Raw genomic sequence first — 95,918 nt, 5'->3', positions numbered from 1 at the left:
TATTAGGCACGCCGCCAGCGTTCATCCTGAGCCAGGATCAAACTCTCCAATAAAGTTAGTTTGTCTAGCATCTAAAAATAAAAATTGACGTTCACGTTGTTTGTTTCGTTCAGTTTTCAAAGAACTAAAAGCGGGTGAAGAGAATCGAACTCTCGACCAGAGCTTGGAAGGCTCTTGTTTTACCACTAAACTACACCCGCGTGGTCGGGAAGACAGGATTTGAACCTGCGACCCCCTGGTCCCAAACCAGGTGCTCTACCAAGCTGAGCCACTTCCCGTTATGGCGCGCCCGAGAGGAGTCGAACCCCTAACCTCTTGATCCGTAGTCAAACGCTCTATCCAATTGAGCTACGGGCGCTTATTCATGATGTTTTTTCGTCGTTGTATTTTGGCGACTCAATTATCTTATCATACTACATTTTCAAATGCAAGTACTTTTTTAAAAAGATTTTTTGATGCGGCCGAGAGGACTTGAACCTCCACGGGGTTTCCCCCACTAGGCCCTCAACCTAGCGCGTCTGCCGTTCCGCCACGACCGCGCGGAAAAAACAAAAGTGAGCCATGAAGGATTCGAACCTTCGACCCTCTGATTAAAAGTCAGATGCTCTACCAACTGAGCTAATGGCTCGTAAATGGCTGGGCTAGCTGGATTCGAACCAGCGCATGACGGAGTCAAAGTCCGTTGCCTTACCGCTTGGCTATAGCCCATCGAAATAGTTATCTTCTTTTCAAAGACAAATGTTATTGTACCATAATGACCAATAAAAAACAACTGCCATATAGCAGAAGTTAAAATGGCGGTCCCGACCGGGGTCGAACCGGCGATCTCCTGCGTGACAGGCAGGCATGTTAACCACTACACCACGGGACCATTTGGTTGCGGGGACAGGATTTGAACCTGCGACCTTCGGGTTATGAGCCCGACGAGCTACCGTACTGCTCCACCCCGCGATGATATTATTTATATAATTTATATGGTGGAGGATGACGGGATCGAACCGCCGACCCCCTGCTTGTAAGGCAGGTGCTCTCCCAGCTGAGCTAATCCTCCGAAGTGGTGACCCGTACGGGATTCGAACCCGTGTTACCGCCGTGAAAGGGCGGTGTCTTAACCACTTGACCAACGGGCCAATATGTATGGCAGAGAAGAAGGGATTCGAACCCTCGCACCGCGTTAGCGATCTACTCCCTTAGCAGGGGAGCCCCTTGAGCCACTTGGGTACTTCTCTGTATATGGCTCCGCAGGTAGGACTCGAACCTACGACCGATCGGTTAACAGCCGATAGCTCTACCACTGAGCTACTGCGGAATAATAAAGACAATTTGTATCTTATAAAATTTCTCATCGTAAGTCAAGAAGTTTTTTCACAACGTCTTGCGCAAACGGGACATGTTTATAATATACTGGATTGCGTTTTCACTGTCAAGATGTTTTCACTACCAGTTTTAGTTGTCCTTTACACTTTCCACATACATATCTTTGTGTATTTATTTGACGTCTTCTTACATACTGAAACGAACACCCCATACATTCATATATAGAAACTTTCGTTTCCTCCTCACTAATCATTCGTTTACAAAAACGTGGTGCACCTACTTTCTTTAATAACTCACGAAAATCTCTATCTCGGTGCTTATACCCTTTTCCTGTGATATGTAAGTGATAATGACAAAGTTCATGTTTAACAATCCCGATTAACTCTTCTTTACCATATATTTCGTAATATCGATAATTCAATTCTATATTATGATTCTTCAATAGATAGCGCCCACCCGTTGTACGTAACCTACTATTAAACATCGCTTTATGTAAAAACGGCATTCCAAAGCATTGTAACGATACCTCTTCCACTAACCTCTGAATTTCTTGCTCATCCATTCTCATTCCTCCTAAACAAAAAATATTTTTACACTTTTCTCCCTCCCTATACATACATTAAATAGTACATATACCCATCCTCATTCAAGAAGCGTGATTTCTAAAAATGCAGCATTGATAGAAATCCACTCACCAACCTCTCATCAAAGTTACCTTAACTAAAAGGAGCTACTTTTTTGAGAGCAGGATTAAACAAGGAGGGATTCCTATGCCCACGTGGCTAAAGAAACAAATGCAACGTGCATATTTTGAGAAAAACCGGTATCAAATCAAGTTACTAAATGAATGCTGGTTTTATTATAGTAAAATACATCAAAGCTCATAATCAATTAAACTTTCCAGTTCATAAAAAAAAGAGCAGTTTCATCTGCTCTCTTTTCTTACTATTCAATCGGTAACATTGATAATGCAACACGACCTTTTTTCGTATCAATATCATCTACCCATACCTTTACAATTTGTCCCACGGATACAATATCTAATGGATGCTTTACAAATTGTTTGCTTAGTTTAGAAATATGCACTAAACCATCTTGCTTCACACCAATATCAACAAAGGCACCGAAATCAACAACATTGCGGATTGTTCCCTCTAATTCCATACCACGCTTTAAATCTTCTAATTTTAAAATCCCTTTTTTCAGAAGTGGCTTTGGCAACTCATCCCTCATATCTCGTTCTGGGCTAATTAAAGCATCCATAATATCAACTAATGTCGGCTCACCAATCTCCGTCTCTTGAGATAATTTAGAAATATCTACTCCTTCGAAACTCTTTTGCAAGTTTGGTTTCCCCACATCATTCTTTGATAACCCTAGGCTCTTTAATAGCAGTTCAACATTTTTATATTGTTCTGGATGAATCCCTGTGCGATCTAACGGATTCGCTCCTTCTAATATACGTAAAAACCCGATACATTGTTCATATGTTTTTGCACCTAAACGCGGGATTTTCTTTAATTCAGTACGCTTCGTGAATTTTCCATCTTCCTCACGCTTAGCTACAATATTTTTCGCAACTGTTTTTGATAACCCCGAAACATATTGCAACAATGCAACTGAAGCTGTATTTACATTAACACCAACTCGGTTAACTGCTGTCTCTACTACAAATGTTAATGATTCATTTAATCTCTTTTGAGATACATCATGTTGATATTGTCCCACCCCAACAGATTTAGGGTCAATTTTCACAAGCTCTGCAAGTGGATCTTGCAGACGTCTCCCAATCGAAACCGCACTTCTTTCTTCAACCTGTAAATTCGGAAACTCCTCGCGAGCTACATCAGATGCTGAGTACACACTAGCACCCGCTTCATTTACAATAATGTAAAATACATCTCGTTCTACATTTTGTAATACATCTACTATAAATTCTTCCGTTTCCCTCGAAGCTGTACCATTTCCAATCGCTATCATTTCAACTTCATATTTATCTATAATTGAAATGATTTTCGTTTTTGCATCCTCATATTTACGAACAGGCGGATGCGGATAAATAACATCTATGTAAAGAACTTTTCCTGTATCATCTACTACAGCTAATTTACAACCGGTTCTATATGCTGGATCTACCGCTAACACAACTTTCCCTTTCATCGGAGGCTGTAATAATAAATTACGTAAATTCTCAGAAAAAATATGAATCGCTTGTTCTTCGGCCGTTTCCATTAATTCTTTACGAATTTCTCTTTCTATTGAAGGTTGAATTAATCGCTTATATCCATCTTCCATCGCTAATTGTACATAATGCGCACTTTTAGAAGCTTCATCAAGAATCATTTTTTTATGTAAAAACTGAAGAATTTCTTCAATTGGCGTGATAACAGAAACTCTTAATACGTCTTCCTTTTCACCACGATTCATAGCTAGTACACGATGCGGCACTACTTTTTGCAACGGTTCTTCATAGCCATAATACATTTCATATATATTCTTTTCATCTTTTTCTTTATCTTTTACAGATGAAGACATAATCCCTTTTCGGAAAGTAGTATTGCGAATCCAACTACGATATGCCGCATTATCCGAAACAAGTTCCGCAATAATATCTTGTGCACCTTGCAACGCATCTTCTGCAGACGCCACTTCTTTTTCTGCATTAACAAATTCCATAGCCTTCTCTGCTGGATTTTCTTTTTTATATAACAATAGCCACTCAGCTAACGGTTCTAATCCCTTTTCTTTAGCAATTGTAGCTTTCGTTCTTCTTTTTTCTTTATAAGGACGATATAAATCTTCTACTTCCTGAAGTTTTGTTGCAGCAACAATATGACGACGCAGCTCTTCGGTTAGTTTACCCTTTTCACCAATAAGACGAAGAACCTCTTCTTTCCTATCTTCTAGTTGCATCATATATTGCCATCTTTCTAAGATTGCACGAATTTGCACCTCATCTAGGGATCCTGTCCATTCTTTTCGGTAACGAGCGATAAATGGAACTGTGTTACCTTCTTCTGTTAATTGAATAACATGACGAACTCGCTTTTCTGTAAAGCCTAATTCTTTCACTAACATTTTCATTAACCCTTGTCGATTATCTACCATTTCCATATCCAACCGTAACCTCCTCTATAATAAAAAAAAGTTGCCCTGTAAAGAGAGCAACTTAAACTGCCGATTTAAAAATCTATTAGTCCTAAACTAATTTGTAACGCTTCATCTACACGACTCATCATCACTTCATCCAAATGAGTGATTTTGTCCGTTAAGCGTTGCTTATCGATTGTTCGAATCTGCTCAAGTAAAATAACAGAATCTCTCTCAAAACCATACTTTTTCGCATCAATTTCCACATGAGTGGGTAATTTCGCTTTTTGAATCTGTGCAGTAATAGCCGCTACAATCACAGTCGGACTAAAACGATTTCCGATGTCATTTTGAATGACAAGAACCGGACGAACGCCTCCTTGCTCAGAACCAACAACTGGGGAAAGGTCTGCAAAATACACGTCGCCGCGTTTTACAATCAAAATATTACCCCCCGCTAACTAAGCGTTCTACTGTATGAGCTGCTTCATACTCTGCTAAGAAAGCTTCAGATGCAATACCAAGATTAATTTTTCCCATTTCAATGTACCCACGTCGCATTGATTCATGTTGGTAGCGTTTCTTCGTCTTATGTTGACGCAATAACAGTTGTGTTGCCTGGCAAATTAGTTCATGGCGATTCTTATTCTCTTGTTTTCCAATTCCGTCCAATTCCGTTACCATTTGCTTTGGCAACCGAACCACGATTTCAGTAGTTACACTTGATTCGGACACAAAAATACACCTCCACCGTCAACTACACACCCAAATATATATATGACACCTATTGTAATAATACCATTGTATGGAGCCTGTTGCAAAGACTTCCTTATCCCTTGCTTATGTTTTCCAATTCACAAACAAAACATTCATCTTCTTTTACTTTTTATCTCTTTCAAACAAGAAATAAAGCAATCCTTTCCGCAACATTTCATTGTAACTTATATTAATAACAATTATAAAAAGAAGCTCCCTAGCAAAAAAGAGCCTATTTTCCATTAGCGAAAATCCCCTAAATAACGAGATGCTGAGCGATAATACATTCTTCTATATATCGTTCAAATAATTGATTACTTCTACAACTTTACCGTTTCGTATAAATATTCTCGGCACACGGAAGCTTATCGTTGCGATAATTTCATAATTAATAGTCCCGGAATATTCAGCGACCTCAGTAGCACTAATATACTCATCACCTTGTCTTCCAATGAGTGTAACTTTCGTACCAAGTGGCACTTCACAAGGAAGATGTATCATGAATTGATCCATTGTTACTCGCCCTACAATCGGTACTCTTTCACCATTTACAAGTACTTTAAACCCTTGCAATCTTCTAAGCCAGCCATCTGCATATCCAATTGCAACTGTCGCAATCCATTCTTCAGTTCTCGTTCGGTATGTTACATTATAACTAATCCCATCCCCTTTAATCACTTGCTTAATATGGGCAACTTTCGTATGAAGTGACAAAGCCGGTTCCAATTTAAATGGTAAAAAAGGGCGTATTTCTACAGATGGGGATAATCCATACATCGCAATACCAACTCGCACCGCATTAAATGTAATCCCTTGAAACCTTAACGTTGCAGCGCTATTGGCTGTATGGACAAATTTAGGATTCACTCCAAATTCTTTCAACCAACTTAACTGCTGCAAGAATGTATTATATTGCTTATCAAAGTAAGAAGTCTCAACCTCATCCGCTGTTGCAAAATGCGTATATACTCCTTCTAACTCTAAAAATGGTGCACCTTCTAAACTCTTTAAGAACCCTTTTAATTCTTTGCGTTCACGTATTCCGATTCTCCCCATACCACTATCAAAATTAATATGGAATTTCATTATTGATGAACCATCCCAGAGCTTTATCGCTTCTTCCACCCATTCTTTTTGAAAAACAGTTAATGCTACATCATTTTCAGCAGCTACGTTTACATCACGGGGCGGTGAAGGACCTAATACTAAAATCGGTGCAGTAATACCAGCCCTCCGAAGCACTAAAGCTTCATCTAAAAAAGCAACCGCTAATCTTGTTGCTCCTGCTTCTAATGCAGTTTTAGCCACCGGTACATAATCGTGCCCATATGCATTCGCTTTAACTACAGCAAAAATCTCTACATCACTTGGAATGAACTCTTTAATATGTGTAACATTGTTATAGATCGCATCTAAATCCACTTCCACCCAAGTGTCACGGTAAAACGGTGCTTCTTCCATAAATACACTTCCTTATACACGATATGCGAAGCTTATTCTTTTATATGCTTCTTTTATGAAATCCACCTTCAAACTAAGAAAAGACGCGGTGCACATATATCACCACGTCTAAGAAGTTTACTTCACCTGCTTCGCTGTAACCGAACGAGCAACCATCAACAACTCATTCGGCTCTAAACCTTTAGACACGAGCATATATTCTACTCCGTTATGCGACCACGTTACAGAGTCTTTCGTCAATGCACCAATCGTGAAACCAAGATCAACCGGCTCTCCACTTACACTTACCGCCGATGAGGCCTCTGCAACCTTTGCCTTTTCTTGTATTAAAGTAAAGGATTTCTTACCTCCAGTGTATGTGAGTATTGCACGCTTGCCACTGTCTGTCTTCAACTCTTCTTCCTCTTTCAAAGTCATGCCTTGCGGCGTATCACGTGGATACAAAATAGCAAACGGTTTGTCTTCTTTCGCTGCCGTCTGAACATCCACTTGTGCTCTAGACATATTTTGTTTCGTATCAAATGCACCTTTATCAAACTTTGCATCAAACTTTACTTTAGTGAAATCTACTTTTACAAGGACATTTTGATCATTATCCATCAGTTTCACAGAAACTGGTGTTAAATCACTTTTATTCAGCTTAATTTCTTGTTTCGGCAACATATTTTGATGTTGATAATTTGTTTTTGTTTTAAATACATAATACTTATCTGTTTTCTCGAAAGAGAGATTTTTCTTATCTTGCAAAATATCTCTTACAAGCGATTCATATAAATAAGCCTGGCTACTATTTTGCGGCCAATCACTTTGAAAACGGAAACTCTTATTAAGTGCTGGTGTTAATACAAATACACCTTCATCATTTCTTAAAATAATTTGACTCTGATCCTTTTTCGCATTCTGCAAATTCACACGATAATACGAAGGTTCTTTATGCCAAATTTCTACATTGTACTCCTGAGGCTCATTTCCTGTTTTAATAGATAATTTCGCTTCAGCTTGATAACTCTTCATACTTTTAACTTTCGCTTCTAAATCTTTCACAATATCTTCCTGTTTCTTTTCCATACAACCCGCCAGCACAAAAACGGTCAATAAACCGACAAGAACTAAAAACAGACGCCTTTTCATCACTTCAGCCCCTTTGCCCCTATAAATGAATGGAAGATATGCCTTCCTTATCGCTACCTCAAATATATGAGACAAAGATATAAAATATGCAGACTAGCGTGACGAGCTTTCTAAAACAACTTGAGCAACGGCAAATTCTTTACTATGACTAATTGATAAATGAACAATATGCTCTGTATTTGTAATGATAATCGGCTTACCTCTATCATCATTCCTTACTTCAATATCTAAAAAACTCACTTCTTTCCCGATACCGGTCCCTACAGCTTTAGAATACGCCTCTTTTGCTGCAAATCTTCCAGCTACAAATTCTGTAAGACGACTTCCTTTCAGACCCTCGGCAACACCACGTTCTCTTTCAGTTAAAATACGTTCCATAAATTTAAGCTTTCCATCTAGCATTTTTTCAATTCGATTTAACTCAATAATATCGATTCCAATCCCTACAATCATTTCAAAATCCCCTTCTTCTATTTAGCTTTCTTCATTCATATTGTAAGAATAACAGAGAATCTTGCTGATGCAAAAGGAGTGATACTAACAACATGCTAATACCATCCACTCGCATTTCCCTACAACCGATTATCATCTCTTTACTTCTTATACAATTGGTCATGATTATATTGAGCGACTTTTCCCTCTTTCACCTGGCAGCCTACAATGAATATATCGCTAAAGGAGAATGGTGGCGTGTCATAACTTCCTTACTTGTACACGTAGACTTACAACATTTTCTTTCTAATAGTATTTGTTTATTTGTATTTGGTTCTTCTATTGAAAAACAACTAGGACACTTTTCTTTCATCATTATTTTTTTCCTTTCTGGCATTCTCGGGAATATTTCTTCTTATATTATTATGCCTCTTGAATATATTCACGCCGGAGCATCTGGTGGTATTTTCGGATTACTAGGCGCCCAATTATTTTTATTGTATAGTCGGTATCGTTCTTCAAAACCAAGAGACATCGCTATTTTTTCAATAACGATACTCATATTACTGCTATTTACTTTCTTTAATCCCTCTGCCAATCCTATAAGCCATTTAACAGGATTGATCATCGGCGGCATGTGCACCCCTTTTTTAACAAAAAAAATCGATGGCGCAGAGCTTATTTAATATAGAAGCTCGCACCATCGACAATTTCCACATCTGTTTGTTTACTTAAATCTCTCATTAGTTGAAATAAAGACTCGTCCTTTTTCTTCGCCTCAATCATACAATCAATTTGCGGAACACTCCCCTTTATCTTTTTCAAAAAAGATAAGAAGGTATCTACATCAATAAAATCCGCATGTGCTCTCGGATCTTTTCCATCTCTAGGACTAGAGATGTGCATTTTAACTGGTAACAAAGACGATTCCCACGTATGTACAACACGTGCCCAATCTTCATGCCAATCTTCCTGGTCATTATTCATCATATGATGATGCAAATCAAACACGACTGGAATGTCCAATTTCTCACCTAAATACAATGTTTCTTCTAAAGAAAAGGTCGTGTCATCATTTTCTAATATAATCATCTCTTGAATACCTCTTGGAACAGTGGACCAATTTTCTATAAAGCGTTCTAATGCGAGCTCCTTATCGTTATAACCTCCTCCCACATGTAATACACATCGTTGCTTATGTTCAATTCCCATACCCTTTAATAATTTTTTGTGCATATGCAATGTCTTTACAGATTGTTTGAAAATACTCTCCTCAGGTGAATTTAGTACAACAAAATGATCTGGATGGAAGTCAATTCGCATATTCATACGAATTGCATATTCACCTAATTCTTTCAGATTTTCTTTTAGAGGACGAATATAGTTCCAATCTAACAACTCCTCATGATTCGCTAAAGGAATAAGCTTGGAACTAAGTCGAAAGAAAGATACATCATGTCCTTTATTATGCTTTAATAACCGTAAGCAATTTTCCAAATTCGAATTAGCAATTCTTTCGAGTTTACGAATCGCAGCCTCTCGATCATCAATCCGCTGAAACTGTGCATATGTCATCGTTTGAGATGGAGATGCATTCTTCAAATGCACACTCATCGCAACATACCCAAGTCTTACAAGCATATAGCACCTCATTTCTATACGAGTTATTATGTAGTATGCACAATTACAGAAATAAAAAAAGAGAATGCCCGCAAAGGGCATTCTCTTTTTTATTAAGCTTGTGGACGGCTATGATGTTTTCTTTCGCCGCGTCCATTTGAAGAAGATCCAGGGCGACCTTGACCTTCACCTCTACGACCACGGTTACCATCACGGCTACCACCATCACGATTACGATCACGGTTACGACCATCGCCACCGCCGCGTCCATCACGGCTACCACCATCACGATTGCGATCACGGTTACGACCATCGCCACCGCCGCGTCCATCACGACTACGATTACGGTTACCATCACGGTATCCGCCTCCGTTACCACCGCGTTTTTTAGAACCGCCACCTCTTGAAACAACTGGTGGTTCTGATGTTAAAGCGATTGGAGTTGTATCTGGCTCTTTTGTCATCATTTTTAAAGCAGCAGCTACTACTGTTACAGAGTCATTCTCTTCTAACATTTCTTCTGCAATACGCTTGTAGTATGATAAGTTTTCATTTTGGATTGCACTTTGAAGCTTTTCTGCGATTAAACGTTGTTGACCTTCTAATGCCTCGTCAAGTGTCGGTGCTTCCATACGATCAACTTTACGTTTTGTTGTGCGCTCGATATTTTTTAATTGTCCTGATTCACGTGGTGTTACAAATAACATTGCAATACCTTTTTTACCAGCACGGCCAGTACGACCGATACGGTGAACGTATGATTCTGGATCTTGTGGAATATCGAAGTTGTATACGTGTGTTACGCCTGAAATATCAAGACCACGTGCAGCAACGTCTGTTGCAACAAGAACTTCAATAGCACCTTCTTTAAATTTACGTAATACAGACATACGCTTCGCTTGTGTTAAGTCACCGTGAATACCTTCTGCTGCATAACCACGTAAGTTTAATGCTTCTGATAATTCATCAACACGACGCTTTGTACGACCGAATATGATTGCAAGCTCTGGAGATTGAATATCTAGTAAGCGTGTTAACACGTCAAACTTTTTCTTTTCTTGCACTTCTAAATAGAACTGCTGAATGTTTGGCATTGTTACTTCTTTTGCTTTTACTTTAATGTGTTGAGGCTCAGTCATGAAACGCTCAGCAATACGACGGATTGGATCTGGCATTGTCGCTGAGAATAATAATGTTTGATGTGTTTCTGGCACATCTGTTAAAATCGCTTCAATATCTTCAATGAAGCCCATGTTTAACATTTCATCCGCTTCGTCAAGAACAACAGTCTCTACGTTTTGTAAGCGAAGTGTTTTACGGTTAATATGATCTAAAATACGACCCGGCGTACCAACAATAATGTGTGGGTGTTTTTTTAGAGCACGAATTTGGCGGTTAATATCTTGACCACCATAAATTGGTAGAATACGAACACGTTTATGTTTACCAATTTTGTATAGCTCTTCTCCAACTTGAATTGCTAATTCACGCGTTGGCGCGATAACAATACCTTGAACTGCTTCTTTATTTGTATCCACTTTATCTAATAGTGGTAATCCGAATGCTGCTGTTTTCCCTGTACCTGTTTGCGCTTGCCCAATAATATCCTTACCTTGCAATGCATGTGGAATTGTTTCAGCTTGAATCGGCGTAGCCTCTTCAAAGCCCATACTTTCAACAGATTGCAGTAAAGACTCACTTAATCCTAATTCTCGAAATGTTGTCAATGTTACTTCTCCTTTTCTATCCTATACTTATCATTTAAAAAAAGGCGTTTTCCGAACTTGCGGAAAAGCCCTTTTCCTGAATACTTACGTATATAACCGGGCGTATATTCTTCACGAAAATACTTCTAAACGTTATTACACTTTATCAATTATAAGTTTTGTAGGTGTAAAAAGCAAACCCCAACTGTTACCTTATTTCATATTCAGAGCTTTTTTCTTTACTTTTATTTTTTTATCATTTACTGTAAGCGCTTATTATAAGTTTCCACTATTTTCGTGGCTATCATCCCTATTTATATACACCAATTATTTCAACATCGTAATTACTTCTTCTAATTTCATGCCGCGAGATGCTTTTACTAATACAACATCTTTCGTACCGACTACTGCTTGCAACTCTTTTATTAACTCTTCTTTACTATCATACGCTTTTACACGGTCTTTAGGGAAATTAATTTTTGCACCTTCAGCAATTTGAGCCCCTAATCTACCATATGTGAATACATATGAGATTTTTGCTGGATCAATTAATTTACCTACTTCATAATGAAATTGCACTTCTTGATTTCCAAGTTCTAACATATCACCTAGTACAACAATTTTTTTAGCAAATCCATCTAAACCATTCATTAGGTGGAACGCAGCTTCCATAGCTGTTGGACTAGCATTATAAGCATCATTGATAATTGTTAAACCACTATCTGTTTTTACAATTTCCATACGCATACCTGTCATTTGAAGTGTTACTAAACCTTTTTTCATTTCTTCCCACGTTACACCAAAATGTTTCGCAATTGCCATTGAAGCAAGCGTATTATATACATTATGCTTTCCTAGTACTGGCAGATAGAATGACAAAGTTTCATCCCTGTTCATCTTAAAGTGTGTCCCAGTAGCCTGTAATGTTACAGTAGTTGGATAATAATCATTTGCTCTCGCATCACCAAATGTAACTGTTTCAGCTGCTAAATTCATTTCTGGAACACGATTCGTTAATAGCGGCTCATCTCCATTATATACGAACACGCCACCCTTTTGTAAACCTGTAACAATTTCTAACTTTGCTTCAGCAATCGCCTCACGAGAGCCTAAATCCATTAAATGTGCCTCACCAATGTTCGTGATAATAGCTGCATTAGGACGAGCTAACTTAGATAGAAATTCAATTTCCCCTCGGCTTGACATGCCCATTTCTAATACAGCTACTTCTGTATTTTCCTCTAAATTTAAAATAGTAAGGGGTAAACCGATATGGTTGTTGAAATTACCTTCTGTTTTTTGAACTTTAAATTTAGTCGCAAGAATACTTGTTACAATATCTTTCGTAGATGTTTTACCATTACTACCCGTTACACCAACAACTTTTACATCCAATTGATCACGATAGTTTTTCGCTAACATTTGCAATGCTGCTAGTGTATCTTCTACAAAAATAACTGGAAGGTTTTCAGGTGGATTTTCTACATCTTTCATCCATAATGTAGCAATCGCCCCGTTTTCAACAGCTTTATCTACAAAAGCATGTCCATCGAAACGTTCACCTTGAATCGGAACATATAAATTTCCTTTTTCAATTTCCCTCGTATCAATAGACACTCCTTGTATAGTAATTCCCTCATACTGCTCTGCTAATCCAGTGCCATTTATCATCTGATCTACTTGTTTTAACGTTCGGTTTATCATGAAAACACTCCTTACATAGAGGAAGCACTATTCCTTTGAATAGTGCTTCCTCCTTTTTTGTTAGATTGTATATTTAATTTTTTGTTTTTCTTCGTGACGCTCAATCGCTAAGCGAATCAGCTCTTCAATTAATTCCGGATACGGTAACCCTGTATGTTGCCACAATAGAGGGAACATACTAAATGGCGTGAATCCTGGCATTGTGTTTACTTCGTTAATATATACTTCTCCATCTTTCGTTAAGAAGAAATCAGCTCGTGTTAAGCCCGAACCATCTAATGATTGGAATGCAATAATTGCATCTCGCTTAATTACATTAGACTCTTCTTCTGTCATTTCAGCTGGAATAATTAACGCTGTATCACCATCGATGTATTTCGATTTGTAATCATAAAAATCTTTTTTCGGTACAATTTCACCTACAACTGAACATTTCGGCTCATCATTACCTAATACACCAACTTCTACTTCACGACCTACAATATTTTCTTCTACAATAATTTTACGGTCAAATTGGAATGCCTCTTCGAATGCATTCTCAAGCTCTTCACGATCATTACACTTATTAATACCAACACTTGAACCAAGGTTTGCTGGTTTTACGAAGCAAGGATATCCTAATACTTCTTCTACTTTTTCATACGCTGTTTCACGATCTTTTTCCCATGCGCTACGAATGAAAGATGCATATTTCGCTTGTTTCAATCCAGCTTCTGCAAAGATATTTTTCATAACAACTTTATCCATACCAGCAGATGATGCTAATACACCGTTACCTACATATGGAATGTTAAGTAATTCTAATAACCCTTGTACTGTTCCATCTTCACCATTCGGTCCATGTAATAATGGGAAAATAACATCAATTGCATCTTCTTGTTTAGAAGTTGCAGTTGGGATAATTTCTGTACTTAATGATACAGGAGAGATTGTATTCTCTTCCCCACTCATTTGTAATGCCTCAACATTTGTTACTTGGCCTTCAATACGCTCTCCACGCATCCATTGGCCTTGTTCTGTAATATAAATTGGATGAATCTCGAATTTATCTTGATTTAATGCTTTAATAGCAGCAAGAGCCGTTTGTAACGAAACTTGATGCTCAGCTGATTTTCCACCGTATAATAAACCTAATTTAATTTTTGTCACTGAAATCACCCTAACCAATTGTTTTCATTTTTCTATTTTAGCACTTTTTATAAAAATAGGTAGTTCCTATTTGAAATAAAATGTAACTTCCACAAATAATTAAAAGACACCACTTATTGGTTTTCTACACTTTTTCTCTTTAATTTCTACACACCTAAACAAAATTAAACTTTAAAGTAAGATTGCTATCTGATCTGGTTATGTACCTAAAATATGTAGAAATCCACTTTTTGTGTATGTCATCTATATTATCCCACCATTTGTGGAGGATGAAAAAACATTGATTAAAGTTTCATTTTATTAAGAAGACTGTTTTGTAAGCGTATCCTTTCGCCTCTGCTCAACAAGCCGATCTAAAGAAACGTATACAAAGCCTGCAACTACACACCCTACACTTAAAATTGTAAATAAGAAGTGACCAAGCAAGCGATCCAATAGAAAACCACCAAGAAGTGGACCGAATGCATTTCCTGTAATCCACTGTAAACTTGCCGCTCCCATATAAGTCCCTCTTAAATGTTCCGGAGCTAAATTTGCTACAAACGTCATCTGTACCGGTGACATAATCATCTCACCTAATGTATATATTGCATAAACGAGCATTAACGTTATTAAAATAATTGTAGCATTTGTATCTAATCCCCCAAACCACTTCGGTAACCACCCTATTAAAAACAAACCAATCCCGAACAAGCACGCACCATATAACATCGTCTTTCCGACAGGTTTATCTGTCGCCCATTTTGAAATTTGAAATTGAAATAAAACAACTAATAAACCATTTAACGCCATTAAATATGGGTATGGATTGTTAGTTCCGAAAATATTCTTCATTTCGTTATCAAAATGAAGCGGCAACATGCCTTCTGTTTGAGAAAAACCCATAGAAATAATGATTCCCGCTAACAAATAAATCATTAACGCCTTATCTCTCATTAAAATTTTCCAAACTGCACCTGATTCCTTCTCTTCATTCTCTTCTTTTTTATCTGCGTTTTTTGGCATTGTCTCCTGAATAAGAATTAATACAAGTAATGCATAAAATAGCATTGTCGACGAGGCGATAATAAAAACAAGGTTCTTCGATAAAACAACTACTGACACTCCCAGTATCGGCCCAATTGCAGCACCAATATTGTGTCCCATTCGCAATAAACCATATGCCTCTGTTCTTTTTTCTGGTGCCGTCACATCTGCCACCATCGCTGATGCTGCTGGATGAAATAGAGAATTACTTAACCCTAAAAAAATAGATAAAATAGCGTATGGAATAAATCCTTCGATAAATAAAAAACCGAGCATTAATAACGCATTACTCACCATTGAAAATATCATAATTGGCTTTCTTCCATATATATCAGCTATTCTTCCGCCTATAAGTGAGCCAAAGCTTGCAGCAATTGGAGAAAGCGACATAATAATCCCAACTTGTAATAAAGAATCCACCTTATCTTTTAAATATAATGCAAAAAAAGGCATTAACATCATCATCGCAATTCCATTTAATGTTTCGCCAATAAACCGAATCCATATGTTTCGATCCATTTCTCGTAACTCTCGCCACGTATTTCTCATATCTTCCCCCCCTAATTCACCACACATTATTCTATAACATTTTTAGAAAAGTGTAAATTTTCAAAATAAAAGATCCGTTCTAATCCCATTAGAACGGATCTTTTCCTTATAAATTCGCTACATCTTCCTCTTTTTTACTACTATTTAAAACACTACGCTTTCTACTATAGGCGAAATAAACTACTACACCGATAACCATCCAAACACCAAAACTGATCCAAGCTGTTGCTGATAATTGAAGCATCAAATATAAGCAAAAGATAACTGTTAATGCTGGTAAAAATGGTACGAGCGGCGCCTTAAACGCCCTTGGTAAATCAGGATGAGTTCTTCTCATCACAATGACAGCAACGGCTACAAGTGCAAAGGCTGACAAAGTCCCCATATTTACAAGGTGTGCTAAAACATTTAAATCTATTAATCCTGAAATAAGTGCTGCAATAATACCTGTTGTCCATGTATTTAAAAATGGTGTTTTAAATTTCGGATGAACTTTAGCAAGACGCTTCGGCAACAATCCATCTCTGCTCATTGCATATGAAACACGAACCTGCCCATACATCATAACTAGCATTACAGTTGTAATTCCTGTAATTGCTCCTACTGATATCACTCCCGCCAAACTATCTTGTCCAATAAATTGAAGTGCGAAAGCAACTGGATCTGATATATTCAACTGACCGTATGGAACAATCCCTGTCAAAATAAGTGAAACAACAATGTAAAGAACCGTACAAACTAGTAACGATGCAATAATTCCAATCGGCAAATCGCGTTGCGGGCGCTTCACTTCTTCTGCGGCTGTTGATACAGCATCGAATCCAATGAATGCAAAGAAAACTGTAGCTGCTCCAGCCATTACACCATCTAACCCAAATGGCATAAAAGGTGTCCAATTTTCAGGTTTTACATAATTAAATCCAGCGAAGATAAAAATGAGAACAACTGCTAGTTTAATAAATACCATTATATTATTTACACGTGCACTTTCCCGAACACCTCTAGATAAAAGAGCCGTCATAACTAAAATAATTAGAACTGCAGGTAAATCAATTATTCCACCCTTTCCTGTACCAGGGGCCGAGGAGAGAATGGTCGGAATATGAATTCCAAATCCCTTTAATAATGATTGAAAATACGCTGACCATCCATTGGCTACAGCAGATGTAGCTAATAAATACTCGAGCATTAAATCCCATCCAATTAAGAATGCAAATACTTCTCCCATCGTCGCATACGTGTACGTGTACACACTTCCTGAGACAGGAACTGAAGAAGCAAATTCAGCGTAACAAAATGCAGCAAAGGCACAAGCTAATGCAGCTATAGCAAATGATAATATAATAGCTGGTCCAGAATGTTTCGCTGCTACAACGCCAGTAAGAACAAAAATACCAGTTCCAACAATTGCTCCGATTCCAAGCATTGTTAAATCAAGTGCCCCTAACGTTCTCGATAATGTCTTTTGTTTACTTTCTTGCAGTAACGTTGAAATCGGCTTCTTTTGAAAAATTTGCTTCATACTGTGCTCCTCCACACTTTTAGTTTTCTGAAAATTTAATTTACTTCCCTCATTTTACCCACGACATGTTTTTTAGTCAATACTTTTGTCGAAATAAACAGAAAACTATCGAGATACACGCTATATCCTTATCATTCTTTCTGTAAAAAAATTCACACAATCATATCTATATATCTTTTCATAACTGTTTTTGGTATTATTATACATGTCGATTCCACAAAAGAGGCATGCTCCTTTATTGAGCATGCCTCTTTTTACTTATTTCACAGTATATGAACCCTCTTCAATCCAGCTATACATGTACTTTTCATCTTCCGTCTCATGTGCTTGTTTTACAATACGAAGCGGACGGAATGTATCTATCATAACAGCCAATTCAAGTGTTTCTTTCTTCCCTATACTCGCTTCTGTTTTTCCAGGATGCGGCCCATGTGGAATCCCGCTCGGATGAAGCGTAATAGAACCTTCTTCCACACCTTTTCGGCTCATAAAGTTACCTTCTACATAGTAAAGTACCTCATCACTATTCACATTACTATGATAATATGGTGCCGGAATTGATTCTGGATGATAGTCATATAAGCGTGGTACGAAAGAGCAAATAACAAAATTATGACCTTCGAATGTTTGATGTACTGGTGGCGGCTGATGAATACGACCTGTAATTGGTTCAAAATCCTCAACATTAAATACCCATGGATATAGATAGCCATCCCATCCAACAACATCTAATGGGTGATGCCCTAAAACATGCTTATGCATATAACCCCTCGACTTTGTCATTACGACAAACTCACCTTTTTCATCATATGTCTCCAATTTCTCCGGACCACGAATATCTCTTTCACAAAACGGACTATGCTCTAACAATTGCCCATACTCATTGCGATAGCGACTTGGTGTTGTAATTTGGCTATTCGCCTCTACAACAAGAAACTTAGTCTCTCCTTCATCTGGAATAACACGATAAATCGTTCCAATTGGGATCGTTACATAATCACCTTTTCTATAGTGAATCGTTCCGAACATCGTTTCAATTTTTCCTGTTCCATAATGAACAAATAACATTTCATCGCCATCACCATTACGGTAGAAATAGTCCATTTTTTCTGTTGGAGTCACTACTCCAATTAATAAATCCTCATTCCCAAGCATAAAGGTTCTTCCGCTTACTGCATCGCCAGTTTTTTTATTTTCTTTCGTGCGAAAATGGCGATGTGCAAGAGCTACATCTTCTTCATACTGCAACTGACAAGAATGAGATAATGCCGCATGACCTACTTCCGTTGGCATATAATGATGGTACAAAATAGACTGCGTACCAGAAAAACCTTTCGTTCCCATTACCTGTTCACGATAAAGCGCTCCATCTTTTTTACGAAATTGTACATGTCGTTTATGAGGTAGCTCCCCCATGTGACGATAAAACATGCCCACCACCTGCTTTCATGTCTTTTTTGACCGTATTACGTAACGTACCTAAACCAGTAATCGAAAGCTCTACAACATCTCCATCTTGTAGCCACTCTTCTGTACCAAGTTCTAAAATACATCCTGTTCCTACTGTTCCAGAACCGATCACATCTCCCGGATATAAGGTCACGTCTTGTGAAGCACGTTCAATCATTTCAGCAAACGTATAGTAAATATCTTGGAAGTTTCCCTTTGATAATAATTTCCCATTCACGTGAGCAGTCATCTCTAAATCATATCGATTACCATTACGATAAATGTCTAATTCCTCTTTCGTAACGAGATACGCTCCTAATGAAGTTGCAAAGTCTTTTCCTTTTGCTGGTCCAAGCCCTACCTTCATTTCTGTTGCTTGTAAGTCCCTTGCACTCCAGTCGTTCATAATACAATAACCAAAAATATATTCCCACGCTTGCTCACGAGAAATATTTCTTCCTTCTTTTCCAATTACACAAGCAATCTCTAACTCGTAATCAAGCTTTTGAGACTTCTTCGGACCAGTAACAAAATCATCTGGTCCAATAACAGCACGGTGGTTAGTAAAATAAAAAACCGGGATATCATACCATTCAGACACAACATCTAGTCCTCTTCGTCCGCGGGCTGTTTTTACATGCTGCTCAAATGCATAAAAATCTCGAATGCTACTCGGATTAGGAATAGCCGCAGCAAGTTGTACTTCCCCTAAGGAATATATACCCTTTTCCGGATTCTTAATATTACGTACTACTTCTACATACTCATCCGCTTTCTCTAAAAAGGCGAACATCGAAGAAGGTAATTTCCCATCACTAGCAAGATTCATATCGATTACTTTGTCCCCTTCAAGCCATCCAGCTCGCATTTCCTTCGAAGGGAGACGAAATGTAACAAATTTCATCATGATTCCTCCCTATGAAAATGAAATTTCCACCAACAAAGGAACTCTTGCTGGTGGATACAAATTTTATAAATTTCCGCGACGCTCTTGTTCTCTTTCAATTGATTCGAATAACGCTTTAAAGTTCCCTTCGCCAAATCCACGAGAACCTTTACGTTGGATGATTTCAATAAATAGAGTTGGACGATCTACAATTGGTTTCGTAAAAATTTGTAATAAATAGCCTTCTTCGTCACGGTCTACTAGAATCTTCAATTCTTTTAATCTATCAATTTCTTCATCAATTTTCCCCACTCGTGCAGTTAACTCATCGTAATACGTATCCGGCGTATCTAAAAACTCAACACCATTTGCACGAAGTACTTCAATTGTTTTTACAATGTCACTTGTTAATAAAGCGAGATGCTGTACACCCGCTCCGTTATAGAACTCTAGATATTCTTGAATTTGTGACTTTCTTTTTCCGTCTGCTGGTTCATTAATTGGAAACTTAATACGGCTTCCATTCGTCATAACTTTTGACATTAATGCCGAATACTCTGTGCTAATATCATCATCATCAAAGTGAATCATTTGTTTAAATCCCATGACATTCTCATAATAACTAACCCATTCTTCCATTTTTTCAACATTACCAACGACATGGTCTACAGCAATTAAACCGGATTCTTCAAATGGAATATTGAACTCTACCTTTTGAAATCCTGGCATGAATGTTCCTTTATAATTCATACGCTCTACAAGCGTATGAATTGTATCACCATACGTACCAATAACCGCTTTCTTCAAGGTACCTTCCTCATCTGTTAACTCTTCAGGAGGAGCAATCGCAACAGCGCCACGCTTCACCGCTTCAGAGTAAGCTTTATCAACGTCATCAACAAGTAAAGCCACATCTTTCACTCCATCACCATGAGTCTTTACAAACTCTGCAATACGGCTATCGCTACTTAAAGCTCCAGACACAACAAAACGCATGTTTTTTTGCACAAGAACATAAGATACCTTTTCACGGTTCCCAGTTTCTAATCCAGAGTAAGCCACAATTTTGAATCCGAATGCTCTCGCAAGGTAATAGCTTGATTGCTTTGCATTCCCTACATAAAACTCCAAATGATCTACATCACGTACTGGAAAAAAGTCCTCCATTTGTGCAGCTAGCGTATCCATAGATTTTTGTTTCATAAAATCCTCATCCCCCTGTAAATAGATTAAATGGTCCTTACTTAAGCCCAACCGAAAACGCTTCCAACATCAATTAATAGAAATTAGTTAGCAAGCTAACAAATTCTGACCTTTAAAATTTTCTATCTTTTCTGTCAAATTCCTCTTTTTTTCTTACATATAAAATTCGACTTTTTTCTCTTTAAAGTAATGGGGAATATTAATACTTGAGGATATATATGAGAGGAAAATAAAAAAGACCCCAACATATTAACTACTTACTAATACGTTAGAGTCTTTATTTTTTTTGAATGATTGTATTTATATTTCTCATACTAATATATTTGCAAGGAATAGAATAAATGATGTTAATATTACTGCTCCGCCTAATGATCCTAATAAATCTGTTTTTGTTACTTGTAACACTTGTTCACTGTTCATATTCCTCATTCTCCTTTCATTTTGTACGATTTAAAACTTCTATTATACTAATACACTTGATAGAAATACGATTAATGCCGTTAATACTACTGCTCCGCTTGCTGATCCTAAGAAGTCACCTTTTGTTACGTTTAATACTTGCTCGTTGTTCATAATTTTCATTCTCCCTTCTCTTATTTTTGTTACAAAATTTCTATTATACTAGTACGCTTGAAAGAAATACGATTAATGCTGTTAATACTACCGCTCCGCTCGCTGATCCTAAGAAGTCGCCTTTTGTTACGTTTAATACTTGCTCGTTATTCATAATTTTCATTCTCCCTTCTCTTATTTTTATTACAAAACTTCTATTATACTAATACGCTTGAAAGAAATACGATTAATGCTGTTAATACTACCGCTCCGCTCGCTGATCCTAAGAAGTCGCCTTTTGTTACGTTTAATACTTGCTCGTTGTTCATAATTTTCATTCTCCCTTCTCTTATTTTTATTACAAAACTTCTATTATACTAATACGCTTGAAAGAAATACGATTAATGCTGTTAATACTACCGCTCCGCTTGCTGATCCTAAGAAGTCACCTTTTGTTACGTTTAATACTTGCTCGTTGTTCATATCATTCATTCTCCTTTTTTATAAGTTATCTATATGTAATTTCTAAGAAATGATTAGTTCATAGTTTTCATGTTAACGTTACATTAAAATTACTTACGTAACGTTTGTAACACTAATGTAACATAACTATTATTACGTTGCAATATAATTACGGAAATTTTATTACACTTTTTTTACGTTTTTTAAAATAAACACTCAAAAACCTTGGTTTAATGCGTTTTCTACTACAATCACGTTTGTAACACTAGTGTAACATTACGGTCGTAAAGCGAAATATAATATTATTCATCTCTATTTTGTTACAAAACAAAGTGAAACTTTAATCAGCGAGAGTTCCATTCCCTACTAATTATTCCCCCTCACCAATCGCGCTTTTACTGGAAGTTAATGCGGGATAAAATACTATCTTTCCAAGATAAGTTTATATGTTTCCTCTATATAACTATGTATAATGGAAACAAAGAGGTGGTCATTTTGAAATTAATCGCACTAGATATGGATGGTACACTACTATCATCTAATCTTGAAATCTCCAAAGAGAACTTACAAGCTATCCAAACCGCAAAAGAAGCTGGTCATATTGTAATGATTTGTTCTGGTCGCGCGAAAGAGGATGCTTTGAAATTATTGGAAGAATATAAACTATCTCTTCCAGTTGGAGCAAGCAATGGGGCAATTGTTTATGTGGACGGAAAAGTAATTAACTCGCGTTGTTTACAAAATGATAAAGTATACAAGCTTGCAAAATTACTAGAATCTGAAGGTTTTCCCTATAAGTTGTACACAAATAAAGGGGTTTATTCTCCTTATACATGGCAAGGTCAAGTCATGCAGGCATTCGAAGAAAATAAACATACACTAGATGTTACACTTGAGGAACTTGAAAGAATTACAGAAAAACAAAAGAAATCTAACTTAATTACTGATTTCCAAAAAATAGAAGACGTCGTGAATAATCCGGAATTAGAAATATCTAAATTCTTCATTTTAACATTTAATGCTGCTCATCGTTCACAGCTATTACAAACGTTACAAGAAGACACGGACATTTCAGTTACGGCATCAGCCCCTACTAATGTAGAAATTATGGATAAGCATGGCCATAAAGGCAATGGTTTGCAAGAAATGGCAGCTTATTTCAATATACCAATTGAAGATACAGTTGCTATCGGTGATAATTTTAATGATGTACCAATGTTAGAAGTTGCTGGTTTATCTGTTGCAATGGGGAACGCTGAAGAAGATGTAAAAAAACTATGTGATGTTGTAACGTTAACAAACAATGAACATGGTGTTGCTCATGCAATCGAGCAATTCGTATTAAAACAAACTTCATCTAGTAAATAAAAAAGGGGCTCTTTCAATTTGAAAGAGTCCTTTTCTTTTATACATGATGACAAGCAACAAAGTGCTCTTCACCAACATTACGAAATTCTGGTACTGTTTTTTTACAAACATCTGTCGCAAACGGACAACGTGTATGAAAACGACAACCTGAAGGTGGATTCGCTGGACTTGGAATATCACCCTCTAGTATAATTCGCTCTCGCTTCACTGTTGGATCTGGTATTGGTACAGCCGATAACAAAGCTTTTGTATACGGATGAAGTGGATTCGCAAATAACTCATCACGCGGTGCCGTCTCCACGATCGTACCTAAATACATAATTCCAATTTTCGTACATAAGTGCTCCACAACACTTAAATCATGTGAAATGAATAAATAGGATAATCCCTTTTTCTCCTGTAATTCACTAAACAAATTAATGATTTGCGCTTGAATAGATACATCTAATGCCGCAACAGGCTCATCAGCCACAATAAATTCTGGATCTAATACCATTGCCCTTGCAATAACGATACGTTGGCGTTGCCCACCGGAAAACTCATGAGGGTACCGGTCAATATGATAAGGTGCTAAACCACATAACTCCAATACCTCTAATACTTTCTCACGAACATTTTCTTTCGTTGCCAGTCCGTGAACCAACATTGGCTCACCAAGAGCTTCTCCAATTCTCAACCTCGGATTTAATGAGCTAAATGGATCTTGGAATACGAGTTGCATATTAGGACGATGCTTTCTCAGCTCCTCTTTTGATAAAGCATGAACATCTTGACCTTTGAACTTCACTTCACCTTCTGTTTTTTGAACGAGACGGAGAATTGTTTTCCCTATCGTCGTTTTTCCACTTCCAGACTCTCCTACAAGACCAAACACTTCTCCTTTATCAATTGTAAAGCTTACTCCATCTACCGCTTTCACATGTCCAATCGTTCTACTAAATACGCCGCCCTTAATCGGAAAATACGTTTTTAAGTTCTTCACTTCTAATAATGGTTCACTCATTGCCCAGCACGCTCCTCATATAACCAACAAGCTACTTTATGATCCTCGTTATGCACATTAAGATTTGGCGCTTCATTTTTGCATATTTCCATGCAATGTTCACAGCGACCACTAAAGTAGCAAAACTCATCTAAGCCAACTAAATTTGGAACTTGCCCTGGAATAGAATAAAGTTTATCTGTTCGTTTCCCCATTACTGGTTTTGATTTTAGCAACCCTTGCGTATATGGATGTTTCGGATTTTGAAATATCTCTAGTACCGGTGCCTCTTCAATAACTTTCCCACCATACATAACGACAACGTAATCGGCCATTTCCGCTACAACACCTAGATCATGTGTAATTAATAAAATGGACGTTTTAAATTCCTCTTTTACTTGTCTTAGTAAGTCCAATATTTGCGCTTGAATCGTAACGTCCAGAGCTGTTGTCGGTTCATCTGCAATTAATAACTTTGGATTACAACTAAGTGCAACAGCAATCATAATACGTTGTAACATGCCACCACTTAGTTCGTGCGGATAAGAATGGACAATTTCATCAGCACGAGCAATACCAACTTTACGAATTAATTCAATTGCTTTTTTGTATGCTTCGTTTTTGCTAAGTAGTTCATGCTCTCTTAATGTCTCAACAATTTGCTCTCCAACAGTAAAGACCGGATTAAGCGATGTCATCGGTTCCTGGAAAATCATCGCGATATCATTTCCTCTTAAACTACGAAGCTCTTTCTCTTTCATTCCTAAAAGACTCTTTCCTTCATAAAGAATATCACCACCAACGATACCGCCAGATTCAGCAATAAGTCCCATAATAGATAAAGCCGTTACACTTTTCCCACAACCCGATTCGCCTACTACACAAACTGTTTCACCTTCTCGAACTGAAAAGCTAACATGATTGACAGCCTTTACTGTACCTTCTTCCGTCTGAAAGTGTGTTTGTAAATCTTTTAGCTCTACTACTGCTTTACTCATGCTTTCTCACCTACCGCTTCATCTTTGGATCTAATGCATCACGAAGTGCATCGCCAAGTAAATTAATGGATACAACTGTTATAAAGATTGCAAACCCGGGCGGAATCCATAACCACGGACGCTTTTGGAAATCGATTAATGAGTTGGCTGCACTAATCATATTCCCCCACGATGGTGTAGGTGGAACGACACCAAGGCCTAGGTAACTTAGTGCAGACTCTCCTAAAATAGAGCCAGCAACACCTAATGTTGATACAACAATTAATATCGGCAAAACATTTGGGATTAAATGATATACAATTTTCCGATAATCTTTTATCCCGAGCACATCAGCAGCTTGCATAAACGATTGTTCTCGAAGTGATAAAATTTGACCTCGTACGAGACGTGCAAGTCCTGGCCAACCTACTAAACTTAAAATAATCATGATGACATAAAGACGGTAATCAGATGGTACTTTCCATTCTGATAAAATAGCTCCCATTATAATAAGTAAAGGTAATCCTGGCATCGACATTAAAACATCTGCAAAACGCATTATAATATTGTCAACGATACCTCGGTAAAAACCTGCAATAGCTCCTAATAAAGCTCCTAATATTACTGATAAAACCATTGAAGCTAAGCCAATTGTTAATGAAATTCGTCCTGCTTGCATAAGCCTCGTTAAAATATCCCGTCCTAATTGATCCGTACCAAGCCAATGAGAAAAACTAGGTGGCTTGGTAATTAGCGTAACTTGTATTTTTCCTGATGCATATGGTGAAAAGAATGGACCGATAAAACAAAATAAAAACATAAAAACTAATGCATAAAATCCTATAAGTGCCATTTTATTTTTCTTTATCCTTTTAAAAGCTTGCCTCCACGGCGATGATTCATTCCGTCTTTTCTTTTTTGCTTTTTTCTCTGAAATTGCTGTAACAGTTTCCATCTCTTTCCCCCTTACTTCAACCGAATACGTGGATCAACAACTGCATATACAACATCCGCTAAAAAATTCGAAAAAATTGTCAAACAAGAAAGAAACATCGTAAATGCCATTAATACTGTATAATCACGGAAACTAAGTGCCTCTAATTGAATATTACCGATGCCAGGCCAATTGAAAATTTGTTCAATAATAATTGCCCCTGAAAACAATCCCGGTAACTCAAATGCAAGCAATGTAATAGCCGGTAAAATTGCATTTTTTAATGCATGTTTATAAATAACGGTCTTCTCCTTTAAACCTTTTGCTCTAGCCGTTCGAATGTAATCTTGCCGTACAACTTCTAACATACTCGTTCTAAAATAGCGAGTTAGTGAGCCTACTCCAAGAAGAGTTAAAATAAACACTGGTAAAACCATATGCTTTGAAACTTCTATTACGTAAGCAAGCCCAGTCGAATTACTACCAACATCAATCATCCCGCCTATCGGTAATAACTTAAAGTCAACCGCAAACACTTTAATTAAAAACAAACCGATAAAGAATGAAGGGAACGACATCGCTGCAAAGACACCAATTGTTACAAGCTTATCGAATAAGGAATGTTGCTTTGTCGCTGAAAACACACCGATAATAAGTGCAATTAGCCAAATAAAGAACAATGCAATGATCGCAACAATAAACGAATTCCATATGAATTTATTTAATAATGATGTTACAGGTTCTTGATATTGAAGTGAAAAACCAAAGTCACCCTGCAATGCATTACCTAACCAATGAAAGTAACGCTCAACAATTGGTTTATTTAAACCATATAGCTCTCTAAGTTCCTCAGCTCTTTGCGGTGTAATCTTTGGATTTGAATCAATATAGTCACCCGGAAGAAGCGCGAATAAAAAAAAGATAATAACTGACGTACCCAACAGTGTAGGAATCATTTGTAACACCCTACGAATGATATATGTTTTCACCCTTTTTCTCTCCAATCTTATGCTTAAAATAGAAGAACATTTTTTCAAAACGGCACACTACTTGCCGAATGAAAAAATGTCTTCTACTTATACATTCTTATCGTTATTTTTCAATAGATAATACTGGTAAGTTTGAACTAATACTATTGTATTTTTCAGGGTCAATTCCTTTTATATTCCCGTTGTATCCTGTAATTGTTCTACGGTAGTTTAATAGAATTACTGGTGGATCATCACTTAATTCTTTATACAATTCTTTGTAAATAGGTTTACGTTTCTCAATATCAACTGTCTCAATACCTTTTTTAATTAACTCATCTACTTTTGCATTTTTATAACCAAGACTCTCCTTATTAACACCAGATAAATATTCACCTGCAGTTTCACTCGGATCAGTTGTAATCGGTGTAGCAACAGAAGCTAAATCATAATCACCTTTATTTACCTTCGAAAGCATAGTATTAAAGTCCATAAATTCAGGATTAAATTCTACACCTATCTCTTTATAATTCTCTTTTGCAATTGGAATTAATAAATCACTATCCTTAGCCGAACTTGGGCCGAAATAAGAAAGCTTTAATTTTTGACCATCTTTTTCACGAATTCCATCCGAACCAACTTTCCACCCTGCTTCATCTAATAATTTTTTCGCTTTTTCTTTATCGTATTCATATTTATTAACTCCTTCTTCCGTATAAGCCCAAGAAGTTGGATGGATTGGTACATTAGCCACTGTACCGTACCCTTTTAATGCTGTATCAACATACTTTTTGCGATCTAATCCATAAATAAGTGCTTGGCGAACCTTTTTATCCTTTAAGTACGGCTTATTATTATTCATATAAATATAACTAAATGATGCAGCTGTTTCGATTTGAATATTCGCGAATTGTAAACCTTTCGCTTGTTCAAGAACTTCATCACCAGTACCTAGGCCAGTATAGTCAACCTCGCCTGTTTGGAACAATTGTAGTTTTGTATCACCAGCAGTAATTTTATAAATGAAGTTTGGAATTTTCGGTTTACCTGCATAATAATTTTCATTTGCTACAAATCGAACCTCTTGACCAGGAATATACTTTTCAAATTTATATGGGCCCGCAGCTATCGGTTTTCCATATAACTCTTTTAAATAATCTAAACTTGTATTTTGTTTATAGTCTTTTCCATAATAAGCTTTTGATAACACTGGTCCACCTAAAGCAGTTAGTGTCTGGGAATTAACTTTTTCAGTCGTAACTTTAATTGTCTGCGGATCAACAACTTGAATTCCTTCAATAGAAGTTGCTTTACCTTCTTTATATTCTTTCCCACCTTTAACAACATATTGAGAAATATCCATTTCACCCTCATATGCCTTATCATGTAAAAGCGTCAATGTGAATGCTACATCATCCGCTGTTAATGGCGAACCATCACTAAATTTTAAATCTTTACGTAAATGGAATGTATATGTTAACTGATCAGAGGAAACATCCCACTTCTCAGCTAATTCTGGAGTTGGTTTTCCTTGTTTATCTGTCGATACAAGAGATGCAAAAATAACAGAAGTTACGTTTCCATCCCAACCATTTTGCTGGAAGTATGGTAAAAAGACACCACCTGGTTTACTAATCCCAACAACTAACGTGTCTTTTCGACTTTTTGCTTTGTCAGGCACTTTCGTCTTATCTGTAGCAGCAATCTTTTCAATTTTTATATTTTTTAAATCTTGCTGTTTAACCGGTTCTGTAGAAGCCGTATCCTCCTGTCCCCCACAAGCAGATAACACAAGCGAACTACTCAATAATACTGAAAATACACCAGCCCATTTTTTTGTCTTTTTCTTCATTGTCCCCACCCTAACTTTTTTTAATAATTACACTTTATGAACCGCTTGCCTTATGTATGCCTCCCACAGCAACATTTATAGCCAATCGGAAAAGTCGGTTTTGAACGTAAATAAAGATGTTTTTGAGGGGTAACAATCTTATTCCGACCTTTCCGGTAGACTTTATGGTTATTAGCTTATATCTTTCAATATATTTTGTCAATTCTTTCTATATAAATATTTTAAGAATTCTTTCGAAATTATTGATCAATCTTTAATTTAGGTAAACTTAACAAAATACCGTTGTAGTTGTCTTCTTGTAATCCTTGGATTCGCGCATTATGTGCAGACACGACTTTACTATTGTTTAAGAAGATAACAGGTGGATCTTCACTTAACTCTTGATATAGTTTTTTATAGATTTCTTTTCGTTTTTCAATATCCAATGTTTCTAGTGCCTGCTTAGCTAATTCATCTACCTTCGGATTATAATATCCATCATAATTACGCTTACTTGTCGAAACAAACTCCTCAATTGTTCCGCTCGGATCATCAATCATCGGTGTGGAGACCATCGCTAAATCATAATCTCCTTTAATTACCTTGGAAATCATCGTATTAAAGTCCATGTATTCAGGGTTGAAATCTACCCCAATCTTTTTATAATCCTCTTTCATAACGGGGATCATCACATCGTTGATTTTACTTGCAGAAGAAGTAAAATAACTTACCTTCAATTTTTGGCCATCTTTTTCACGAATACCATCTGACCCAGCTTTCCATCCAGCTTCATCAAGTAATTTCTTTGCTTTTTCTAAATTATATTCGTATTTATTAATCCCTTCTTCTGTATACGCCCAAGAGGCTGGTGTAATTGGTACATTGACAAGTGAAGCGTATCCTTGGAAATACGTATCAATTACCTTTTGGCGTTCTAATCCGTAAATAAACGCTTGGCGTACACGTTTATCTTTAAAGTATGGCTTCTTATAATTCATTTTAATATAGCCGTAAGAACTTCCTGTATACACATTAATATTAGCGAAACCTAGCTCTTTTAATTGCTCAATCGTTTCCACATTTGTCGTGAAACCATCATAATCTACTTCTCCCGCTTGAAATTGTTGCAAATTCGTATCACCTTTTGTAATTTTATAAATAAAGTGCTCAATCTTCGGTTTACCTTCAAAATAATTTTCATTCGCTACAAATCGAACTTCTTGACCTGGAATATATTTATCTAGTTTATAAGCTCCTGCTCCCATCGGTTTTCCGTATAATTCTTTTAAATACTCTAAATTGCCTTGCTTATATTCTTTACCGTAATAAGCTTTTGATATAACTTCTCCACCAATTAACGACAATGTTTGGGCATTTACCTTTTCAGTTGTAATCGTAATTGTTTTCGGATCGATTACTTGAATCCCCTCAATAGAGCTTGCTTTTCCTTCCTTATATGCTTGCCCACCCTTTATTGCTGTTTGACTTATGTCAGTTGCTCCGCTATACGCCGGGTCATGTAGTAACGTTAATGTAAATGCTACATCATCCGCTGTTAACGGCGAACCATCGCTAAACTTTAAATCATCTTTCAAATGGAACGTATATGTAAGCTGATCCTGAGAAATATCCCACTTCTTCGCTAGAATTGGGATTGGTTTTCCTTCCTTATCCAGCCCAACAAGAGGCGCAAAGATAGCTTGCGTTATATTACCATCCCACCCATTCTCCATAAAATGCGGAAGGAATATCCCACCAGGGCTCGGCATTCCAATTACAAAAGTATCTTTTCTTTCTTTTGCCTTTGCTGGACTTTTTGCTTTGTCACTCGCTTTAATAAACTCATCTTTTACTTTCGGCATCTTTGTTGCTTCATTTGTACTTGTCTCTTCTTGAGCACATCCTGCTAATAAAACCGATGTACTAAGAAACGTAGCAAATAGCCCTTTAAAAACCTTTCGCATAATTCTCACCCTTACTTTCCTGTTTTTTAATTAAGTGGTAACATAACGCCCTTCTGTAACTATCTTTATTTTACCTATAAAAATAGTATGAATTAATTTCAAGATTATTCCTTTTCACTATTTATGTCAATCCTTGCTAATTGTTTTCCCTCAAAAAAATAAAAAACACCTTCTATTACCTAATAGCCCAGCATAGAATAATAACAATTAACTACCAAGAAGGGGGCGAAAATATGGACAACCTATTCCAATATGTCCTGCACTATGTATTATTGACACTCATGATAGTCGGGGCGTTATTACTATTCCCTTTCTTCCCAAAGTTCGTCCTCTTTTTAGCTTTTTTTATTATGCTCGGGATCGCTATTATAATTTCAACGAGAGAAGATGCCACACAAAAAGAAAGCAGAGTTCAGCGCGTAAAGCTGTGAACTCTGCTTTCTTTTTTCAGTCATAACGTATTCTTGTTAAACCAATTACGAAAAATACTCCCGCAAATAAAATGAGTATACCAATATATCCTCCTATATCTGCTAATGTACCTCCCCTTACAATTAACTCCGTAAAGCCACGCATCGCCCAAGTTTGCGGAACAAAGTTTGCTGCCGTTTGCATCCACACTGGTTCAATTTCGACCGGCCAATAAAGACCACTGATCATGCACGTTGAAATCACAACAATATTACCTAGTGCAGACTGTTGTTCTGTTGTTTTTACGATACTTGCTAATAATAAGGCTAAACCGATGATTGCTAATAATAATACTGAAACGAGTATAATAACCCCTAATAAATTTCCCCACTGCACATCAAATAATGAATGCGTTAGTATCATTAAAACGCCAAATTGAATCCATCCTATTAAAAAGAAAGAAAGGATATATCCAGTTAGTATTTGAACTTTCGAAACCGGTGCTCCTAATAAACGGGACCAAACACCGATTTGTCTAGCTTTCAAAATGGTTCCCGTCGCACTTAACATGACAATCATAACGAATAGAATTGAAAAACCAGCCGCTCGCCCTGTAACGTTATTTAACTTTTGTTCATCATGTAAAATTGATTCTTTTTGAAGCGAACCCGGTTCTACTTTTGTATATATTTCTTTATACGTCGATTCCCACGAAGTGTTACTTTTCTTCTCAAAATCTCTTGCTGCACTAACTTCTATCTCCATCTTTTTTAACGCACTTGCCAATACTCGCTCTACAGAAGTTCCACCAGTAAAATCAGCACTTGCTTGAAACTGGATATTTTCTATCTTTCTATCTAGCGTACTCTTTTGAAAGTCTTTCGGAATGATAACTATACCGGAAGATTTTTTGTTTTCAATCTTCTGTTTCCCTTCCTTATACGTTACCTTCTCTATAGAAATTAAGTCACTTTTCTTTATTTCCTCATAATAGTTGCTAGATAATATAGAACCATCTTCATCTACTAAGCTAATATTTACTTTCTCATTCCCACTTCCACCTAAAAGTCCGCCGAAAATGAGTGTGAAAATAATAGGCATTCCAAACATGAGTACATAACTTTGTGGCTTTATTAAAATTTGTTTTAATTCTAACCAACAAAGCGCCCAAACCTTCTTCATCATTTCCCCTCCTATCTCGTACGTAAACGTAATGTTCCAATCATAACGGAGATAATTCCTGCACTACATAAACTTAAAATAACAGGGAATAGCACATCCCAAGATGTTCCCGACATAATATTTAAGAAGCTCGTAAGCGCCCATTTATTCGGAGCAATATTCGCAACTGTTTGAAGTGTATCGGGAAATACGTAAATCGGTAACATTGATCCCCCTAATATAGCTAGTATTTGAATACCGATTCCTCCCATTAAATCTGCCGTTTTTTCCTCCCGGATAAAGGCCGCAATTAACATTGATAAACCGGAAACACAAATTGCATACGAAATTCCCAATACTACTATTTGAGACACATCTTCTCCCCATTCCACATGAAACATAAAGCGTGTAGCAACTATAAACACGCCAAATTGTATACAGGCAAATAGTAATGTTCCTAAGAATTTTCCAAACAAAATTGAAAATGTGCTCGTTGGTGTACTAAACAATCTTGCTAATGTCTCAGTTCTTTGCTCTGTTACAACTGATTTCGCACCTACTGTTATGTTATATAGTAAAAACATGACTAACATCGCAGCTGAATAATATTGCATCGCGGCAACTGTTTTTTTACCTACCGTTCCTTTTTCGATGTTATCCGCACTTGCAGTTGCTATCGTCTGTAGACTTCCACTTACCTCTTTTGCAACTTGTGCCACATCACCCTGCTGAGATTTTGCTAATTCTGTTACAACACTTTGAGTAGCTACTGCGACGGTTTGAACACGTTCTGAAAAAGAAAGAATCATTGATTCAGCAATTTTCGCTTGTATATCTTTGGATGGGTCTATAAGCACCTTTGGTTCTTTTAATTTCCCATCTTGCACTTGTTCGCTCCATTTATTTGGAATAATAATTCCTACATCGATTTTCTTTTCCTTTAACATATCTTCAAGCTCTTCCTGAGAATTAGCTACCTTTACTTTCACATCATCTTTTATTTCTTTAGCTTGCAATACGTCTTTTTGAAAGACATCTGCAAACTCATCCGTTCCTTCTTGATAATAACCAATTACTGTTTTTGGTAGTCCGCCACTATCAAATACATTACTTAATGCTGAACCTAAAATGGCTGTTAATACAAGTGGCATAATTAACATCATCATAAATCCGCGCCGATCAATTAAACGGATTTTTAAATCTTTCCATGCAATAATGAAACTTCTCATCTCATACTAACCCCCTTAATCACGAAGTGAACGTCCTGTTAATTGTAAAAAAAGTGCCTCTAAATTCGGTTCTTTTACTTCCAGTTTTAAAATTTGAGCTTTGTTTTCAACAACTTCCGAAACAACTATGCCAATTGCCTCGCCACCATTTAGTCCAATATCAATCGTGCCAGTATCTTCGTCAAAAATAATCCGCTCAACAATAGGTAGTGCCTTCAGTTTTTGCAGCAATTCCGTACTATAGCGATTTAATTGCAATTTCACCATAAACCCATCTGTTAGACGATTACATAGCTCTCTTTTCGTTCCCAGTGCAATTACCTTTCCATGATCAATGATGGCAATTCGCTCACATAAATATTCAACTTCTTCCATGTAATGGCTCGTATAAATGACTGTCATACCTTTTTCATTTAATTTTTTAACAGCCTCTAAAATATGATTTCTCGATTGCGGATCAATCCCGACTGTCGGTTCATCCATAATTAGTAACTCTGGTTCGTGCATAAGTGCTGCACCAATATTAATACGCCTTTTCATTCCACCTGAAAATGTTTCAATTTTATCTTTTCCACGCTCCTGTAAACCGACGTAAGCTAATACTTCTTCTGCCCGCTCTTTTGCAACTTTCCCATTTAAACCGTACATCTTTCCCCAAAAAATCAAATTTTCCTTCGCTGAAAGTGTCGGATACAGTGCAATGTCTTGCGGGACAATACCGATTTTCTTTTTCGCTTCTAATGGATACTCTTTTACAGATTTCCCACCAACTTTTATATCACCACTATCGTATGGAATTAACCCGCAAATCATTGATATCGTCGTTGATTTCCCCGCTCCGTTTGGTCCAAGCAATCCAAATGTTTCACCTTTTTTCACTTCAAAAGAAACATTCTTTACGATTTCCTTCTTGCCAAATGATTTCGTAATATGATCTATGACTAACATATTGATTCAGCTCCTTTGCATTCATCTACACTTTCATTGTAGAAAAATTTCTTTTCTTCTCCATCACCCTTAAGATAGAAATACAAAATAAAAAAGCAGCAAATTCTGCTGCTTTTTCACACTTATATATGCCAAAAGTCATGTGTATGTCGTAACACCATATCTTACTGCGTATATTGCTGCTTGTGTTCGATCTCTCAGTTCTAGCTTACTAATCAAATTAGAAACATGATTCTTAACAGTTCCCTCTGTAATAAATAGCTTTTCGGCAATCTCTTTATTATTTAACCCCAGTCCAATTGCTCTTAAAACATCTACTTCTCGCTCAGTTAATTGTTTTAGTTGTTCTGGTGGGTTACACTCTACTGCCACTTTCGTCTTTTTTAATTCCTCTATAATTTGCGCTGTTATATCCTGAGGAAGCACAACCCCGCCACTATGCACCGTTAAAATTGCTTGCGCGATTGCATCCGTCTCCATGTCCTTCAATAAATATCCGCTCGCTCCTTGCTCCAATGCTTCAAAAATAAGCTCACTATCATTGAATGTCGTCAACATAAGAACCTTTATATGAGGGAACTGTTCTCTAACTAAACGTGTTCCTTCAACACCATTCATACGGGGCATCCGAATATCCATCAAAATAATTTCAGGATGTAGCTCTTTCACCTTTTGTATCACTTCGTCTCCATCCGTAGCCGTTCCCACTACTTCAAGTTCTGGACGTAAATTTAATAACATCGCTAAACCATCACGAATGAGTGATTGATCATCAACAATCATAATGCGAATCATACCGTTCCCCCTATTACCCATGTTTTCTCCTGAAGCGGAAATTCAATCTGTAACTGGAAGCCTTTTTCTATCTCACTCTCAAATTGAATAGTTCCACCATGTTCCTCTACACGTTCTTTCATATTAAGTAAACCAAAACCCGGACTTACCTCGTTGACTCCCACACCATTATCCGAAATACAGAGTTTAACTTGTTTCATTGAACAAGTTAAACTCACTTCACATAAACTCGCTTTCCCGTGACGTTTTGCATTTGTTAAAGACTCTTGCATAATACGAAGTAATGTAGGGTGTAGCGACAATGGAATTGTAACAGGATCTCCTTGCAATCGAAAAGATGCTTGTACTTTCGTCATTTTAGAATATTCATTCAACATTCCACGCATATTTTCTACTATGTTTCCTAGTTTACTTTCCTCTTTTAAAGCATGAACAGAAGCTCTTACTTCTTGAAGTGACTTTCTAGCCAGTTCATAACATGTATGTAAAACCGTTTCTGTCGTATCTGAGTTTTGCTTCCATAGCGCTTCCGCTAGTTGCAACTGCACAAGCAAAGCTGTCATATTATGACCGACGGTATCATGAATTTCTCGGGCAATATCATTTCGCTCCCGAACCGCTGTCAATTCCTCTACCTCTTTGGCATATAGCCTTAATTGTTCATGTGCTTCTTTTAAGGCTGAGTGCGATAATGCTAATTCCTCATATTGCTCATCTACCATTTTCCGCGCAGCTGTAAGTTTTTTTATTAAACTTCCAGCTAAAGCACTAAAAACGATGAACATAAAATTAATGGCATTGCTCTCTAATTCTAAGCTCCCTGTATGTTGATACGTATGTAGTATATTTATAAACCAACAAAGAAAGAAAAAAGCAATAAAAAAATACGTCATGCTTTTACGCCAATCATGAATAAATAGTCCTACTGCATCAATTCCAAATATAATTAAATATAAACACGTCTCGGGAAATAAAAAACCCAATAACGCTGTGACAATTCCATTCGCTAATAGTGTATAAAAAACAAGTTTTTTACTCCCATTTACTTTTACGAGCAAAATATGATTCACAATATAAATCAAAAGTGCAGCGCCGACAAAAAATTGTAAATGTGCTGTTTCACGTGAAACATGGTTTGCATAAACGAAACAAATCATGACGATTGTAGCAATCCGCGCATATCCTAACATAAAATTCTCCTCACGTTTTAATAACCTAAAGTTCGTCTCTTTATAATAATAACAAGAAAATTATACCATTTCTTCTCTTTCCTTATACAAAAAAGAGCAAGCCCTCCCTCAAAATATGAGAAAACAACTTGCCCTTTCATTCTATTTTCTTTACTCCACAATATTCTCTAACTCATTATATAACTCCGCTCGTAACAATTCTTTCTTCGTTTTTTCTTCATACAATTGTTCAAGCATTTCAACATCAACTACATGTTCCATTTTACATTCAAGTGCATATATATCTTCTTCTATATGCATTAACTCGTTTTCAACTGCCTCTAAATCCCTAGACTTCTTCTTTTTTATAGGCATTACTTCTAACGCTTTATTCCCTTGCTGTTGCTGCTTCTGTTTTACTACTTGCTTCTCAATTCTTTCTTCCCACTTTTGACGAGCCCATGCATAGTTCCCTGCAAACTCAAATAATTTGTGCTCATCAATCCAATACGTCTTTTCAAACAATTTGTTTAAGAAATAACGATCATGTGAAACAGCCAAAATCGTCCCGTTATATTGTTCAAGGGCTTCCTCTAAAACTTCCCTTGATTCAATATCAAGATGATTCGTCGGTTCATCTAAAATAAGAAAGTTAACATCTTGATACATAAGTTGCGCGAGTCTTAACCTCATTTTTTCTCCCCCGCTAAGTTGCGTTACCTTCTTAAAAACAGCTGGACCATAAAATAAAAATCGGGCTAATATATGTCTTGCTTCTCCCTCTGTTACAGCTACACACTCTCTGAAAGCTTCCAATACATTGTTCTTCATATTCCCATACGCATGTTGCGATAAATAACCGATTTTCACACTACTACCAATCCGAATTTCACCCGTATCTTGCTGCATTTCTTCTAGTAGTAATTTTAATAACGTAGTCTTTCCTGTACCATTACGTCCAACGATAGCTGCGCGCTCCTGAAAACGAATATGCAAATTTACTTTCTCGAATAAAGATCTGTCAGCAAATCCTTTACTAACTTCTTTCATTACAACGACATCTCTTCCGCTTCTCTCTTGCCCTTCAAACTGAAGTCCCATCTGTTTTCTTTCCAAAATGGGTCTCTTTAACTTCTCTATACGCTCTAATGCACGTTCCATATTTCTCGCTCTCTTATGCAATCCTTCATTCGGAGGATTCGCTTGATTTGCCCATTCACGTAGACGCTTAATCGCTTCTTTCATTTTCTTTATTTTCTTTTGCTGTTCTTGATAAGCCTGAAACTCCTGAAGCAAACTTTCTTCCTTCTCCTCAACAAACTGAGAATAATTCGTATGATACACGTGAATCTCTCCATCTTCCAAATCAAAAATCTTCGTTACAACTTCATCAAGGAAATAGCGATCATGTGAAATAACCATAACTGTCCCAGTGTATTCTTTTAAAAATTGCTCTAACCATTCGACTGCAAATAAATCCAAATGATTTGTCGGTTCATCTAATAGAAGTAAATCTGGTTTCTGCAATAGCATATACGCAAGGCTTACTTTCGTCTGTTCTCCTCCACTTAATTCCAGAAATGATCGGGGGAATAGTTCCGTCACTTGTAGACCGTTTGCTATCTTCATAATATTCGCTTCTATTTCATAACCACCTAGAAAGGTGAACTTTTCTTGAATTAATCCGTACCTCTCCATCAATTTTTGCAAAGCAGACGGTTCCTGCTCTTCCGCCATATTCTTTTCTAAAGCATGCATTTCTCTTTCTAATTCCTTTTCTGCTTTAAACGCGGAACTCAATACATCATATACAGTCATATCCTCATCAAATTTTGGAATTTGTGCCACATGACCAATACGTGTACCCTTCTTCATATGAATGGCCCCTGCATCCACATTCTCCATTCCTGTTAGTAGTTGAAAGATTGTTGTCTTCCCACTACCGTTACGACCAACTAACCCAACGCGTTCACCATTCTTTACTTCAAGCGATATATTTTCAAATATGATGTTTCCACCAAAAGATTTCTTTACATTATTTACACTACAAATTGTCATTTTCCGTACTCCTTTCAATATAAAAAACCATGGGAAAGAAACGTTCCCCATGGTTTTTGGCATAGAAAAAGGAAGCCAAATAGCTCCCTTTTCACACGTTTATCAAAAATGGGTGAAGAGATTTCTATCGTTCAATAGCTACTATGCAATTGTTAAAAAAGGGCATACGTATCCCGTTAACAACTACATCATGAAAAATCGCACGACAAATATAGATATAATCTAAAAATTTTGCGCGCGTAGCTAAAGAACATTTCATCTCATTCACTCCTTTCGTACGGAATTTAATACTTACTTCTTTATTATACTTTCCCATTTCATGTTTGAATAGTCATTTTTCTGAAAATAATGAAGATAGACTAAACATTTCAATAAGTGACATCAAATCTTACAAAACTGTTATGTTCACGTAATGGAAAGCGATAGTACGAAAAGACGCCTCCCTATACAATAAAGATGTAAACAAGAGAGACAAATAAAGGAGGAAACAATCATGATAAAAGAAATCGTAAAAGCAATCTTTGAGGTATTAGTGAACGGACAAGCAGTTGTAAAAGAACTAAACGAACTATAAAAGGGAGGAAAGAACTATGATGAACATGGTAAAAATGATCTTACATGCTTTAGTTGATGCGAAAGCAGTTAGCCAAGAATTAAATGAAAAATAAAAAGGGGTAAATGAATATGAAGAAAGCCATTATTATAATCGCAAGTACAGCAATTGCCTTATACACAATGAAAAATAGAAAAAAGAAACAAAATGAAAATGCTCTATATTATCCATACACATTATTAAAGAAAAAATAAAAGACAAGGTACCCTATTGTAATAAGGATATCTTGTCTTTTATTTTTGCTCTATTTCCTTTAAAGGATTTCCCCCTCCTTTTCCCGAATGTATTAGACGGAAGTTTTACACACATTTAAAAGGGGTATAGAGAAATGGATACACAACAACTTTATTTTTTGAATGATATTGGCAAACAAAAACCAGAAAGTATTCGTAATAGAAGTGCTGCTTGTCCTTTTTGTTACAGAGAAAATTTAACTGATATTTTAGCAACCGAGGGTTCTATTATTTGGTTGAAAAATAAATTCCCTACACTAAAAGATACATTTCAAACTGTGCTAATTGAAACGGATAATTGTGATGATCATATTGCAACATATACAGAAGAACATATGAGATCACTAATTCGTTTTTCCATTAAACACTGGTTAGACTTACAGAAAAGTGATGAATTTACATCTGTTATTTTATATAAAAATCATGGTCCATTTTCAGGTGGAAGTTTGCATCATGCGCATATGCAAATTATCGGAATGAAATATGTAGACTATCTCGCAAACATAGAAAACGAAAATTTCCAAGGGGTAATTGTACAAAAAAACGAACGCATTGAACTTAATATTTCAGAGCGCCCCATTATCGGTTTTACTGAATTTAACATCATCATTGAAGATATTGCATTTATAGATGAAATGGCAAGTTACATTCAGCAAACTGTATGTTACATATTAACGGATTTCCATAAAGGGTGTAGTAGTTATAACTTATTCTTCTATCACCTGAACGGAAAAATCATTTGTAAAGTTGTTCCCAGGTTTGTAGTTTCACCGTTGTATGTAGGCTATAAAATACCGCAAGTTTCTACAAAACTAGAAGATGTGAAAATACAATTAGCGCAGTATTTCACGAGGCAAGAGGATACAATTATTCATAGAAAAACAGAGTAGGTATAGAAAACCTACTCTGTTATCCCGCATTAACGGGCAGTAAAACTCCCACCTCAAAACTCAGCGAATCCGAGGGAGTTAGGTGGAAGATCAACTGCCCGTACAAGCCCGATTGGTTCAACTAATAATCAGCGGTGGATGAACAAACTCCCCCGCTGATTAAAGTTTCACTTTATCACGCCTTTATTTCTATAGTATACATCCTCTAATCCAATGTTATACTTCATATTGTTATCCGTCCACTCTGGCCCTAAATTCCCTGGCCATCCGGACGTATTCGCTATATATTTCAGTAATGCAAAATCAGTCAAACCTTTTTGCACCCCACGCTTATAACCTTTCATTAAATGCGGCATTGCAATTTGTGCATTTGTACGCGGATCTTTCAGCTCTTCATCAGTTAAATGAGCTGGCGCAAGCCCACCACCGCGGTGTAATTGAAACAATCCGAATGAAGTTCCGTTATCTCCAACACTTCTTGGATTTAACCTACTTTCATGTTCGGCAATTGTAAGAGGTATCCATTCCGGAAGGTTTACTTTCTTTGCTTCCTCTATAATGATTTGTTTCATCTGTTTTGCTTCTTCTGAATCAACATAGCTTGTTTCATTCATTAGATTACCCATTCCTTCAGACTTTCCTTGGAAATATAAATACACTCCAAGAACAACTAAAAATCCTACAAAGAATTTCTTCACTACCTCTACCTCTTTCTCCGCTGAAATTTGTCCCCTTTCAGCCTTCCCTTCACAATTACCTACACTCTATCATTCTCTTACTCTTTAATCATAGCAAATAACTATATATATTATCATCATGCTTTAGACCGATTTTGTGAAAAAACAGTTGGTAAATACGTGCAAAAATGTAACTTACATGGACTACAACATATTTATTGTATATAATTGTAAATTGAATTCTATATAGACTAGGAGCATATATAAATGAAAAAATTCCTACTACTCTTTTTTAGCATTTTACTACTCATTCCTATACACACATCTGCGCAAACATCATCTAAGCCAAAAGTACTTATTTTGTATAGTACAGCAGACAACAAAATTACAAACAATGTACAAATCCTTAATACTCAGTTAGGACACTTTACAAATAATATAACAGTAAAAAGTTTAAAAGAAATGAATGAAACTACTAACCCATCTTCTTATACTCACATTGTTTATATTGGAGAGAAAAAAGAAGATCTTTCTACTAAAACAAAACAATTTCTAGAAAACTTCTCAGGTCCAGTATTAGTTTTAGGACAAAATGTTGAACAATTATCTAATCGTTTTTCTTTCATTACCTCGAAAGAAACCGATATACGAATTCACACTATAGAATATCCGACTCGTCAGTTAAAAAATGAATTACATGAAGAACGCTTAATGAAGAAAGTTGAAACAAAAGGAACAACTCTTGCTAATGCCTACAGTTCAAATGGAACTCATTCGTTAATTATTCAGCAAGGAACATCCTATTATGTCGCGACTCCAAACCTTTTTGATTGGATGTCTCATTACGTCGGTGAAATGCTATTTTCTTACTTCGAACAAGAGCCTATGACAAATAAAGCTACAGCTTATTTACGTCTTGAAGACGTTCACCCAGCTGTAGATGTAAAGCAATTAAAAGAAATCGCTGAATTACTAAAAGAGAAAAAGCTTCCTTATATGATTACCGTTATCCCTGTCTACAAAGATCCAAACACAGGAAAAACAGTACATTTAAAGGATAACTCTGAATTAATTGATGTTTTACGCTTTATGCAAGATAATGGTGGCTCTATCGTCATGCATGGTTACACTCATCAATTTTATGATAGTGAAACTGGCGAAGGTTTTGAATTTTGGGATGTAAAAACAGATCAACCAATTCGTCAACCGAACCATGAAAAACCAAAAACAAAAGACGATTTCCAATCTACAGAGGACTATAATAAATACGTGAAAAACGGAAAAACCTTTGAAGAAAAGTATATTAAAGAGCATATTGAAAAAGGGATTACAGAGCTTGTAGAAGCTAAATTGTATCCAGTTGCCTTTGAAGCTCCGCACTATACAATGTCTCAAAAAGGATACGAGATACTTTCTCAATATTTCTCTACTTATGTAGGACAACTACAACTAAACGATACAACTTGGAAATCTATGCATTCACCAGCTTATACGAGTACACCATCGTTTTTACATGGGATGAAATTAATGCCTGAAACGGTTGGATTTATCGAAGAAGGCAAGCCACAAGATATTGCCAAAATGAAAGAACGCGCTTTATCTATCACTAAACTATCTGATGGAATTATCGGTGCATTTTATCATCCTTACTTAGGTGTTCAACCATTAAAAGAAGTATTAAAGGAACTAGAAAGTATTCCAAACATAGAGTGGATTGATTTACAAAAAGAAACGACTGAAGTAAAAATGAAAGATATTCATATTACTACTAATACAGACGGCATTCACGTTGAAAAACCAACAAGTGCGAATGACATGATTGATTATATAAAACAATATGGATTCTTCCTTATAATTGGGTTCATTATAATTGTCTTTCTTTTATTATTAAGACGTGCGAAAAAATTAGAGTCATAATAAAAACACCAAGCGAAATGCTTGGTGTTTTTTTAACCTAAATCGAAACGTGGCATTTTATTAACAACCCATTGATTATTCTCATAAATAAATTCTACTTTTACTTCTTCCGTTACATTATCATAATCGTTATATGTTTCTGCCTGCGCTTCTATCTTTCCGTCCTTTAACTGAGCTGAAAGAATTTTTGTATATTTAGTCCCCGCTTTCGCCCCTGGATCTCCAATAACATAATGCATCGTTCCATTTAATTCTTTAATATACTCACTCTTCATATATTCTGCTATGAATTGTTTTGAGAAGTAAGTAGATAGCGTAGTCTCTAAAGCATTCTTCGTATTATAAGTAGGATTCACTAATTCTCCATATGAGAAATTACCCATTCGTTTTGGGCTTCCTGTTAGTGCTGCTATTTGAATATTAGTAAGCTCCTTTTGCGCATTTAATACTTTCTTTAACATAACATCATCCGCTAACTTCTTATCTTCTGCTTCGTTTGATTTTTTTGTATCCAGATTCAGAATAGTTCCATTATCCGTATAAAGATACATATCTCCTGCTACAAAATATAAATAGGATTTAGTTGGTTCAACCGCTTTATTATAAATTACCTTTTCATTTCCACCATTAATTTTCTTCTTATATACTCCGTCCTTTTTTAAATAATAAAAAGTATCCCCTTTCACATTCATCTGCAAGGCATCCTTTACCAATAATTTTTCATTATTTTGTTGAATGTCTATTTCATATATGCCATGCTCAGCTTGATTTGTTTCAAAAGGTAAAGAAAAGTCGACAACAGCATATAATTTTTCATTATTATAAGTCGCACTAGATATTGTTGCATAATTTTCTTTTGACCAAGTTTGATTGTCTTTTGTCACTTGTGTTCCACGATTTTTATTCCAATGTAGAATACTATCGTCTATCGTTCGAGACCAGCCAGAGTTTTTAAATGCAGCTTCCCCTTCTTGCCCTGTTTTCAAATCCATTTTTACAATCCCTACAATATCAAAACCACCATGTTCAGAATACTTTTTCGGGTAAAATAACGTTTGGTCTTTTATATAAACATAATTTGTATCTGCTTTTAACGTATCCAGCTTTTCAGAAGATATATCATACTTCATTAAAGAAGATAGTCCCGCATTTCTATCTTCATCCGTATGAATAAAATATAAAGATTTATTTTTTATATTTATGTAAGAAGCATTCACGCCTTTTACTACAAGCTCTGATGTTTGAAATTGATCCTTCGTACGATAAATGCCTCCTGTGTTTTTATCACCATTTACCGCATAGTAAATCCATCCATTACTCTCTGCCATTTTTCCTTTGTTAGAACTATTTCCAACTGCATTCCCATTTTTCTCATTTTCTTTCATCTGTTTTTCAACTAATGGATCCATTTGTTCTTCCTTATTTTCTTGTGCTACGTTTGTATTTGTCGCCTTTTTTTCTGATTCGCACCCAAACATCGCAAGCGAAAGCGCTCCGGTCATAATCGTAATAGCTATCTTTTTATATGCTTCCCCCATTTTCTCCCCCTACTTCCTTCATCAAATTAAACACATGATAAATTATAGAAAATATTAGAAAAAATATCCATAATAAAAAGGATAAGAGTGACTCTCCTATCCTTTCAAATAAAATTGAATTGTATTTTCGTATATTGTTTCTGTAACCTCATCAACAGATACGTTTTTTATGACACTGATTTCTTTTAGTACTTCTCGAATCATTTTAGGGTGCGTCATAGTATCCTCTTGAAATTCCCATGGCCCATCTGTTTCTACCATCATATATTTTAAAGGATAATAAGAAACGATTTTTCTAATTTTCTCCTTATGTAAAACATCCGGTGTGATAGAAATATAATAACCATTCCTCATCATCCGTTTCATTGTCGCTTCACTTCCTTTAAACCAATGGAAGTGAAGCGCGAAACTTTATATTCTTCAAGTAAATCACATACGATGTCAGCATCTTCATAAACTGCGTTTAATACAATCGGCAAATCATACTTACTAGCTAGTTCTATAAATCTTTTCAATACCGCTATGTATGAATGTATAGTAATATCTTCATCTTCTTTCCTTAAATAATATGGGAGTCCCACTTCACCAATCGCAACGATTTCCTCTACATGATCTTCAATTAATTTATAAATTTGCTCACATTCCTCTTTATGAATCGATTGCTCCGGATGAAAACCTATTGCTGGATATACAAAAGGGTATCGCTTTGCTAAAGATAAAGTTTCTTTACATGATTGATAATTCATAGATACCGCAATAAGTCCCTTTATCTCTTTACTATTTTCCACATCTTTAAGTAATCTACTTTTTTCTTCATCCTTATATTGGTCAACATGTATATGACTATCAATCCATTTCATCTTTATTCCCCCATAAAAAAAACAAGAAAGGGTCTCCCTTCTTGTTTTATCATCTATATTATTTAACAATTAAATTGGTTATGATATCAAATAATCCAATACAAACTACGGCAACAGTAAAGTAGCTACAGAAATCTTTAATTGGAAACTTCACTACTTCTTCTTTACGCATCCCAGTTTTCTCCCTTCTTACTATATCCCTAATTATTTTTATCTATTTGTATCTATTATGCAAAAAATATGACAAAATTACTATCGAATTAACTTACGTAAACCTTACAATGTTGTAAGGTTTACAAAAAGAGCCCCATCTAAATACAGATGAGGGCTATTAAAAAGTAGTTGGTTTTTCATTCTTCATTAACATTACAAACAGAAAGTAATACAGTGAGACTTCCTAATTACACTATATGAAATTCACTATCTTTTAACTATCGAATTACATTACAGAAGGCTTACATGTTTGTAAGCTATGTGTAATGTAATTCGATAGTTTCCCTTACCTACATCTCGTACAATAAAGTTAGAAAGTAAGCCAAATAAGAAGAACACTCACATAACCAAATTACATTGCTAGTAGCTACTCTTCTTATACCTTTCACTCACGCTACTACAATGTACCCCCTTCCCCTTTATATAATAAAAAGAGCCTTAGTCCATATGGACTAAGGCTTTTTCATGCACTCCAAAATACCCCTACCTAGTATTTTTATTTTCGACAAAAAATAGGCAGGGGTATAATTCGCTATCTCATCGTTAAAAGTTTACTTTTCGCATTAATAGGAATATTTACAGCTTCAATTTCTTCAATTGCCTCGCCGTAGCGTCCTTTTGCGTACACCTTTAATGCTTCATCTCTCTTTAACATATGCTTAACAGTCTTCTTTATTTTTTGCTCTCTTCCACGTTCGTCAAATGCAATAAATTCATATTCATACCACTCATCACCAATATGCTGACCAATTGTATTCACAACCGTATAATATTCTTTCGTCTTATAAAGTGGATTATATTTATCGATAACTGGTCCAAGTTTCGTAGGCAGTAACATTACTACTATCACTATCATCGCTATTATAGTAGTGATCATTTTTTTCTTCATAATAAATCTTCCTCCCTTGCAGGATATCTATACATCCATTTTAAAAAGAAGGAATAAAATCTACTATTGAATCTCATTACATTACACTTACATTTTTGTAAGAATTAAAAAAAGCGAACGAATTTACTCGTTCACCTTTTAGCTCGCTTTAAAGCCACCACCAAGTACATCACGTACATCGTGAATAACAACGAAAGCATCTTCATCTACTCGGCTAATAACTTGCTTTAACTTAACAAGCTCTTGTTTATTAATAACAACATATAACACTTCTTTATTTTTACCAGTATATCCGCCGCGTCCTTCTAATACAGTGACACCGCGTGTCATGTTTTTCGTAATAGTTTCACGTATTAAATCCGGTTGATTTGAAATGATTGTAACAGCCGTTTTTGTATCCATTCCTTCTACAATGAAATCAATCACTTTCGCTCCGATGAATACAGCAACAAGTGTATACATTGCCTTTTCTTGTCCTATTATAAATACAGAACCAGCAATTACAACGATATCAATAATAAGTACGCCTTTTCCAACGCTCCAACCTAAATATTGATTTGCTAGTCGAGCTAAAATTGCCGATCCTCCTGATGTACCTCCAGCTTTGAACATACATCCTAATCCGATACCTACAAATACACCAGCAAATAAAGCTGCTAGTAATGTATCACCATTCACCTGATACTGAATGTGCTCTGTAACATATAAAAACAAAGATGTTTCCACAATACCTATAATTGTATAAACCATCGTTTTCTTATCAAAGAATTTATAACCAATTGCCAGTAAAACTGCATTTATAGCAAAATTCACAACCCCTGGCGACCAATCAAATAAATAGTAAGTAACAACCGTTAAACCAATAATTCCACCTTCTGATAAACGGTTTGGAATTGCAAAGTAGTTAATACCAATTGCGAATAACAATGAACCAATTGTAATTAGTGCTATTTCTTTAATACGTTGATTAACCATAGTTCATACCTCCCCCCATTTGACATTGTATCACTATCACGTAGAGGTTTAGAAGTGGTTTTTATTACGCATTCTTTCTCATAATGACCATGATATTATGTTTAAACAAAGGGGTGATTAATTATTCATATTTGCTCTAACTGCACGAACAAATTGCTCCACATTCCCTTTCTGAATATACTTAGCTCTAACGGTTTCATGATTACAAGTAAACTCGAAACACGGACGGAAATCTATGTCATCTATATGCAAATATGAGTAATCTTTAAATGTTGCGGGATAGTACGGAAATTTCCCGTAAAAAAGGAGACGTCTAGTAGTGGCAGCAAAAATTCCATGTTGATAACATAGCGTAAAATTATCCTTCTCAAATATCCCTACCACAAAGGCTAAAATCTTTTCGTCATCCTCTACATATTTTTTCATACTCGATAAAAGTTCATTCACACATATTCCCCCAAATTCTATTCATTGTTTTAACACTCGAAAAGAATCCATGGATTATTACATACCGGTATAAATCATTTATAAAGTATGAAACGCGTTTCCTGTCAAAGACATTTCAAAAAAATAATCCGTTATGCGATTATACACATAACGGATTAAGGCTAAACTGTAGAGCGTTCCACAAGTTTATACGGAATTTCCATCTTTTCTTGTTTAGAACCCTCATCACTTACTTGCCTGTAAAACATTTCAAAAGCCGTCTTACCTATTCCCTTTAAATTTTGGTCAATGGTTGTAAGTTGTAAAACTTGAGAAATCGGTTGATTATCAAAACCAATAATCGCTAAATCCTCAGGAACTTTAATACCTAATTTTCCAACTTCTGTCATGACCCCAATAGCAACTTCATCTCCTGCCACTATTAATGCTTCAGGCTGACTCTTCATCTCCTTTAACTTATGAGCCACTCTCACACCATCTTCTAATGTAAAACATTCTGTAAAAATCCATTCTTCATTAACTTCTTCATCTATGGATTGCAATTGCTGTTTATAAACAGCAAAACGCTTTTGACTACTGGGCCCTAACTTTCTTCCCGTACAATAACCGATTTTTTTATAACTTTTTTCAATAAGATAATTCATTCCTAATTGAAAAGCTGCTGAATGATTTGTATATACACTTGAAATATTTGAAATATCATTATCTTCACAAGCAACAATTGTCCCATAGGAAGCATAGGGCTCGATCGTTTCCCAATCATTCGCACGAGAACAAATAATAAGACCGTCCAATTGTTTTGTTTTTAGCATATGTAAACTTTTCATTTCTTCTTTTTTATTGTAATTCGTTTGGCAAAGTAGCACCCTGTAATTATGAGCTAACGCCACCTCCATCATTCCACCTACCATCGCATCAAAACACGGATGATTAATATACGGTAAAATCACACCAACAATATTCGTTTTCCCTTTTGATAAATGAACAGCATTTGCATTTTGTGAGTAATTTAATTTCTCAACTATTTCTAAAACAACTTTCCTTTTTTCTTCACTTACGTATGGATGATCATTTAACACTCTTGAAACAGTCGTAACTGAAAATCCCGCCATCTTTGCAATATCTTTAATATTAGCCATACACTCACCTCTACTTTTAACTTAATAAATCACATGAACATATGTCAAATCTTCTCGTCATTACACTTTCATTCGTTTTTCTTACAAAAGTGTAATTTTCCTGTAAACTAATTCGATAGTGACTCTCCTCAATATTTCATACAATTAAGTCAGAAACAAGGCAACAACTATTCGAAAAGGAGCGGATCTATATGATGAACAAAATGAAAACGAACAATTTCTTAAATACAATGGGCATGGTATTTTCCGCTCTTATCGATGCAAAAGCTGTTGCTTCTACATTAAACAAGTAAGGAGAATTTATAATGAATGACATGACTTTTAACAAATTAGATTTTTTAGGACTAGCTAGCGGCGGGGTTCTTCTTACTACTTTCATTTACGCCACTACGCTTATATAACTTTGTGTCCCCTTTCCCCTTGATATAGAAAAAGACGACCGTCTATGCCCGGTCGTCTTTTTTAGTTTTGATTTGGCTGCAAAACTTCCTTTAGTTCTTCAAACTTTGCATTTAATTCATCTGTCATCATTTTCATAGCCGTTTTTCGGTCTACTTGTTCTCCAGCATCAATTTGAATCGGATCTCCAAAAATCAATCGTGCCTTTTTCCCTTTTATTAATTCTTTTACACTTGATGGCCCAACATAAGCTGCCGGTATTAACGGAACGTTAGAACGCATTGCAATTGTAACAGCACCAGCTTTTAATGAAACGTCTTCTGATGATCTCGTTCCACTTGGAAAAATCCCTACTACTTTTCCTTCTTTTAATAAGCGTGATGGAATTTTCAATGTACTTGGCCCCGGATTTGCACGGTCTACAGGGAACGCATTTACATTTTTAAAAAACCAATTTTTAAATTTCCCTTCAAACAATTCTTTTTTTGCCATGTAATGAATTTGGGTTGGATACATTCCTGCTGCTAACATTAAAACATCCATAAAACTTGTATGCGTGCACGCAACAACGTAAGGGCCACCTTCTGGTAATTTTTCTCTCCCTTGTACTTCTACCTTCCCAGCCATTTTAAATATATATTTCAACGAAAATGTAATTGTTTTATACATTTGTTTCGTTCCTTTCTGAATATCCGAAGTATAATCATTTTCTTACAACGATTATAACACTAAGTTTTAGGAGTTGGTAATAAAAATAAGTATTTATTGTTAAATTTCAATTCTTACAAAAGTGTAATTTTCTTGTAAGCTAATTCGATAGTTACTTCTTGCAATATTTCATACAATTAAGTCAGAAAGAAACAACAACCATTTGAAAAGGAGCGGATAAATATGATGAACAAAATGAAAACGAACAATTTCTTAAATACAATGGGCATGGTATTTTCCGCTCTTATCGATGCAAAAGCTGTTGCTTCTACATTAAACAAGTAAGGAGAATGTATTATGAATAACATGACTTTTAACAAATTAGATTTTTTAGGACTAGCTAGCGGCTCGATTCTTCTTACTGCTTTCATTTACGCTGCTACGCTTATATAACTTTGTGTCCCCTTTCCCCTTTATATAGAAAAAGACGACCGTCTATGCCCGGTCGTCTTTTTAATTTTTTCTTTCCTTCAATTCTTTTAAAAGCTGTATCAGTTCAGCTTGTTGTTTTATATTCTTACGACCGTTTCGATTAATTGCTGCAAGCTCGCAGGCAACTCCAGCAGCAAAGAAAAACAATAAACTTTCTAACATATAAAATCCTCCAGTTGCCTATTAAACAGCTTGACGCAATTGCTTTTCTTGTAAAATTTGTTTATTTACATTTTCTTCTTTTCTCTGACAAACATTATTACGAATAAGCGCTGCAATAACAAATAATGTTCCTACAATATCAAACGTTGTTATTTTATACCCTTGCATCATCATAATAACTAAAGTAGTAATTGGCACAAAGTTAATAAATAAAATACCATTAATTGATGATAAGATTTTCACACCGTAGTTCCAAGCAAGTAGTGCTACGATACCTGGTAATGTCATCATAAATAACAAATCATATTTCACAATAGAAATCGTTCCCACGCTTGGAACTGATACATATCCAAGTGACGTAATGATTACAGTTATAATCCCTGTGACAGTTGTACCAAATACACATGTCAACGTAGAATAACGTAATGTTGACCAATCGCTACATGTTTGACCACCCATCGTATAAATAACCCAGCCTACAACACCAACAAATATAAATGCTAGTGAAAACATGTTATCTTTCAATGTTAAAAAGAAACTCATGTCACCTTTCGTAATAACAAACACAGCTCCTACAAAAGCAATACACATGCTCGTTATCATATACTTTTTCGGTTTTATATGTTTATATCCCCATAGAATACAAATGGAAATCATCGGCATAAGCGCCTCCATAATAGAAGCTACCATTACACCTGATTTTCCCATTAACATTTGCCCTAGAAAAATTAATACATTATATACGGTAAACGCCATCGTTCCAAAAAAGACGAGTAACTTTCCTCTTCCTTCTAAACGAAATGCTTTCTTTCCTTCTTTCATTAACAATAATACCATCAGCACTATTGCTACCGCTCCATAGCGAATAAGTGAAAAATAAAATGGATCTATGTATTCTAGTGCATGATCAGCAACAGGAAACATTGCTCCCCATGACATACTTGCAATTAAACATGCCAACGCACCTATTATCATTTGACTTCTTCTCACCGCAATCCCCCACTTCTTTCTATTTGCACAAAGAGAATTGTAAAAGAAAAAATATATCACGTAAAATGATTCAAAATGATGTTAACTATCATTTATAATGATAGTTAACATCAAGGAGGAGCATAAAATGGAATTACGAGACTTACAAATCTTCCAAAGCGTTGCCGACCGTGGTAGTGTAAGCGGCGCAGCAAAGGAATTGAATTACGTACAATCAAATGTAACCGTACGTATTAAACAATTAGAAAACGAGCTGAAAACACCGCTCTTTTATCGTCATAAACGAGGCATGACTTTAACAGCTGAAGGTAGAAAAATGCTCGTTTATGTTCATAAAATTTTGCAAGATGTTGAAGAGCTAAAACAAGTGTTTTTAGATAGCGAAACACCATCTGGTATATTAAAAATTGGTACAGTCGAAACAGTAAGCACATTGCCGACCATTTTGTCTTCTTACTATAAGAGCTATCCAAATGTCGATCTATCATTACAAGCTGGTCTAACAGAAGAACTTATTAGAGAAGTAATCGATCACCAATTAGATGGTGCATTTATATCAGGTCCTATTAAACATCCATTAATTGAACAATACGATGTTAGTACCGAAAAATTAATGCTTGTTACACAAAATAAAGCTTTTCATATAGAAGAATTCACTACGACGCCCCTACTCGTTTTTAATCAAGGATGTGGATACCGCTCCAAGCTAGAACGTTGGCTTAAAGATGAAGGTTTGCTGCCAAAAAGAATTATGGAATTTAATATATTAGAAACAATACTAAACAGTGTTGCACTCGGCCTTGGGATTACACTCGTACCGCAGTCCGCCGTCCAGCATCTTTCCAAGGCAGGTAAAGTACATTGCCATGCAATCCCTGAAAAATATGGTAGTATTTCAACGGTTTTCATACGCCGTAAAGATAGCTATATGACGAATTCAATGCGTAGCTTTTTAAAAACAATTGAAGAGCATCATCATATCAATATGCTTTGAAGGACATTCTTACAAAAGTGTAAGTCTTCCGTAAGCTAATTCGATAGTTGCAGGCGATCATATTTCATATAATTAAGACATAAAGCAGGGCAACAACAATTCGAAAAGGAGCGGATACGCATGATGAACAAAATGAAATCAAATAAATTTTTAAATACAATGGGCATGGTGCTATCCACACTTATCGATGCAAAAGCAGTTGCGACTACATTAAACAAATAAGGAGAGATTATTATGAACAACATTACTTTCAATAAATCAGACTTTATCGGACTTGCAAGTGGAGCGACTCTTCTTACAGCTTTCATTTACACACTTGCTCAAAGTCTTGTTTAACAATTCGTTTCCCCAAACCCCTTTATATATAGAAAAAGCTGCTCGTCTTATAGACAAGCAGCTTTTTAGTTTGTTTCATATATAATTTGGCCTGTTTTCGTAATATCATATCCGCCAATCGCTTTTAATTCATTATGAAATTCTTCCGATTGCAGAATTTCTTTCATAACTTCGATAAGCTCCTCATTTTCTTTATTCTTCAAAATCACTAAATCATACTGCTCTTTCATTATTGGAATAAAGTCTACATTTACAATTTGCGAAACCTTTTCTGACCCTATCCCAACATCAGCTTTTCCATTCGCAACTTGCGAAGCAACACCAAGATGATTTGATTCTTCCCAGTCATATCCACTAATATGTTCTTTATTTAACTTTTGAATTCTTAATTGTTCATCCACTAGCACCCTAATACCAGAACCTTTTTCTCGATTTATAAACTTTATAGAGGATTGAGATATGTCAGCCCATGTATTTATTTTCTTGGGATTTCCTTTTTGGACATAAAAACCCACATTTCTTTCCAATAAATTCATCATAATACATGGTTGTCCAACTAAAATACGCTTTACGTAAGGAACATTATATGTACCCGTTTCACCATCAAATAAGTGTAAACTAACCACACTTCCTTCTCCTTGGTACATCTTCACTAAACTCGTTAAACTACCTTGATACGCTCTTAATATATTAGAATTTGGCAATCGATTTTCTATATGCTTTGCCAACATATCTAACGTTAGTTCTTGACCGCTAATGATGCATGTACTCGAAATACTATTTTCAGTCTTCTTTATAGGAGTAACTTGCACCTTTCCCGTTTTCATTTGCTTTATATATTGTTCTAAATCAGTTGCATCAATACGCATCTGTCTACCAACTCTATAAGAAGGAAGTTCTCCCTTTTTAATCAAGTCATATACAGTTAATTTTGATACCTTTAATCGCTTCGCTACTTCTTCCGTTGTGTAGGAATGATGATCCATAGACGATTCCTCACTTTCTTCCTTCATTGTAACAAAGAAAAGAATATTTCTCCTATTTTTTAAAAACAACTACATCGTTCAAATTATATTCAATTATAACTAGTTATAATTAGTTATATTTAGTTATAATTGAATATGTCAAAACGAAAGGGGATTTTTTTATGAACAAATTCACATTACGATCCATCGGGGCACTTATACTTTCTTTTCTTCTTATATTTAGTGCTGCTTGTACAAGCGGGGAAAAGAAAGAAAAGTCAGCTGCTAAAGAGAGAAAAACAGTCGAACTGACTATATCAGCTGCTGCTAGCTTACAAGATGCATTAAAAGAAATTGAAAAACAATATAAAGAGAAAGAGCCTAATATTAAACTTTCCTTTAATTTCGGTGCTTCTGGTGCACTTCAACAACAAATTGAACAAGGTGCGCCTGCTGATTTATTCTTCTCTGCAGCAGAAGATAAATTCCAAACTCTTGTTAAAAAAGGATTCATTAATGAAAAAGAAGGAAAAAATCTTCTTGGAAATGAACTAGTTCTAGTCGTCCCAAAAGATAGTTCTCTTACAAAATTTCAAGATTTAAAGGATGAGAAAATCAAGAAAATCGCACTTGGTACACCTGAATCTGTACCTGCAGGAAAATATGCAAAAGCTTCTCTCTCACATGAAAATCTTTGGAATGACATTCAAAACAAAATCGTATTTACAAAAGATGTTCGCCAAGTGTTAACATATGTAGAAACAGGTAATGTCGATGCTGGTATTGTATACAAAACAGATGCTCTCATTTCAGACAAAGTAAAAATTGGAGAGACGGCGGCGGCTACTTCTCATGAGCCAATCCACTATCCTTTAGGCGTTATAAAGGAATCTAAGCATAAGAAAGAGGCGACTTTATTCTATGAGTATTTGCAATCAAAAGATGCACAATCTATCTTTAAGAAATATGGATTTACAATCCTGCCATAATTGCTATGAGCTTTGATACCATTTTGTCACCTGTCTTTCTATCTTTGCGAGTAGCTGCTTGCGCCACTGTTATCGTTACGATTTTGGGAACGATTATTGGACGGGCGTTAGCACGCTCCTCGTGGCGATATAAAGTACTACTAGAAACTATTTTCTTATTACCAATGGTGCTTCCCCCAACTGTTATTGGCTTTTTCCTCATTATCATTTTCGGAAATAACAGTCCCATTGGAAAGTGGATCGAATCATTATTTCAGCAGTCCATTATGTTTACATCAACTGCTGCTATCATTGCTTCTACAGTCGTTGCATTTCCACTTATGTATCAATCAGCAAAAACAGGATTTTCTATCGCAAATGTGCAAATTGAAGATGGCGCACGCGACCTTGGTGCAAGTGAATATCAAGTTTTTCTACACGTTACACTACCGCTTGCATTTCCGGCACTACTTAGCGGTATGATTTTAAGCTTTGTTCGCGCGCTCGGTGAATTTGGTGCTACTTTAATGTTTGCAGGAAATATACCTGGCAAAACACAAACGATTCCAACGGCGATTTATATGGCTATTGATGCAAGTAATATGCAACTCGCTTGGACTCTTGTCATCATAACCATTAGCATGTCACTTCTATTTTTATTATGTATTCAACTCATTAATAAACGAATTACCACTTCTTAAAGCAGCTTTCGACAAAAGCTGCTTCTTTATTTCCTAAGAAATAAAATATACCGCTGAAAAATAACTGAATCTTATTTTTTATTTAAATATACATTCTATTTGAATTTACTTTCTAAAATAGGCAATTTCCTGTTATTATATGGAGGTGTTTCAAAAAATGAAGAAATGAAAACGCATTTATATCGTAAGTTCTTCATCCTGTTTTAGCGATCGGTAATCTTCTACTCTATTAGTGGGGAATTACCGATCGTTAGAACGATATGTAATTATATTGGTATAGAAAACCGAAGGGAGTCTTGTAATGGACATTTTATTAGCGCTTCTTCCTGCAATCGCATGGGGAAACATCTTATTAGTAAGCGTAAAAATGGGCGGTGGTGCATATAGCCAAACGGTAGGTATGACAATCGGCGCTCTATTCTTCGCAACAATTATGTATGTATTTACTCAACCAACTTTAACAATGACAGTCTTGATTGTTGGCTTTATTTCAGGTTTATTCTGGGCTTTAGGACAAGTAAACCAATTAAAAACAGTTGAAAAACTAGGTGTTTCAACTACTGTAACTATTTCTACTGGTATGCAGCTTGTTGCAACTTCTATCTTTGGAGTTATCGCTTTTCGTGAGTGGACTACTACTACAACGATTGTTCTGGGAACGATTGCAATCCTATTAATCGTAGTTGGTGTAGTATTCACATCATTAGATGATAAAGAAAATGCACAGCCACCAGGACAATTGAAAAAGGGACTTCTTACTTTAATTGTTTCTACTTTCGGCTATCTTGTATATGTAATTATTATTCGTTGGTATAACATTGATGGTTGGTCTGCTATTTTACCACAGGCAGTTGGTATGTTCGTTGGTGCGGTTGTACTGACATCTAAACATAAACCATTTAACAAATATGCAATTCGTAATGCTTTATCTGGTTTACTATGGGGAACAGGAAACTTATTCTTACTTCTTTCACTACCACGTGTCGGAGTAGCAACAAGCTTCCCATTATCTCAAACTGGAATCGTTATCTCAACATTCGGTGCGATTGTCTTCTTAGGTGAAAAGAAAACAAAACGTCAATTGATCTTTATTGCACTAGGTAGTGTTTTAATTATCGGCGGTGCTGTATTGCTTGGTATGACGAAAGCATAAGCTTATATTCTATTAACAAACCCCTGAGGCATATATGCTTCAGGGGTTTTTCGATTATAATTGTTTTCTAAATATAATTTTTTACACATTCTCGCTCTTTATAGTTTTTCTTCCACTCTAGCAAACCATCTACGCATAGAAACAGATTAATAATAGCTAATATTAGCATGACGTATAAGCCAGTTGAAATATAAATCACAATGCTAACTATGTTATACAAAATCCATAAATGCCAATTTTCTAGGATTTTTCGACTTAGCATAAATTGAGCTACTAGTCCTAATACAGCGTTTAAAGCATCTAAATATGGACTTGTTGATTCTAAATAACGGACTTGATAATATCCCCAACCAATCCAAGCTACTAAAATAAAAAGTATATAAATAGTCCACCCTTTCAAATCTAAGCGCACTGTCGGTTTTACCTCTTCCTCTCCACTACGCGCAATCCAGTAATACCAACCATATACATTAAATATGAATTGAAAGACTGCTAATACTGCCATTGCGTATAAGCCTTGTGTGATGAAAATATACAGAAATACCGCAACTGTAATCATCCCAAATAAAAAGTTGGATACCTTTTCCCTTGCTAGTAACCAAACATTAATAATACCTATAACCGATGCAAAAATTTCAATATAACTTGATTGAATATAAAACCCTATCAATATGCAAATAATACTAGAAATGAGTAAAAAAAGTGGACTTCTGACCATATTTATCTCTCCCCAGATGTGTAATAAACTCCCTATCAACAGTATAAGGAATAGCCCTCTCTTTTACCATAAATTCCCTTACTTGAAAATCCCCTCATTATCCATTCCACTTACTATAAGTCTTTTCTTTTTACAAAATTCTCTTGGAAATGGTATCGTTTTTTATAACATATTCTCATCAGAAAGGAATAAAGGATATGCCTAATAAACATCGAATTCTATTTATTGGTGCCGGACGTATGGCAGAAGCTATATTCGCTGGACTACTTACAACGAGTAAAGAATACATCGAAGAAATTATTGTTTCCAATCGAAGCAACGTAGAAAAGCTAGAACAATTACAAGGGCGATACAATGTATCCATTACAACGGATTGGAAGCAACATATTAAATCTGTAGATACAATTGTTTTAGCAATGCCGCCTGTTGCACATGAACAGCTATTAGCGGATCTATCCCCTCTTCTAACTGATCAATTTGTCGTGACAGTTGCTGCCGGAATCGGACCATCTTATCTAGAAGAAAGACTTCCCCAAGGGACGCCTGTTGCTTGGATTATGCCAAATACAGCTGCTGGAATTGGAAAGTCTATCTCCTTATATACGACGGGACATTCCGTAAATGAAAGACATCATGAAACGTTACAACTTCTTTTAAAGGGTATCGGTACCTCGCAGTTTTGTACCGAAGAGGAAGTTCACCAACTTACCGCAGTTACTGGTAGTGCACCTGCTTTTCTCTATCACTTTGCTGAAGGTTTAATTGAAGCAACGAAAAGCTATGGAATTGATGAGGAAACAGCAAAACACCTTGTCATCCAAATGATTGCTGGCTCTGCCGCTATGCTCCAGCAAAATCAGGATCCAGCTATGCTCCGCGAACAAGTAACAACACCAGGAGGTTCAACGGCTGAAGGTTTAAAAGTTCTATATGAAAATAATTTTTCGGAAGTCATTCAACAAGCAATTGAAGCAACCAATAAAAAAGCTAGGGGGAATTAATATGACTTTAACAAGTTTAAACGACTACACAACATTACATAACGGCGTGAAAATGCCTTGGTTCGGTTTAGGTGTTTTTAAAGTAGAAGATGGTTCAGAAGTAATTGATTCTGTAAAAGCAGCTATTAAAAATGGGTACCGTAGCATCGATACAGCTGCAATCTATAAAAATGAAGAAGGCGTCGGTCAAGCAATCCGCGAATCTACTATTCCCCGTGAAGAGTTATTCATCACTTCAAAAGTATGGAATAGCGATCAAGGTTACGAATCAACACTTCAAGCATTTGAAACTACATTAGAAAAATTAGGTCTAGAATATTTAGATTTATACCTAGTACATTGGCCTGTCAAAGGAAAGTATACTGAATCATGGAAAGCACTAGAGAAGCTTTATAAAGATGGCCGTGTTCGTGCTATCGGTGTGAGTAATTTCCATATTCACCATTTACAAGACGTATTTGAAATCGCTGAAATTAAGCCAATGGTTAACCAAGTGGAATACCATCCACGCTTAGCACAAGAAGAATTACACACTTTCTGTAAAGAACATAACATCCAGCTTGAAGCTTGGTCACCATTAATGCAAGGGCAACTACTGGATAATCCAACATTACAAGAAATCGCTACAAAATATAATAAATCGACTGCACAAATTATTTTACGCTGGGATTTACAAAACGAAGTTGTAACAATCCCTAAATCTATTAAAGAACATCGCATTATTGAAAATGCAAATATCTTTGATTTTGAATTAAGTGCTGATGACATGAAAGCAATTCAAGCTTTAAATGAAAATCATCGCGTCGGTCCAGATCCAGATAACTTTAACTTCTAGTAGAAAAACCACTGCCATATGCAGTGGTTTTTCTTGTTCAATAAAACTGAAAATTTAAACTATATTTCATTCGATTGACACTTCATTATCTAAGGTGTAAGATTTTGAATTATCAAAGAAACACAAAAATTAATAAAATTTATTCGTTTACTCATTGTATCAAGAGAGGTGGAGGGACTGGCCCTTTGAAACCTCGGCAGCAGGTTCATTTTGAATACTGTGCCACTTCCTGCAAGCTTTATGCTTGAAAGATAGAATGAGGGACTTCGTTTATATACGGGTGCATAACTTGTACGTAAAATTCCCTCTTTCTCAATCCGAAAAGAGGGAATTTTTATTTTTCATTTCCCTCATCATCATCCAAACTTATTAATTATTTAGGAGGAAAATCAAATGAAAAAGAAGTTTGTACCCGGTATCGCATCAGTTGTAGGAGTAAGTATTTTATTAACTGGTTGCGGTAGTTATAAAAACGAAGCGAGCGGAGCAAATGCAAAAGACGAGGCACCTAGTAAACAGGTTTTAAACTTATCTTCACCTACTGAAATACGAACAATGGATACAGCTCGTGCTACAGATACTGATTCTGGTCAAGTAATGAGAAACGTATTTGAAGGTTTGTATAACCTTGGTGAAGGTAATAAACCTGTCCCTGGCGTTGCAAAATCTCATGAAGTAAGTGGCGATAAAACGAAATACACATTCCATTTACGAGATTCAAAATGGTCAAACGGTACTCCTGTTACAGCAAAAGATTTCGTCTTCGCTTGGCAAAGAGCTGTTGACCCAGCAACAGCCTCTGAATATGCATTTTTATTCTTTGATATTAAAAATGCCACAAAAATTAACAATAAAGAAATTCCAGCCGATCAACTTGGTGTAAAAGCAGTTGATGACCATACGTTTGAAGTAGAATTAGAGCGTCCTGTTCCGTACTTTATTAGCTTAACAGCGTTCCCAACATTTCTACCAATTAACGAAGAATTCTTTAAAGCACAAGGCGATAAGTACGCTTTAGAAGATAATACAATTTTGTACAACGGGGCTTTTACACTAAGCGATTGGAAGCACGAACAAAGCTTTAAATTCAAGAAAAACCCTACCTATTGGGATAAAGATAATGTCAAACTGGAAGAAATTAATTTTAACGTTGTAAAAGAAAAATCAACAGAAGTAAATTTATTCGAATCTAAACAATTAGACCGTATAAAACTAACATCTGACTTCGTTGATAAATATAAAAAAGATGCTAACTTTAAAGAACACCCGAACGTAGGCGTACAATTTTTACGTATGAACCAACAAAACAAAGTACTTCAAAACGTTTCTGCACGCCAAGCAATTGATCAAACAATCGATAGAAAATCCTTTGTAAATACGCTATTAAATGATGGATCTACACCAACTTACGGTCTCATACCAAAAAACTTTGCAAAGGGATCTGATGGAAAAGACTTCCGTGCTGTAAACGGCGATTTAACAAAAGTTGATACAAAGGCTGCACAAGAATTATGGAAAAAAGCAAAAAAAGAACTTGGTTCTGAAAAGATAACATTAGAATTATTAACAAGTGACGGTGACCTTGAGAAGAAAACTGGTGAATTCTTAAAAGGACAATTAGAAAAGAATTTAGAGGGATTAACAGTAAATATAAAACCTCAACCGCGTAAGCAACAAGTTTCACTCTTATTAAAAGGTGACTACGAAATTGGAATTGACGGTTGGAGTCCTGACTTTGCTGATCCAATTACATTCCTTGAATTGTTTACAACGAATAATCCTTACAACTTAGATCATTACTCGAATAAAGAGTTCGATGAAACAATAGAAAAAGTGAAAACTACTTTGGCTGGTGATGAAAAAGCCCGCTTTGATGCATTACTAGCATCAGAGAAAATATTATTTAAAGACTCTGTTATCGCTCCTCTTTACCAAAAAGGCGAATCTTATTTAGAGCGATCTTATGTGAAAGGCATTGTGCAAGTAGACTTTGCAGGTCAATTAAACTTCAAGTGGGCGAAAATTGAAAAATAAAGTGAAACTTTAATCAGTAGGGGGGCTTCATCCCCCACTGATTATCAGCCCTCACCAATCGGGCTTTTACGGGCAGTTGATCCCCCACCTAACTTCTTTGCTTTCACTGCATTTTGAGGTGGGGATCTTACTGCCCGTTAATGCGGGATAAAATACAACTTTAATCATCGTGTTTCCACCAACTCCCATTGTTTTTTTGGCAAAATATATTAAAAGTAGATTCCTTAATATGAGTGAATCTACTTTTTTAATATATTATTCCAAGAAATTAACACTCTATTTTTATTATTTACATATAGTTCTTTCTGGTGTTAATATTCTAAATAATCAAAGAAACAAAATATTTAACCATCAAAATATAATGTCTACTACGCTGAAACATATAACGACAGATTATAGTTCAGCATGTATATACATATAGAACACCTGACTACCTACATGCACATATCCATAATAGGTTTTCTCTTCTATAGCTACACTTCAAGACATGGACATTATGACGTTACGAACAACACATTTAGGGAGGAAAGAAAAATGAAGAAAAAGGTTGTACCTGTTGTTGCATCTGTTTTAGGGGCAAGTCTACTACTAACTGCTTGCCGGGGAAATAAAGATAATGCAAGTGGAGCGAAAGCAAACGATAAAATACCTGATAAACAGGCAATTAACTTATCATTTGCTTCAGAAATTCCAACAATGGATGTTGCAAAAGCAACGGACGGGGAATCCATGAATGTAATGCGAAATGTTTTTGAAGGTTTATATGCAATGGGAGAAGATAATAAACCGATTCCTGGTGTTGCTGAGTCGGTTGACGTTAGTCCCGATAAAACAAAATATACATTCCACCTGCGTGATTCAAAATGGTCAAACGGTACTCCTGTTACAGCAAAGGACTTCGTCTTCGCTTGGCAACGTGCCGTAAATCCTGATACAGCAGCTGAATATGCATTCTTATTCTTCGACATACAGAATGCGAAACAAATAAATCAAAAACAATTACCGGTTGATCAACTAGGCGTCAAAGCTCTTGATGACAAAACTTTAGAAGTACAACTAGACCGTCCTGTTCCCTACTTCTTAAGCTTAACGACATTCTCAACATTCTTACCAATTAATGAAGATTACTTAAAATCTCAAGGTGATAAATACGGTTTAGAAACAAATCATTTAATTTACAACGGCGCTTTCACATTAGATAACTGGAAACATGAACAAAGTTTCCAATTGAAGAAGAACCCTAAATATTGGGATGCTAAAACTGTAAAACTAGAAGAAATCAACTTCAATGTCGTTAAAGATAAGTCTACAGAAGTTAACTTATATGATTCAGGACAAATTGATCGTGTTGCTTTAACTGCGGAGTTTGTTGATAAGTATAAGAACGATCCAAACTTCAAGGAACGCGCTGAAGTCGGTATCCAATTCTTACGACTAAATCAGAAAAATGCAGTATTAAAAAATCAACATGCACGCCTTGCTATTAACGGAGCAATGAATAAAAAAGCGTACGTAGAAACAATTTTAAATAACGGTGCAATCCCAGCAGAAGGAATGGTTCCTGCGAAATTCGCAAAAAGTCCAGACGGTAATGACTTCCGTAAAGAGAATGGAAATCTAATAAAAGATGATGTGAAATCTGCAAAAGAAAACTGGAAAAAAGCGAAACAAGAACTTGGTACTGACAAAGTAACAATTGAACTATTAACAAGTGATAATGCTTTAGCTAAGAAAACTGGTGAATATTTAAAAGGTGAATTAGAACAGAATCTAGATGGATTAACAGTGAATTTAAAACCGCAACCACGTAAACAACAGTTAAAACTACTATTAAGTGGTGATTACGAAATCGGAATCGATGGCTGGGGTCCTGACTTCGCGGATCCTATTACATTCTTAGATTTATTTACTACAGATAGTGCTTATAACTTCGATAAATACTCTAACAAAGAGTACGACGAGCTTATTCGTAAAGTAAAAACTGATTTAGCTGGTGATGAAAAAGCACGCTGGGAAGCAATGAAGCAAGCTGAAAAAATCTTATTACAAGATGGCGCTGTCGCTCCTTTATACCAACAAGGTCGCTCTTACTTACAACGCGGATTTATTAAAGGTCTTGTAACAACTGACTTCGGCGGTGAATTTAACTACAAATGGACAGAAGTTGCAAAATAACAAAACCTAGTAAAAAAGGTATCCACACGAAGGATACCTTTTTTATTTTATACTTCTTTAACTACAGAACTTCTTCCCTTTACCATTCCTTTTATAACTAGAGTAATTCCCGCTACTAATTGTGTAACTAGTATAATAAGTAATAATGAAATAATATTTTTCTCTAAACCAACTCCGCCAAATATTATTGTGTAATAACCATCCGTTGCATATGTTGCGGGAAATAATTCACCGATTGTTTGATATGTTTTAGAAAGCATCACTGTATTTCCAAATACAGTGATGCTTATTTGTGTTAATGATAAGAAAGCGCAAAGATATTTTTTAAACATCCCCATATACATACAAATTACTTTCAATTTAATTAATAAGCATGTGTCCCCCTTAAGGAAATAATTTATTAGGTTTATACATAATTACATGAAATTGGGAAAAACTTGTATAGAACAAAGTTACCTTAAGGAGGAATTTATGATGAGAATTTTACTATCAGCTTTATTAGCTCTTATGCTAGTACCTGCATTAACAGGATGTAAAGCTCCTGCAAAAGAAGATGCAACTTCTAATAAAAAGACAACTGAAGAAGCAAAAAATGAGGCTCCTGCAGATTTAAAACTAAACTTTAATGAATTTGATTTAAAAGCAGACTATCAAGATACGAAGAAAGACTACGAAGCTGATTATAAAAATGTAGCAGCGGATAAGAAAATGGAAGCAAAAATTGAAGACCATAAAACAGATGTAAAGTTCACAGGCGACGAGGCTATTACAAAATTAAGCCCTCTTCTACAAGAATTAAAATTTGATAAAAACACACCAGATCAAGAAGTAATTGATCAAGTAGTAAATGTATTCAAACTTGATAAAGACTATCAAAAATTCGATTTAGAAGTTGTATTCTCTGATGGAACGAAAAAAGAATATAAAAGAGAAATAAAATAAAGAAGTAGGCGATTGCCTACTTCTTTATTTTATTTTTTAGCATATCGTAAGCTTGGTTGAGATCCTACGTAGTATTCTAATCCAGATACAGATGATTTTTGTAAATAAGAATCTGTTGGGAATACAAGTGGGATTAAAGGATATTCTGTAAACATAATATCTTCTGCTTGATGTAATAGGTCAAAGCGTTTATTTTCATCTTGTTCTAATTTTGCTTGATTAATTAAATTATCAAAGTCTTTATTAAACCATTTTACATAGTTATTTGGTCCATCCCCTGCATAAATTTCTAATTGAGCAGCTGGATCTAATGTAGATCCTCCCCATCCCATATATGCGATTTGGAAGTCACTTTGTTTATACATATCAATATAACTTTTCCACTCTTTACCTTCTATTTTTACATCTACACCAAGATTTTTCTTAAACATTTCTTGAAGTGTTTCAGCTATTTTCTTCTTATCTGAATATTTCACTGTCACTTCTGGAAGAGTAGTCCATCCTTCTTCTTTCATTCCTTCTTCTAATAACGTCTTAGCTACTGCAGGATCATATTTAAAATAGTCACCTTTCTCTTTACGGAAGTCGCGACCACTTTCGGTTTTTGCTCCTTCTGGTACAAAGCCATATGCTTCTTTGGCATTATTCTTTAATATTTTCTCTACAATAAACTTGCGATCTACAGCTATTGCAAAAGCTTTACGAATTTTCGCATTTGTAAATGGTGGCTTTTCTGAATTAAATGAGTAAATATGAGTTGAGTAGTCTTGCATTTTTTTAAACTCTTTATTATTCTGTTCCTTTTCAACTAAATCTGTTGGTATGTGAGATAGTAAATCTAATTCTCCAGATTTATATAATTGATACGCTGTTTTACCTTCAGGGATAATACGGAATTCAATTTCTTTTGATGCTACTTTTTTATCATGAAACTCTTTATTTTTTTCTAAAATAATCGCTTGATTATGCTTCCATTCTTTCAATGTAAAAGGACCATTTGTAATTAATTCTTTTGGATCTACTTTTAGTTTACCTTTTTCATCAATAGATTTTTTATTAAGTGGAATATATAACGACTGAGATAATGTTCGTTTAATAGACGTCACCGGATGTTCAAATTGTAGCTTTAGAGTTACATCATCTACCGCTTGAATTCCTACTGCATCTTCTGCACCTTTCCCTGTATTAAATGCTTCTCCACCTTTAATGAAATATAGTTCTGTTGCATTCATAGAACCGGTTTTAGGATTTAATATTCTCTTCCAAGCAAATTCAAAATCTTTTGCTGTTAACAGGGAACCATCAGACCATTTTAATCCTTTTTTCAAATAGAATGTATACTCTTTTCCATCTGCCCCAGCTTCCTCTTTCTCTACTAAATCCTTTTCAAATTTCCCATCACTTGTCTGTCTATACAAAGTTGCAAATAAGTGCTCAATTACATAATTAGAGTTATTATCTGTTGAAATTGCTGAATCTAGCGTATAAGGATCACTACCAAGATTCGTTACAAAACGGTCTCCTTTACTAGCACTTGCTTTTGAAGTATCTTTCTTACCGCAAGCGACAGAAGTAATTGCTAATACGGCCATAATGACAAATAATAAAAACTTCTTCATCTTACATTCCCCTTTAACCTGAAATTTTTGGTGTTGATGCTAATAATGTTTTTGTATAAGAATGTTGTGGATTACGGAACACTTCGTCCGTATTTCCAAATTCAACAAGTTCTCCTTTATATAAGACGGCCACTTTTTCACATAAATAGTGAACCATCGGTAAATCATGCGCGATAAATAAATATGTATAGTCTTGTTCCTTTTGAATCTTTTGCAGCAAGTGCACAATTTGGATTTGAAGTGAAACATCTAATGCTGAAATTGGTTCATCAAGGATTAATACTTCTGGCTCACATAATAACGCCCTTGCAATAGCGATACGTTGACGTTGTCCTCCGCTAAATTCGTGTGGATAACGATCAATATATCGTCTATCTAATCCAACACGCTCTAATGCATCACCTGCCACTTTATCTTTCAAACTTTTATCGCCTAAACCGAATGAAATATATCCTTCCGTTACGATATCGCGCACCTTCCAGCGCGGATTTAATGCAGCTGTTGAATCTTGAAAAATGAACTGTACTTTCTGCAAGAAATCCCGCTTATAAGCTGACTTCAACTTGTGAACAACTTGACCGTTATAATCAATTTCACCAGACGTTGGGCTCTCGATCCCAGCTATGAGCTTACCAAGTGTTGTCTTTCCTGAACCACTTTCTCCAATAATGCCAAGCGTTGTTCCTTTCGGGATAGAAAGTGATATATCTTTTAACGCTACGATTTCTTTATTTTTACTTCCATACGTTTTCGTTACTTGCTTTACAGTAATTAAGTCTGTCGTCATGAGGCATTCACCTTCTCTTTTGATTTCACTTCGTTATGCTCTAGAACATGTTGCCAACAATGTGAACTGTGTTCCCCAGAATATGATGTTCTATCAGGGAAACGATGAATGCATTCTTTTATTGCTACTGGGCACCTATTTACAAATGGGCACCCAAAGCTATTTAACGTTTCAATTGATGGCGTTGTTCCCTCAATGGCCCTAAGTACCTTTTCGGAATCATCCATATTCGGAATAGCTTGCAATAAACTTTTCGTATACGGGTGCTTAGGTGAACCTATCACTTCTTGTATCGTTCCTTTTTCAACAACACGTCCTCCGTACATAACTACTACCCGGTCAGCTACTTCACGTACAAGCGCCAAATCGTGTGTAATTAATAAAATACTCGTGTTTTGTTTTTCCTTTCTCGCTTTGAGCAACTCCATAATTTGCTTTTGAATCGTTACATCTAATGCAGTTGTAGGCTCATCTGCAATAACGAGCTTTGGATGACAAGCAAATGCAATCGCTAAACAAATACGTTGCCTCATACCTCCGCTTAATTGATGTGGGTACTGTTCAAAACGTTTCTCTGCTTCATGTATCCCTAAATCTGTTAATAAATTAATCGCAATTTCTTTTGCTTCTCTTTTCGACTTTTTCTCATGTTGCAAAATTACTTCTGTAATTTGCCTTCCTACTTTCATCGTCGGATTTAAAGCGGACAAGGGGTCTTGGAAGATAAACGAAATGTCTCTCCCTCGAATTTGATTCCATTCTGATTCTTGTAAATTCGTTAATCCTTGAGATTGGAAAGAGATACTTCCATCATCGATTTGAATCGACTCTTGATTTAGTCCGACAATGGATTGTGCTGTAACACTTTTTCCTGAACCACTTTCTCCTACAAGTGCAACGATTTCAGCTTCGTTAATAGAAAAGGAAACATGCTTCACAATCGCTTGCTTACTATTCTCTTTTTCAACGGCCAACGTTACGTTTTCTAAAGATAAGAGCTGTCCCATGTTTTTTCTCCTTTCGATTCCGTTTTACGATTTTTGGATCAATTGCATCTTGCAAACCATCACCAATTGCATTAAATGCGAACATGATGAGCGCAATCATCAGCGATGGAAAGAAGAGTTGCCACCATTCCCCGCTTAATAATGTCCCGAGCGCATCATTTGTCATCGTCCCCCAGCTCGCTGCTGGTGATTGAACCCCGAGTCCGATAAAGCTTAAAAATGATTCTGAGAAAATAGCTGCTGGAATTGTAAATGATAAATTGACAATAATAATGCCTGTTAAGTTCGGAATGATATGTCCGTATATAATCTTCATATGCGATGTACCTAATCGCTCTGCTGCAATAACAAATTCTCTTTGCTTTAAAGATAAGACTTGCGCCCTAACGAGACGTGCCATACCAATCCAACCTGTTAATGCAAGAGCAATAATAATTGTAAAAAGTCCTGGTTTCATAATGATTAGTAGTAAAATAACAATTAATAAATATGGAATACCGTATAATACTTCAATCCCTCGTACAATCCACTCATCAATTAACGTTCCAAGGCGATTACGCCCTCTCACATATCCACTAAATCCTCCGATCAGTACACCAAGTCCTATATCAAGAACGGCCGCTACTAATCCAACTACTAATGAAATTTTCCCACCAGCCCAAGTACGTGCCCAAATATCCCGACCTAAATCATCCGTTCCAAACCAATGCTCACTACTAGGAGGTAAATTTGTCGCCTCTTTTACTTGTTCACTCGCGGTAAAAGGAGTTAAACTTTCACCGATAAGAGAAAAAATAATAATGAGTAATAATGTCACCGTTCCTAGAACTGCGATTGGATTTGATACAAACTTACGAAACACTTCTTTTTTTCGGCTAATCGTTTGCTGTTCTTTATTTATCGTTAATTCTTTTTTCTCTTCATTCGTTAATAGCTGTTTATTGATTTCATAAGCTCCCATTTAAATATCCCCCCTCCTTATGTAATAGAACGAATACGCGGATCAACAATACGGTGAATAATATCTGTAATCAAAATACAAGAAATTAATAAGGCACTATAGAAAATTGTTGTTCCCATAATGACCGGATAATCCCGGTTAAAAATACTATCTACAAAATATTTTCCGAGACCAGGAATTGCAAAAATCTTTTCAATAATGAACGTCCCTGTTAAAAGCCCAGCCATTAACGGCCCAACAAATGTAAGCACTGGAACAATTGCATTTCGAAGGGCATGCCTTATAATAATCTTCTTAATTGGTATACCTTTCGCTCTTGCTAATTTAATATAATCACTCTGCAAAACTTCAATCATATTAGAGCGTACAAACCTTGTAATAACCGCGATTGGCCCTAATGCTAATGCAAAGGATGGCAATACCGTATGTTCGAATGTACCCCAAGACGCTACTGGTAAAAGTTCAAATTGTATAGCAAATACTTGTATAAATAGTGGCGCTAAAATAAAACTTGGAATAGATATGCCGAGAATCGCAAGTAAACTCACACCATAATCAATTACTCTCCCGTGATAGAGAGCTGCAAATGTACCTGCAGCAATCCCGACTAACAATGAAATAACAAGTGCTTGTAGACCAATAACTGCTGATGGACCAAATCCTGTCGTTATAATTTCTGATACGCCTTGCCCCGTCGATTGAACGGATTCACCAAAATCAAAATGAACTACACCGTCTAAATAAGCAACATATTGATTCCATAACGGTTCATCAAGGTGATACTTCGCTCTCATATTCTGCACAACTTCCGCCGGAAAGATCTTTGCATCCGATGAAAATGGATCCCCCGGAATAATGTGCATAATCAAAAATGTTACTGTTGTAATAATCCATAGTGTAAACACCATAACTGATAGTTTTTTAACAACATACACTTCAATAACCTCCTAAACACATAAATTTACTTTGTTTTGTTAACGTATCTTTCCCATTACTCCCTTTCCTCTTCTTAAAACACAAAAAGCCTTGATCTTAAAAAATAAGATCAAGGCTTAATAAAACTATGCCCATCACTTATCTTGCAAGACTTGCTTGCTGGAATTAGCACGGTGTTCTATTACAGAACCCGCTGCTGAGGTGTCATAGGGCCAGTCCCTCTACCTCTCTGGATAAGTAAATTGCTATATTATTATTTGGTTCAAATTGTATATTTTGAATTATAATTCTGAAAAAATGAAAAGTCAATCAAATTGGATATATTTAGAAAAATCAGTTTTCAATGGCGTTAGTTGTCGAAATTACAGTCTTTCACTTTATACCCGCTTCGATAATATTACCGGACAAACTATTTCCGAATTTCACGAAGAGCAAAAAGTATTAGTATGCGAAGATGAAGACTGAGATGGTAAGAAGAAAAAATAACCTTGCATGCGCAAGGTTATTTTTCCGTTTCTGTTTGAAAACGTTTATAGTATGTCGATGCTGTTGAAAAATTAATTTCTATATCACGAATCAACGATGAATCTTCTTCTTTAGCTAACTTCTGCAATTTTTTCATCGCTTGTTCTGATTCATTTAAGAAACCAACATATAATTCATGTTCTTGTTCTTTCGACTTCGGTACATGAATTTCTTTACGCATATGATCTATATCTTCTAACATGCCCGTTGTTACATTTTGCACGTCTTCCTTATATTTAGCATTAGTTATTTCCTTACCGCCCTTTTCTTTTGCCACTTCAAATAACTGTAACGCTTTATTAATTTCCTTGTTCATCTTCGCATCATACTTTTCATGTACCTCGCGATACACCTTCATCTCTTCTGTTTGTTCAGTAGATTGCTCTACCTTTTCTTTTGGTTCTTTCACTTCTTTATTTCCATTACATCCCGCTAGAAGGAGCATACCCCCAAGCATTGCAATACCGAAAACCTTCTTCATCTCTTATTCTCCTTTTATCTACATCTACTACGAATTACAGTTTTTCTTATCTCCACTTGTTTTATTATACCGAGAACATCCTAAATTTTGCACTTAAGATGATTCCTTAATATGTATACCAACATTTTTGTCACAGTATCGTCACTTTATTCAAGTAACTTTTGCACTCCTTTACTATGCCACCTTACAAAACTGTAAGCACACGTAGAGAACAAACCATGCTAGACTTACATATGCATAACGCAAGCGTAGTTAAGTTTTTAAGGAGAATCATCTATGTACAATACAATACCTTTTATGGGAGAAGATATTCGTGTCCTTATTCGCGAAAAATCACTCCATATTGAAAATACAGAGAGCCTTCGCCGTGTATTAAAAAAGAAGCATGCTCCATTTCAGTTAGCCCAATATTTAAAACAACAACATACAAATCAATTTCATACTGTGCTAAATATTTCTGATAAATCATTAACAATCGAAATTATCGGTCATGTTTATATCGGAAACTTTGCAGATGCTTTAAAAGAAATTCCACGTATACCGAAGATTGCTCCTATTATCGTTGAGAGGGCATATAGAATTACAGATCATACTGATATTATTGACTGCGGAGAGAAAGAGGTCGATAGTAACCGCTGGGTATGGGATAAACTTGCTTTCTTATACGATGCGATCATGAATAATATGTATGAGTTATTTCAAAGAAATGAAAAAAAGAGCTGATTCAAAGAAATGTTTGAATCAGCTCTTTTTTATTAAGCCTCTAAATTTTGTTTTTGTTGCAGTTCAAACTGCTTCTCACTTCTTCTGGCCATAAATAGATAACATAATACAGCACCAATTTCACAAAGAGCTATCACAACCCCCATCGGTAATGCTGTGTTGCTTCCACCAATACCTACTAACGGTGCAACAAGTGCTCCTGAAATGAACTGTAATAAGCCTAATAAAGCTGATGCTGTTCCTGCAGCTTGTTTCTGATTTCTCATCGCTAATGAGAACCCAGTTGTTGATACAACCCCAACACTTGATACAACAAGGAATAACGAACATAAAACACCAATTAAACCTATTCCTAGTACGATTGTTAGTAGTAAAGATAAACCACCAACAGCTGCAATAATAATACCGGAAACGAATAAAGTTTTCTCATTCACCTTCCCCGCTAAACGGCCCGTAACTTGACTAGCAATAATAATACCGATACCGTTAATCGCAAAGAATAAACTAAATTGCTGTGGTGATGCTCCGTATATGTTCTGCAACACAAATGGTGAGCCCGAAATGTATGCAAACATTGCCGCCGTTACTAGCCCTTGTGACAATGCATATCCCATAAACAAACGATCCTTTAACAGTTTTCCGTACGTCGCCAATGTCCCTGACAAACCACCTGTTTCTCTTTCCTCAGGAGGTAATGTTTCACGTAATACGAAAGTAGCTGATATTAACATGAATACACTAATTGCTCCAAGAACGATAAAAACGCCGCGCCATGATGTGAACTGTAATAATTGTCCCCCGATAATCGGTGCCAAAATAGGTGCTGCTCCGTTTACTAACATAAGTAATGAGAAAAACTTCGTCATTTCAGAACCTGAATACATATCACGTACCATTGCACGTGATATAACAATACCAGCAGATCCTGAAGCACCTTGTAAGAAACGTAAAAGCACTAAACTCCAAATAGATGGTGCAACAGCGCAAAGTAAAGAAGAAGCAACATAAATAATAAGAGCGATAATAAGAGGTTTGCGCCTTCCGTAAATGTCACTAATTGAACCAACAAATAACTGTCCTACTGAAAGCCCAAGCAGACAAGCAGTTAATGTAAGCTGCGCAAGGGATGCACCCGTTTGTAAATCATCCGTTAACTTTGGTAAAGAAGGCAAATACATATCAATAGATAATGGCCCAATTGCCGTAAGTGTCCCTAATACAAGAATCATCCATAACCTGTTTGTCTTTACAGGTTTATATACTTCGTGATTAACTCCATTCACTTTTTCCATTCACCCTTTCATATAACTTCTCAATCGTAACAATTATAGTTACAACATAAACATACGTCAAGTATACCGTATTTTCCTGTTTAATAATGTAAAAAAAAGCGATAGAATCTCTATCGCTTTACTTTTTTAAATTGCTATTTGTAAATTTAGATACAGATGCCATCATTTCTCCTGTGTCTAAATATGTGATTTGAATTGGATCTCCTACTTCTGTAAACATTGCATACGGGAATTTCTTCGCCGGTACCATGAATACTTTTTGCTCGTTTTCTAATAGTACGTACACAATCGTATTTTCACCTGATTTTTCTTTATACACACGTTGTACAGTACCTTCTTTTTGCGCTTCTTTCCCATTTGAAGTCGGTCTAAATGAATCACCACTTCCGCTCAGCGCATTTTTATAATTCTCAAGCGCTTCTTTTTGCGTTGAACCTGTTGCAAACACTTTTGCATTAGAAGCATATATGACAGTATGAGCACGTACTAATCCCCCGTCATCAATAACCGGTACAATCCAAGAAGGTTTACCATATACGTTATAAATAACCGGCATTGTTCCATGCCATTTCTCTCTCTTAAAGGAATTATCCACTACTTCCGTAGCAGCCGAACCGTCCATAATTCCCTTCACTTCTTTTCCGTTGTAGTAATACAACTTTCCTGTACGTGCATCAACTAATGAGTAGCCGAGGGCAGAATCTACGCCTTCTTTCGGAGAGGTGAAATCTGTAAAGTAATACAGTTTACCATCCTTTCCGAAGATTGGCGTAACGCCTTCCTTCGTCCCCCACTCAGTCGGAATCTTCATGTCAGTTTGTGAGAATTTCGTATTCCAAAATCCGTGAATATATTTTCCGAAGTACGTATTTAACGTAGATGCTGTTTCATGATTTAATACACCATCAATGAATTTAGGTGCATTCCCTTTATCATATCGTTTCACATCACCTGTTTGTGCATCAACAACGACAACGCCTTCTACTTCAAACCCTGATCTTCCTGAAATAAACTCACCGTATGTCATTGTATAATACGGTTTTCCTTTATCATCAACTTCAAATTTTGGTTTCCCTTTAAAAACTAAATCTGGCTCTGCTTTTCGAACGACACGTTCTAATTTATTACCGAAAAACATGCTTGGTACATACTTCATTTTATATCCAAGATGTAATTTCGCTTCCGCATCAGGATTTGTACCTGACATTGTTACGTAACCTGGAATTGTTTCCGCTTTACGTGCTTTAAAAAATCCCGAAACTTCTATTGGTGCTACATACAAGGCTTCACCATTTACCATTTGTGGCGTTAATTCCCCTAGCTCAAAATAAGCTACTTTCGGAATATCACCAAATACCTTTTTCATTTTATTTTCCGCTGTTTTAGGCGGAACTGTAAACGGTTGATCATTTTCAGTAAATGGCTCTGAAATATCTTTCTCTACCTTCACGACCGAATCATATTTCTTTTGCGAGATTACTATATCGTGCAAATAACCAAAATAGCCGTAACTTGCGAGTAAAACAAACATTAGAAGTCCTTTTAACGTACCTTCTAATTTCCCTACCTGCTCTTGTGAAAATAAAACAAGCCCAATTAAAATCGCTACTGCAACAGAATAATGAGTAAGAATAGAATCTGCTCGATCATCAATTAGCCAAAAATATTCATAGATTGCAATACCTATCCAAAATAAAACAGGAATAACTAAAATAGATGATTTCTTACCCTTTACAACTTTCTCATTTCCTCCTTTATCCACCGCGCGAATTTTATTACCGCTTCTAGTCCATGGAATCAAAAACAAAGTGAGAATAGCTAAAACTATAAATTTCATCAAAGGCAATGTCCCCTTTTCTTTTGTTTTCCCCTTTAGTATAACAAACAAAGGGTATTCAGGTAAAAATAGGAATGATTATATTTTTTTACTACTTAATACAACTCCACTTACTACATATAAGATAGATGCAATATAAAAAATCGTACCAATCGTAAAGAAATCTACTAAATATCCCGTTACAATAATCGCTACTGCGCCTCCAATTGATGTCCACACATGATATTTTCCAATCTCATAACCAGCTCTTTCCTGCGCAACCTTTCGCGCTAACGACGTCTTCTCGGTATTACGCTGCACGGCCCCTAAAACTCCCATTAAAATTTGAAGAATATATACATGCCAAACCTCTGTTGCAATAGGAAAACAAAGCATTAATATAGCCATAGACCAAGCGTATACAATTAATAGCTTTCTATCTCCCACTCTGTCAGAAATTCTCCCAACTAACGGATATACTAGAGCTGAAGTTAAAGCAAATAAGCCGTATGCCCAACCGAACTGCGAGAAACTATTTCCAACATTCCGGAGCAATAGTATATAAAAAGGAAATACCATACTACCCGCCATCATAATAATGCTTTGTGAGGCCACAAATCTTCTATATGTCATTTGCTATACTCCTTATAAAATAAATTCACAAACCTTTCCTCTGGATCTACTTCCTTCTTCTTCTGAAGGAATTCTTCTATACGAGGATATGCTTTCTTTAGTTGCTCCTTTTCCGGATAAGAATAATACGGTAAATAATAACTTCCATTATGCTTTAAAGTAACATCTATCATCTTCTGAATAACCACTTTTGTTTTCTTTATTTCATCTTCAGAACGCCCTTGATTAATTAGAAGCACAAGCGCAAACATATCATCTTTCGCATAAGATAGCACCGCATTCTCATTCTTTTCTACATAGCGGATTGTAATGTTAAGAAGGTTTAATTCCTCTTCATTTAAAACACTTCGTAAATCATCCATATACTCTGCAAAATCATCTATCGGTACAAAGTACTCTTGTAAAACTTCGGTCAAGTTTGGATTATCGTATTCCATAAAAGCACTATCAGATCTCATTACATTATTTCGAGTTTCATACTTACCATCTGTACGTTCAAAATAACTTCTTTGTATATCCCAAAATGCATTCTTTCCCCAATCACTATAACGCGATAATCCAAGTAAAAACTTCGGTGCGGCTATAATATTTTCTTCCTTTAATTCACTGTATTCTCCCAGCTTCTGTTGATCTTCCGCCAATACATAATCCGTCACATACATTTCTTTTAAGAACGAATTTGGTGCTACAGAAATACGTGCTAAATGCATACGTATATTCTCAGCCTTCTTCACCTTCTCCTTAAAATACGAAGAATATTCCTTATAATCTAGTACCCTCGTATGCGTTTCATATAATTCATCATTAGTTAACTTTAGCGTCACATCTAAAATTACACCAAACAATCCGTATCCCCCAATTACATACGGAAACAGGTCAGCATTTTCTTCTCTACTTACATTACGCATAGTACCATCTGCCATTAACAATCTGAACGACTCTACTGTATCAATTAATGCTTCATGACGAATATCACGCCCATGTACATTTACACTTAATGAACCACCAACAGTAAAAATATTTTGAGATTGCATCACTTGAACTGCAAGACCATATGGATTGATTTTCTTTTGAATGTCATTCCATGTGACACCGCTTTGTACCCTAATCCTCTTTTTCTCCGGATCAAACTCTAATACTTCATTATATCCTTTCATATCAAGCATCGTGCCGTTCGGATAATACGTCTGCCCACCTTGGCTATGTTGCATACCTGCAATAGAAATCTTCTCTCCAGAAACATTTGCATCTTGCACTAACTTTTTTAATGAACTTTCATCCTCAGCATTTTCAACACGTTTAATTTTCGTTGGAAGCAACTTTCCTACATCACTCATAACAGGATGATCTAGTTGCTCTTTGTATGTATATATAGAAGTCGCGAGCAACACTGTATATGCTACAATGACAACTGCTATCTTTCTTTTTTTCAAATGGCACTCTCCTTTCCTAAAGTTTTCCCTCTTCATATTGTACCTATTTTCCTAAGAAGAAAGTATTAACAAAAAAAGAGAGAGCCCCTTATTTTAGGTCCCTCCCTCATCAAGACTGTTACTTTGCTGCTGGCAGCTGTATTGGCTCAAACTTTTCGTACGATGTATATTTTGCATTCGTAATAATGTGTGCCTTATCCTCACCATTACTACTCATAACCATATCTATCTTCGCTGATTCATATTTAAAATCCTTTGTAATGATATATTCTGCATCCACTTCTTCTATCTTTGCGTTTTGTGCTTGTAGCATTTTCTTCTGCGTTTCATCCATGCTAGCTAGCATACTCTCTGTCTCTTGCCCTTTTAATACAAACTTCAGCTTATATTTATCTCCGCTTTTCTCCATCTTCATTTTATCTAAAACTACTGCTGGCACTTCTAAATTATCTATAATATCTTGAGTGGCTTTCATCCCGCCAGCATTTAATTGCTCCTCCGGTACAGATATAATTTCTCCTGTATTAGGATTTTTCACCTGACCAGCAACTTTACCATCCACAGCATACACTACAACATCTGTACCAGAAACATTCATTTCAGAACGAGAATTCTTTTTCTTTGGCTCTAATTGCATTTTAGCCTTTAGTACATCCATCTCTGTTCCTTCAGCTTTTATCCCTACATCATATGTCATCGTTACATGTTCTTCATTTTTAAAAGCTTCATTCGCTTTCTTGAAAACATCCTTCGCTACTAATTCCTTTTCTTTTTGCACCGATTCTTTTTTCGGTTCATCTGTCTTTGTTGTTTTCTCATTACTACACCCTGCCCCTAAAATAACTGCAAGGACTAAACTAGAAGTTAAAATAAGTTTTTTCATAATTCCCCCTCCTTTCCAAAAGGATATCATCTATTTTCCTTTGAAATCTATATATTTTTTAATATTTCTATTGAACTTTATTCCTCTCCTAACAACATTTTTAAAGGAATACCTAAATATGATGTAAATAAAAACAATTAAATTCAGGAGGTCATTATGAAAGCAATTATTTACACAAAGTATGGACCACCTAATGTTCTCAAACTTCAAGATGTAGAGAAACCTATTCCTAAAAAGAATGAAGTATTAGTTAAGATTCACGCAACAAGTGTAACCACTGGAGATTGTAGAATGCGAAGCTTTACTAGTCCCCTATTATTTTGGATTCCTATGCGAATTATATTAGGTTTCAAAACACCAAGAAGACCTATACTCGGTGTAGAGTTATCTGGTGAAATTGAGGAAATAGGAACGGATGTAACTCAATTTGAAAAAGGAGATCAAGTCTTTGCATTAACAGAGCTGAACGTTGGTGGTTATGCCGAATACACATGTGTGCATGAAAGCGGATTGATAGCATTAAAGCCCCTCAATTTAACATATGAAGAAGCTGCTGTTATTCCTTTTGGTGGAACTTCAGCATTACACTTCCTCAGAACAGGACATATACGAAAAGAGCAACAAGTCCTTATATATGGTGCTTCCGGATCAGTAGGTACCGCTGCTGTGCAACTTGCTAACTATTTCGGTGCGACTGTTACAGCTGTTTGTAGTAATTCAAATTTTGAGTTAGTACAATCTTTAGGAGCTAATCACGTAATTGATTATACGAAAGAAGATTTTACAAAGCGAGATGAACGCTACGATATTATATTCGATGCAGTTGGAAAAATTAAAAAATCCCATTGCAAGAAAGCATTAACCGCTAACGGTAAATACGTGTCGGTCAATGGAACGATGGCAAAAGTAAGCAAAGAAGATATGCTTCTACTAAAAATGCTAACGGAAGAAGAAAAATTAAAGCCAGTTATTGATAAAACTTACCCGTTAGAAGAAATTTCAGAGGCTCATACGTACGTAGAGACCGGACATAAAAAAGGTAATGTTTCCATTACCTTAAAATAAAATATATTCAGAAAATAACATTGACAATTCTTTTTATAAGATTTACTATTAGTACCATATTTAAAAACTACATACACATACTCTTATCAAGAGTGGCGGAGGGACTGGCCCGATGATGCCCGGCAACCGAGCTTATAACGTATAAGCTAAGGTGCTAATTCCTGCAGAACGATTTTCGTTTTGGAAGATAAGAGAGGAACCTATTTCGTCTATTCGGCACCTCTCTTATTTTTGAGAGGTGCTTTTTATTTTGGAACGTATATTAAGGGGGAATTATAGATGAAAAAGGTATTATTAAGTATTATAAGCGGAGCTGTATTATTGTTAGGTGCATGTGGTGCTAATTCTGATAAAGAGGTAAAAGCATTAGATGAGAAAAAGATTACTGTCGGTGTAACAGGCGGACCACATGAACAAATTTTTGAAAAGGTGAAAGAAGTTGCAGCAAAAGATGGCCTCCAAATCGATGTAAAAGTATTTAATGATTATGTAGCGCCAAACGTATCTTTAGATGAAAAAAGCCTTGATGTAAATAGCTATCAAACTAAATCTTATTTAGATGTATTTAAAGCCGAACGCAACATGAAATTAACTGAAGTATTTTCCACAGTAACATTCCCTATGGGTGTATATTCTAAAAGCTTAAAAGATGTAAAAGAATTAAAAGAGGGCGACGCAATCGCCGTACCAAATGACCCAACAAATGAGCTTCGTGCTTTAAAACTATTTGAAAAAGCAGGGGTTTTAAAAGTTGATCCAAAAGCTACAGAAAAAGCGACTGCAAAAGATGTAATAGAAAACCCGAAAAATTTAAAGATTGTTGAATTAGAGGCATCTCAATTACCAACACAACTAAGTGAAGTGAAAGCAGCTGCAATCAATACAAACTTTGCATTAGGTGCAAAATTAAGTCCAGCGAAAGATTCTATTTTCCGTGAGGGAAAAGATTCACCATATGTGAACTGGGTCGTTGTTCGTACTGAAAATAAAGATGATGCTGTTGTAAACAAATTAAAGAAAGCTTATCAATCTAAAGAAGTAAAAGAGTTTATCGAGAAAAAATTTGATGGTTCTGTTTTACCGTCTTGGTAGGAGCTGACTATAATGATTGAATTAAAAAACGTCTCCAAAGTATTCTCAACAAAAAAAGGGAATGTTGAGGCCCTTAAACCAACTTCCCTTAAAGTAAAAAAGGGCGAAGTATTTGGAATCATCGGATATAGCGGCGCTGGTAAAAGTACATTAATTCGTTGTGTAAATTTATTAGAAAAACCAACGACAGGAAATATCATTATAAACGAACAAGATTTAACAACCTTATCGACAAAAGAACTCGCAAAAGCGAGACAAAAAATCGGCATGATTTTTCAAGGATTCAATTTACTTAAAACCGTTACCGTTTATGAAAACATCGCACTACCCTTACGTCTATCTGGTCTTCCCAAAAATGAAATTGAAAAAAGGGTAGAAAAGTATTTACGCATTGTTGATCTCTTTAATAAAAAAGATGCCTATCCAAGTGAATTATCTGGTGGCCAAAAACAACGTGTAGCGATCGCTCGCGCACTATCTCATGAGCCTGAAGTTTTATTAAGTGATGAAGCAACGAGCGCATTAGATCCAGAAACGACCGATTCTATTCTTGATTTATTATTAAAGATCAACGAAGAAATCGGAATTACGATTTTGCTAATTACACACGAAATGAATGTCATCCAGCGTATTTGTGACCAAGTTGCCGTTATGGAACATGGGGCGGTAGTCGAAAGTGGAACCGTAAAAGATATTTTCACAAACCCACAACATGTAACAACGAAGAAATTTGTAAATAGCGCATTTGCAGCTAAAATTCCAGAAGAGGTACAGAAAGAGCTACAAAGTACTGGAGAAATCGTAACACTTTCATTTATAGGAACCGCTTCAGGAGAACCCGCGTTAGCTGTCGCTACAAAACGTTTTCAGGTATATCCCAATATTTTATCAGGCAATATTACGCAGTTAAAACATGAGGCATATGGGAAACTGATCGTTCATATGCAAGGTGAAAAAAATGAAGTACACCGTGCCTTATCATTTTTACAAGAACAAGGGATCATCGTAGAAGGAGGTAGAACAGATTATGGGAAACAAGTCCTTTTTGGATGAGTGGGGTAACGTAATATGGGAAGCAACAATTCAAACATTTCAAATGACATCTATTTCATTACTTATCTCTATTCTAATTGCGTTACCACTCGGTGTAACACTCGTTTTAACAAGACCTGGTGGCCAACTAGAGAATAAAATCATATATCCGATTCTTAATACAATTATTAATGTCATTCGCTCTCTTCCATTTATCATTCTCTTATTCTTTATTTTACCTTTCACAAAATTTTTAATGGGGACATCTATTGGCGTGCAAGGTGTCATCGTACCACTTGTCGTATTCACAGCTCCCTATATTGCTCGTTTAATGGAAACGGCTTTACTAGAAGTGGACCGTGGTGTTATTGAAGCGTATCAAGCAATGGGAGTCTCTACTTTAAAAATCATTTGGCACGTTATGGTTAAAGAAGCTCGCCCGTCTCTCGTACTTGGATTAACAATCGCAACGATCGGCTTAATCGGTGCAACAGCAATGGCTGGACTTGTAGGTGCTGGAGGCCTTGGTGATCTCGCATATCGATTCGGACATTTACGCTACGAACCTGAAGTAATGTATGCAACAGTCTTTATTTTAATCATTCTCGTTCAAGGATTACAGTCATTAGGGAATGGTATAGCACGAAGATTGAAGAAAGATTAAAAAGAAGGTATCTCACTGAAATGAGATACCTTCTTTTTATCCCGCATTAACGGGCAGTAAGACCCCACCTCAAAATTCAGCGGAAGCAAAGAAGTTAGGTGGAGGATCAACTGCCCGTAAAAGCCCGATTGGTTCAACTAATAATCAGTGGGGGATGAACAAAACCCCCACTGATTAAAGTTTCACTTTATCTTTTAAATCCACCTTCTGAATGAATAACTTGTCCAGTAATCCATTCTGCTTCTTCGCTCACTAAAAACTTAATAAGCCTCGCTGCATCCTTCGGTTCACCTATTCTACCGAAAGGAAACATCGGTCTTAATCCTTGTTTTATCTCTTCAGTCATCCACCCTGTATCGGTTGGACCTGGATTAATTGCATTCACTGTTATTCCTAAATGAGCTACCTCAGCTGACAACGTACTAGTAAGAGCGTCAATAGCTCCCTTCGTTGTTGCATAGGCTAGTTCTCCAGCCATAGGCCCTTTAAATTGTCCCGAAGTAATATTAACGATTCTACCACCAGATTTCTTATTAAATCCTTGAGCAAACTTACTACTTAACAGTGTAGTGCCGCGAACATTTACCATATAATGCTTATCCAACTCTTCGACAGTTAAATTAGAAAAGTCATTATTAGTAGAGTAAGCTGCATTGTTAATTAATATATCAGGGTATCCTAATTGTTCAGTAATTTTATTTATAAGTTGCTCTGGTGCATCATTTCGAGTTAAATCTAACTCCATACTTGATACTTTAACACCGTTTTGCAATAGCTCTTCTTTTAATTGTATTTGTTCATTTTGCTCAACGCCCCAAGGCATCTCTTTATCATACTCTGTCCAATACGTAAAAAATATATCGTATCCTGCTTCAGCTAACTCTTTACAAATAGCTGCTCCTATACCATCTAAACGACTAACACCTGTAACAACAGCTACTTTATTTTTTAATTGATTCATCATATACTCCTCCAAGTTTAAAGGACGCATATTTTATATAAGAGATATAAATTTCCCCACATAGGCATCTATCCTTACAAAAGGGATGTACAAATCAAATATGCAGTCCTTGAATGATTTATAGATAGCTAAATAACCCCTCATTAGTGAGAGAAAATTTCCTCTATCCGCTTTCTAATCATTAAAAGTTCATCCACATATCTACTCTTTATCCCCTTTCAATATATCTCTATTATTATTCTACCAAAAAAAGATGAAATGTTACAAAAAATAAAACAATTATTCATAACCTATCTTTGTTCACATTTCCTCCATTGTGAACTTATTCACAATGAATATATAATAAACATGTAAATACAATACATTGGAGGGATTTCAATGGTTATCAATTTTTTAAGAACTGATAAACGCGCTACTTTCATATTATTATTTTTACGACTTTACATAGGATATGCATGGCTTGCTGCTGGAATAGGAAAAGTTTTTGGACAATCTTTTGACGCAAGTGGTTTTCTAAAAGGAGCTATCGCTCAAGCATCAGGTGATCACCCTGCAGTACAAGGTTGGTGGGCAGATTTCCTTCAACATTTTGTTCTTCCAAACGCAGACCTATTTAGCTTTTTAGTTCAATGGGGAGAAATTTTAGTAGGACTAGGTTTGATTTTAGGTGGATTAACAAAAACAGCTGCATTTTTCGGCATCATAATGAACCTTTCATTTTTATTAAGCGGAACTGTTAGTGTAAACCCAAACCTACTTATTTTAACTATGTTCATTTTAGTTGCAGGACAGAATGCTGGACGTATTGGCTTAGATGGTTATGTTTTCCCAAAACTTTTCAAAAAAAATAACCATGAAGCATATAAATTAAGTAAAACTGCATAAGAACAGTTCATCTTTTAAATATAAATGAGAAAAGAGCCTACATTCAGGCTCTTTTCTCATTTACACCAAAATATTTCACAGTTTTCCTTATCCGAAATGTTAAACTCAATCATATATAACCGGATAAATGTGTACGACTTTATTTCAAGCACCTAAAAAGCTTAAAGACTAAAACAAGCCATTATAAAACCCTAAAATCTTTCATACTTTCTCCAAGAATATAGTGTGAAAACCACATCAAATTCTGCTTCATAATAGCCATATGAATTCCTGGCTGGTCAGAACTATATGCCATTCCTTTAAATATAATTAATTCTGTATCAACTTCCATATCTCTTAATCCTTGATATAGCTCATATGCATTTAGAATTGGAATTCTCGCATCCTCTTCCCCATGTTGAATTAAGGTAGGCGTACATGCTGATTTAATATATGTCATTGGCGATGTTTTCCTATATAGCTCTGGATCATTCCATGGAGTATTTCCTAAATGCATTCTAATAAAGTAAGGGATATCTGTATTTACATAATGGGTACCCCAGTTAGTAATTCCGCCTCCAACTGAAATAGCTTTAAATCTACTACTAAATGTAGAACAGAAAGCTGATATATATCCCCCGTTACTCCATCCCATAACCCCTACTCTATCTTTATCTGCAATCCCTTTTTCAACTAGTTTATCCACTCCAGATATAACATCCTCATAGTCAGCAATTCCCTGTTTTCTATAGTTTGCTTTTAAGAATTCATTACCATAACCAGAGCTTCCCCTATAGTTTGGTTCTAAAACTATAAAGCCCTTTTCGATAAACTGCTCAATCGGATATTTCTCATTAAAACAGTCTGAAAATATTGGGAAGGATGCCCAAGCCGGACCACCATGGATTACCACTAATAAGGGATATTTTTTATTTGCATCAAACTCTACTGGGGTTGATAAAACACCCTCTATTTCAAGACCATCACTACTTTTCCATGAGATTATTTCTCTATTACTTTTAAGCTTTCCTTCGAAAAAGCTATTTTCATTCGTTATTTTTTTATCGTCTAAATAGATTTCAAAGGTCTCATTTGTTATAGCCTTATTATAGGATATATGATTTCCATCCATTGTTATAGAAGCATCCATTATAAAGCCATCTACTTTTTCGCTTAACATTTCCACAGTGCCATCCTCAGATAGCAATCCAATAAGATAATTAGTTTTATTCTGCCATCTAATTAAAATTCCTTTAGCTGTCCACTGTAATGGCATAACCGTACTATCAAAATTTGTTAGAGGTTGAGTTACCTCTCCGGTATTCATATCATATATCTCTAATGTACTATCTTGTATATGGTTTCTATAATAATCCTTCTCTCTTATGCTTGCTGAGTAACATATTTTGCTGCCCTCAGGAGAAAAGTGAACGCTCCCACCCAACAACTTATCTATATTCAGCTTTTGTAGCTCTCCAGCTTTAATATGGAGTATGTATAGATCTCCATTTATATAACCTGCCATATTTGAGCTTGGTGTCGCCATAAATACAACCTTTTTACCATCATTTGAAATATCAAATTCATGGATATGAAAATCCTTACCATCAGTTAACTGATAAACACCGCTAATCTCTCGTTCCTCTTTATCATTTTGTATCACTTTTTCTATTTCAATGTAATATAAACAATTATTCTGATGTTCCTTACCTACATGTTGGAAATCTCCATATAGTTCCTTACGTTTCTTTATTTCCTCACATTCTTTTGACTGTGCAACATAATAAAAACCTTTACCAGTAGGCTCCCATTTGAATGTACTGATCCCTTCTTTCTCATCAGTAATTTGAACTTCGCTATAACCATCTATTGACTTAACAAAGATCTGATTTTTCCCATCACCAGCAGGGCTAAGGTATGCGATATCCCTAGAATTCGGAGACCATAATGGGCATGTACTATCTATATCCATAGTCGTTAATGGGGAACTCTGTCCCTTATCTATTTCATATATCCATACATGATTCCTATATGTATTGTCTTTCCAGTTAGCTGTCTTCTTTACAAATGCTACGTTGTTGCCATCATCACTTATATTTGTACTTGATAAGGCCGGTAATGAAATAATCTCTTCTATACTTAAATATGTTTTTTCTTTCACTTTCATTAATAAACACCCCTCGTAATGTCTAGTAATCTAATTTGTTCAATAAAGTGAAACTTTAATTAGCCCACACCAATCGAGCTTTTACAGGTAGCCTTCCTCGCATTCGCCGAATTTTGAGGTGGGAGCCTTACTGCCTGCAAATAGCGGGGATAAAACCTCTCCCCTACGCTGAACCCTTTTAGAACTACGTTTAGCTTTCCCCACTGTAATACCTTGGCCTTTATCAACTGAATGTTTAATCCCAAGCTCTTCAGCAATAGTAATCGTCTCTTCTTGTGGTAATAAAGGGAATTGTTCACGAATATCTAAACGATAACAGAAAATTCAGTTAAATAAAAGTAGTTCCGTTCCAAATCTGATAAAAATTCCTGTTGTCTGGCGGTCTTTATACCTTTTAATCTTGTCGAACACCCTAATGAGGCAACACCTTAAATTTTAAGCCAAGGCTGATAATCTGCTCCACTACCCTCTTTAAGCCACTTATCGATTTTAGTTGTTCTTTTTCTTTTCGACACAAAAACACCCCTTTAGATAAAAATATCCAAAGGGGCAAAGCTTCACAACTTTATTTTAAATCCACAATAAACTAGTTACTCTACCAATTTCCTACTCAACAGTAACAGATTTAGCTAAGTTACGTGGCTTATCAACGTCACACTCGCGGTGAAGTGCTGCGTAGTATGAGATAAGTTGTAATGGAATAACTGCTACTAGCGGTGCTAGTGCTTCGTGTACAGCTGGTAATACGAAGCTGTCACCTTCCATTTCTAAGCCTTTCATTGAGATGATACATGGGTTAGCCCCGCGTGCTACTACTTCTTTCACGTTACCACGAATTCCAAGGTTTACGTGCTCTTGTGTAGCAAGAGCGATAACTGGTGTACCGTTTTCGATTAAGGCGATTGTACCGTGTTTTAATTCTCCTCCAGCAAATCCTTCTGCTTGGATGTAAGAGATTTCTTTTAGTTTTAACGCACCTTCTAAACCTACGAAGAAGTCTACGCTACGTCCGATGAAGAAGCAGTTACGTGTTGTTGATAAAAATTGTTTTGCTAATGCATCCATTTCTTCTTTTTGATCACAAAGTACTACCATTGCGTTTGCTACAAGTCCTAATTCGTGTGTTAAATCGAAATCAAGAACTTCACCTTTCGCTTTTGCAATGTCAGCCGCTAAGATTGAAAGTACTGCAAGCTGTGCTGTGTATGCTTTCGTCGATGCAACTGCGATTTCTGGTCCCGCATATAACGGAAGTGTATAATCAGCTTCACGAGAAAGCGTAGAACCAGGTACATTTGTAATCGTTAATGCTTTATGACCCATTTCATTTGTTTGCACAAGTACTGCACGGCTATCAGCTGTTTCACCACTTTGTGAAATGTAAATGAAGAATGGTCTTTCTGTTAATAATGGCATATTGTAAGAGAATTCACTTGCTACATGTACTTCAACTGGTACTTTCGCAAATTTCTCAATGAATTGCTTTCCAACAAGACCTGCATGATAACTTGTTCCACATGCAATGATGTAAATGCGATCGCTATCTAAAATTGCGTTACGGATATCTTGATCTAATTCAATTTCGCCATTTTCATCTTGGTACTTTTGAATAATATTACGGATTACAAGTGGTTGCTCATCGATTTCTTTTAGCATGAAATGAGGATACGTTCCTTTTTCAATATCACTTGCGTCTAATTCCGCTGTATAAGGTGCACGTTCAATCGTTTCACCTTGTAAGTTTTTAATTGTAATGCTTTCTTTTGTTACAATTACGATTTCTTTATCCATTAACTCGATAAATTGATCTGTAACTTGTAACATCGCCATAGCGTCGCTCGCCACAACATTAAAGTTGTCACCAACACCTACTAATAGCGGGCTTTTGTTTTTAGCAACATAAATCATGTTTGGATTTTCAGCATCAAGTAATCCGATTGCATAAGAGCCATGTAAAAGAGATAGCGTATTACGGAACGCTTCTTCTACACTTAATCCTGTGCTCACTTGTTGTTCCATAAGCTGTACGATAATTTCTGTATCTGTTTCACTTACGAACGTTACATCTTGTAAATATTCCTTTTTCACTAATTCATAGTTTTCAATTACACCGTTATGAACTAGTGTAAAGCGTTTTGATGTACTTTGATGCGGATGCGCGTTTAACTTACTTGGAACACCGTGTGTAGCCCAGCGTGTATGTCCGATCCCTACGCTTGCTGCTACGTTCTCATCTACGATTTCGCGAAGTTTTGCAATACGGCCTTTTTCTTTGTATACAACAACACCGTTCTCTGTTTGTACTGCAATACCTGCTGAATCATATCCACGATATTCTAGCTTTTCTAAACCTTTTAATAAAATTTCCTTTGCATCTTGCTCTCCAATAAATCCTACGATTCCACACATGTTTAGTCGCCGTTACAAATGCTTACACTGCTTTGCGAACATGTAACGACATAGTCCGATACCATTTATTTATATTAAAAAAACGGATTACATATTGCTAGCCCTGTAAGCTTGTAACGGCTTTCACCTTCCTCTCAATTGGGTTTAAGTCCGTATACACTTATACAGCTAGTTTTCATCCGTTCCTTTTCTCTCATCACACTTTCACCTTTGTCCACTAAGTCACCTTAATGTTTTAAGTAAAAGTTTGCGGTTGTGATGAACAACCGGGAGTCATCCGCCGAAATCTCGATAAAACTCCACCTCGTCAACTACACTACTTGTAGCTCTGGCGCTTTTATAATTTACAATATTTACTTTGAGAAAAAGAACAAGACCATCTTATAACAAACAATATAAACCGTCAATGAATTTTTTTTCATTGTCTATAAAACATATGAAAAAGGAGCACTTCTTGTGCTCCTTTTAAAACAAATTCAGTAAATTATTCAGCTCCAACTTCAGCTTTCACAACTTCTACAATACGGTGCACATAAGCATCACAAATTTCTTGTGTTGGTGCTTCTGCCATTACACGAATAAGTGGCTCTGTTCCAGATGGACGAACAAGAATACGACCGTCGCCTTTCATTTCTTCCTCTACAACTTGAATAATTTCTTTAATTTTTTCATTTTCTAATGCTAGTTTTTTATCTGTTACACGAACGTTTACTAGTAATTGTGGGAATTTTGTCATCTCACCTGCAAGCTCAGATAATGGCTTTTTCGTCATTTTCATGATGTTTACAAGTTGAAGAGCACTTAACATTCCATCACCAGTTGTAATGTAATCAAGTAAGATAATGTGACCTGATTGTTCTCCGCCCAGGTTATATCCACCACGTTTCATTTCTTCCATTACGTAGCGGTCACCAACTGCTGTTTTATCACTTGTAATACTGTTTGCTTCAAGTGCTTTGTAGAAACCTAAGTTACTCATAACTGTTGAAACAACTGTATTATGTTTTAATTGACCAGTTTCTTTCATATACTTCGCGCAAATAAACATAATTTGATCGCCATCAACGATGTTTCCTTTTTCATCTACAGCGATTAATCGGTCGCCATCACCATCAAAAGCAAGTCCGATATCAGCACCTTTTTCTTTTACTAATTCAGCTAAGACTTCTGGATGTGTAGATCCGACGCCTTCGTTAATATTCATACCGTTTGGAGAAGTTCCCATCGTTGAAATATCAGCTTCTAAGTCTGCAAATAAGTATGGAGCTAAAGAAGAAGTCGCACCGTGTGCGCAATCTAAAGCGATATGTAAACCAGAGAAATCTTCCTCTACAGTTTGTTTAATGTATTGTAAATATTTTTGTCCACCTTCAAAGTAATCGCTCACTTGACCAAGGTTAGTACCTGTTGGACGTGGTAACTCGTCAACTTCTTTGTCTAATAATGCTTCAATTTCTGCTTCTTGCTCATCTGTTAATTTGAAACCATCTGAACCGAAGAACTTAATTCCATTATCTTGTACTGGATTATGAGATGCAGAAATCATAACACCCGCTTGTGCATCTAAAGCTTTTGTTAAATAAGCCACACCTGGTGTAGAAATAACACCAAGACGCATTACTTCTGCTCCAGTTGATAATAGACCTGCTACTAAAGCTCCTTCTAGCATATGTCCAGATACACGTGTATCACGGCCAATAATTACTTTTGGACGATCTGTATCTTTTGTTAATACATAGCCGCCAAAACGTCCAATTTTGAATGCTAATTCAGGTGTTAATTCCTTATTTGCAACCCCGCGTACTCCGTCTGTACCAAAATATTTACCCATTATTATTCGCTCCTTTTTCGTGCTCTTTTTGATTATCTACTGTTGGTTCTTGGCTCGTTTCTTGGCCATTTTCTTTGTCTTTGTCTTTATCTTTTTCCTGATCCTTTTCTGGATCCTTTTCTGGATCCTTTTCTGGATCGGGTTCAGGATTTTTGGGTTTTTCAGTTTGATTTTCTTGATTGTTTTTTGAATCTGGTTGTTCAATATTACCCTGTACTTCTTTATCCGGCTTTTCTTTCTTCACAATTGTGACTTTAGCACTTTTTTGTTTTGCTTCTATCGAAATATTACCTGGACCACTCACTTGAATAGAAACATCTTTCGTCCCCGGAGATACATTTTGCAGATTAATCGCCGCTGTTATTTGAGCTGCTGTTATTTTATCTACTATACTTGCTTCTCCTGAAATATCAACGCTTATCTTTCCATCTTGTGGCGAAAGTAGCTGCGCAGTAACATCATTCGGAATTCCACTTTTTTGAATCGGGATACCATCAATAGTTTTACTTTTCGTTTGTTTTACCTTTTGTACCCCTACGGAGACCTTCACTTGATTTGGTTTTGCACTTGTTACACCTTTTGGCAATAAAACAGAGGCATCGAATGTTGTAGAATCCGTCAATTGACTAAGATCTACCTCGACCCCCTCTATAGATTGTATATTATCCAAAATGTCTTTTGGACCTGCTATCGTTACTTCTCTCGGCTCAACACTAATATTTGTAACAGCTAATCCTTCTGGTAAACTACCCTTTTTCGTATACGTTACAGGAACAGTTTTTTCGGTGTTATTTGCTGTAGGTTGTGTCGCTACATTCACCGTTACACTTATTTTAGATGGACTCGTTTTTACATTTAAACGTTTTCCTTCTTTATTGTACAATGTAACGTCTGCTGTTTTTGTAACAGTTTTATTCACGCCTTTTAAGTCGATATATGCCTTAGCAGATGAAATACTTTCTATTTCTTCTTTTGTTCCAACTACTTCAACAGTGTCGGGCTTAATACTTGATTTCTCAATAGTAGAACCTGCTGGCATCTGGTCTTCATTTGATAATTTTAAATCTACATGAACATACTTTTTCGCTTTTTCATGAAGAGTGACTTTAATTGTTGCTGGTTGGACTGTTCCTTTCACATCATCTGGAAGCCCATTCGCTTTTAAAGAAACTTCATAAGTTCCTTTTGGACTATCTCGCAAATCAACTGATATATCAAATTGTTTTTTTGCTTTTGCTGTGGCAACTGCTGATTTTGGACCTTCCAACTTCACCTTGACTCCACCTGCTGGAATACCACTTACAATATATTTCTCTTCATCATACTTAAGGGTAATAGGATAATCAGTTAATGTTTCTTTCGTTTCATTTACGAAAGGTAATATACTCGATGTCGTATTTTTTTCAGTTAAAGTTGCTGACATAAAAAGCATACACGCCAATAGTAATGAGATTCCTTTTAAAAACCAATGATTCTCCATTAACTTATCCATGACGCTTTCTCCTCCAATTCCATAAAGACGAAGAAGTCGTTTTTTCGTTCCCACTAAATTCAGCTAACAACATATCCTTTAGCTGTTCTGTCTTCAAATCACGATGTAACTCACCGTTTTTCGTTAAAGAAATTTGACCCGTTTCTTCCGACACAACTACCGTAATACTATCAGTAACTTCACTAACTCCCATTGCAGCGCGATGCCTAGTTCCTAATTCCTTAGAAATAAACGGACTTTCCGATAAAGGAAGATAACACGCCGCTGCTTTAATTGTACTTCCTTGCATAATTACTGCTCCGTCGTGAAGAGGCGTATTTGGAATGAAAATATTAATGAGTAGTTCCGATGATACGTTTGCATTTAACGGAATACCCGTTTCCACATAGTCACCCATCCCAGTCTCTTTTGACAACGTAATTAATGCACCAATTCTACGTTTTCCCATATATTCCGTTGCTTTCGCTATCGCTGTTGCAACAATTTCAGGTTCATCGTCCTCGTGAGTTCCTACACGCGAAAACAAGCTACCTCTTCCTAGCTGCTCAAGTGCTCTTCGCAATTCTGGCTGAAAGATAATAATAACAGCTAAGAATCCCCACGTTAATACTTGTTCCGTTAGCCAATATAGCGTATGCAATTCAAGTAAAATACTGATCATCCGGACGACAATAATAACCGTAATACCTTTTAAAAGTTGAACAGCCTTCGTGCCCCGGATTATAAGAATTAGCTTATATATAATAAACCATACAACAGCAATATCTAATGTCGTACTAAGATATTTCAAAATGGTCGTATCTTCAAAAGGCATACTAACCCTTCCTCCTACTTACGAGCAATTCTATCCATATATTGAAATATTATTTTATGCTCTATCTGTATGTATTTCCAACAACTAGTTAATTATACCATACATGAAACAAACGACAATTACAAACGCCCCCTTAGCTTAAATTGGTAAGATGTCAAACTTTCTTATCCTACAGTGTAATATAAATTATTATACGCCTATTTTCCAATAAAAAAAGCAACTTCACAGTTGCTTTTCTTACATTTATTTCAGTTTTTCACCGAATAAAGAACCCATTAAAGCAACCGCTGTTGTTGCTGTTCTGTTTCTCTCATCTAAAATTGTATTTACTTCAACAAATTCAGCAGATGTAACAATATCAGCTTCTGCTAACATCTCCATCGCTAAGTGGCTTTCACGATAAGATAGACCACCAATTACAGGTGTTCCAACTCCTGGTGCGTCATGAGGATCAAGCCCATCTAAATCTAATGATAAATGAACACCATCAGTATGAGATAAATATGCAATTGTTTCTTCCATAACAGCCGTCATACCCATACGATCAATTTCATGCATTGAGAATACTTTGATGCCTTCTTCACGAATAAAGTCTTTTTCTCCTTCATCTAATGCACGTGCACCGATAATTACAACGTTCTCTTTCTTCACCTTAGGATATGACCCGTATAAGTCTACAAGTGAAGAATGTCCATATCCTAAACTTGCAGCAAGTGACATACCGTGAATATTTCCAGATGGTGAAGTCTCTTCTGTATTTAAATCACCGTGTGCATCATACCAAATAACACCTAAATTTTTATAATGTTTCGCTACACCAGCTAACGTACCGATAGCGATACTGTGATCGCCGCCCAATACAAGTGGAAAACGACCTTCTTCTATAATATGATCAACCTTACTTGCTAATTCATTACATACAGTTGCAACTTGTGTAAGGTTTCTTAACTTTGTATTTTCATCTATTTCTTTTTCTCTCTCTATACATATATCTCCCATATCTTTTACGCTATATCCAGTTTCTTCGATTCTTTCAATTACCCCTGCATAACGGATCGCGCTTGGTCCCATATCAACCCCACGACGCATCTGTCCTAAATCCATTGGAACTCCAATAACTGAGATTTCTTTTTTCATAGATAGTATCCCCCTTTTATGCCTTCACTAAATATTTTAAATCTTTTATATAGTCTGACTCAACTCGACATTTTTCTGCATAGATATACATTTTATTCACTTATATTTACGTTGGAATCCCCATTTTTAAACTATTCTATGCATAAAGTTAACTTAATGAAATAACTACTATCACTATTATTAGATAATAATTAAAAACGCTTCTACACTTAGAAGCGTTTTTCTGATGCTAGTTTCCACACTGCTGCAATATTTTTTGCTGTCATTTCGATATTCTCTTCTGCCCTTTTATATGCTTCTTCTAATGTCATTGGACTAGCTGTAATATCCCTTTTCATAAACAGTTGTATAGTTCGGAGATACAGATCCACCAATAGCAATTACAGGAATATGACGACATTTCGCCCGCTTTGCGACACCAACAGGAGCTTTTCCATAAGCTGTTTGTTCATCTATTCTTCCCTCACCAGTTACAATAAGATCGGCACCCTCTATGCACTTATCAAAATTTGTATAATCTAATACAATTTCAATCCCTTTTCTTAACTGTCCCTTTAGCACTGCAACGACAGCAGCTCCCATTCCTCCAGCTGCACCCGCACCCGGTATTTCAGATACATCAAAAGACACATGTTGTTTAAGTATATTAGCATAATGTTTTAAATTCTCATCTAGCTCTTTCATCATCTCTACATTCGCACCTTTTTGTCTCGCAAATACAAAAGATGCCCCGCTCAGTCCAACTAAAGGGTTATCTACATCACATGCTGCTTCTAACTTTATATCCTCCAGGCGTGAATCAATCCTAAAAAGGTCAACAGTGGTTATCAAATGTAATGTCCCTCCAGAGGGTTCTATTACTTCACCTTTCCTATTTATAAATCTTGCGCCTAAGGCAGATAGCATACCAGCCCCACCATCATTTGTAGCACTTCCTCCAAGCCCTAAAATAATGTGTTTAGCTCCTTGATCTAATGCATGTAATATAAGTTCACCTGTCCCTTTTGTAGTTGTAATAAGTGGGTTTCTCTTTTCAATTGGAACGTGTTGTAATCCTGATGCTGCTGCCATTTCAATAAATGCTGTCTTCTTATCCTTAGACATACCATAAAAGGCTTGCACGCTCTCTCCAAGCGGCCCTGTCACATTAAGTGATATAATTTTCCCCATTGTAGCACCAACAAGAGACTCAACCGTTCCTTCGCCTCCATCTCCAATTGGTACTTTAACATACTCTGCTTTAGGAAAAATTGCTGCAAAGCCTCTTTCAATAGCTTCACATACCTCTATAGCTTTCAGGCTTTCTTTATATGAATCCGATGCAATGACAACTTTCATAATTACCTCCCCCTTATCCAATCCCTTTTTTTCATTTTAAACGATATACGGGAAAGTTGCCTTTTGGAGTGGAATTTAAACACAAAAAAAGCTTACATCATTTGATGTAAGCTTTCCCCATTTATATGGAGCCTAGCGGGATCGAACCGCTGACCTCCTGCGTGCAAGGCAGGCGCTCTCCCAGCTGAGCTAAGGCCCCTTAGTAATTAAGCGGAAGACGGGATTCGAACCCGCGACCCCAACCTTGGCAAGGTTGTATTCTACCACTGAACTACTTCCGCGAAAATGGTGAGCCATGAAGGATTCGAACCTTCGACCCTCTGATTAAAAGTCAGATGCTCTACCAACTGAGCTAATGGCTCGTAAATGGCTGGGCTAGCTGGATTCGAACCAGCGCATGACGGAGTCAAAGTCCGTTGCCTTACCGCTTGGCTATAGCCCATTAATATTTACTAGTATGGTTATCTTTTCAAAAAAATAAACCCTTTCAGGTTATTTTAAAGAAAATGGTGGAGGGGGGCAGATTCGAACTGCCGAACCCGAAGGAGCGGATTTACAGTCCGCCGCGTTTAGCCACTTCGCTACCCCTCCGACATTTAAAAATATATGGTGGAGGATGACGGGATCGAACCGCCGACCCCCTGCTTGTAAGGCAGGTGCTCTCCCAGCTGAGCTAATCCTCCAAAAGTGATGACCCGTACGGGATTCGAACCCGTGTTACCGCCGTGAAAGGGCGGTGTCTTAACCACTTGACCAACGGGCCAAAAAAAAATAAAAACTTTTCCCAAGCTTCCAACCGGGCTTGAACCGGTGACCTCTTCCTTACCATGGAAGTACTCTACCAGCTGAGCTATGGAAGCATAATGGCTCCGCAGGTAGGAATCGAACCTACGACCGATCGGTTAACAGCCGATAGCTCTACCGCTGAGCTACTGCGGAATAATATAAGCCTGGCAACGTCCTACTCTCACAGGGACAAGGTCCCAACTACCATCGGCGCTAGAGAGCTTAACTTCCGTGTTCGGTATGGGAACGGGTGTGACCTCTCTGCCATCATTACCAGACTTTTATCATTATACACATTCTTTTCAGAATGTCAAAAGGAATTTTCAATATATATTCCTTCAAAACTAGATAACATTTGCTTCATATTATATGGTTAAGTCCTCGATCTATTAGTATTCGTCAGCTCCACATGTCACCATGCTTCCACCTCGAACCTATCAACCTGATCATCTTTCA

Annotated in this window: 89 protein-coding genes, 21 tRNA genes, 2 rRNA genes, 4 pseudogenes and 3 riboswitches; of the genes and pseudogenes, 25 read left to right on the top strand and 91 right to left on the bottom strand. The window is 36.1% G+C overall.

Annotation, left to right across the window (positions count from 1 at the left end; translation table 11 throughout):
• Window positions 1-129: 129 nt before the first annotated feature.
• From BWGOE10_RS01315 to BWGOE10_RS01255, 13 genes are all read right to left on the bottom strand, one after another.
• Window positions 130-200: transfer RNA gene (locus tag BWGOE10_RS01315), tRNA-Gly, on the bottom strand.
• A gap of 1 nt (window position 201) precedes the next feature.
• A tRNA-Pro gene (locus tag BWGOE10_RS01310) sits at window positions 202-278 on the bottom strand.
• A 3-nt stretch (window positions 279-281) separates the two neighbouring features.
• Window positions 282-358: transfer RNA gene (locus BWGOE10_RS01305), tRNA-Arg, on the bottom strand.
• Window positions 359-456: 98 nt separating this feature from the next.
• A tRNA-Leu gene (locus BWGOE10_RS01300) sits at window positions 457-539 on the bottom strand.
• Between the two features lie 16 nt (window positions 540-555).
• Window positions 556-628: transfer RNA gene (locus tag BWGOE10_RS01295), tRNA-Lys, on the bottom strand.
• A 5-nt stretch (window positions 629-633) separates the two neighbouring features.
• Window positions 634-708 (bottom strand) — tRNA-Gln (locus BWGOE10_RS01290).
• An 87-nt stretch (window positions 709-795) separates the two neighbouring features.
• Window positions 796-871 (bottom strand) — tRNA-Asp (locus tag BWGOE10_RS01285).
• Window positions 872-874: 3 nt separating this feature from the next.
• Window positions 875-951, bottom strand: a tRNA-Met gene (locus BWGOE10_RS01280).
• A 24-nt stretch (window positions 952-975) separates the two neighbouring features.
• A tRNA-Val gene (locus tag BWGOE10_RS01275) sits at window positions 976-1,051 on the bottom strand.
• Window positions 1,052-1,055: 4 nt separating this feature from the next.
• A tRNA-Glu gene (locus BWGOE10_RS01270) sits at window positions 1,056-1,130 on the bottom strand.
• An 8-nt stretch (window positions 1,131-1,138) separates the two neighbouring features.
• Window positions 1,139-1,229, bottom strand: a tRNA-Ser gene (locus tag BWGOE10_RS01265).
• Window positions 1,230-1,234: 5 nt separating this feature from the next.
• Window positions 1,235-1,309, bottom strand: a tRNA-Asn gene (locus tag BWGOE10_RS01260).
• A gap of 114 nt (window positions 1,310-1,423) precedes the next feature.
• Entirely contained in the window at window positions 1,424-1,879 is a 456-nt protein-coding gene (locus BWGOE10_RS01255; RefSeq protein WP_070140612.1) for a SprT family protein, read from the bottom strand.
• Between the two features lie 208 nt (window positions 1,880-2,087).
• Between BWGOE10_RS01255 and cmpA the strand changes: the two genes are divergently transcribed.
• Window positions 2,088-2,204, top strand: coding sequence for a cortex morphogenetic protein CmpA (gene cmpA, locus BWGOE10_RS30905; protein WP_001143642.1), 117 nt, complete (start codon window positions 2,088-2,090; stop codon window positions 2,202-2,204).
• 58 nt (window positions 2,205-2,262) lie between these two features.
• Here cmpA and BWGOE10_RS01250 read toward each other — a convergent pair whose 3' ends face one another.
• The 6 genes from BWGOE10_RS01250 to acpS form a co-directional block, all read right to left on the bottom strand.
• Window positions 2,263-4,431, bottom strand: a complete 2,169-nt coding sequence (locus BWGOE10_RS01250) for a Tex family protein (RefSeq protein ID WP_070140616.1) — start codon at window positions 4,429-4,431, stop codon at window positions 2,263-2,265.
• 68 nt (window positions 4,432-4,499) lie between these two features.
• Complete coding sequence (gene ndoA, locus BWGOE10_RS01245) at window positions 4,500-4,850, bottom strand: type II toxin-antitoxin system endoribonuclease NdoA (RefSeq protein WP_000635965.1); 351 nt, start codon at window positions 4,848-4,850, stop codon at window positions 4,500-4,502.
• A 4-nt stretch (window positions 4,851-4,854) separates the two neighbouring features.
• A complete protein-coding gene (locus BWGOE10_RS01240) occupies window positions 4,855-5,142 on the bottom strand; it encodes an antitoxin EndoAI (RefSeq protein ID WP_000004570.1) in 288 nt (95 codons plus the stop codon).
• Between the two features lie 312 nt (window positions 5,143-5,454).
• Window positions 5,455-6,624, bottom strand: coding sequence for an alanine racemase (gene alr / locus BWGOE10_RS01235; RefSeq protein ID WP_070140611.1), 1,170 nt, complete (start codon window positions 6,622-6,624; stop codon window positions 5,455-5,457).
• Between the two features lie 117 nt (window positions 6,625-6,741).
• Window positions 6,742-7,692: a LolA family protein gene (locus BWGOE10_RS01230; RefSeq protein ID WP_070140615.1), complete on the bottom strand. Its 951-nt coding sequence runs from the start codon at window positions 7,690-7,692 to the stop codon at window positions 6,742-6,744.
• A 156-nt stretch (window positions 7,693-7,848) separates the two neighbouring features.
• Window positions 7,849-8,208: a holo-ACP synthase gene (gene acpS, locus BWGOE10_RS01225; RefSeq protein ID WP_002009969.1), complete on the bottom strand. Its 360-nt coding sequence runs from the start codon at window positions 8,206-8,208 to the stop codon at window positions 7,849-7,851.
• Window positions 8,209-8,300: 92 nt separating this feature from the next.
• On the opposite strand from acpS, the gene BWGOE10_RS29405 reads away from it, so the two are divergent.
• Window positions 8,301-8,873: a rhomboid family intramembrane serine protease gene (locus BWGOE10_RS29405; RefSeq protein ID WP_081338053.1), complete on the top strand. Its 573-nt coding sequence runs from the start codon at window positions 8,301-8,303 to the stop codon at window positions 8,871-8,873.
• Here the strand turns inward: BWGOE10_RS29405 and uvsE are convergent.
• The 14 genes from uvsE to BWGOE10_RS01150 form a co-directional block, all read right to left on the bottom strand.
• The gene (gene uvsE / locus BWGOE10_RS01215; RefSeq protein ID WP_070140610.1) at window positions 8,866-9,828 is read right to left on the bottom strand and encodes a UV DNA damage repair endonuclease UvsE; all 963 of its coding nucleotides are present in this window, start codon (window positions 9,826-9,828) and stop codon (window positions 8,866-8,868) included. The two genes, BWGOE10_RS29405 and uvsE, sit on opposite strands and share 8 nt — an antisense overlap.
• Window positions 9,829-9,920: 92 nt before the next feature.
• Complete coding sequence (locus BWGOE10_RS01210; RefSeq protein ID WP_070140609.1) at window positions 9,921-11,534, bottom strand: DEAD/DEAH box helicase; 1,614 nt, start codon at window positions 11,532-11,534, stop codon at window positions 9,921-9,923.
• A gap of 306 nt (window positions 11,535-11,840) precedes the next feature.
• Window positions 11,841-13,217, bottom strand: coding sequence for a UDP-N-acetylmuramoyl-tripeptide--D-alanyl-D-alanine ligase (murF, locus tag BWGOE10_RS01205; protein ID WP_070140608.1), 1,377 nt, complete (start codon window positions 13,215-13,217; stop codon window positions 11,841-11,843).
• 60 nt (window positions 13,218-13,277) lie between these two features.
• Window positions 13,278-14,366 carry a D-alanine--D-alanine ligase gene (locus tag BWGOE10_RS01200; protein WP_070140607.1) on the bottom strand — a complete coding sequence of 363 codons (1,089 nt, stop codon included), beginning with the start codon at window positions 14,364-14,366 and terminating at the stop codon, window positions 13,278-13,280.
• Between the two features lie 300 nt (window positions 14,367-14,666).
• Window positions 14,667-15,941: an MDR family MFS transporter gene (locus BWGOE10_RS01195; protein ID WP_070140606.1), complete on the bottom strand. Its 1,275-nt coding sequence runs from the start codon at window positions 15,939-15,941 to the stop codon at window positions 14,667-14,669.
• A gap of 106 nt (window positions 15,942-16,047) precedes the next feature.
• Entirely contained in the window at window positions 16,048-17,463 is a 1,416-nt protein-coding gene (locus BWGOE10_RS01190) for an amino acid permease (protein WP_070140605.1), read from the bottom strand.
• Between the two features lie 258 nt (window positions 17,464-17,721).
• On the bottom strand, window positions 17,722-18,894 hold the full coding sequence (locus BWGOE10_RS01185; protein WP_070140604.1) for a homogentisate 1,2-dioxygenase: 1,173 nt from the start codon (window positions 18,892-18,894) through the stop codon (window positions 17,722-17,724).
• Window positions 18,860-19,816: a fumarylacetoacetate hydrolase family protein gene (locus BWGOE10_RS01180; protein ID WP_070140603.1), complete on the bottom strand. Its 957-nt coding sequence runs from the start codon at window positions 19,814-19,816 to the stop codon at window positions 18,860-18,862. Before BWGOE10_RS01180 ends, BWGOE10_RS01185 begins: the two co-directional genes overlap by 35 nt.
• 66 nt (window positions 19,817-19,882) lie before the next feature.
• Window positions 19,883-21,001, bottom strand: a complete 1,119-nt coding sequence (hppD, locus tag BWGOE10_RS01175; protein WP_070140602.1) for a 4-hydroxyphenylpyruvate dioxygenase — start codon at window positions 20,999-21,001, stop codon at window positions 19,883-19,885.
• 309 nt (window positions 21,002-21,310) lie between these two features.
• Window positions 21,311-21,421, bottom strand: a complete 111-nt coding sequence (locus BWGOE10_RS01170; RefSeq protein WP_001083697.1) for a DUF3948 family protein — start codon at window positions 21,419-21,421, stop codon at window positions 21,311-21,313.
• Window positions 21,422-21,463: 42 nt separating this feature from the next.
• On the bottom strand, window positions 21,464-21,574 hold the full coding sequence (locus tag BWGOE10_RS01165; RefSeq protein ID WP_001058532.1) for a DUF3948 family protein: 111 nt from the start codon (window positions 21,572-21,574) through the stop codon (window positions 21,464-21,466).
• Window positions 21,575-21,617: 43 nt separating this feature from the next.
• Entirely contained in the window at window positions 21,618-21,737 is a 120-nt protein-coding gene (locus BWGOE10_RS01160) for a DUF3948 family protein (RefSeq protein ID WP_002074222.1), read from the bottom strand.
• Window positions 21,738-21,771: 34 nt separating this feature from the next.
• Window positions 21,772-21,882: a DUF3948 family protein gene (locus tag BWGOE10_RS01155; protein ID WP_001058532.1), complete on the bottom strand. Its 111-nt coding sequence runs from the start codon at window positions 21,880-21,882 to the stop codon at window positions 21,772-21,774.
• Between the two features lie 43 nt (window positions 21,883-21,925).
• Entirely contained in the window at window positions 21,926-22,045 is a 120-nt protein-coding gene (locus BWGOE10_RS01150) for a DUF3948 family protein (protein ID WP_002009865.1), read from the bottom strand.
• A gap of 465 nt (window positions 22,046-22,510) precedes the next feature.
• Here BWGOE10_RS01150 and BWGOE10_RS01145 point away from each other — a divergent pair, with 465 nt between their 5' ends.
• On the top strand, window positions 22,511-23,383 hold the full coding sequence (locus tag BWGOE10_RS01145; RefSeq protein WP_002151373.1) for a Cof-type HAD-IIB family hydrolase: 873 nt from the start codon (window positions 22,511-22,513) through the stop codon (window positions 23,381-23,383).
• Between the two features lie 37 nt (window positions 23,384-23,420).
• Here BWGOE10_RS01145 and BWGOE10_RS01140 read toward each other — a convergent pair whose 3' ends face one another.
• The 6 genes from BWGOE10_RS01140 to BWGOE10_RS01115 form a co-directional block, all read right to left on the bottom strand.
• Window positions 23,421-24,386: an ABC transporter ATP-binding protein gene (locus BWGOE10_RS01140; protein WP_070140601.1), complete on the bottom strand. Its 966-nt coding sequence runs from the start codon at window positions 24,384-24,386 to the stop codon at window positions 23,421-23,423.
• A complete protein-coding gene (locus BWGOE10_RS01135) occupies window positions 24,383-25,363 on the bottom strand; it encodes an ABC transporter ATP-binding protein (protein ID WP_070140600.1) in 981 nt (326 codons plus the stop codon). The genes BWGOE10_RS01140 and BWGOE10_RS01135 overlap by 4 nt, the downstream gene beginning before the upstream one ends.
• A 10-nt stretch (window positions 25,364-25,373) precedes the next feature.
• A complete protein-coding gene (gene opp4C / locus BWGOE10_RS01130) occupies window positions 25,374-26,297 on the bottom strand; it encodes an oligopeptide ABC transporter permease (RefSeq protein ID WP_070140599.1) in 924 nt (307 codons plus the stop codon).
• Window positions 26,298-26,308: 11 nt separating this feature from the next.
• The gene (locus BWGOE10_RS01125) at window positions 26,309-27,265 is read right to left on the bottom strand and encodes an ABC transporter permease (protein ID WP_070140598.1); all 957 of its coding nucleotides are present in this window, start codon (window positions 27,263-27,265) and stop codon (window positions 26,309-26,311) included.
• A 103-nt stretch (window positions 27,266-27,368) separates the two neighbouring features.
• A complete protein-coding gene (locus BWGOE10_RS01120) occupies window positions 27,369-29,096 on the bottom strand; it encodes an ABC transporter substrate-binding protein (RefSeq protein WP_070140597.1) in 1,728 nt (575 codons plus the stop codon).
• A 239-nt stretch (window positions 29,097-29,335) separates the two neighbouring features.
• Entirely contained in the window at window positions 29,336-31,039 is a 1,704-nt protein-coding gene (locus BWGOE10_RS01115) for an ABC transporter substrate-binding protein (protein WP_070140596.1), read from the bottom strand.
• A gap of 233 nt (window positions 31,040-31,272) precedes the next feature.
• Between BWGOE10_RS01115 and BWGOE10_RS01110 the strand changes: the two genes are divergently transcribed.
• A complete protein-coding gene (locus BWGOE10_RS01110) occupies window positions 31,273-31,470 on the top strand; it encodes a hypothetical protein (protein ID WP_000369263.1) in 198 nt (65 codons plus the stop codon).
• Between the two features lie 16 nt (window positions 31,471-31,486).
• Here the strand turns inward: BWGOE10_RS01110 and BWGOE10_RS01105 are convergent, their stop codons facing one another.
• From BWGOE10_RS01105 to BWGOE10_RS32690, 7 genes are all read right to left on the bottom strand, one after another.
• On the bottom strand, window positions 31,487-32,632 hold the full coding sequence (locus BWGOE10_RS01105) for an ABC transporter permease (protein WP_070140595.1): 1,146 nt from the start codon (window positions 32,630-32,632) through the stop codon (window positions 31,487-31,489).
• Between the two features lie 11 nt (window positions 32,633-32,643).
• On the bottom strand, window positions 32,644-33,840 hold the full coding sequence (locus tag BWGOE10_RS01100) for an ABC transporter permease (RefSeq protein WP_070140594.1): 1,197 nt from the start codon (window positions 33,838-33,840) through the stop codon (window positions 32,644-32,646).
• A gap of 15 nt (window positions 33,841-33,855) precedes the next feature.
• Complete coding sequence (locus BWGOE10_RS01095) at window positions 33,856-34,788, bottom strand: ABC transporter ATP-binding protein (RefSeq protein WP_070140593.1); 933 nt, start codon at window positions 34,786-34,788, stop codon at window positions 33,856-33,858.
• A gap of 138 nt (window positions 34,789-34,926) precedes the next feature.
• Complete coding sequence (locus BWGOE10_RS01090; protein WP_070140592.1) at window positions 34,927-35,583, bottom strand: response regulator; 657 nt, start codon at window positions 35,581-35,583, stop codon at window positions 34,927-34,929.
• Entirely contained in the window at window positions 35,580-36,773 is a 1,194-nt protein-coding gene (locus tag BWGOE10_RS01085) for a sensor histidine kinase (protein ID WP_070140591.1), read from the bottom strand. Before BWGOE10_RS01085 ends, BWGOE10_RS01090 begins: the two co-directional genes overlap by 4 nt.
• A gap of 150 nt (window positions 36,774-36,923) precedes the next feature.
• The gene (gene abc-f / locus BWGOE10_RS01080) at window positions 36,924-38,810 is read right to left on the bottom strand and encodes a ribosomal protection-like ABC-F family protein (protein WP_070140590.1); all 1,887 of its coding nucleotides are present in this window, start codon (window positions 38,808-38,810) and stop codon (window positions 36,924-36,926) included.
• Window positions 38,811-38,934: 124 nt separating this feature from the next.
• Window positions 38,935-39,069 (bottom strand): RAxF-45 family protein, encoded by a 135-nt coding sequence (locus BWGOE10_RS32690; RefSeq protein WP_002139888.1) that lies wholly within the window; start codon window positions 39,067-39,069, stop codon window positions 38,935-38,937.
• A gap of 419 nt (window positions 39,070-39,488) precedes the next feature.
• Here BWGOE10_RS32690 and BWGOE10_RS32460 point away from each other — a divergent pair, with 419 nt between their 5' ends.
• A complete protein-coding gene (locus tag BWGOE10_RS32460) occupies window positions 39,489-39,617 on the top strand; it encodes a spore coat protein B (RefSeq protein ID WP_070140589.1) in 129 nt (42 codons plus the stop codon).
• 134 nt (window positions 39,618-39,751) lie between these two features.
• Complete coding sequence (locus BWGOE10_RS01070) at window positions 39,752-40,546, top strand: DUF4931 domain-containing protein (protein WP_070140588.1); 795 nt, start codon at window positions 39,752-39,754, stop codon at window positions 40,544-40,546.
• Window positions 40,547-40,713: 167 nt separating this feature from the next.
• Here the strand turns inward: BWGOE10_RS01070 and BWGOE10_RS01065 are convergent, their stop codons facing one another.
• Window positions 40,714-41,244, bottom strand: coding sequence for a transglycosylase SLT domain-containing protein (locus BWGOE10_RS01065; RefSeq protein WP_070140587.1), 531 nt, complete (start codon window positions 41,242-41,244; stop codon window positions 40,714-40,716).
• Between the two features lie 246 nt (window positions 41,245-41,490).
• On the opposite strand from BWGOE10_RS01065, the gene BWGOE10_RS01060 reads away from it, so the two are divergent.
• Window positions 41,491-43,140: a DUF2334 domain-containing protein gene (locus tag BWGOE10_RS01060; protein ID WP_070140586.1), complete on the top strand. Its 1,650-nt coding sequence runs from the start codon at window positions 41,491-41,493 to the stop codon at window positions 43,138-43,140.
• A gap of 32 nt (window positions 43,141-43,172) precedes the next feature.
• Here BWGOE10_RS01060 and BWGOE10_RS01055 read toward each other — a convergent pair whose 3' ends face one another.
• From BWGOE10_RS01055 to BWGOE10_RS01030, 6 genes and pseudogenes are all read right to left on the bottom strand, one after another.
• Window positions 43,173-44,678: a DL-endopeptidase inhibitor IseA family protein gene (locus BWGOE10_RS01055; protein ID WP_070140585.1), complete on the bottom strand. Its 1,506-nt coding sequence runs from the start codon at window positions 44,676-44,678 to the stop codon at window positions 43,173-43,175.
• Between the two features lie 96 nt (window positions 44,679-44,774).
• Window positions 44,775-45,538 (bottom strand): annotated as a pseudogene (locus tag BWGOE10_RS01050) (TatD family hydrolase).
• Between the two features lie 745 nt (window positions 45,539-46,283).
• Window positions 46,284-46,640, bottom strand: a complete 357-nt coding sequence (locus tag BWGOE10_RS01045) for a YxeA family protein (protein WP_048563001.1) — start codon at window positions 46,638-46,640, stop codon at window positions 46,284-46,286.
• A gap of 138 nt (window positions 46,641-46,778) precedes the next feature.
• Window positions 46,779-47,615 carry a YitT family protein gene (locus tag BWGOE10_RS01040; protein ID WP_070140584.1) on the bottom strand — a complete coding sequence of 279 codons (837 nt, stop codon included), beginning with the start codon at window positions 47,613-47,615 and terminating at the stop codon, window positions 46,779-46,781.
• A gap of 117 nt (window positions 47,616-47,732) precedes the next feature.
• Window positions 47,733-48,062, bottom strand: a complete 330-nt coding sequence (locus tag BWGOE10_RS01035) for a PH domain-containing protein (protein ID WP_070140583.1) — start codon at window positions 48,060-48,062, stop codon at window positions 47,733-47,735.
• A 161-nt stretch (window positions 48,063-48,223) separates the two neighbouring features.
• Window positions 48,224-49,201 (bottom strand): LacI family DNA-binding transcriptional regulator, encoded by a 978-nt coding sequence (locus tag BWGOE10_RS01030; protein WP_070140582.1) that lies wholly within the window; start codon window positions 49,199-49,201, stop codon window positions 48,224-48,226.
• Between the two features lie 305 nt (window positions 49,202-49,506).
• Between BWGOE10_RS01030 and BWGOE10_RS32410 the strand changes: the two genes are divergently transcribed.
• On the top strand, window positions 49,507-49,602 hold the full coding sequence (locus BWGOE10_RS32410) for a DUF3948 family protein (RefSeq protein ID WP_070140581.1): 96 nt from the start codon (window positions 49,507-49,509) through the stop codon (window positions 49,600-49,602).
• Between the two features lie 61 nt (window positions 49,603-49,663).
• On the opposite strand, the gene BWGOE10_RS01020 is transcribed toward BWGOE10_RS32410, so the two are convergent.
• Complete coding sequence (locus tag BWGOE10_RS01020; RefSeq protein WP_070140580.1) at window positions 49,664-50,269, bottom strand: lysophospholipid acyltransferase family protein; 606 nt, start codon at window positions 50,267-50,269, stop codon at window positions 49,664-49,666.
• A 336-nt stretch (window positions 50,270-50,605) separates the two neighbouring features.
• On the opposite strand from BWGOE10_RS01020, the gene BWGOE10_RS32405 reads away from it, so the two are divergent.
• Window positions 50,606-50,701: a DUF3948 family protein gene (locus tag BWGOE10_RS32405; protein WP_002124767.1), complete on the top strand. Its 96-nt coding sequence runs from the start codon at window positions 50,606-50,608 to the stop codon at window positions 50,699-50,701.
• Window positions 50,702-50,761: 60 nt separating this feature from the next.
• Here BWGOE10_RS32405 and BWGOE10_RS01010 read toward each other — a convergent pair whose 3' ends face one another.
• Both BWGOE10_RS01010 and BWGOE10_RS01005 read right to left on the bottom strand, forming a co-directional pair.
• Window positions 50,762-50,902: a YrzO family protein gene (locus BWGOE10_RS01010; protein ID WP_002151322.1), complete on the bottom strand. Its 141-nt coding sequence runs from the start codon at window positions 50,900-50,902 to the stop codon at window positions 50,762-50,764.
• Window positions 50,903-50,923: 21 nt separating this feature from the next.
• Window positions 50,924-51,892 carry a DMT family transporter gene (locus BWGOE10_RS01005; protein WP_070140579.1) on the bottom strand — a complete coding sequence of 323 codons (969 nt, stop codon included), beginning with the start codon at window positions 51,890-51,892 and terminating at the stop codon, window positions 50,924-50,926.
• 127 nt (window positions 51,893-52,019) lie between these two features.
• Here BWGOE10_RS01005 and BWGOE10_RS01000 point away from each other — a divergent pair, with 127 nt between their 5' ends.
• Together BWGOE10_RS01000 and BWGOE10_RS00995 are read left to right on the top strand one after the other, a co-directional pair.
• Window positions 52,020-52,886 carry a LysR family transcriptional regulator gene (locus tag BWGOE10_RS01000; protein WP_070140578.1) on the top strand — a complete coding sequence of 289 codons (867 nt, stop codon included), beginning with the start codon at window positions 52,020-52,022 and terminating at the stop codon, window positions 52,884-52,886.
• A gap of 234 nt (window positions 52,887-53,120) precedes the next feature.
• Entirely contained in the window at window positions 53,121-53,222 is a 102-nt protein-coding gene (locus BWGOE10_RS00995) for a DUF3948 family protein (protein WP_001060020.1), read from the top strand.
• Between the two features lie 65 nt (window positions 53,223-53,287).
• Here BWGOE10_RS00995 and BWGOE10_RS00990 read toward each other — a convergent pair whose 3' ends face one another.
• A complete protein-coding gene (locus BWGOE10_RS00990) occupies window positions 53,288-54,235 on the bottom strand; it encodes a substrate-binding domain-containing protein (protein ID WP_070140577.1) in 948 nt (315 codons plus the stop codon).
• Window positions 54,236-54,369: 134 nt separating this feature from the next.
• Here BWGOE10_RS00990 and modA point away from each other — a divergent pair, with 134 nt between their 5' ends.
• The 3 genes from modA to BWGOE10_RS00975 all read left to right on the top strand — a co-directional run bounded on the left by modA (window position 54,370) and on the right by BWGOE10_RS00975 (window position 57,009).
• Window positions 54,370-55,176, top strand: coding sequence for a molybdate ABC transporter substrate-binding protein (gene modA, locus BWGOE10_RS00985; RefSeq protein WP_070140576.1), 807 nt, complete (start codon window positions 54,370-54,372; stop codon window positions 55,174-55,176).
• 5 nt (window positions 55,177-55,181) lie between these two features.
• Window positions 55,182-55,856, top strand: coding sequence for a molybdate ABC transporter permease subunit (modB, locus tag BWGOE10_RS00980; RefSeq protein WP_025151064.1), 675 nt, complete (start codon window positions 55,182-55,184; stop codon window positions 55,854-55,856).
• A 301-nt stretch (window positions 55,857-56,157) separates the two neighbouring features.
• Window positions 56,158-57,009 (top strand): GRP family sugar transporter, encoded by an 852-nt coding sequence (locus BWGOE10_RS00975; RefSeq protein WP_070140575.1) that lies wholly within the window; start codon window positions 56,158-56,160, stop codon window positions 57,007-57,009.
• A 67-nt stretch (window positions 57,010-57,076) separates the two neighbouring features.
• Here BWGOE10_RS00975 and pnuC read toward each other — a convergent pair whose 3' ends face one another.
• Window positions 57,077-57,727, bottom strand: coding sequence for a nicotinamide riboside transporter PnuC (pnuC, locus tag BWGOE10_RS00970; RefSeq protein WP_070140574.1), 651 nt, complete (start codon window positions 57,725-57,727; stop codon window positions 57,077-57,079).
• A 197-nt stretch (window positions 57,728-57,924) separates the two neighbouring features.
• Here pnuC and proC point away from each other — a divergent pair, with 197 nt between their 5' ends.
• The 4 genes from proC to BWGOE10_RS00950 all read left to right on the top strand — a co-directional run bounded on the left by proC (window position 57,925) and on the right by BWGOE10_RS00950 (window position 63,772).
• Window positions 57,925-58,728: a pyrroline-5-carboxylate reductase gene (proC, locus tag BWGOE10_RS00965; protein ID WP_070140573.1), complete on the top strand. Its 804-nt coding sequence runs from the start codon at window positions 57,925-57,927 to the stop codon at window positions 58,726-58,728.
• 1 nt (window position 58,729) lies between these two features.
• Window positions 58,730-59,563 carry an aldo/keto reductase gene (locus BWGOE10_RS00960; RefSeq protein ID WP_070140572.1) on the top strand — a complete coding sequence of 278 codons (834 nt, stop codon included), beginning with the start codon at window positions 58,730-58,732 and terminating at the stop codon, window positions 59,561-59,563.
• A 153-nt stretch (window positions 59,564-59,716) separates the two neighbouring features.
• A riboswitch (SAM riboswitch) is annotated at window positions 59,717-59,821 on the top strand.
• A 135-nt stretch (window positions 59,822-59,956) separates the two neighbouring features.
• Window positions 59,957-61,597 (top strand): peptide ABC transporter substrate-binding protein, encoded by a 1,641-nt coding sequence (locus BWGOE10_RS00955; RefSeq protein WP_070140571.1) that lies wholly within the window; start codon window positions 59,957-59,959, stop codon window positions 61,595-61,597.
• Between the two features lie 534 nt (window positions 61,598-62,131).
• Entirely contained in the window at window positions 62,132-63,772 is a 1,641-nt protein-coding gene (locus BWGOE10_RS00950) for a peptide ABC transporter substrate-binding protein (RefSeq protein WP_070140570.1), read from the top strand.
• A gap of 47 nt (window positions 63,773-63,819) precedes the next feature.
• On the opposite strand, the gene BWGOE10_RS00945 is transcribed toward BWGOE10_RS00950, so the two are convergent.
• Entirely contained in the window at window positions 63,820-64,104 is a 285-nt protein-coding gene (locus BWGOE10_RS00945; protein WP_070140613.1) for a hypothetical protein, read from the bottom strand.
• Between the two features lie 142 nt (window positions 64,105-64,246).
• Here BWGOE10_RS00945 and BWGOE10_RS00940 point away from each other — a divergent pair, with 142 nt between their 5' ends.
• Window positions 64,247-64,714, top strand: a complete 468-nt coding sequence (locus BWGOE10_RS00940; protein WP_070140569.1) for a YusW family protein — start codon at window positions 64,247-64,249, stop codon at window positions 64,712-64,714.
• Between the two features lie 29 nt (window positions 64,715-64,743).
• Here BWGOE10_RS00940 and BWGOE10_RS00935 read toward each other — a convergent pair whose 3' ends face one another.
• From BWGOE10_RS00935 to BWGOE10_RS00910, 6 genes are all read right to left on the bottom strand, one after another.
• On the bottom strand, window positions 64,744-66,333 hold the full coding sequence (locus BWGOE10_RS00935; RefSeq protein ID WP_070140568.1) for a peptide ABC transporter substrate-binding protein: 1,590 nt from the start codon (window positions 66,331-66,333) through the stop codon (window positions 64,744-64,746).
• Window positions 66,334-66,346: 13 nt separating this feature from the next.
• Complete coding sequence (locus BWGOE10_RS00930) at window positions 66,347-67,120, bottom strand: ABC transporter ATP-binding protein (RefSeq protein WP_070140567.1); 774 nt, start codon at window positions 67,118-67,120, stop codon at window positions 66,347-66,349.
• Window positions 67,117-68,127, bottom strand: coding sequence for an ABC transporter ATP-binding protein (locus tag BWGOE10_RS00925; protein WP_070140566.1), 1,011 nt, complete (start codon window positions 68,125-68,127; stop codon window positions 67,117-67,119). Before BWGOE10_RS00925 ends, BWGOE10_RS00930 begins: the two co-directional genes overlap by 4 nt.
• The gene (locus BWGOE10_RS00920) at window positions 68,084-69,088 is read right to left on the bottom strand and encodes an ABC transporter permease (protein WP_070140565.1); all 1,005 of its coding nucleotides are present in this window, start codon (window positions 69,086-69,088) and stop codon (window positions 68,084-68,086) included. Before BWGOE10_RS00920 ends, BWGOE10_RS00925 begins: the two co-directional genes overlap by 44 nt.
• Before the next feature lie 17 nt (window positions 69,089-69,105).
• Complete coding sequence (locus BWGOE10_RS00915) at window positions 69,106-70,023, bottom strand: ABC transporter permease (RefSeq protein ID WP_070140564.1); 918 nt, start codon at window positions 70,021-70,023, stop codon at window positions 69,106-69,108.
• A gap of 136 nt (window positions 70,024-70,159) precedes the next feature.
• A riboswitch (SAM riboswitch) is annotated at window positions 70,160-70,264 on the bottom strand.
• Between the two features lie 262 nt (window positions 70,265-70,526).
• The gene (locus tag BWGOE10_RS00910; protein WP_070140563.1) at window positions 70,527-71,030 is read right to left on the bottom strand and encodes a hypothetical protein; all 504 of its coding nucleotides are present in this window, start codon (window positions 71,028-71,030) and stop codon (window positions 70,527-70,529) included.
• A gap of 276 nt (window positions 71,031-71,306) precedes the next feature.
• Here BWGOE10_RS00910 and BWGOE10_RS00905 point away from each other — a divergent pair, with 276 nt between their 5' ends.
• Window positions 71,307-71,753, top strand: coding sequence for a hypothetical protein (locus tag BWGOE10_RS00905; protein WP_070140562.1), 447 nt, complete (start codon window positions 71,307-71,309; stop codon window positions 71,751-71,753).
• 32 nt (window positions 71,754-71,785) lie between these two features.
• Here the strand turns inward: BWGOE10_RS00905 and BWGOE10_RS00900 are convergent, their stop codons facing one another.
• From BWGOE10_RS00900 to BWGOE10_RS00880, 5 genes are all read right to left on the bottom strand, one after another.
• Window positions 71,786-73,045: a multidrug effflux MFS transporter gene (locus tag BWGOE10_RS00900; protein ID WP_070140561.1), complete on the bottom strand. Its 1,260-nt coding sequence runs from the start codon at window positions 73,043-73,045 to the stop codon at window positions 71,786-71,788.
• A 118-nt stretch (window positions 73,046-73,163) separates the two neighbouring features.
• Complete coding sequence (locus BWGOE10_RS00895; protein ID WP_070140560.1) at window positions 73,164-74,882, bottom strand: DUF3981 domain-containing protein; 1,719 nt, start codon at window positions 74,880-74,882, stop codon at window positions 73,164-73,166.
• 78 nt (window positions 74,883-74,960) lie between these two features.
• Window positions 74,961-75,494 carry an MFS transporter gene (locus BWGOE10_RS00890; protein WP_070140559.1) on the bottom strand — a complete coding sequence of 178 codons (534 nt, stop codon included), beginning with the start codon at window positions 75,492-75,494 and terminating at the stop codon, window positions 74,961-74,963.
• Window positions 75,491-76,927 carry an FAD-binding oxidoreductase gene (locus BWGOE10_RS00885; RefSeq protein ID WP_070140558.1) on the bottom strand — a complete coding sequence of 479 codons (1,437 nt, stop codon included), beginning with the start codon at window positions 76,925-76,927 and terminating at the stop codon, window positions 75,491-75,493. Before BWGOE10_RS00885 ends, BWGOE10_RS00890 begins: the two co-directional genes overlap by 4 nt.
• Window positions 76,928-77,045: 118 nt before the next feature.
• Window positions 77,046-77,810 (bottom strand): hypothetical protein, encoded by a 765-nt coding sequence (locus BWGOE10_RS00880; protein ID WP_070140557.1) that lies wholly within the window; start codon window positions 77,808-77,810, stop codon window positions 77,046-77,048.
• Window positions 77,811-77,966: 156 nt separating this feature from the next.
• Here BWGOE10_RS00880 and BWGOE10_RS00875 point away from each other — a divergent pair, with 156 nt between their 5' ends.
• The 4 genes from BWGOE10_RS00875 to BWGOE10_RS00860 all read left to right on the top strand — a co-directional run bounded on the left by BWGOE10_RS00875 (window position 77,967) and on the right by BWGOE10_RS00860 (window position 81,663).
• On the top strand, window positions 77,967-78,875 hold the full coding sequence (locus BWGOE10_RS00875) for an NAD(P)-dependent alcohol dehydrogenase (protein ID WP_070140556.1): 909 nt from the start codon (window positions 77,967-77,969) through the stop codon (window positions 78,873-78,875).
• 80 nt (window positions 78,876-78,955) lie between these two features.
• Window positions 78,956-79,069: riboswitch (SAM riboswitch) on the top strand.
• 85 nt (window positions 79,070-79,154) lie between these two features.
• On the top strand, window positions 79,155-79,967 hold the full coding sequence (locus tag BWGOE10_RS00870) for a MetQ/NlpA family ABC transporter substrate-binding protein (protein ID WP_070140555.1): 813 nt from the start codon (window positions 79,155-79,157) through the stop codon (window positions 79,965-79,967).
• Between the two features lie 12 nt (window positions 79,968-79,979).
• The gene (locus tag BWGOE10_RS00865; RefSeq protein ID WP_070140554.1) at window positions 79,980-81,020 is read left to right on the top strand and encodes a methionine ABC transporter ATP-binding protein; all 1,041 of its coding nucleotides are present in this window, start codon (window positions 79,980-79,982) and stop codon (window positions 81,018-81,020) included.
• A complete protein-coding gene (locus BWGOE10_RS00860) occupies window positions 80,995-81,663 on the top strand; it encodes a methionine ABC transporter permease (RefSeq protein WP_070140553.1) in 669 nt (222 codons plus the stop codon). The genes BWGOE10_RS00865 and BWGOE10_RS00860 overlap by 26 nt, the downstream gene beginning before the upstream one ends.
• Window positions 81,664-81,850: 187 nt before the next feature.
• Here BWGOE10_RS00860 and BWGOE10_RS00855 read toward each other — a convergent pair whose 3' ends face one another.
• On the bottom strand, window positions 81,851-82,627 hold the full coding sequence (locus BWGOE10_RS00855; protein WP_070140552.1) for an SDR family oxidoreductase: 777 nt from the start codon (window positions 82,625-82,627) through the stop codon (window positions 81,851-81,853).
• A gap of 375 nt (window positions 82,628-83,002) precedes the next feature.
• Here BWGOE10_RS00855 and BWGOE10_RS00850 point away from each other — a divergent pair, with 375 nt between their 5' ends.
• Window positions 83,003-83,509: a DoxX family membrane protein gene (locus BWGOE10_RS00850; RefSeq protein WP_070140551.1), complete on the top strand. Its 507-nt coding sequence runs from the start codon at window positions 83,003-83,005 to the stop codon at window positions 83,507-83,509.
• Window positions 83,510-83,690: 181 nt separating this feature from the next.
• Here BWGOE10_RS00850 and BWGOE10_RS00845 read toward each other — a convergent pair whose 3' ends face one another.
• From BWGOE10_RS00845 to BWGOE10_RS00755, 20 genes and pseudogenes are all read right to left on the bottom strand, one after another.
• Window positions 83,691-85,655 (bottom strand): S9 family peptidase, encoded by a 1,965-nt coding sequence (locus tag BWGOE10_RS00845; protein ID WP_070140550.1) that lies wholly within the window; start codon window positions 85,653-85,655, stop codon window positions 83,691-83,693.
• A 210-nt stretch (window positions 85,656-85,865) separates the two neighbouring features.
• A pseudogene (locus tag BWGOE10_RS33790) lies at window positions 85,866-86,170 on the bottom strand (transposase); the annotation flags it as partial.
• 91 nt (window positions 86,171-86,261) lie between these two features.
• Window positions 86,262-88,064, bottom strand: a complete 1,803-nt coding sequence (glmS, locus tag BWGOE10_RS00835; RefSeq protein ID WP_070140549.1) for a glutamine--fructose-6-phosphate transaminase (isomerizing) — start codon at window positions 88,062-88,064, stop codon at window positions 86,262-86,264.
• Window positions 88,065-88,076: 12 nt separating this feature from the next.
• Window positions 88,077-88,261 (bottom strand): annotated as a pseudogene (locus tag BWGOE10_RS33880) (hypothetical protein).
• Window positions 88,262-88,548: 287 nt separating this feature from the next.
• On the bottom strand, window positions 88,549-89,895 hold the full coding sequence (gene glmM / locus BWGOE10_RS00830) for a phosphoglucosamine mutase (RefSeq protein WP_070140548.1): 1,347 nt from the start codon (window positions 89,893-89,895) through the stop codon (window positions 88,549-88,551).
• Window positions 89,888-91,387, bottom strand: a complete 1,500-nt coding sequence (locus tag BWGOE10_RS00825) for a YbbR-like domain-containing protein (protein WP_070140547.1) — start codon at window positions 91,385-91,387, stop codon at window positions 89,888-89,890. Before BWGOE10_RS00825 ends, glmM begins: the two co-directional genes overlap by 8 nt.
• The gene (gene cdaA, locus BWGOE10_RS00820) at window positions 91,380-92,201 is read right to left on the bottom strand and encodes a diadenylate cyclase CdaA (RefSeq protein ID WP_070140546.1); all 822 of its coding nucleotides are present in this window, start codon (window positions 92,199-92,201) and stop codon (window positions 91,380-91,382) included. The genes BWGOE10_RS00825 and cdaA overlap by 8 nt, the downstream gene beginning before the upstream one ends.
• A gap of 243 nt (window positions 92,202-92,444) precedes the next feature.
• Window positions 92,445-93,338 (bottom strand): arginase, encoded by an 894-nt coding sequence (gene rocF, locus BWGOE10_RS00815; protein ID WP_070140545.1) that lies wholly within the window; start codon window positions 93,336-93,338, stop codon window positions 92,445-92,447.
• A 209-nt stretch (window positions 93,339-93,547) separates the two neighbouring features.
• A pseudogene (locus BWGOE10_RS00810) lies at window positions 93,548-94,676 on the bottom strand (glycerate kinase).
• 126 nt (window positions 94,677-94,802) lie between these two features.
• Window positions 94,803-94,875 (bottom strand) — tRNA-Ala (locus tag BWGOE10_RS00805).
• A gap of 10 nt (window positions 94,876-94,885) precedes the next feature.
• A tRNA-Gly gene (locus BWGOE10_RS00800) sits at window positions 94,886-94,957 on the bottom strand.
• Window positions 94,958-94,962: 5 nt separating this feature from the next.
• Window positions 94,963-95,038: transfer RNA gene (locus tag BWGOE10_RS00795), tRNA-Lys, on the bottom strand.
• Between the two features lie 5 nt (window positions 95,039-95,043).
• Window positions 95,044-95,118: transfer RNA gene (locus tag BWGOE10_RS00790), tRNA-Gln, on the bottom strand.
• Window positions 95,119-95,183: 65 nt separating this feature from the next.
• Window positions 95,184-95,267: transfer RNA gene (locus BWGOE10_RS00785), tRNA-Tyr, on the bottom strand.
• 16 nt (window positions 95,268-95,283) lie between these two features.
• Window positions 95,284-95,359: transfer RNA gene (locus tag BWGOE10_RS00780), tRNA-Val, on the bottom strand.
• Between the two features lie 8 nt (window positions 95,360-95,367).
• Window positions 95,368-95,439: transfer RNA gene (locus tag BWGOE10_RS00775), tRNA-Glu, on the bottom strand.
• 24 nt (window positions 95,440-95,463) lie between these two features.
• Window positions 95,464-95,536, bottom strand: a tRNA-Thr gene (locus BWGOE10_RS00770).
• 4 nt (window positions 95,537-95,540) lie between these two features.
• Window positions 95,541-95,615, bottom strand: a tRNA-Asn gene (locus tag BWGOE10_RS00765).
• A 9-nt stretch (window positions 95,616-95,624) separates the two neighbouring features.
• Window positions 95,625-95,740: ribosomal RNA gene (gene rrf, locus BWGOE10_RS00760) — 5S ribosomal RNA — on the bottom strand.
• 91 nt (window positions 95,741-95,831) lie between these two features.
• Window positions 95,832-95,918, bottom strand: a 23S ribosomal RNA gene (locus BWGOE10_RS00755); the annotation flags it as partial.

The organism is Bacillus mycoides (assembly GCF_001757995.1).
Classification (GTDB): domain Bacteria; phylum Bacillota; class Bacilli; order Bacillales; family Bacillaceae_G; genus Bacillus_A; species Bacillus_A mycoides_B.
This window is presented reverse-complemented; position numbering and strand designations above follow the sequence as displayed.

Bases quoted from the DNA above. Each gene is read 5' to 3' on its own strand.
- BWGOE10_RS01255 (WP_070140612.1), bottom strand. From the start codon at position 1,879: ATGGATGAGCAAGAAATTCAGAGGTTAGTGGAAGAGGTATCGTTACAA.
- cmpA (WP_001143642.1), top strand. From the start codon at position 2,088: ATGCCCACGTGGCTAAAGAAACAAATGCAACGTGCATATTTTGAGAAA.
- BWGOE10_RS01250 (WP_070140616.1), bottom strand. From the start codon at position 4,431: ATGGAAATGGTAGATAATCGACAAGGGTTAATGAAAATGTTAGTGAAA.
- alr (WP_070140611.1), bottom strand. From the start codon at position 6,624: ATGGAAGAAGCACCGTTTTACCGTGACACTTGGGTGGAAGTGGATTTA.
- BWGOE10_RS01230 (WP_070140615.1), bottom strand. From the start codon at position 7,692: ATGGAAAAGAAACAGGAAGATATTGTGAAAGATTTAGAAGCGAAAGTT.
- acpS (WP_002009969.1), bottom strand. From the start codon at position 8,208: ATGATTGTAGGGATTGGAATCGATATTATTGAGTTAAATCGAATTGAA.
- BWGOE10_RS29405 (WP_081338053.1), top strand. From the start codon at position 8,301: ATGCTAATACCATCCACTCGCATTTCCCTACAACCGATTATCATCTCT.
- uvsE (WP_070140610.1), bottom strand. From the start codon at position 9,828: ATGCTTGTAAGACTTGGGTATGTTGCGATGAGTGTGCATTTGAAGAAT.
- murF (WP_070140608.1), bottom strand. From the start codon at position 13,217: ATGATAAACCGAACGTTAAAACAAGTAGATCAGATGATAAATGGCACT.
- BWGOE10_RS01195 (WP_070140606.1), bottom strand. From the start codon at position 15,941: ATGAGAAATACGTGGCGAGAGTTACGAGAAATGGATCGAAACATATGG.
- BWGOE10_RS01190 (WP_070140605.1), bottom strand. From the start codon at position 17,463: ATGAAGCAAATTTTTCAAAAGAAGCCGATTTCAACGTTACTGCAAGAA.
- BWGOE10_RS01185 (WP_070140604.1), bottom strand. From the start codon at position 18,894: ATGTTTTATCGTCACATGGGGGAGCTACCTCATAAACGACATGTACAA.
- BWGOE10_RS01180 (WP_070140603.1), bottom strand. From the start codon at position 19,816: ATGAAATTTGTTACATTTCGTCTCCCTTCGAAGGAAATGCGAGCTGGA.
- hppD (WP_070140602.1), bottom strand. From the start codon at position 21,001: ATGAAACAAAAATCTATGGATACGCTAGCTGCACAAATGGAGGACTTT.
- BWGOE10_RS01170 (WP_001083697.1), bottom strand. From the start codon at position 21,421: ATGAACAGTGAACAAGTGTTACAAGTAACAAAAACAGATTTATTAGGA.
- BWGOE10_RS01165 (WP_001058532.1), bottom strand. From the start codon at position 21,574: ATGAACAACGAGCAAGTATTAAACGTAACAAAAGGTGACTTCTTAGGA.
- BWGOE10_RS01160 (WP_002074222.1), bottom strand. From the start codon at position 21,737: ATGAAAATTATGAATAACGAGCAAGTATTAAACGTAACAAAAGGCGAC.
- BWGOE10_RS01155 (WP_001058532.1), bottom strand. From the start codon at position 21,882: ATGAACAACGAGCAAGTATTAAACGTAACAAAAGGCGACTTCTTAGGA.
- BWGOE10_RS01150 (WP_002009865.1), bottom strand. From the start codon at position 22,045: ATGAATGATATGAACAACGAGCAAGTATTAAACGTAACAAAAGGTGAC.
- BWGOE10_RS01140 (WP_070140601.1), bottom strand. From the start codon at position 24,386: ATGAGTGAACCATTATTAGAAGTGAAGAACTTAAAAACGTATTTTCCG.
- BWGOE10_RS01135 (WP_070140600.1), bottom strand. From the start codon at position 25,363: ATGAGTAAAGCAGTAGTAGAGCTAAAAGATTTACAAACACACTTTCAG.
- opp4C (WP_070140599.1), bottom strand. From the start codon at position 26,297: ATGGAAACTGTTACAGCAATTTCAGAGAAAAAAGCAAAAAAGAAAAGA.
- BWGOE10_RS01120 (WP_070140597.1), bottom strand. From the start codon at position 29,096: ATGAAGAAAAAGACAAAAAAATGGGCTGGTGTATTTTCAGTATTATTG.
- BWGOE10_RS01115 (WP_070140596.1), bottom strand. From the start codon at position 31,039: ATGCGAAAGGTTTTTAAAGGGCTATTTGCTACGTTTCTTAGTACATCG.
- BWGOE10_RS01110 (WP_000369263.1), top strand. From the start codon at position 31,273: ATGGACAACCTATTCCAATATGTCCTGCACTATGTATTATTGACACTC.
- BWGOE10_RS01105 (WP_070140595.1), bottom strand. From the start codon at position 32,632: ATGAAGAAGGTTTGGGCGCTTTGTTGGTTAGAATTAAAACAAATTTTA.
- BWGOE10_RS01100 (WP_070140594.1), bottom strand. From the start codon at position 33,840: ATGAGAAGTTTCATTATTGCATGGAAAGATTTAAAAATCCGTTTAATT.
- BWGOE10_RS01095 (WP_070140593.1), bottom strand. From the start codon at position 34,788: ATGTTAGTCATAGATCATATTACGAAATCATTTGGCAAGAAGGAAATC.
- BWGOE10_RS01090 (WP_070140592.1), bottom strand. From the start codon at position 35,583: ATGATTCGCATTATGATTGTTGATGATCAATCACTCATTCGTGATGGT.
- BWGOE10_RS01085 (WP_070140591.1), bottom strand. From the start codon at position 36,773: ATGTTAGGATATGCGCGGATTGCTACAATCGTCATGATTTGTTTCGTT.
- abc-f (WP_070140590.1), bottom strand. From the start codon at position 38,810: ATGACAATTTGTAGTGTAAATAATGTAAAGAAATCTTTTGGTGGAAAC.
- BWGOE10_RS32690 (WP_002139888.1), bottom strand. From the start codon at position 39,069: ATGAAATGTTCTTTAGCTACGCGCGCAAAATTTTTAGATTATATCTAT.
- BWGOE10_RS32460 (WP_070140589.1), top strand. From the start codon at position 39,489: ATGAATATGAAGAAAGCCATTATTATAATCGCAAGTACAGCAATTGCC.
- BWGOE10_RS01070 (WP_070140588.1), top strand. From the start codon at position 39,752: ATGGATACACAACAACTTTATTTTTTGAATGATATTGGCAAACAAAAA.
- BWGOE10_RS01060 (WP_070140586.1), top strand. From the start codon at position 41,491: ATGAAAAAATTCCTACTACTCTTTTTTAGCATTTTACTACTCATTCCT.
- BWGOE10_RS01055 (WP_070140585.1), bottom strand. From the start codon at position 44,678: ATGGGGGAAGCATATAAAAAGATAGCTATTACGATTATGACCGGAGCG.
- BWGOE10_RS01045 (WP_048563001.1), bottom strand. From the start codon at position 46,640: ATGAAGAAAAAAATGATCACTACTATAATAGCGATGATAGTGATAGTA.
- BWGOE10_RS01040 (WP_070140584.1), bottom strand. From the start codon at position 47,615: ATGGTTAATCAACGTATTAAAGAAATAGCACTAATTACAATTGGTTCA.
- BWGOE10_RS01030 (WP_070140582.1), bottom strand. From the start codon at position 49,201: ATGGCTAATATTAAAGATATTGCAAAGATGGCGGGATTTTCAGTTACG.
- BWGOE10_RS32410 (WP_070140581.1), top strand. From the start codon at position 49,507: ATGAATGACATGACTTTTAACAAATTAGATTTTTTAGGACTAGCTAGC.
- BWGOE10_RS01020 (WP_070140580.1), bottom strand. From the start codon at position 50,269: ATGTATAAAACAATTACATTTTCGTTGAAATATATATTTAAAATGGCT.
- BWGOE10_RS32405 (WP_002124767.1), top strand. From the start codon at position 50,606: ATGAATAACATGACTTTTAACAAATTAGATTTTTTAGGACTAGCTAGC.
- BWGOE10_RS01010 (WP_002151322.1), bottom strand. From the start codon at position 50,902: ATGTTAGAAAGTTTATTGTTTTTCTTTGCTGCTGGAGTTGCCTGCGAG.
- BWGOE10_RS01000 (WP_070140578.1), top strand. From the start codon at position 52,020: ATGGAATTACGAGACTTACAAATCTTCCAAAGCGTTGCCGACCGTGGT.
- BWGOE10_RS00995 (WP_001060020.1), top strand. From the start codon at position 53,121: ATGAACAACATTACTTTCAATAAATCAGACTTTATCGGACTTGCAAGT.
- BWGOE10_RS00990 (WP_070140577.1), bottom strand. From the start codon at position 54,235: ATGAAGGAAGAAAGTGAGGAATCGTCTATGGATCATCATTCCTACACA.
- modA (WP_070140576.1), top strand. From the start codon at position 54,370: ATGAACAAATTCACATTACGATCCATCGGGGCACTTATACTTTCTTTT.
- modB (WP_025151064.1), top strand. From the start codon at position 55,182: ATGAGCTTTGATACCATTTTGTCACCTGTCTTTCTATCTTTGCGAGTA.
- BWGOE10_RS00975 (WP_070140575.1), top strand. From the start codon at position 56,158: ATGGACATTTTATTAGCGCTTCTTCCTGCAATCGCATGGGGAAACATC.
- pnuC (WP_070140574.1), bottom strand. From the start codon at position 57,727: ATGGTCAGAAGTCCACTTTTTTTACTCATTTCTAGTATTATTTGCATA.
- proC (WP_070140573.1), top strand. From the start codon at position 57,925: ATGCCTAATAAACATCGAATTCTATTTATTGGTGCCGGACGTATGGCA.
- BWGOE10_RS00960 (WP_070140572.1), top strand. From the start codon at position 58,730: ATGACTTTAACAAGTTTAAACGACTACACAACATTACATAACGGCGTG.
- BWGOE10_RS00955 (WP_070140571.1), top strand. From the start codon at position 59,957: ATGAAAAAGAAGTTTGTACCCGGTATCGCATCAGTTGTAGGAGTAAGT.
- BWGOE10_RS00950 (WP_070140570.1), top strand. From the start codon at position 62,132: ATGAAGAAAAAGGTTGTACCTGTTGTTGCATCTGTTTTAGGGGCAAGT.
- BWGOE10_RS00945 (WP_070140613.1), bottom strand. From the start codon at position 64,104: ATGTTTAAAAAATATCTTTGCGCTTTCTTATCATTAACACAAATAAGC.
- BWGOE10_RS00940 (WP_070140569.1), top strand. From the start codon at position 64,247: ATGAGAATTTTACTATCAGCTTTATTAGCTCTTATGCTAGTACCTGCA.
- BWGOE10_RS00935 (WP_070140568.1), bottom strand. From the start codon at position 66,333: ATGAAGAAGTTTTTATTATTTGTCATTATGGCCGTATTAGCAATTACT.
- BWGOE10_RS00930 (WP_070140567.1), bottom strand. From the start codon at position 67,120: ATGACGACAGACTTAATTACTGTAAAGCAAGTAACGAAAACGTATGGA.
- BWGOE10_RS00925 (WP_070140566.1), bottom strand. From the start codon at position 68,127: ATGGGACAGCTCTTATCTTTAGAAAACGTAACGTTGGCCGTTGAAAAA.
- BWGOE10_RS00920 (WP_070140565.1), bottom strand. From the start codon at position 69,088: ATGGGAGCTTATGAAATCAATAAACAGCTATTAACGAATGAAGAGAAA.
- BWGOE10_RS00910 (WP_070140563.1), bottom strand. From the start codon at position 71,030: ATGAAGAAGGTTTTCGGTATTGCAATGCTTGGGGGTATGCTCCTTCTA.
- BWGOE10_RS00905 (WP_070140562.1), top strand. From the start codon at position 71,307: ATGTACAATACAATACCTTTTATGGGAGAAGATATTCGTGTCCTTATT.
- BWGOE10_RS00900 (WP_070140561.1), bottom strand. From the start codon at position 73,045: ATGGAAAAAGTGAATGGAGTTAATCACGAAGTATATAAACCTGTAAAG.
- BWGOE10_RS00895 (WP_070140560.1), bottom strand. From the start codon at position 74,882: ATGAAATTTATAGTTTTAGCTATTCTCACTTTGTTTTTGATTCCATGG.
- BWGOE10_RS00890 (WP_070140559.1), bottom strand. From the start codon at position 75,494: ATGACATATAGAAGATTTGTGGCCTCACAAAGCATTATTATGATGGCG.
- BWGOE10_RS00880 (WP_070140557.1), bottom strand. From the start codon at position 77,810: ATGAAAAAACTTATTTTAACTTCTAGTTTAGTCCTTGCAGTTATTTTA.
- BWGOE10_RS00875 (WP_070140556.1), top strand. From the start codon at position 77,967: ATGAAAGCAATTATTTACACAAAGTATGGACCACCTAATGTTCTCAAA.
- BWGOE10_RS00870 (WP_070140555.1), top strand. From the start codon at position 79,155: ATGAAAAAGGTATTATTAAGTATTATAAGCGGAGCTGTATTATTGTTA.
- BWGOE10_RS00865 (WP_070140554.1), top strand. From the start codon at position 79,980: ATGATTGAATTAAAAAACGTCTCCAAAGTATTCTCAACAAAAAAAGGG.
- BWGOE10_RS00860 (WP_070140553.1), top strand. From the start codon at position 80,995: ATGGGAAACAAGTCCTTTTTGGATGAGTGGGGTAACGTAATATGGGAA.
- BWGOE10_RS00855 (WP_070140552.1), bottom strand. From the start codon at position 82,627: ATGATGAATCAATTAAAAAATAAAGTAGCTGTTGTTACAGGTGTTAGT.
- BWGOE10_RS00850 (WP_070140551.1), top strand. From the start codon at position 83,003: ATGGTTATCAATTTTTTAAGAACTGATAAACGCGCTACTTTCATATTA.
- BWGOE10_RS00845 (WP_070140550.1), bottom strand. From the start codon at position 85,655: ATGAAAGTGAAAGAAAAAACATATTTAAGTATAGAAGAGATTATTTCA.
- glmS (WP_070140549.1), bottom strand. From the start codon at position 88,064: ATGTGTGGAATCGTAGGATTTATTGGAGAGCAAGATGCAAAGGAAATT.
- glmM (WP_070140548.1), bottom strand. From the start codon at position 89,895: ATGGGTAAATATTTTGGTACAGACGGAGTACGCGGGGTTGCAAATAAG.
- BWGOE10_RS00825 (WP_070140547.1), bottom strand. From the start codon at position 91,387: ATGGATAAGTTAATGGAGAATCATTGGTTTTTAAAAGGAATCTCATTA.
- cdaA (WP_070140546.1), bottom strand. From the start codon at position 92,201: ATGCCTTTTGAAGATACGACCATTTTGAAATATCTTAGTACGACATTA.
- rocF (WP_070140545.1), bottom strand. From the start codon at position 93,338: ATGAAAAAAGAAATCTCAGTTATTGGAGTTCCAATGGATTTAGGACAG.